Genomic DNA, 111,880 nt, shown 5'->3' with positions numbered 1-111,880 from the left:
GTCGGGTTCGCCGAGGGAGGTGTCGAACGGCAGCTCCCGCTGGAACACCAGCAGCAGTTCCGCGTAGTACTCCAGCCGCCGCCGCAGGGACGCGGGCAGCGAGGTGCCCTCCAGCATGGGCAGGAGCAGCCGGTGCACGGCATCGACGGGGATGAGCCGGGGCCGCTGGGGCCGGGGCAGGCCGTGGCGTACGGCGACGTCCGCGCAGACGTCGGCGAACTCCCGCAGGTCGATGGCCTCCTTGCCGGCCGTCAGCCAGTACTCGCCGTCGGCCACACCGCCCCGGACCAGGTCGCCGATGGCCCGCGAGACGTAGTCCTGGGGCACCATGTCGATCCGGGCCTCGGGGGCTCCGGGCAGCACCGGGACCTGCCCCAGGACCATCGAGCCGATCGTCTTGGTCAGCCCCTGCTGACCGGCGATCCGCCCGCTGACGGAGTCACCCATGACGACCGAGGGCCGGACGATGGCGCCGGGCACGCCCGCCTCGCGTGCCATCTGTTCGGCCCTGGCCTTGGAGTCGAGGTAGGCGGCGGCACCCGGGAAGCGCCGGCGGTCCTCCTCGGTGGGGGTGTTGGCCACGAACGCGGTACTCACCAGGTACAGCGGGGCGTCGGCCCGGGCCGCCAGGTCGAGCATGTTGTCGGCACCGCGCAGGTTGGTGCGCGTGATGCCCTCTGGCGGGGTACGCCAGTTGGTCTCGGCGGCGCAGTGCAGCACCACGTCCACCTCAAGGGCCAGTTCGTGCCAGGCCAGGGGGCTCAGGCCGAGCCGGGGAGCGACCAGGTCGCCCTGGAGCTCGCGCACCCGCGGATCGCGCAACGGTGTGTTGCGGCGCAGGCACAGCAGGTCGAAGTCGGGTGACAGCTCGTCGATCAGGGCACGTCCGAGCACTCCGGAACCGCCGGTGAGCAGCAGGGAGGGGCGGTCGCTCGGTTCCGTACGGCCGACGGGCAGGAGGGCGAGACGCTGGTTGTCTGACGGCATGGGGCGTGTGTTCTCCCAACGGGTCTCGGCCCACCGATGGACGGTGGGGGGCGCGGTCAGGCGATGGCGAGTGGCCGGTCGGCCAGGTACGCGGAGAACGGGGCGGTCATCCGGGAGCGCGACGGCGGGTGCAGGGAGAGTCCGTTGGCGCAGGCGGCCAGGTGGCCCACCTCGTCGGACGTCATGAAGTTGAGGCCGCCGAGGAGTTCGACGGCGCGCGGGACGACTCGGGCGATGGCGTCCTGGACGCCGTAGCGCACGTACAACGCCTGTGCGAGCGCCGACTCGTCGAGGTCACCGGCGTCGATACGCCGGGCGACGCCCTCGGCGGTGGCCACGGCGGCCTCGGTCTCGACGAAGAGGCGTACCCGCTCGTGCTCGGGGATGCGGTCGTTCAGCAGGACCCGCTCCACCAGCGCGCTCGCGGCGCCGAGGTAGCTGCCCGTCATCAGCGTCTGGAACCAGATCAGACCGGCCGTCTGAAGTTCGTCGAGCTGTTCACCGGAGGTCGTCCCGGTGCGCAGCAGGAGTTCCGGCGGTACGAGGACGTCGGTGAGCGTGACCTGTTCGCTCTCGGCCCCGGCGAGGAAGGCGCTGGACCAGAAGCCGCTGACGCTCAGACCCTCGCTCTCCGCGGGCACGACGGCTACGGCGAGTTCGTCGCCCTGCCCGTCCTCGCGCGGGATCATCACGCTGGCGGTGAGCACGTCCATGGAGTGGGCCAGGCTGCACGGCCGTTTGACGCCGTTGATCCGGACGCCGTCCGCGGTCACCGTGGCGGTCATCGACGGGTCGAGGATGCCCGCGCCGCTGCGGCCCTCGGCGAAGCCGGAGGCGATCACGCGGTTCGACGAGGCCACGCCCTCGATCAGCATCCACTCCAAGCCGTCGCCGAGGCCGCCGAGCCCGACAAGGGTGGCCATGGAGAAGTGGTGCATGGTGGTGGCCACGGCCAGGGACGGCGAGCGGCTGCCGATGGCCCGCTGCACGCGCAGGGCATCGAGCGCGGTGGCGCCCCGGCCCTGGTGGGACTCGGGGACGAGCAGTCCTGGACCGCCGCTGTCCCGGAAGTGCCGGATGCCCGGGCTGCCCGGCCGCTCCAGTTCCATCAGCGGGGCCTCGCGCAGGGCGGGGTCCAGTTCGGGCAGCAGCTTCGCGAGGGTGGCGCGTTCACGCTCTAGGAATCTCATGGGCGTGCGGTCCTCCAGGGTGGGATGAATGCGGAATCGGCGCGGCACTCGCGCGGCCGTGGACGCGGTGGCTCAGAGGGCGTTGGTGGCGCGCAGCAACTGCCAGACCGCGCCGGGGCGGGGCCTGCCGCGGAAGGCGATGTACTCCGGCAGGACCACGTGCGGGGCCCACTTGTGCTTGTACTCGAGCTGGGAGGCCGCCGGGTAGATCACGTCGCCGCGCTCGGCCAGGAGACGGGCGAACCGGGTGAACATACGGCTGGCACCGGGTAGTTCGTGCTCCGGGTCGAGCCCGGTGAACGGGGTGAACCCGAAGTGCAGCCAGCCCGCTCCGTCGGCGGTCAGCCGTTCCATGACGGTGGCGTTGAGCGCCTCCATCACGCCGGGCGGAGCGTCGGGGCGGCGCCGGCTGAGGTCGTGCAGCCAGCCGGAGCGGCTGCCGTAGACCGGCGAGTAGTTGATGTATCCGGCCGTCTCGCCGTCGATCCGGCCGACGAACAGACGGCGGTGCCTCTGCAGGCTCCCGTTGCGCTGGCCGACGAGGAAGCGCAGTTCCTTGACGTGCCGGCCCTTGTCCCGCAGCCAGCACTGGTCGATCCGGTCCAGTTCGGCGCAGTCGTCGCCGGCCATGACCTCGGCGACCTCCAGGCCCGCCCGCCGGGCGCGCGAGATCTTGTTCCGCAGCCGGACGAACCGTGAGCCGCGCAGCGTGAAACGGCTCAGGTCGACCGCGTACGACGCCCCGAGCTGGTTGACCGTGAAGCCGTGCGCCGCGTACAGCTCGGCGTCCGCCCGCTGCAGTTGCACGGCGACCAGACGGCGGCCGGCGTGGGCGGCGAACGCGTCCAGCAGGCGTGCGCGGTGTTCCGGCGCGGTGAACGGGCCGCCGAATTGCAGTACGTAGCGGCCCGAGGTGCGATAGGCGCAGGCGCCGTCGAACCCGCCGTCGTGGAAGTACGCGTTCCCGCTGTTGAGGGCGAGAAAGGAACTGGGGTTGTCGCTGTGCGCGGCGAGTGTGTCAAGCACGGACGGCATCGGTGTCCTCCACGGAAGTCCGCGCGGCGGTACTTTGACCGGAAACCGCCGCCGAGTGGTACCGCTGCTCGAACCTGCGGAACTCCGGGGTGGTTTCCGGCTCGAAGGCGACACCGAAGGGTTTGAGGGAGTTGCCGAAGAGGGCCCGGTCGCCCATGAGGTGGATCGGGAGGGCCAGCAGCGCCCATTCCGGCCGGACGAACAGCGCCCACGCCCCCGCCATGACACCCGCTGTGACCAGGCTGTGCATCGTGTTGTAGGCCACGTAGCAACCGCGCGGAACGTGTCCGTCCGGGCTGCGCCGGAAGGCGATCGCGCCGGGCAGGTATCCGACGACGTCGATCACCGCGAACAGCAGCACGAAGACGGCCCAGCGGATTTCCGCGAGGTGCTGGAATGCGAGCACGAGCGATACGGCGAGAAAGCCCAGCCATTCGAGTCGGGAGAGAGCGAAGGTGGTCTTCGTCTCGAAACGGTTCTTGGCGTCCACGGGCGCTCCTGGATTGCGCGTACGATTCCGGGGCGCGACCTCGGCCTGCCCCCTCGCTGTGGTCTGTCACTCCGGTTTACGCACCAGCGGGGCCAACCCCTCGTAAAGTGGGGGTGATTGATAAGACGTGGTGCAGACGTGATGTTCGGGGGGACTTCTTTCATGACGCCGTCGACCGGTCCGGGCGGCCCTCCGGGCTCCGCCGCCGGCAGCGCGGCCTGGGAGTTGCTGCTGCCCGCCGCCTCGGCACCGGCACGCGCGCGTGGCCGCGCCTTGCAGGAGGCCCTGCGCGACGCGGTCCGCTCGGGCCGGCTCACGCCGGGCACCCGCCTCCCGTCCAGCCGGGACCTGGCGGCCGACCTCAAGGTGTCGCGGGGGCTGGTGACGGAGGCGTACGAGCAGCTGACGGCCGAGGGCTATCTGCGCAGCGGGCGGGGCGCGGGGACGTGGGTGGGGGACGCCGTACGGGCCGCCCGTCCGCGCGCGCGTGATCTCGCCCCGCGCTCCCCCGCCGACCGCGTCGACTTCGTGCCGGGGACGCCGGATCTGTCGCTCTTCCCGCGCTCGGCGTGGGCCGCCGCGCAGCGGGGCGTGCTGACGGAGCTGCCGCACGAGAGCCTCGGCTACCCCGACCCGCGCGGGCTGCCCCGGCTGCGGACCGCGCTGGCCGAGCTGCTCGCGCGGCGCCGGGGCGTGGTGGCCGACCCGGAACGCATCATGGTGGTCTCCGGGGTGGCGCAGGCGACGGCGCTGCTCGCGAGCGTGCTCCACGCGCGCGGGGTGCGCGCCACCGGCGTCGAGGACCCCGGCAGCCCCCAGCACGACGCCCTGTACGCGTCGGCGGGCGTGGACGCCGTGCCGCTGCCGCTGGACGACGAGGGACTCGCCGTCGGCCCGCTGCACGCCTCGGGCGTACGGGCCGTGGTGACGACTCCGGCCCACCAGTTCCCCACCGGGATCGCCTACTCCGCGCGGCGGCGCGGTGAGCTGCTGGACTGGGCACGGTCCGTGGACGGCCTCGTCCTGGAGGACGACTACGACGGCGACTTCCGGTACGACCGTGCCCCCGTGGGCGCACTCCAGGGGCTCGATCCGGAACGCGTCGCCTACACGGGTTCGGTCAGCAAGTCGCTCGCCCCGGGACTGCGGCTGGGCTGGCTGCTGGTTCCGGAGTGGCTGGCGGACGACGTCGTCGAGCGCAAGCGCACCACGGACCTCGGGCATCCGGCCCTCGACCAGGCACTCTTCGCCCGCTTCGTGGAGCGCGGCGACTACGACCGCCAACTGCGCGCCTGTCAGCGCGCCTACCGTGAGCGGCGCGACGCCCTGGTGGCCGCCCTGGAGGAGTACTTTCCCGGCTCCCGGGTGTCCGGCATCGCCGCCGGACTCCACGCCATCGCCACGCTCCCCGAGAGGTACGGCCCCGAGGAGCGCTTCCTCGCGCGCGCGACGGAGGCCGGGGTCGCCGTGCGTGCGCTGGCGGACTACGGGCACGGCGCGGGTGGTGACGACGCGGCGGCGAAGGAGGTGCGGCTGGTGCTGGGGTACGCGCACCTGACACCGGGCCGCATTCGTGCGGGGGTGGAGATGATGGGCGGGGCTGTGTGATACGGGGGGCTGCGTGATGCGGGGCGGGTGAGGTGCTTCCACGCGCGCGGGCGGCCGGTTGTTCACCCCGAATTTCCGTGGCCGCCGCGCCGCACCAGTAGGTCTGGCTCTGCACGCTGGCCGGAACACTGGCCGGATCCCGTCCCTGGACGTCCCTGGAGGCGCATCCATGTCACACCGTCCGTTGCCCGGTCGCCGCAGCGTGCTGCGCGGCTCCCTCGCCGCGTCGGCGGCCCTGACCCTGCCCACCGCCCTCGGGGCGGCGCCGGCGTTCGCCCGTTCCGGGCGGCCGGGAGCGGGCTGGGGCGTGCAGACGGGAGACGTGACCTCCCACTCCGGTCTCGTGTGGGTACGGTCCGACCGGCCGGCCCGCATGATCGTCGAGACGTCGGCCACCGAGTCGTTCCGCAACGCGCGCAGATGGCACGGCCCGCTGCTCGGGGCGGACACGGACTTCACCGGCACGACCAGGCTGCGCGGGCTGCCGCCGGGCGAGCAGATCCACTACCGCGTGCTCCTCGCCGACCCGGACGACCCGCGCCGCACCGGTGAGCCGGTCCCCGGCACCTTCCGCACGGTGCCGGTCCGCAGGCGCGAGGGGACGCGCTTCGTGTGGTCCGGCGACCTGGCGGGCCAGGGTTGGGGCATCAACCCCGACCTCGGCGGCTACCGCATCTACGAAGCCATGGGCGCCCTGGACCCGGACTTCTTCCTGTGCAGCGGCGACAACATCTACGCCGACGGCCCCATCGCGGCGACGGCCGCCCTCCCCGACGGCGGCACCTGGCGGAACATCACCACCGAAGAGAAGTCCAAGGTCGCCGAGACCCTCGCCGAGTTCCGCGGCAACTTCCGCTACAACCTGCTCGACGAGAACCTGCGGCGCTTCAACGCCCAGGTCCCGTCGGTCGTCCAGTGGGACGACCACGAGGTGCGCAACAACTGGTACCCGGGCCAGGTGATCGCGGACACGGACAGCCGCTACACCGAGAAGAGCGTGGACGTGCTGGCCGCCCGCGCCCGGCGCGCGTTCGGTGAGTACTTCCCGATCTCCACCCTGCGCCCCGGCGCGCGGGAGGGGCGCGTGCACCGGGTGCTGCGCCAGGGCCCGCTCCTCGACGTGTTCGTGCTGGACATGCGGACGTACCGCGACCCCAACTCCCCCGGTGACCAGACCGTGGACCCGCAGGGCATCCTGGGCCGCGAGCAGTTGGAGTGGCTCAAGCGCGAGCTGTCGCGGTCGCGTGCGGTCTGGAAGGTGATCGCCGCCGACATGCCGATCGGCCTGGTCGTGCCCGACGCCACCGAGGGAAAGGCGAACATCGAGGGAGTGGCGCAGGGCGACCCCGGCGCGCCTCTGGGGCGTGAACTGCAGATCGCCGAGCTGCTGCGCCACATCAAGCACCGGCGGATCACCGGCACGGTGTGGCTGACGGCCGACGTGCACCACACCTCGGCGCAGCACTACCAGCCCTCGCGGGCCGCGTTCACCGACTTCGAGCCGTTCTGGGAGTTCGTGTCCGGGCCGCTCAACTCGGGTGCGTTCCCGGCCAGCGCCCTCGACGGGACCTTCGGCCCGGAGAGGGTGTTCGTGAAGGCGCCGACCGCTTCGAACGTCTCGCCCGCGGGCGGCTACCAGTTCTTCGGCGAGGTCGACATCGACGGCGACAGCGCCGAGATGACGGTGCGTCTGCGCGAGCAGGACGGCACGGTGCTGTACACGAAGGTGCTCCAGCCGGGCCGGGTCGGCCAGTAGTTCCCGTAGCCTTTCGAATGTGCCGCGCGCCGGCGTCATCCCCCGGTGCGCGGCTCGCGGCCCCGTCCGCCGCACATCCGCCAACTCCACGCTCTGTGGCGTTGTTCGCGGAGGTCAGGCCGATTGTCAGTGGCCAGCTCTACGGTTTTTCACATGACGCGATCTTTGCAGGCCGTGGCCGTCCGCCCGGAGAGGACGCTCGTGCGCGCCCACCTCGTCCTGCTGGGCAAGGTGCTCGCGCGGGGCGCCGCCACCGATGCCCTGGACGAACTGGCGGACGCGGCGGAGCAGTTGACACCCGCGTTGCGGACGCATGCCGTCCTGACCCTGGAGGCGGCACCGCTGACGCCGGGGCCCATGGCCCACGAGGAGGTACTCCCTCCCCGGCCGGATCCGGTGCGCCTGGCCCCGGCCCCCGAGTCGCCGGTCGAACTCGCCGAGGAGATCAGCGCGTTGCCGGCCTCGGGCGGTGATGTGCCGGCGTTCGAACGCGCGCTGGACGGATTGGTCAGGCACACCTCTCGGGACCGCGACGCCCTGCTGCAAGCACTCGAACCGGTGATCGCCCGGCGCTGGCGGGCCGACAGCGAGCGGCTCTACGGAAGCCTCTCGGAGGACTACTTCGACGGCAACCACGACCTGTTCGACACCGGGCGCGCTCTCGACCTCCTCCTTGCGACACTGCGGGGGAAGGTGCGCACCACCACGCTGCAACGGGCCCTCCGGCAGCAGGACTCGGACCGCGGCTGCGTGCACAGCTCCCTGGCCTGCCCCTTCGAGGCCCGCCTGTGGGAGGTGGCCCACCGGCTGCGCGCCGACCCGCAGCCGTTCCTGCTGGCCGCACCCGCCTGGGGCACCGGCCTGCTGGAGCCCGGCGAACCGGTGGACCGGCTGGACGCCTACCGGCGCCTGCGTGCCCGGGTCTCGGTGGTCGTCTTCGGGCACGCGCTGCTGCGGGTTCGGCGCGGTGACCGTGCGGCGGCCGCGGCGGCGACTGAGGCCAACGCCACCATCTGGGGCGTGCTCCGCCAGGTGCTGCCCGTCCTGCTCGCCGTGGCCGCCGACTGCGCCGAGCGGGTGGGGGCCCGTGGCGGCCTGCCGCATCTGTCGGATGCGGCGGACCGGCGCGGTTCGTCCCGGCTGGTGACGCAGGCCCGGCGGCTGCGCGGCGCGCTGGCGGAGGAGGCGGCGGCGGAGGTGGCCGCCGCCTGACACACGACGCTGGTGAAAAGAGCAACAAATGTCCCAGAAGCCTTCTTTACCCATCGGTCACAGAGCGTTCGTGATCACGCAACACCGTCCCGTCACAGTGGGTGCATGAGTCGAGACATGTCTGATGTGACGGACGCCGTGACGCGCCTCTTCGAGCACGGCCCCGTGGTACCCGCCATGCTGCTGGCCTCGGTGGCCACCCTGATCGCCACGGCGGGCTTCCACACCTGGTGGACACGCCGCCACGGGCACGCCCCGCCGGCGGACGATACCGGCGCCCGGCCGCCGTCCACGGGGCGGCAGGCCGGGCCTTCCGACCGGGGCGACGGGACAGCGCCGGGGGCGGGAGCGGGGGCCGGGACCGGGCCGGCAGCCGGTTCCGGAGCCGATGCGGGCGACAGCGCGCTGTGGCGGATGCGGACGACCGTACGGGACGCGCCGGGGTCGCTGGCCGTGCTGTGCTCGGCCCTCGCCGACCGGCGGGTCGACATCCTGAGCCTGCAGACGCACCCGCTGGCGGAGGGGACGGTGGACGAGTTCCTGCTCCGCGCCCCGGGTGAGTTGACGGGCTCCGAGCTGGCCGACGTGGTGTCGGCGGCGGGCGGTGACCACACCTGGACCGAGCGGGCGGACGCCCACGATCTGGTGGACGCGCCGACCCGGGTGCTGGGGCTGGCCGCCCGTACGGCGCTGGACGCTGCGGAACTCCCGCTGGCGCTCCGGCAGTTGCTGGGCCGGTGCACCATCCGGTCGTTGCCCGCGACTGTCGGTGGACGCGCGGCGGACGACGTGCCGCCGGAAGGCGCTCTGGAGGACACCGTGCTGCGGCTGCGCGCGCCGGAGGGCGGGGTGATCAGTGTGGAACGGCCGTATCTGCCGTTCACCCCGGCCGAGTTCGCCCGCGCCCGGGCGCTGGTCGAGCTGGACGCCCGGCTCGGTCCGCGCATCCCGCGCGGCCGGGACTTGCTGACGCTGCCCGAGGGACGCGACATCACGGTCCGCCGGGCCGACCAGCGTGACGTCCCGGCGGCGAAGGCGATGCACGAGCGGTGCTCGACGCGGACGCTCGGGCTGCGGTACCACGGCCCGGTCGGCGACGCCGACCGGTATCTCAACCACCTCCTCAGCCCGCGCCACGGCCGCACCCTCGCCGTACAGACCGCCTCGGGGCGGATCGTCGGGCTGGGCCACCTGCTGTGGGACGGGGACGAGACGGAGGTCGCGCTGCTGGTCGAGGACGGGTGGCAGCGCCGTGGCGTCGGCAGCGAACTCCTCGGCCGGCTCGTGGCGATGGCGGCGGAGACGAGCTGCGAGAGCGTGTACGCCGTGACGCAGGCGTCCAACACCGGCATGGTCGCCGCGATGCGCGGCCTGGGCCTCCCCCTCGACTACCAGATCGAGGAGGGGACCCTCGTCATCACGGCCCGCCTGGACCCGGCGGCCCGGGCGGCGGCGCGGCTGCCGCGCGGGGAGCGGATCGGCAAGGAGTGAGCCGGCGGGCGGCGCCGCGCGGTCACTCGGCCCGCGACAGCGCCTCCCGCAACGGGACCGCCTCGGCCGCCCGCTCGCCCAGCGCCTGGTCCAGGTCGGCCCACAGGTCGTCGACGTCCTCCAGGCCGACGGACAGCCGCAGGAGCCGGTCGCTCACCCCGGCCTCCCGGCGGTCGTCGGCGTCGACGATGCGGTGGCTGATGGACGCCGGGTGCTGGATGAGCGTGTCGACACTGCCGAGGCTCACCGCCGGGGTGATCAGGCGGACGCGGCCGATGACCTCGTGCGGATCGCCGTGGACCTCGAAGGAGACCATCGCGCCGCCGATGCGCGGATAGTGGACGCGGGCCACGCGCGGGTCGGCGGCGAGGCGCCGGACGAGCGCGGCGGCGTTCGCGGAGGCGGCCCGCACCCGCACGGGCAGGGTCGACAGACCGCGCAGCAGGAGATAGCCGGCCAGCGGGTGCAGTACGCCGCCGGTGGCGAAGCGGACCTGCCGCAGCCGTCCCGCGAACTCCTCGTCGCAGGCCACCACACCGGCCAGCACGTCCCCATGCCCGCCGAGGTACTTGGTGGCGCTGTGCAGCACCAGGCGCGCGCCCTGTTCGGCGGGGCGCTGGAGCACGGGCGTGGCGAAGGTGTTGTCCACGAGCAACGGCACCGAACCGCAGGCGTGCGCGACGGCCCGCAGGTCCACCTCGGCCAGCGTGGGGTTGGCCGGTGACTCCACGAGCACCAGGCCGGTGTCCGGGCGCAGCGCGTCCGCGATGCCCGCCGGGTCGGTCCAGGTGACCTCGGATCCGAGCAGTCCGGCGGTCAGCAGGTGGTCGCTGCAGCCGTACAGGGGCCGTACGGCCACGACGTGCCGCAGGCCCATCGAACCGCGGACCAGCAGGACGGCGCTCAGCGCGGCCATGCCGCTGGCGAAGGCGACCGCGGCCTCGGTGCCCTCCAGCCGGGCCAGCGCCGTCTCGAAGCGGGCGACGGTGGGGTTGCCGAGACGGCCGTAGACCGGCGGGCCCTCCGGGTCGGCGCCGGTGGTGGCGAACGCGTCGATGCGGGCGGCCTCGCCGCGGCTGTCGTACGACGGGTAGGTCGTGGACAGGTCGATGGGCGGGGCGTGCAGTCCCTGGGCGGCGAGATCGTCGCGGCCGGCGTGCACGGCCTCGGTGGCCAGTGCCCTGCCCGTGGGGGCGGTGGTGCGTACGTCGTCGGGTGGTGACGTGTGCGTGCGCGCAGAGTCCATGACTCGAAGAGTGAACACCGACCGGGCCACCGCGATCACAGGCCGTGCTACGTTCGACAGATGGCCGAATCTGTCGTACTGGATCCGGTGGATCTTCATCTGCTGCGGCTGCTGCAGAACGACGCCCGGACCACCTACCGCGATCTCGCCGCCCAGGTCGGAGTCGCCCCGTCGACCTGCCTGGACCGGGTGACCCGGCTGCGGCGTGCCGGGGTGATCCTCGGCCATCGTCTCGAGCTGGACCCGGCCAAGCTGGGGCGCGGGCTCCAGGCGCTGCTGTCGGTGCAGGTGCGCCCGCACCGGCGGGAACTGGTCGGCCCGTTCGTGGAGCGGATCCGGGCGCTCCCGGAGTCGCGCACCGTCTTCCATCTCACCGGCCCGGACGACTACCTCGTCCACGTCGCGGTCGCGGACATGACGGATCTGCAGCGGCTGGTGCTGGACGGGTTCACCTCCCGGCCGGAGGTGGCCCGTGTCGAGACGCGGCTGATCTTCCAGCAGTGGGAGTGCGGCCCCCTGCTGCCGCCCGCCGCGCCCGCGGACACGCCCTGAGCGAAATCCGGCCGCCCGCGCTACCGGGCCGGGCAAAGCGGGCTGACGCGGCACCGGCATCCATATGAGGATGTCCGCATGTCAGAGACCAAGAGCCCGCTGCCCCGCGAGGTCGCCGACGCCTACGTCGACGAGCTCATCGCCCTCGACCCGGTCACCGGTACGTTCCTCGGCGTGCAGGAGAGTTCCAGCCGCCTGCCCGACTTCTCGCCCGCGGGGCAGGAGGCCCTCGCGGAGCTGGCGCGGGCCACGCTCGCCAGGCTGGACGAGGCGGAGCGCCGGCCCGGCGGGGACAGCGACGTGGAGCGGCGCTGCGCCCGGCTGCTGCGCGAGCGCCTGACCGCCGAACTCGGCGTGCACGAGGCCGAGGAGGGCCTGCGCTCGGTCGGCAACATGGGCACCGCCGCGCATTCGGTGCGCGAGGTCTTCACGGTGACGCCGACGCAGACGGACGAGGACTGGGCGCGGATCGCCGAGCGGCTGCGCGCGGTGCCCGCGGCGCTCGCCGGTTACCGCGAGTCCCTGGCCCTCGGTCTGGAGCGCAAGCTGTACGCGTCTCCGCGCCCGACCGCCACCTTCGTCGAGCAGCTCGGTGAGTGGGCGGACACGGGGGAGGGCCGTGGCTGGTTCGAGGACTTCGCGTCCGCCGGCCCCGACGCGCTGCGCGCCGAGCTGGACGAGGCGGCCCGGGGCGCGACCGCGGCCGTGGTGGAGCTGCGGGACTGGCTGCGCGACGTGTACGCGCCGGCGATCGAGGGCGCCCCGGACACGGTGGGCCGCGAGCGCTACGCCCGCTGGTCGCGCTACTACAACGGCACCGACCTCGACCTGGACGAGGCGTACGCGTACGGCTGGGCCGAGTACCACCGGCTGCTCGCCGAGATGAAGCGGGAGGCGGAGAAGATCCTGCCGGGCGCCGCGACGCCGTGGGTGGCGCTGGCGCACCTGGACGAGCACGGCAGGCACATCGAGGGCGTCGACGAGGTCCGAGACTGGCTGCAGGGCCTGATGGACCAGGCGATCGAGGCGCTGGACGGCATCCACTTCGAACTCGCCGAGCGGGTGCGGAAGGTGGAGTCGCGGATCGCCCCGCCCGGCAGCGCGGCGGCCCCGTACTACACGCCGCCGTCGGAGGACTTCTCGCGCCCCGGCCGGACCTGGCTGCCGACGATGGGCCTGACCCGGTTCCCGGTCTACGACCTGGTGTCCACCTGGTACCACGAGGGCGTTCCCGGTCACCACCTCCAGCTCGCCCAGTGGGCGCACGTGGCCGAGGACCTCTCCCGCTACCAGGCCTCGGTCGGCATGGTCAGCGCCAACGCCGAGGGCTGGGCGCTGTACGCGGAACGGCTGATGGACGAGCTGGGCTTCCTCACGGACGCGGAGCAGCGGCTCGGGTACCTGGACGCGCAGATGATGCGGGCCGCCCGGGTCATCGTGGACATCGGCATGCACCTGGAGCTGGAGATCCCGGCGGACTCCCCCTTCCACCCGGGCGAGCGCTGGACGCCGGAGCTGGCGCAGGAGTTCTTCGGCGCGCACAGCAGCCGTCCGGCGGACTTCGTGGAGAGCGAGCTGACCCGGTACCTGACGATTCCGGGCCAGGCGATCGGCTACAAGCTCGGTGAGCGGGCGTGGCTGCTGGGCCGGGAGAAGGCCCGCGAGCGGCACGGTGACGCCTTCGACGCCAAGGCCTGGCACATGGCGGCCCTCTCCCAGGGCTCGCTGGGCCTGGACGACCTGGTGGACGAGCTGTCCCGGCTCTGACGCCGGCTCACCTGCGGAAGCCGCCCTCGGAGTCGACGACCTGGCCGGTGACCCACTCCGCCTCGTCCGTGGCGAGCCACGCGACGAGGCGGGCCGGGTCGTCGGGCATGCCCCACCGCCCGGCGGGGAAGAGCGCGGCGATGGCCTCGTAGTCCTCGCCGGTCATGTAGTCGGTGTCCACGGGCCCGGGGTTGACCGCGTTGACGGTGACCGCGTGTTCGGCGAGGGTCGTCGACAGGGAGCGCGTGATGGAGGCGAGTGCGCCCTTCTGCAGGGCGTAGGCGATCTCGCCGGGCATGCCGCCGGCGATGTCCTGGCCGGAGGTCATCATCACGACGCGCCCACCGGGCCTGCGGGGCGGCAGGGCGGCGCGCAGCCGGGCGTAGGCCTGGACGAGCAGCAGTACCGAGCGGGTGTCGACCTGCCAGTGCGCGTCGAGCATGGCGGCGTCGATGGTGTCGAGGGTGCCGTCGCTGCCGCTGAGGGCGTGGTTGGCGACGAGGATGTCCAGCCGTCCGCCGAGCGCTTCGGCGGCGGTGGCGACCAGTTCGCCGGGTGCGGCGGGGTCGGTGAGGTCGCCGGGGCCGGCCGTCACGGTGGCGTCCGGGTCGCCGAGCGCCGCGCGCACGGAGGCGACCACGTCCTCGGGCCGGTCGGCGCCCCAGGGCATGGCGGCGTCGTGCGGGACGTGGTGGTGCAGGTGGACGCTCGCCCCGTACGCGGCGAGCCGCCGGGCCACCGCGTGGCCGATGCCGCCGCGCCGGCTGGCTCCGGTGACGAGCGCGGTCCGGCCGCGCAGGGGCAGGGGGTCACGGCGGAGGTCTTCGGGGGTGGGGTGCGGAAGTCGTGGCATGGGCACCCATCATGGCTGGGCCGCCGCGACGACGCAGCCCGATATCCGCGGTGGCTAACGGTCCGCGAGCCGCCGCAGTTGTACGACGTTCAGCCAGGTCTCCGGCCCGGGGCGCACCTCGGCCGCGCGCACCGCGTACCGGCCGGGAGCCAGGGCGACCCGCACATGGTCGGCACGGTCGCAGGCGGTGCCGGGCCAGGCCGCGTCGAAGAGGAGCACGGGGCCGGGCACCTGCCAGGACACCTCGGGCTCCCACTCGGCCGCGTCGAGGGCGGCGGGGACGCCGGCCAGCACCTCGTCCTCGGAGTCCGCGGCGCACCAGCGGACGAAGGTGCCGTGGTCGGGCAGATAGGCGGTGGAGGCGGGTTCGTCGCCGAGCACCAGGGCCGCGCAGTCGCCGACCGGGAGGAGTCCGACGTGGCCGTCGATCTCGCAGGCCCGGTCGTAGTCGGAGTCCGTCTCCTCGCCGTCGGCGCCGGTCCAGAACGGCAGGACCGTCTCCGGGACCGCGACGAGCGGACCGCCGCCCGACTCCACCCACTCCACCGCGCCCGGCTCCGCGTATCGCACCATGCCGCAGAACCTACACGCCGCTCAGCAGCCGCAGTCGCCCGCGTCCACCGGGGCGGTCAGGGGGTCGGCGGCGCGGCGCTCGGTGCCCTGCCAGGTCTCGTGCGCGAAGCCCTCGCGCACCCAGTACTCGAAGCCGCCGAGCATCTCCTTGACCCGGTAGCCGAGTTCGGCGAGGGCGAGGGCGGCGCGGGTCGCACCGTTGCAGCCGGGGCCCCAGCAGTACGTCACCACCGGCACGGCCGGGTCGAGGAGCCGGCCGGCCTGCTCGGGCATGAGAGCGGTGGGCAGGTGGACGGCGCCGGGGATGTGGCCCTGGTCCCAGGACTCGGTGGAACGGCAGTCCACGAGGACGAACCCCGGGTCGCCGTCGGCCGCGAGCGCGGCGGCGACGTCGGTGACGTCGGCGTGGAAGGCGAGGCTCGCCCGGAAGTACGCGGCGGCCTCGGCGGGCGGCGCGGGGGCGGCGCGCAGGACGGGGTTGACAGTGGTGGTGTTCATCGGCGCGGCCTCTCCTCGGTTGGATCTCCTGGCCAGAAATCTAAGGTCCGCAGGCACCTCTCCAGAAGGCACATCTCCTGGTCCGTCCCTTGTCGGGCCGGGGATTCCCTGCTATTCATGCCCGATGACCGAGTATTCCCCGGACGCCACCGACTGGCTCATCCTCGGCGCCCTCCAGCGCAACGGGCGGGCCAGTTTCGCCGAGTTGGCCCGTGCGGTCTCGATGTCCGCGAGCGCGGTGACCGAGCGGGTGCGCCGGCTGGAGGAGGCGGGGGTCATCCGGGGGTACGCGGCGGTCGTCGACCCCGAACGGCTGGGGCTGCCGATCCTGGCCTTCGTGCGGTTACGCTATCCGGTCGCCAACTACAAGCCGTTCCACGATCTGGTCGCGGTCACCCCCGAGATCCTGGAGGCGCATCACGTCACGGGGGACGACTGCTTCGTCATCAAGGTCGCTGCCCGGTCGATGCGGCACCTGGAGGAGGTGTCGGGCCGGATCAGCGCGCTGGGCTCGGTCACCACGAGCGTCGTCTACTCCTCACCGCTCCCCCGCCGGCCGCTGGGCCGCTGAGATCCCCGCGACCGCTCAGCCGGTACCGCGCTGCCGCAGCACCGACCCCGACCGCCCCTTCACGACCTCCAGTTGGGCGTGTATCCGCCGCCGCAGGTCGGCGACATGGCTGACGATGCCGACGCTGCGGTCCCGCTCGCGCAGCGAGTCGAGGACGTCCAGGACCTCGTCGAGGGTCTGGTCGTCCAGGCTGCCGAAGCCCTCGTCGATGAAGAGGGTGTCCAGACGGACGCCGCCCGCCTCGTTTGTGACGACGTCGGCGAGGCCGAGCGCGAGGGCGAGCGAGGCGAAGAACGTCTCACCGCCGGACAGCGTGGCCGTGTCCCGCTCGCGGCCGGTCCAGGCATCGACGACGTGCAGGCCGAGACCGCTGCGGCCGCGCCCGGTGCGGTCGTCGGAGTGGACGAGGGTGTAGCGGCCGGAGGACATGCGCTGGAGCCGCGCGGTCGCCGCGGCGGCGACCTGTTCGAGGCGGGCCGCCAGCACGTAGGACTCCAGGCGCATCCGGCGTTCGTTGTCCGCGGAGGTGCCCGCCGCGAGGGTGGCGAGGCGGGCGACTCGGCCGTGTTCCTCGCGCAGCGGGGCGAGCCGGCGCACGGAGGTGGCGGCGTGGGCGGACAGCCGGTCCAGTTCGGCGCAGCGGCGGGCGGCGGCGTCGCGGGCCGAGGAGGCGTCGCGCAGGCGCCGGCCCGCGTCGGCGGCGGTGTGTTGCGCCGCGGCGAGGTCGGCGGGCGACTGCTGGGCCGCGGCGGCGGTGTCGGCTTCCGTCAGGACCGCGCGGACGGCCGCCTCCTCCAAGTCCCAGGCGTCGAGCCGGCGTTGCAGCTCACGGTAGGCGGCGTCGTCGAGCAGCGCGGCGGCCGCGTCCCGGGGGGTGTCGAAGCCGGCCCGGAAGGCGGCGTCGGCGAGGCGGGCGTCGGCGTCCTTGAGCCGCTGGGCCGTGTCCTCGGCGACGCGGGCGGTGTCGGCGGCCTCCGTCAGCCGCGTGGCCCGGCGCTCCAGCTGCGCGGCCCGCGCGGCGACGCTGTCGGCGTTGCCGCGGGCCCGCGTCAGCTCCTCCTCCAGCGCGGTCCGTTCGCTCTCCAGCCGCTCCCGGTTGCCGACCCGGGAGGCGGCCCGGACGGCGGCCTGCTGCTGGGCGGCGATCCGTTGCTCGCGCTCGTGCTCCGCGCGGCGCAGCTCCTCCTGAGCGGTGTGCAGCCCGGAGGCGCTCGCCCGCGCCTGCGCGTACCGCCGCTCCAGTTCCTCGGCCTCTTCGGCCAGGCGGGCGGTGGGCGCGTCCCCGGCCTCCGCGGTGGCGGCGGCGAGGGCTTCCCGTACGGTGCCCAGGCGCCGTTCGGCGTCCGCGCGGCGCTCGTCGGCGTCCTGGTAGGCGGCGAGGGCGCGCTCCTCCGCCTCGCGGTCGACGTGTCCCGCGATCCTGCGTGCCGGGGCGGGGTGTTCGGTGGCGCCGCACACGGCGCACGGTGCGCCTTCGGTGAGGCCTTCGGCGAGTTCGGCGGCGATGCCGTTCAGCCGCTGTTCCTTGAGGTCGAGCCAGTGGGCGCGGGCCTCGACGGCGTGTTCGGCCGAGGCGAGGGCGTGCCGCTGGGTCTCTTCCGTGTCGGCGGCGTACTGGTCCCGTTGCCGGGCCGCGTTCAGCCGCCGCTGTGCCGGGTCGCGCTGCACGGCGAGCTGTTCGGCGCGGGTCGCCGCTTCCTGCGCGGAGTCGACGTCGGCCCGCAGTCCGGTGCGCGTGGCCTCCCAGTCGGCGAGCCAGGTCTCGGCCTCGTGCCGGACGTCCTCGTCGGCGCGCTCCTGCCGGTCGAGCCGGGTCCGCTCCTCGACCAGTTCACCGAGGCGCTGTTCGGCCCGGCGGGCGGAGTCCAGCCCGCCGAGTTCCTCGGCGGCCCGGCGGGCGGCGGCGGCGAGTCCCGCGGCGCCGGCGTCCGCGAGGTCCTGGGGCAGCAGGGCACGCGCGCGCTCCTCCGCGGCCGCGGCCCGCCGGTGTTCGGCGTCGGCGGCGTCCCGCAGCTCCAGTGCGGGGGCGACCGCTTCGGCCTTGCGGGCGCACTCCATGCGTTCCTGCGCGGCGCGGTGGGCGTCGGCCCGCTCGGCCAGCCGTGCGGCCCGCTCCCGCGCCTCCGCGAACCGGCGTTGCAGCCGGTCCAGTTCCCGTGCGCCCGCCAGTTCACGTTCGGCGGCGGCCTGGGCGGACTCCGCGGCCGAGAGCCGGCAGTCGGCGACGGCCAGCAGCTCGCGGGCAGTGCTGCGGGCGACGGCGGCGGCGCTGAGGACGGCCTCGGCGAGGCCCGGCTCGCCCGGCGCCAGCTCCGGCAGTCCCATCGCGTCACCGGCGGCCTGCTGCATCCGGTGGGCGTCGGCCAGCAGCGTGGCGTCCCCCTCGCACACCTGGGCCTCGGTGGCGCGGCGGCGCTCGGCGAGGCGTTTCTCGACGTCGGCGAAGCGCCGGGTGTCGAAGAGCCGGCCGAGGAGCTTGCCGCGCGCCTCCGCGTCGGCGCGCAGGAAGCGCGCGAAGTCGCCCTGGGGCAACAGCACGACCTGGCAGAACTGCTCGCGGCTCATGCCGAGCAGCTGGGTGATCTCCTCGCCGATCTCCTGGTGGGAGCGGCTCAGGTCCCTCCAGGTCCCGGCGCCCGCGTCGTACTCGCGCAGCCAGGTCTGGGCCTTGTCGACGGTCGTGCCCTTGCCGCGCAGCTTCGGACGCTCCCAGGGCGGCTGCCGGGTGACCTCCAGCCGCCGTCCGGCGACGGTGAGTTCGAGGCGCACCTCGGTGCGCGTGCCGACGGCGGCGTGGTCGCTGCGCAGGCTCATGCCCTGGCCGCTCTGGCGGGCGCCGGGCACCGAGCCGTACAGCGCGTAGCAGACGGCGTCGAGGACGGAGGTCTTGCCGGCGCCGGTGGGTCCGTGCAGCAGGAAGAGTCCGGCCGCCGACAGGTCGTCGAAGTCGACCCCCTGCGATCCGCCGAAGGGCCCGAAGGCGGTGACGTCCAGCCGGTGCAGCCTCACCGGGCCACCTCCCGCAGGGTCTCGTCCGCGCGCACCGCGTCGAAGGCGTCCCGCAGCACGGTCTGTTCGTGGTCGTCGGGTCCGGCGCCGCGCACGTGCGTGACGAAGTCCTCCGCGATCTGCTGGTCGCTGCGTCCGGCGAGGCGCCGGGCGTAGGACACGGCCGGGTCGTCCGGGGCCCGCTCGGGGTCGAAGAGGAGGCTCAGCGTGTGCGGGAAGCGGTCGGTGAGCCGGGCCATGGGGTCGGCCGGACGGACCGGGTCGGTGAGGGTCGCCTCGACCCACGCCTCCTCGTACGGGGTGAGCCCGGGGTCGGCGAGCAGCTCCTCCAGGGTGCCGCGCAGCCGGGCGAGGTCGCGTGGCACCGGGCAGTCGACGCGCTCGGCGGTGACCGAGCCGTCGGCGTCCAGGTCGACGAGCCACATGCTCTTGCGGTGCCGGTGCTCGGAGAAGGAGTACGGCAGCGGGGAGCCGGAGTAGCGGACGCGCTCGGTGAGGGTCTGGCAGCCGTGCAGGTGCCCGAGCGCCACGTAGTCGACGCCGTCGAACACACCGGAGGGCACGGCGGCCACCCCTCCGACGGTGATGTCCCGTTCGCTGTCGCTCTGCTCGCCGCCGGTGACGAAGGCGTGGGCGAGGACGACGGAGCGCGTTCCCCGCGCGCGCGTGGCGAGGTCGGCGCGGACCCGGTCCATGGCGGCGGCGAGCACGGCCTCGTGGCCCGCCTTCTCGACCCGGAACTCGGTCTTCACCAGCGCCGGTTCGAGATACGGCAGGCCGTAGAAGGCCACTTCACCGTGCGCGTCCTCCAGCACGACCGGGGTCCCGCAGCCCGCCGGGTCGGTGCGCAGGTGGATGCCGGCGCGGTCGATGAGTCCGGCGCCCACACCCAGGCGGCGGGCCGAGTCGTGGTTCCCGGAGATCATCACTGTCGGCACGCCGAGGTCGGCGAGGCGGTGCAGTGCGTCGTCGAACAGCTCGACGGCGGCGAGCGGTGGCACCGCCCGGTCGTACACGTCTCCCGACACGACCACGGCGTCGACGCCGTGCGCGCGCACGGTCTCGACGAGGTGGCCGATGAATCCGGCCTGGGCGCCGAGCATGTTCACCCGGTGGAACGCCCGGCCGAGATGCCAGTCGGAAGTGTGCAGCAGTCGCATGATCCCCGAGACTAACGGCAGGGTCCGACAGCCCGGGTGGTTACTCCCGTTTCGCCCCTCGACCCTACCCCGTAAAGGCCGTTACGCCCTTTTTGCCACCCTGTCACGCGTCCCCGTACGCCTCGCCGCCCAGTTCGAACCCGGCCGACCCGGCGGTGGCGTCCGCGAGCCAGGACCGGAAGGCGTCCACGTCGGCCTCCGGCAGGCCGACCTCGATGGTGACGGCCTCGGCGTACCGCACGTCGCGCACCGCGCGTCCCGCCGTGCGCAGGTCGTTCTGGAGCTTGCCGGCGCGCTGGTGGTCGACGGTCACCGTGGCGAGGCGGAACCGGCGGCGGGTGAGCGTGCCCAGGTCGTCCAGGGCCTCGCCGACCGCGCCGCCGTAGGCGCGGATGAGTCCGCCCGCGCCGAGCTTGACGCCGCCGTAGTAGCGGGTGACGACGGCGACGACGTAGCGCATGTCGCGGCGCAGCAGCATCTGGAGCATCGGGACGCCGGCGGTGCCGCCGGGCTCGCCGTCGTCGCTGGCCTTCTGCACGGCGGCGTCGGCGCCGATGACGTACGCCCAGCAGTTGTGGCTGGCGTCCGCGTGCTCCTTGCGTACGGCCGCGACGAACGCCTGGGCCTCCTGCTCGGTGGCGGCCGGGGCGAGGGCGCACAGGAAGCGGGAGCGGTTGATCTCGGTTTCGTGCACACCCGCGCGGGCGACCGTGCGGTACTCGTCCTGCATCCGGCCAGCCTATGCGCTCACCGCGGCACGCCCCTCGGCACGGTCATCGCGGTGAGCAGGGCCGCGCCGGGGGCGAGGGTCCGTCCGGCGGCGGGGGCGTCGCGGCGACCGCGCCCGGCGAGCGGACGGTCGTGGTCGGCGACACCGGCGGGGCGCGCCGGCTTGGGGTGCCGCGGGACGACCAGGCGGCGCAGCGGGCCCGCCCCGGGGCGCGCGATCACGCCGGGGCTCCGATGTCCCGGGCGAGGTGCAGGCCGAGGAACCGGTCGGCGTAGGCGTAGGTCTCGAACCGGGCTCCGTCCGGAAGGTCCGGGTCTTGCTCCACCTGGCGCAGGACCCGCAGCACCCCGGGGGTGTCGAGGTCGTCCTCCCAGGCGGCGCGCAGTCGGTCGCGTACCTCGCCCGGGACGGGGCGCGACGGCTGCCGCGCCCAGGCGGCGACCGCGCGGCGCCAGCGCGCGAGCGTGTCCCCGGCGTCGGCCAGCACGGTCGCGTCGAGCTCCACGCGCGCGCGGTGGTGGCGCTCCAGCAGGGCGAGACGCAGTGCGTCGGGGTCGGCGGTGGCCGCCCGTCCGGCCTCGTCCACGGGGGCGACGGCGACCGTCGTCCCGTCCGGAGCGACCGCTCCCTCGCGTACGACGTGCACGGCCTGGCCCGCGCCCGGACCGGTGCCGGCGCCGCCGTCCTCGAAGGGCCGGATACCGAGGGCCGCGGCGTCCGCACGCAGCCCCGCTGCCTCGTCCGCACCGGTCAGCAGTGCCCAGGTGGGCGTGCCGTCGAGTTCCAGGGCGCGGACGAGGAGGTCGGCGACGAGCAGCACGCGCAGTCCGGTCGTGTCGCGGCCCGGCGCGTGCGCCTCGACACGGGTCGGCCCCCGTCGGGCGGGGGCGGCGAGGGCGGGCTCTGAGGTCCGGGCGTCGATGATGCGCAGCACGGGGCGAGCGTAGGCGGGGCGGGGCGGTGGCGCACAGGGGGCGCGCTCGCCACCCTCCCCCGCCGCGTGGGGAATCTCCGCACGCCGCCGTCCGTTGTCCCGACCGGAGGACGCGACACGCGAGTCGTCCAGGAGCACAAGGAGGCCGCCGGTGTACGGCGACGAGGCAACCGTCCGCAAGATCCTCACCGAGCTCGGCGACACCTGGGCCGTGGTGGGTCTCTCGTCCAACCGGGAGCGCGCCGCTTACGGCGTCGCCGAAGTCCTGCAGCGCTTCGGCAAGCGCGTCGTGCCGGTGCATCCCAAGGCGGAGACGGTGCACGGCGAGCAGGGGTACGCCTCCCTCTCGGACATCCCCTTCGACGTGGACGTCGTCGACGTCTTCGTCAACAGCGACCTGGCCGGACCGGTCGCCGACGAGGCGGCCGCGAAGGGCGCCGGGGCCGTCTGGTTCCAGCTCGGGGTGATCGACGAGGCCGCGTACGAGCGGACCCGGGCCGCGGGCCTGGAGATGGTGATGGACCGCTGCCCGGCGATCGAGATCCCGCGGCTGGGCTGACCCCGCGACGCCTCACCGGCCACCTGCCGGGTCCGACCCGATCTCCACCACGCGTGCCCAGTCGGGCGGTGAGTCGGGCACGTACTCGGGATCGCTCTCGTCCCAGGAACCGCCCGTCCCGTGGCGGGGGAACAGACCCACGACCGTCCGGCACGGCGGCCGTGTGTCCGGCCATGGCGTCTGCCCGTCGGTCAGGACCACGACGGCGTCCGGTGCGGGACGCGCGCGCAGCGCCTTGGCGAAACCCGTGCGCAGGTCCGTGCCGCCCCCGCCCACCAGGGGGATCCCCTCGGCACGGCACAGGGAGTGCGCGACCCGGGCCGCCGCGTCGCAGGGCACCACCGTGACCAGGTCGCGGCGGCCGCCGACGGCGCGGGCGATCGCGGCGACCTCCAGGAGCGCGCTGCCCAGTTCGGCATCGCTGACCGACCCGGAGGTGTCGATGACCACGGCGACCCGGGGCGGTCTGCGCCGCAGGCTCGGCAGTACGACGCCGGGCATGGAGACCGAGCGCCGCGACGGCCGGCCGTACGTGTAGTCCTCGCCCGCGCCGCCTCCGGAGGCCGCCGAGCGGACCGCGGCTCCCAGCAACTCCCGCCACGGCTGCGGAGAATGAAAGGCCTGTTCCGCCCAGCGCTGCCATCCCCTCGGTGCCCGCCCCGGGCGGGCCTTGATGCCCTGCGCCACCCGGAACCGCACCGCGTCCCTTTCCTGCTCGCTGAGCCCGTCCGCGCCGTCCGGCCCGAGGTCCCACTCCCGTTCCAGACCGTCGGCGCCGCTGCCGCAGTCCAGCCAGGCCAGGCTCTCGGTGAGCCGCCCGAGCCGGAACTGGCGCAGGTAGTCCTCCATGAGCTGTCCCTCGGGCAGCTTCAGAAGCCGCGGCTCGACCGCGCCCTCGGGCCGGACCAGCCCGTCGCCGAACACGTCGTCGTTGATCTCGCAGTCCGCGGCGATGTTCATGCGCAGCCGTTCCGCGGGGCCGGTCAGCCCGCGCTCGCGCGCGACCCGGTCACTGCGCCCGTGGTGGTCGCGCAGCAGGTGCGACACCTCGTGCACCCAGACGCCGGCCAGTTCCTCCACGGGCGTCCGGTCCACGAAGACCGGTGAGGCGTAGCACCGCCAGTACCGGTCGACGGCCATCGTCGGCACCCGGCGCGACGGGACGACGTGCAGGGCGAACAGCGCCGTGGCCAGGTAGGGCCGAGCCCTGGCGGCCTGCAGCCGGGCGGCGAAGAGCTTGTCCAGGTCGAGCCGCACCGGAGTCGGAGCCGGAGCCGGAGCGGGGCTCGGAGCCGGAGTCGGAGCCGGAGCCGGAGCCGGAGCCGGAGCCGGAGTCGGAACCGCAGCCGCAGCCCGGGCGTCCGCCGGGGGCTGCGCGTTCGCCGGATCCTGCGCGTCCGCCGGAGGCTGCGCGTTCGTCGCCGTGATCGACGCGGCCGATGTCATCGTGCCGCCTTCGCGGCGCCCGTGGTCCGCGCCGCCGCTCGATCCGCCGCCCGGTCCGCGCGCCGGGACAGGGCCATGGCTCCGGCGAGACGGTCGATGGACGCCGGGACGTCCCAGTCCTGCTGCCGCAGGTTGGCGAGCGTGGTGGCGGGGACGACCACGACGTCCGGGGCGCCGGTCTCCATGGCCCGGGCCAGCAGCGCCCACGCCGCGTCCCAGCGGGACTTGTCGGGGTGCTTGCGTACCGCGGCCACCACGCCGTCGAGCACGGCCTGGCGCAGGTCCCCCCGCTCGGGCAGGACGGCACCCGACGGGTCGGCGAGCAGCGTCTCGGGGTCCGGGAGGTCCATCCGGTCCAGTCCGGCCATCAGTTCCAGCCCGGGACCGTCGCCCACGGTGCCGCGCACCAGCAGGGACAGCACCTCCCTGGAGGAGTCGGCCGCGGTCGCGAAGGCGATCAGGCACAGGGCCATCTCCCAGCTCCGCGGCGACGGCCAGGCGCCGCCCCGGCGCGTTTCGCCGCTCGGCAGCCGGTGCACCAGACCGGGGCGGGCGGTGAGGAACTCGCACACCGCGCGGCGCGCGTAGCGCACGGCCTCCGGGAGGCCGTCCGGATCGAGCCGCGGCAGGGTCGCCCGGGGCCAGGTCCCGCCGAGACCCCGGAGGACGACGTCGTGGTCGTGGGTCCACTGGAGGTGGACGAACCGGTTGGCCAGCGGCGGGCTCAGCTCCCAGCCGTCGGCCGCCGAGGACCGCGGGTTGGCGGCGGCCACGATCCTGACCCCGGGCGGCAGTCGCAGGGCGCCGATCCGCCGTTCGAGGACGAGACGGAGCAGGGCGGCCTGAACGGCGGGCGGAGCGGCGGACAGCTCGTCCAGGAACAGCAGGCCCCGGCCGGCCCGTACGAGGCGCACCGCCCAGTCCGGCGGGGCCATCGGGACGCCCTGTTCCGCGGGATCGTCCCCGACGACGGGCAGCCCGGAGAAGTCGGACGGCTCGTGCACGCTGGCGATCACGGTGGTGAGCGGAAGGTCCAGGGCGGCCGCGAGCTGGGTCAGGGCCGCGGTCTTGCCGATCCCGGGCTCGCCCCAGAGCAGCACGGGAAGGTCGGCGGCCACGGCCAGGGTGAGAGCCTCCAGTTGGGTGTCGGGCCGCGGCTCGGTGGTCGTGTCGCGCAGCAGGGTCAGCAGCTCACCGGCGACGTCGAGTTGGGAGGGGGCGGCGGGGGAAGCGGCGGGGTCCGGGGGAGCGGGGGAAGCGGAGGGATTCGAGGGAGCGGCGGGCGGACCGGCGGCGGGTACGCGGGCCGAGGGTGCACAAGTCGTCATATGTCATCACCTGAGAGTTCGTCGTGGGCGGAAGCCGGTGCGGGGAGGGAAGCCCCCCGGGTCAGGCGCGGGTCGCGTGGCGCGGGTGGGAGCGGCCGACGCGGGGGCGGTGACGGTCCGGACCGACGCGCCCCGGACCGGGTCCGTCGAGGCCCGCGCGGAACATCCCGTACGTGATCCGCCGCAGCGCGGCGGCCTCGAGTTCGTCGCGCAGGGCGCCGTCGCGCAGGCGTGCGGCGGGGCCCAGCAGCGCTTCGACGACGGCGAGGGCGCCGGTGGTGTCGCCGTGGTCGAGGCGTTCGCGGATGTCGGGGAGGCACTCCGGACGTCGGTGCGCCTCGTCGATGACCTGGAGGCAGGGCAGCGGCGTGCCGGTCAGCGCGGCCAGCATCTCCTCGCGGCGGATCTCCGCCGGGTCGTGGTCGAGCGCCGCCAGCACCCCGTCGACGAGGCCGATCCGGTGCCGGGCTCCCCGGCAGTCCACGAGCCGTGGTTGTCCCGCCGCGTCCGCGTACGGAGCCCGGGACGAAGCGGCGGTCGGCATGCGGTCCGGTGCCAGCGCGGCGGCGACCAGCGGATGCAGCCGGTCGGCCTCGATCGCACCGGCGCGTACCAGCTCCAGGTCGGGTGGCACCCAGGTCGCCGCGTCGGGCAGCAGCGGAGGCGCGGAGGCGGCTCCGCCGGTGCGCGCCTCGTCGATCCGCAGCAGGTGCGGACCGGCGCCGATCCGGTCCGTGGCCAGCACCAGGGCCAGCCGTCGCCCGGCCCCGAGCCGCACGGTGACGGTGTGGGTGCCGGCCGCCGGCGAGCCCTCGGCCCGGAGCAGGAGCCCCGCCTCCGCCGCCCACCGGTCGACGGCACCGCGGCGCCCTGGAGGCATCGTCCCGGGTGGGTAGGGACGCCGGGGCGGGTCGTCAGTGGGCGGCAGGTCGGCCCCCGACCGGACACGCAGTTCATCGGTCCGGCGGGCGTCCCACAGGTGGCGGTGCAGGTCGAGCCGGAACCGCCGGTTGGGCCGCGGGTGCGGGTGCCATGGGACGCCGGTTTCCGGACCGGAGCCGTCCCACAGGGCCAGGCTGATCCGCTGGCCGCCGTCCGCCCGGGCGGGCGGGGTCCGGACCACCAGATGCACCGGAGGCGATCCGTCGCGTCCCGCCATGCCGTACCGCGCCAGGGTGAGCGTGAGGCCAGGGCGCAGCAGCCCGTCCGGAGCGATTCTCGGCATGTGCCAGCGCAGCAGGTCGGGAGCGAGGTGGCGCAGATCGGCCCGGACGCGGGTCGCGAGGTCGTGGCCGTGCGTGCGCGCCACGGAACGCAGGTTGAGGTCGACGTCGATGCCCGCGGCGGCGCACGCCCCGGCCCAGTCCCCGGCACGGCGGCGGGCGGTCGCGGCATCGATCATGGACGGCGGCACGGCGAACTCGCGCACGCGCGGCCAGAAGGAGAGGCGGGAGTCCCCGTTCGCGGTGTGAGTGAGCATCAGCACTCACCTTGCGCGGACGGGTCCCCCAATCTGAAGACAGGAGGAGTAGTCATCGCGGGGAGCATAGCCGCGCCGGCACCGACCTGCCAGGTGTTTTCCGCGTGGCAGGCCCGCCCGGAGCATTCTCGTGGGCCGCGTGCCGCCGACATAATGTTCCGGGTGAACGCAGCCTCCGCCCGCGGCAACTCCCGTGTGCCGCAACGTGTTTCACAACGCTTTTCGGTCGTCGTCGTGGGCGCCGGTCCCGCCGGGCTCACCGTCGGCAACATCCTGCGCGCGGCGGGCGTCGACTGTCTGGTCCTGGAGGCCGGGACCCGGGAGTTCATCGAGCGGCGGCCCCGCGCCGGGGTCATCGAGGAGTGGGCCGTACGCGGGCTGGAACGGCGCGGACTGGCGCGGAACCTGTTGGAGCGGGCGCAGGCGCACACCGAGTGCGAGTTCCGGTTCGACGGGGCGCGGTACCGGTTCGGGTACACGGGACTGACCGGCCGTCACCACTTCATCTGTCCGCAGCAGTTCCTGGTGACGGACCTGGTCCGGGAGTACGCGGACGTGCGGGGCGGGGAGATCCGGTTCGGCGTACGGGACGTCGGCCCGCACGGGCTGGAGTCGGGCCGGCCGTCGGTGTCGTACACGTGCCCCGGTTCCGGTGAACGGCGCGTCGTGGAAGTCGGCTTCGTCGCCGGTTGCGACGGTGCGCGCGGGGTGTCGCGGGCGGCGCTGCCGCCCGATCGCGTCCGTGTCGCACGCCACGACTACGGCGTCGGCCGGCTGGCGCTGCTGGCGGAGGCGCCGCCGTCCTCGGACCGTGTCGTCTTCGGCATGCATCCGCGCGGTTTCGCCGGACACATGGCGCGCAGCCCCGAGGTGACCCGCTACTACCTCCAGTGCCCGCCGGGCGACGCCCCGGAGAACTGGCCCCACGAGCGGGTCTGGACGGAGTTGCGGGAACGGCTCGGCGCGGTCGGCGCGCCGCCGCTCAAGGAGGGGCGGCTGATCGAGAGACGCGTCCTGGACATGCACGGCTACGTCGTCGAGCCCATGGCCCACGGTCGCCTCTTCCTGGCCGGGGACGCGGCCCACCTCACCGCCCCCGTCGCCGCCATGGGCCTGAACCTCGCCCTGCACGACGCCTTCCTGCTCGGCGACGGGCTGGTCGCCCGCCTCACGAAGGGCGACGACGCCGGCCTGTCCGGCTACTCGGCCACGTGTCTCGCCCGGGCGTGGGACTACCAGGAGTTCTCCGAGTGGCTCGCGGAGATGTACCACGGCACGGCCTCGGGCGACCCGTACCGCGCGGGCGCCGCGCTGGCCCGGCTGCGGCGCCCGTTCGACTCACCCGTGGCGGCGGCTGCGTTCGCCGAGCAGTACCTCGGCGCCCGTACCGGCGGCTGAGACTCCCTCTCAGTCGTGGAGCGGCCGGTCGCCGAGCCGGTGGTCGGCCACGTTCAGCGCCTCGTCGACCAGGCGGCGCAGGTGCCCGTCACGCAGCGCGTACACGACCCGCCGCCCCTCCTTCCGGGTGCTCACGAGCCCCGCGAGCCGCAGCCGGGCCAGGTGCTGGCTGACCGCGGGCCGGGCGGCACCGCACGCCTCGGTCAGGGTGGTGACGTCGGCCTCCCCGGCGGTCAGGGCGTGCAGCAGGGTCAGGCGGGTGCGGTCGCCGAGCAGGGCCAGGACCTCGGCGGCGAGCGCGAACTGCTCCTCGCCGGGGGTGCGCGGGTGCGCATCGTCCGCAGGTGACAGGTGCATGCGTGCGCTCATACGCACATAATGGTCTGTTGGACGCAGGGAGTCCACCACCGCACCGGACCACCGGAAGGGGCACCCCGTGAGCGACCCGCACCGTCAGCACCAGCACCAGCACCAGCACCAGCACCAGCACCACGACGACGATGTCCACACCCCCGGCCACCACTCCCCCACCCGCCCGTGGCGCCGCCTCGCGCACCGTCTCGCCCCGCACTCCCACGAGAGCGCCGACAAGCTGGACCCGGCGCTGGAGTCCTCGGCCCGTGGACTGCGCGCCCTGTGGGTGTCGCTGGCGGTGCTCGGCGCGACGGCGGTGGCACAGGCGGCCGTGGTGGTGGTCTCCGGGTCGGTGGCCCTGCTCGGCGACACGGTGCACAACACCGCGGACGCGCTGACCGCCGTACCGCTGGGCATCGCCTTCGTATTGGGCCGGCGCGCGGCCACCCGGCGCTTCACGTACGGCTACGGGCGGGCGGAGGATCTCGCAGGCGTCGTCATCGTGCTGACGATCGCCGCGTCCGCGGTCCTGGCGGCGTGGACGGCGGTGGACCGGTTGCTCGACCCGCGCCCGGTCGCACACGTCCCGGCGGTGGCCGTCGCCGCCCTGGTCGGCTTCGCCGGGAACGAGTGGGTGGCCCGCTACCGGATGCGCGTGGGCCGGTCGATCGGCTCCGCCGCACTGGTCGCCGACGGTCTGCACGCCCGGACGGACGGCTACACGTCACTGGCCGTGCTGCTGAGCGCGGGCGGCGCGGCGCTGGGATGGCGACTCGCCGACCCGGTCGTCGGGCTGGCGATCACGGCCGCGATCGTGCTGGTCCTGCGGGACGCGGCGCGCGAGGTGTTCCGGCGCCTGATGGACGCCGTCGATCCGGCGCTGGTGGACCGGGCCGAGCGCGTACTGGCCGAAGTGCCCGGCGTGCGCGGGGTGGGTGAGCTGCGGCTGCGCTGGATCGGGCACCGGCTGCGCGCCGAGGTGGCCCTGGTGGTGGACGGCGAGGCGACGGTCCGGCAGGCCCATCGCATCGCCGTCGACGCGGAGCACGCCCTGCTGCACGCCGTCCCGCGGCTCACCGCCGCCCTGGTCCACGCCGACCCGGCACCGGCTCCGGGCGAGACGGACCCGCACCTGGCGCTGGTCCACCACGCCACCGCGTGAAGGGTCAGGCGACGCCCAGCCCCTCCAGTACCACGGCTCCCGGCAGCTCCGCGAAGGTCTTGCCCGGCACCAGCAGCTTGCCGCGCCGGCGTCCGCTGCCGACGAGGACGTACGGCAGGTCGACCACGGCCGAGTCCACCAGCACGGGCCAGTCGCCGGGCAGGCCGACCGGGGTGATGCCCCCGTACTCCATGCCGGTCTCGCCGGTCGCCGTGTCCATCGAGGCGAAGGAGGCCTTGCGCGCGCCGAGGTGGCGGCGTACGACACCGTTGACGTCGACCCGGGTGGTGGAGAGCACCACACAGGCGGCCAGCGTCGTGCCGCCGCCCCGCTTGCCGGTGACCACCACGCAGTTGGCGGACTGTTCGAGCAACTCACGGCCGTAGTGCTCGACGAAGGTGGCGGTGTCGGCCCACTCCGGGTCGGTGTCGACGTAGACCATCTGGTCGGCGGGGACGCTCCCGCGCCAGTGGCGTACGGCGTCGGCGACCGGCCGGGTCAGCTCGTCGAGGGCGTCCGGAGCGGGCGTGGCGTTGTCGAAGTTCCCGATGGGTGCGTGCATGGCCGCACGCTAACAACAGCGCCCGGCACCGCGAACGGTCGTCTCGGCGTACGGGCGTCCCGGCATACAGGCGTGTCGGCGAACGGGCGGCACCGAGTCCGCCGCTGTCAGCTCTCGGCGGCCGGCTCCGCGAGCCTGCCCGCCCCTTCCGCCCGGTCGTCCAGCTCGGCGAGCCGGGCCACCGCCTCGTCGTCCAGCTTCGACAGCGCCCGCAGCTGTCCCGGCGTGACCCCGTCGGGGATCGGCACCGGAGCCGGCGTCCGCAGCGGCGGCTGCCAGCCCTCGCCGGGCGTCCAGCGCCGTACGACACGGGCCGGCGCGCCCGCCACCACGGCGTGGTCGGGGACCGTGCCCCGGACCACGGCACCGGCGGCGACCACCACGTTCCGCCCGATCCGCGCGCCGGGCAGGATCACCGCGCCGGTGCCGATCCAGCAGCCGGAACCGATCTCCACCGGGTCCATCCGGGGCCACTGCTTGCCGATGGGCTGGTGCGGGTCGTCGTAGGAGTGGTTGGTGGAGGTGACGTAGACGTACGGGCCGAAGTAGCAGTCGCTGCCGATGGTGACCGTGGTGTCCGCGATGACGTGGCTGCCGCGGCCGAGGACCACTCCGTCGCCGATGCGCAGGATGGGCTCGGGGCCGAGGTCGAGGTCGGGCATGAGTCCGGCGGTCAGGGTCACCTGCTCGCCGATGATGCAGTGGGCGCCGACGTGGATCCAGGGCTCGCCGAAGACCGTGCCGAGCGGGAAGGCGAGCCGGGTGCCCGTGCCCAGCGCCCCGAAGCGGAAGCGTCCGGGGTGTGCGGCGGTGACGGAGCCGGTGCGCTGCACCCAGGCCCAGCCGGCGTGGACGGCCCGCTGCGCGAGGCGGCTCCGCCAGGACGGATACGTGTTCTTGCGCTTCGGCACCCGCTCACGGTAGTCGGCACGCGGTGCGGCCATGACTTCGGAGGCCTGTGATCTTCACCCCACCGGGTGGCGTACGGTGCCGTACATCACCCGAGCAGGAGGCGATGATGACGCAGCAGGCGCTGATCACGGGCATCGGCGGCAAGGATCCGAAGGTGGACGCGGAGGCCTTCGTGGCGCCGACGTCCTCGGTCATCGGGGACGTGACGCTCCACGCGGGAGCGAGCGTCTGGTACGGCGCGGTGCTGCGCGGCGACGTCGAGCGGATCTCCGTCGGCGCGAGCAGCAACGTCCAGGACAACTGCACGCTCCACGCCGACCCCGGGTTCCCCGTCACCGTCGGCGAGCGCGTCTCCATCGGGCACAACGCCGTGGTGCACGGCGCGACCGTCGAGGACGACTGCCTGATCGGCATGGGCGCCACGGTCCTCAACGGCGCGGTGATCGGCGCCGGGTCGCTGGTCGCGGCGCAGGCGTTGGTGCCCCAGGGGATGGAGGTGCCGCCGGGCTCGCTGGTCGCGGGAGTGCCGGCGAAGGTGAGGCGGGAACTGACGGAGGAGGAGCGTCAGGGAGTCACGCTGAACGGCACGATGTACGCGGCGCTGGCCGTGGAGCATCGGGGAGCGGTGGGGGGCGGTCTGTAGAAGGCCGTCCGCGGGTTGTAGGTGGCTGGTCGCGCAGTTCCCCGCGCCCCTTCGGGGGCGCTTCTACTCGGCGGCGGGGAGGGGCTGGGCCTTCTTCGCCTTGCGCTTCAGGACCAGCATCGACGCGACGCCGATGCCCACGGCCACCACCAGGCCCAGCCAGGAGAAGCGCTTGAGCCAGGACTCGGCGACGACACCGACGTAGTAGATGACGGCGGTGGTGCCGCCCGCCCAGACGATGCCGCCGAGGACGTTGGCGATCAGGAACTTCCAGTACGGCATCCGCAGCACGCCGGCCAGCGGGCCCGCGAAGATCCGGAGCAGGGCGACGAAGCGGCCGAAGAACACGGCCCACATGCCCCACTTCTGGAAGGACCGTTCGGCGGTGGCGATGTGCCCTTCGCTGAAGTGCCTGGGGAATTTCCCGCCCAGCCAGGCCAGGAGCGGCCGGCCTCCCTTGCGGCCGATGGCGTACCCGATGGAGTCGCCGATCACCGCGCCCGCGCTGGCACAGGCGCCCAGGACCAGCGGGTCGACGGCGCCGTGCTGGGAGGACAGCAGGGCCGCCGAGACCAGGATGATCTCGCCCGGCAAGGGGATGCCCAGGCTCTCCAGACCGATGACCAGTCCGACGACGGCGTAGACGGCCGCCGCGGGCACCGTGTCGAGCCACTCCTGGACGTGCAAGGCCAGACCCTCCGATTCGCGTCCCTGATGCGTTCCGGGTGGGTCTCGCGCCGCTTCCCGGGTCGCCTCGAACGAGGCGACCCGGGAAGCCTACCGCTTCGACGGGCGTCAGCTGTTGGGACGCAGGGTCCATATGACGGTCATCTCACTGGTCACGGCACCGTCCTCGCGCTGGATGGCGACGCTCACCGGGAACTCGGGGCGGCTGCCCTCGTCCAGCTCCGCGACGACCTCGGCGACGGGGCGGCCGAGTGTCGCGGTGGCCGTGACCGGGCCGAGCGCGATCTTCTTGAAGGCGATCTCCGCGGTGACCGGCAGCGGCACCGCCCGCGAGAGCTGGTCGCCGAAGGCGGCGAGCACGATCGCGCCGCTGGCCGACTCGCCCAGCGTGAACATGGCTCCGGCGTGCGGTCCGCCGACGTGGTTGCGGTACTCGCTCTGGTCCGGGAGGGCCAGTACGGCCTTCTCCGGGGTGGTCTCCAGGTACTCGAGGTTCAGGGTCCGGACCATCGGCACCGTGGCGGCGAGCAACTCGCCGATCGACATCTGATCTGCGCTCATGGCAGCAGGTTACCCATGAGTAGCATCCTGGGGCCAGGTATCCGCCATGATCGCCGTATGCTTGCCGCCCATGTGGCCAGGAGAGCAGCCCGCCGCCGGCGGCCCGGACCCGCGGCAGCCCAACCCGTACCAGCAGCCCGGCTACCAGCAGCAACCGCCGTACGCCGGGCAGCGACCCGCCTCCTGGAACGCGCCCACGGCCACGGCCGCCCCGCCGCCCGGACGGGGTCCCGGCGGCCCTACGAAGCTCGTTGCCCTCGTCGCCGCCGCGGCCGTCGTGGTGGCCGCCGCCGTGACCGGGGCCGTCCTTCTGGGCGGGGACGAGGAGGGTCGGGCCGAGCCCGGCCCCACCACCACCTCCTCCTCTTCGGCATCCGCGTCGGCCGCCGACGATCCGCGGGGCGGGGACGACGGCCCGAAGCCGACCGTCGCGGGCTGGCGCGTCGTGGCCAACCCCGACGACGGCATCGCCTTCGACGTACCGTCCTCCTGGGTACCGCAGTCGCCCACCTGGGTCACCTACGTCGCGGAGGACGACGACCCGGAGGAGAAGCCCCTGGTCGCCATGAACGCCCCGGCCGTCCTCGAGGAGAAGTGGTGCTCCGCGGACAGCGACCGGGACGGCTGGGTCGATGACACACCGCTGGCGAGCGCCGGCACACGCGGCAACAACGGTGCGCGCGGCACCGAGGAGATCGCCCGGAACGACTCGGCGGCCTGGGTCTACGGAGCCTTCGCCCAGCCGGCCCGCGACAAGGTCACGACCGGACCGGTGACCTCCTTCACCACCGCCTCCGGCATCAAGGGCAGCGTCGCCACCTCCCGTTCGTCCGGGGTCGAGAAGAAGGGCAAGTGCGACGTGGACGGCAAGGCGACGACGTTCGCCTTCGAAGCCGCCGACGGCGACCTCGTCTCCTGGTCGTTCTTCGGCGCCGCGGGCGTCGGCGACGAGGTTCCGGACGCCACCGTCCGGAAGATCCTCGCCACCGTCAGGGAGTTCACGCCGGCGGACTCCTGACGGACGCACGTTCACGACTTCGGTACGTCCCTGACAAGGGCCGGTGACCGAATCGTGTCCTGGGCGGCATTAGGGTGACCTCTCATGTGGCCAGGACAGCAGCCGCCCGGGGGCGAGCAGAACCCGCAGAACAATCCGTATCAGCAGCCGGGGTACCAGCAGCCGAATCCGTATCAGCAGCCCGGCTACCAGCAACAGCAGCAGCCCGGCGCGTACGGGCAGCAGCAGTGGGGTGCTCCGCAGCCCCCCGGGGCTCCGCAGCCGTCCCCGGGGGGTGGCGGTGGCGGCAACCGGACGAAGGTGGTCGCGATCGTCGCGGCGCTCGCCGTGGTGGTGGCCGCCGGTGTCACCGGGTTCCTGGTGCTGGGCGGTGACAAGGACGACCAGGCGGACGACGGCAAGGACAAGAAGCCGTCCGCGAGCGCGTCCGCGGACAAGTCCGAGACCCCGTCCACGGACCCGAGCGCGTCCGGCGACGAGGACAACCCGCGGGGCGGCGACGGGCTGAAGGCGACCATCGACGGCTGGAAGGTCGTCGCCAACCCGCGCTTCGGCACCATGTTCGACGTGCCCGCCGACTGGGAGATCGACAGCACCGACACCAGCGTCGGCTTCGAGTGGGAGGAGAAGGGCAAGACCGACCGCACCACGGTCACCGCCCCGGCCTACCTGAAGTCCGAGTGGTGCACGACAGACGAGAACAAGGACGGCCGCAAGGAGAGCACCGCCCTCGCCACCACCGGTACCCGCGGTGAGAGCGGCGCCAAGGACACCGACATGGCGGCCGAGACGCGGGTGCCCTGGTGGATCTTCGGCGGTTACACCCAGCCGGACAAGAAGAGCGTGAAGTACGGCAAGCCGAAGGCGTACACCACGACGTCCGGCATCAAGGGCAGCGTCATCACGGCGTACTCGCAGGGCACGCCCCAGAAGGGGAAGTGCGACAGCGAGGGCAAGGCGATCACCTTCGCCTTCAAGAACAGCGCGGGCGACTTCGTCACCTGGAACCTGTACGGCGCCAAGGGCGTCGACGAGGAGGTCCCGGAGGCGACGATCCAGAAGATCCTGAGCACCGTGCGCCTCACCGAGGAACCGCCGACCGACTCGTAGGCGCGCGGCGCCGCACACCGCTCAGCCGATGCCGAACGCCCCGGCGGGAGGCTCGGGCGACGGTACGGCGTCCTCGTCGCGCACCGGCCGCGCGTCGCCGATGAGGTTCCGCAGCGCGGGCCCGTGCTCGACCCTGGCCGGGAAGGCGTCGGCGGCGGTGCGCCGGGCCAGCGCGGCCGTGTCGATCGGCCGGTGCGCGGCGACGAGGACGGCGTTGCCGAAGCGGCGTCCGCGCAGCACCCCCGGTTCGGCGATCAGCGCCAGCTCCTCGAAGAGCGTGGCGAACCCGGCCAGTTGCGGGCGCAGGAAGGGGAACGGCGCGGAGTCGGCCAGGTTGGCCACGTACACGCCGTCGGCGCGCAGGACCCGCGCCGCCTCCCGGGCGTAGGCGACGGAGGTCAGGTGCGCGGGCACCCGTGAGCCTCCGAAGACATCGGCGACCAGGACGTCGGCCGAGTCCGCGGGTGCGGCCTCCAGCCAGGCGCGGGCGTCGGCGCCGTGCGCGGTGATGCCCGCGCCGTCCGGCAGCGGCAGGTGCTCGGCGACCAGGTCCAGCAGCCCCCGGTCGGCCTCCACGACGTCCTGGCGGGAGCCGGGCCGGGTGGCGGCCAGGTACCGGGGCAGGGTGAACGCGCCCCCGCCGAGGTGCAGCACGTCCAGGGCGCGCCCCGGCTCGGCGACCGTGTCCAGGACGTGGCCGAGCCGGCGCGTGTACTCGAACTCCAGGTGCGCCGGCTCGTCCAGGTCGACGTACGACTGCGGCGCCCCGTCGACGGTGAGCAGCCAGGCCCGCTTCCGGTCGACGTCGGGCATGAGCTTGGCGGTGCCGTGGTCCGTGACGCGGCTGAGCGGTATGGCTTCCTTCACCTCTTCATTGTGCCTGTGCGAAGCGCCCCCGTAGGGGCGCGGGGCTGCATCGATATGCGGCTCCGCCGCGTGGGCGCGACCAGCCACCACGGGCCCCGCGGTCCCCCACGCACGGCCAGGGGCACTCACCCCACCGTGGTCACGGTTCCCGCCCCCACGGTCCGGCCGCCCTCACGGATGGCGAACCCGAGCCCCGTCTCCAGCGGCACGTCCCGGCCCAGCTCGACCGTCATCGTGACGGTGTCGCCGGGCCGCGCCACCGCCACCTCGCCGAGGTCGACGTCTCCGACGACATCAGCCGTACGGATGTAGAACTGCGGCCGATACCCCGTGGCGACCGGCGTCGAACGCCCGCCCTCCCGCGCCGACAGCACGTACACCCGCGCCGAGAAGCGCCGCGCGGGCACGACACTGCCGGGTGCGGCGACCACATGGCCGCGACGCACCGTGTCGCGGGCGACACCGCGCAGCAGCAGCGCCACGTTGTCCCCGGCCTGGGCCTCGTCCATCGGCTTGCCGAAGGTCTCCAGGCCGGTGACGACCGTCTCGACGGACGCCCCGAGCACCTCGACCCGGTCGCCGACGTGGACGGTGCCGCGTTCGACGGCGCCGGTGACGACGGTTCCGCGGCCGGTGATGGTGAGCACGTTCTCCACCGACAGCAGGAACGGCGCGTCCAGATACCGCTCGGGCATGGGTACGTACGTGTCCACGGCGTCGAGCAGCGCCTCGACGGACGCCGTCCACCGCGGGTCGCCCTCCAGCGCCTTCAGCCCCGAGACCCGTACGACGGGCACGGCGTCGCCGCCGTAGCCGTGCGCGGTGAGCAGGTCCCGCACCTCCAGCTCGACCAGGTCGGTCAGTTCCTCATCCCCCGCGTCCGCCTTGTTGAGCGCGACCACGATGTGGTCGACGCCCACCTGCCGGGCGAGCAGGACGTGTTCGGCGGTCTGCGGCATGATCCCGTCCAGCGCGGAGACGACGAGGATCGCCCCGTCGAGCTGGGCGGCGCCGGTGACCATGTTCTTGACGTAGTCGGCGTGACCCGGCATGTCGACGTGCGCGTAGTGCCGGGTGTCGGTCTCGTACTCGACGTGCGCGATGTTGATGGTGATGCCGCGCGCCGCCTCCTCCGGGGCGCGGTCGATGCGGTCGAACGAGACGTACTGGGTGGTGCTGCCGGCGCCGCGCTCGGCGAGCACCTTGGTGATGGCGGCGGTCAGGGTGGTCTTGCCGTGGTCGACATGGCCCATCGTGCCGATGTTCAGATGCGGTTTGGTGCGGACGTACGCCGTCTTGGACATGGCGGTACCTCGAAGCCTCGTGGCGGTGGTGGGGACCCCTGGGGCCGGCCGACCCTCCCCCTGCGGGGTCCGCCGGACGATCCGGGGAGGGTCAGCTTCGGGCGCCGTCGACTGCGGCCGTCGCGGCCTTGGAGAAGGGGGCGGCAGCCTTCGGGGCATCCGCGACCGCGGATGCTGCGAGGTGGAAGGCGTACCGGAACATGACGCCGATCCTCGCCGACGCTTTGTCCCACGTCGAATGGTTTTTTATGGCACGGGAGTTCGAGTACCGGTAGTTCGAGTACCGGCTCCGCCTCCTATGGCCCGATGTTGCGCAGCGCCTCCCGCACGGACAGCGGCGCGAGGCGTTGCCGGTGCTCGGTCACGAAGGCGCGTACGGCGTCCGGGTCGGTCTTGGCGTACTCGCGCAGGCACCAGCCGATGGCCTTGCGGACGAAGAAGTCGCCGTGGCCCGACTGGTGCAGGCAGTAGCCGAAGAGGCGGTCGGTGTCGGTGCGTTCCCTGTAGCGCAGTTGGTGGAGCAGGGCCGCGCGGACCAGCCACCGGTCCTCGTCCGCGCTCCAGGCGTCCATGTCGGCCGTGAGGTCGCGGTCGGCCGCGACCAGCCCTCCGACGACGTGCGCGGAGAGCAGGTCGACGGTGTCCCACCACGGCACCGTGGTGAGCAGATGCCGGACCACGGGCAGGAAACCGGAAGAGCAATGCGTCACATACCGGCGCAGGAGATCGACGGCGAAGTAGTGGTACTCGCGCTCGGGCAGCCGCCAGCAGCGCAGCGCGACCGCGGCGCAGTCCGACTCGCCCGGGCGGGGCAGACCTTCCAGGACGGTGCGGGACAGGCTGCGGCGAACAGGGGAGGTCAGACCCAGGAAAGGCGCCACGTCCTTCATGTACGCCCGCAGGGCCACGGCCCGCTCGGGATCCGCCGCGGCGGCGTACACGGCGGTGAGCCGCTCCACGACGGTGTCGGCGAGCGGGCTGCGCGGCACGTCCGGAATTCCCTTGGCTGTGACGCTCATGAGACGCACCATACGGCGATCACACACATTTGTCGGTTAGTGTCACCGGATGTTCGATGCCACCACCCGCTCTGGGGGCACCGCCACGGTCTCTCCCCGGACCGCAGCAACGGAGCTCGCCGTCGCCACCGCCGCCGGGCCGGCCGCACCGACCGGCTTCGCCGCCCGCGTGACGAGAGTCCTGCTCTCTCCGTGGTCCCGCTTCTCCCTGCTCGTCGCCCTGCTCGCGTCGGCCGCGACCGCCGTTCTGCTGTTCCAGCCGCAGCAGTTGCTGACCAACGGCTGGCCGCCGCAGCTCGGGGGTGCCGCGGCGGCGGTCGCGTACGCGGTGGCGTACGGGCTGTGCACCGTCGCCTTCGTGCCGCGTCCGCTGCTGAACCTGGCCGCGGGTGCCCTGTTCGGTTCCCAGCTGGGCCTCGCCTCGGCGCTCGCGGGGACGGTGCTCGGCGCCGGAATCGCCTTCTGCCTCGGCCGGATGCTGGGCCAGGAGGCGCTGCGCCCGCTGCTGCGGGGCAAGTGGCTGAAGGCCGCGGACGGGCAGCTCAGCCGGCACGGTTTCCGCTCGATGCTGGCGGCGCGGCTGTTCCCCGGGGTGCCGTTCGCCGCCGCCAACTACTGCGCGGCCGTCTCCCGCATGGGCCTGCTGCCCTTCCTGCTGGCGACCGCGCTGGGCTCGATCCCCAACACCGCCGCCTACGTCGTCGCCGGTGCCCGCGCCTCGACACCGACCTCCCCCGCCTTCCTGATCGCGCTGGCCTGCATCGCCCTGCCGGGGCTGGCGGGCGCCGTGGTGGCCTGGCGCAAGCGGAACCAGCTGCGCGGGCGCTGACGGGGCGTTACAGCGCCTCCAGGACCATCGCGTTGGCGAGTCCGCCCGCCTCGCACATCGTCTGCAGGCCGTAGCGGGCGCCGCGCTCGTGCAGGGCGTGGACGAGCGTCGTGGTGAGCCGGGTGCCGCTCGCGCCCAGGGGGTGGCCGAGGGCGATCGCCCCGCCGTGCACGTTCACCCGGTCGAGGTCGGCGCCGGTCTCCTGCTGCCAGGCCAGCACCACGCTCGCGAAGGCCTCGTTGACCTCGAACAGGTCGATGTCGCCGAGGGAGAGCGACGCCCTGCGCAGCACCTTCTCGGTGGCCGGTATCACGCCCGTCAGCATCAGCAGCGGGTCGGAGCCGGTGACCGCGAAGCTGTGCAGGCGGGCCAGCGGGCGCAGGCCGAGTCGGGCGGCGGTCTCGCTCGACGTGATCAGCACGGCCGAGGCGCCGTCGTTGACCGGGCTGGCGTTGCCCGCGGTGACGTTCCACTCGATCTGCGGGAAGCGCTCGGCGAAGGCCGGGTCGTGATAGGCGGACTTGAGGCCGGCGAGGACCTCGACGCTGCTGGCGGGACGTACGCACTCGTCGCGCGAGACGCCGTCGAGGGGCGCGATCTCGGCGTCGAAGCGGCCGCTGTCCCAGGCCTCGGCGGCCTTGTGGTGGGAGGCGACGGCGAAGGTGTCCATCCGCTCCCGGGTGAGCGACCACTTGGCGGCGATCAGCTCGGCGCTGACGCCCTGCGGGACGAGCCCCTCGGGGTAGCGGGCGGCGACGCCGGGGCCGAAGGGGTCCGCGCCGGGCGGCACGTTGGACCACATCGGCACCCGGCTCATCGACTCGACCCCGCAGGCGACCACGAGGTCGTACGCCCCGGCCATGACGCCCTGCGCGGCGAAGTGGACGGCCTGCTGGGAGGAGCCGCACTGGCGGTCCACGGTGGTCGCGGGGACGGACTCGGGGAAGCCGGCCGACAGGAGGGCGTAGCGGGTGGTGTTCATGGCCTGCTCGCCGACCTGGTCGACGGTGCCGCCGATGACGTCGTCGATCAGCACCGGGTCGAGACCCGACCGCTCGACGAGGGTGCGCAGCGTGTGCGCGAGGAGCTCCACGGGATGGACGTGCGCGAGGGCGCCGTTCGGCCTGCCCTTGCCCATGGGGGTGCGTACGGCTTCGACGACGACTGCGTCACGCATGGTGCGGACCTCCGATGGCCGGCGATCACCAGTGAGTAGGAAATCTGGACTCACCATAGCTCTGCGAGTTGGAAAAACAAACCCTCACTTAGACTGACGTCATGGCCGCCGCCTCCAAGAACCCGCGCCCCTGCTCGATCGCCGACGCCCTGGCGCTCGTCGGCGAGAAGTACTCCCTGCTCGTGCTGCGCGAGGTGTGTCTCGGCAACGGTCGCTTCGACCAGCTGGTGCGCAACATCGGCGCCCCGCGCGACATCCTCGCCACCCGGCTGCGGCGGCTCGTCGACGCGGGGATCCTGACCCGGCAGCCGTACAGCGAACGCCCGCAGCGCTTCGAGTACCGGCCCACCAGGGCGGGCCTTGAGCTGGAGCCGGTCCTGATGACCCTCATGGAATGGGGCGACCGGCACCTGCGCGCGGACGACGACCGCCCCATGGTGATCGAGCACGCCTGCGGCAGCGAACTCGTCCCGCAGGTGACCTGCCGGGCCTGCGGCGACACCGTCCGGCACGAGGACCTGACCGCCCATCCGCAGGCCCCTGGCTGGACGGTGACAGGCCCGACGGCGGCCTAGGGGCCCCTCCACCCCTGTGGGCTGATCTTCACTTTGGGGCGCTACGCTGCCCCTCGGCACGCCTGATCCCGATCACCGCACACGGTGCTTCGGCGTGCCCGTCGCCCGTTTCTCGATCGGCACTTGGACCCCGTAACCTCATGTCTTGGTTTGAATCACTCATCCTCGGACTCGTCCAGGGGCTGACCGAGTTCCTCCCCGTGTCCTCCAGCGCGCACCTGCGCCTGACCGCGGCGTTCTCCGGCTGGCACGACCCGGGCGCGGCCTTCACGGCGATCACCCAGATCGGCACCGAGGCCGCCGTGCTCATCTACTTCCGCAAGGACATCGGGCGGATCATCTCGGCGTGGACACGGTCGCTCACCGACAAGTCGATGCGCCACAACCCCGACGCGCGCATGGGCTGGCTCGTGATCGTCGGCTCGATCCCGATCGGCGTGCTCGGCCTGACGCTGAAGGACCAGATCGAGGGCCCGTTCCGCGACCTGCGGATCACGGCGACCATGCTCATCGTCGTCGGTGTGATCATCGGCATCGCGGACCGGATGGCCGCGCGGGACGAGAAGGGCGGCCGGCACCGCGCGCCCAAGCAGCGCAAGGAACTGGAGAACCTGAGCGTCCGCGACGGCCTGATCTACGGCCTCTGCCAGGCCGCGGCCCTCATCCCCGGCGTCTCCCGCTCCGGGGCGACCATCAGCGGCGGCCTCTTCATGGGCTACCGCCGCGAGGCGGCGGCCCGGTACTCGTTCCTGCTCGCGATCCCGGCGGTGCTCGCCTCCGGCCTGTTCGAGCTCACGGACGCGATGGAGAGCGACCACGTCTCCTGGGGGCCGACGCTGTTCGCGACCGTCATCGCCTTCGCCACCGGGTACGCGGTCATCGCCTGGTTCATGAAGTTCATCTCGACCAAGAGCTTCATGCCGTTCGTCTGGTACCGCATCGCGCTCGGCATCGTCATCATCGCCCTGGTCGCGACGGGTGCCCTCAGCCCGCACGCCGCGGAGTCGGCCGGCTGACCGCGACCGCTTCTGTAGCCGTCCGGTAGCGCACTGTCAGTGCTTGCCCCTAGGCTTGTCCGCATGTCCCCCAATTCCGTGACTCCTGGTTTCGTGCGGTCCGCCGCGGAGCTGAACGATCAGATCCGTGCGCTGTGGCGGCGTGCGGGCGGGACCCTGTCGGCGCAGGAGCGTGTGGAGTACGAGTTGCTGGTGGTCGAGTGGGCGACCGCGATCCGCGGCGAGGTCATCGAGGCGGCCTGACCTGCCGGGGCGGTCAGCGCCCGCCGGCCACCCTGAGTACCGTCCCCGTCGTGTACGACGCGTCCGGCGACATCAGCCAGGCGATCGCCGCGGCGATCTCCTCCGCCCGTCCCGCCCGGCCCAGCGGAACCGCGGCCCCCATCCGCCGGGCACGCTCCGGGTCGCCCATCGCCGCGTGCATCTCGGTGTCGACGACCCCGGGGGCGACCGCGTTGACGCGGACACCGTCCGGGCCGAGTTCCTTGGCCAGGCCCAGGGTCAGGGCGTCGACGCCCGCCTTGCTCGCCGCGTAGTGCACATACTCGCCGGGGCTGCCGATGGTCGCGGCACCCGACGAGACGTTCACGATCGCGCCGCCTCCCCGCGCGGTCATCAGCTGCGCCGCACGCCGGGCGCACAGCAGCGCACCCAGCAGATTGACGTCGAGGACCCGGCGCAGGTTCGCGGTGTCGCTGTCGGCGAGCCGCCCCAGCGGCCCGGTCACCGCCGCGTTGTTCACCAGCCCCGTCACCGGCCCCAGCCGCTCCTCCGCGACGTCGAAGAGCCGCTCGACGTCGGCCTCGACCGACGTGTCCGCCCGGACCGCGAGACCGCGGCCGCCGGCCTCGCGGACCCCCGCGACGACCGCCTCGGCCGCCGCCGAGTCCCGTACGTAGCCCACGACGACGTCGTGCCCGTCGGCCGCGAGCCGCAGGCAGGCCGCTGCCCCGATCCCCCGGCTGCCGCCGGTGACCACCGTGATGGGACGCTTCATGAGTACCTCCAGCAGAAGATCGTCGTGGGAGCGAGGGGCGCTGTCGCCTGTCGCTTTGATCGATCATCGATCATCTTAGGCGAGGCCACGCTTCCCCGGACCCGGACATCCGATGTGATCAACTGCAATCCGCCCTCGTCGAGCGCGCACACTGAAGAGACCACGGGGTAGGGAGGCGCCTATGAAGACGCTCGACCGCCGGCTCGCCTCCACGTGGCGGCGCTCGGCCGGCGCCGCGGTCGCCGGCGCGCTGCCCGTGCTCGCCTTTCCGGGGCCGGCCCTGTGGTGGTGGGCCTGGGTCGCCCTGGTGCCCTGGCTGCTGCTGGCCCGTACCGCGCCGACCTGGAAGCGGGCGGCGTACGACGGGTGGTGCGGCGGCTTCGGGTTCATGCTGGCCATGCATCACTGGCTGCTGCCCAACCTGCATGTGTTCACGTTCGTCATCGCCGCGCTGCTCGGCGCGCTGTGGGCGCCGTGGGGCTGGCTGGTGCGCCGGCTGCTGGGCGGGACACCCTCGGTCCGCGGGGTCGCCGCGTCGCTCGTGGTACTGCCGTCGGGCTGGCTGGCGGTGGAGCTGGTCCGTTCCTGGGAGGGGCTCGGCGGCCCCTGGGGCGTCCTCGGCGCGAGTCAGTGGCAGGTGGCGCCGGCGCTGCGGCTCGCCTCGGTGGGCGGGGTGTGGCTGCTGAGCTTCCTGGTGGTGGCCGTCAACGTCGCCGTCGCCGTGCTCGTCGCCGTCCGCCGGGCCCGGGTGCCCGCACTGGCCGGGCTGGTCGCCACCGCCGCCGCCACCTCCGCGGCCTGGGCCTGGTCACCGCGCCCCGATGCCGACGAGCGGGTCGCGATCGCCGTCGTGCAGCCCGGCATCGTCGCCGGCCGGGACAGTGCCGACCGGCGCTTCGACCGCGAGGAGGAACTGACCCGCCGGCTCGCCGACCGGGACCTCGACCTGATCGTCTGGGGCGAGAGCAGCGTCGGCTTCGACCTGGACGACCGGCCCGACCTGGCACGCCGGCTCACGGCGCTGTCGCGGGAGACCGGCGCGGACATCCTGGTCAACGTGGACGCGCGGCGCTCCGACAAGCCCGGCATCTACAAGAGTTCGGTGCTCGTCGGCCCCGACGGCCCGACCGGTGAGCGGTACGACAAGATGCGGCTGGTCCCGTTCGGCGAGTACGTCCCGGCCCGCTCACTGCTCGGCTGGGCCACCTCCGTCGGCGAGGCGGCGGGCGAGGACCGCAGGCGGGGCTCCGAGCAGGTGGTGATGGACGCCGGGGACGGGCTGCGGATCGGCCCGATGGTGTGCTTCGAGAGCGCGTTCCCCGACATGAGCCGCCGGCTCGCCGCCGACGGCGCCGAGGTGCTGCTCGCCCAGTCGTCGACGTCGACCTTCCAGCACACCTGGGCGCCCGAGCAGCACGCCTCGCTCGCCGCACTGCGCGCCGCCGAGACCGGCCGCCCGATGGTGCACGCGACCCTGACCGGCGTCTCCGCCGTCTACGACGCGAACGGCGCCCGGATCGGGTCGTGGCTCGGCACCGACGCGAGCGCGTCGCGGGTGTACGAGGTGCCGCTCACGCACGGCAGCACGCCGTACGTCCGCTACGGCGACTGGACACCGCACGCGGCGCTGCTGATCCTCGCGGGCTGGGCCGCCGCCGAGGGTGTACGGGCGGTGCGGCTCAGGCGGAGCGCTCCGCCACCGCCCGCACCACCCGCTCGCACAGCTCATGGGTCTCGAGCGCGTCCCGGGCGCTGAGCACCTTGCCGGCGCGCACGGCGTCGAGGAAGGCGAGCACCGCCTGCTCGATGCCGCGCTGGCGGGCCACCGGGACCCAGTCACCACGCCGCCGCACGGTCGGCTGGCCCTTGTGGTCGATCACCTCGGCGAGGTTGACCACCTGGCGCTTGGTGTCCTGGCCGGACACCTCGAGGATCTCCTCCGCCGAGCCGCTGAGCCGGTTCATGACGCCGAGCGCGGTGAAGCCGTCCCCGGCGAGCTGGAGCACGACGTGGTGGAGCAGGCCGTCCTGGACACGGGCGCGGACCGTCACGTCGTCGACCGGTCCCGGCGCCAGGAAGCGCAGCGTGTCGACGACGTGGATGAAGTCGTCGAGGATCATCGTGCGCGGTTCCTCGGGCAGGCCTATGCGGTTCTTCTGCATGAGGATCAGCTCGCGCGGGTGCTCGGCGCACTGCGCGTACCCGGGGGCGTGGCGCCGGTTGAAGCCGACGGCGAGGCTGGTGCCGCGTTCCTCGGCGAGGGTCACCAGGCGCTCGGAGTCGGCGAGTTCGTAGGCGAGCGGCTTGTCGACGTAGGCCGGGACGCCGGCTTCGAGGAGCCGGGTCACGATCTCGGGGTGGACGGCCGTCGGCGCGTGCACGAAGGCGGCGTCGAGGCCCTCGGCGAGGAGTGAGTCGAGGTCGGCGTGGCGCTGCCCGTCCGCGAGGCGCAGTCCGTCGGCGACGCGGGTGAGCGTCGCGGGGGTGCGGGTCTGCAGGTGCAGTTCGACCCCGGGCAGCGTGGCGAGTACCGGCAGGTAGGCCTTCTGCGCGATGTCGCCGAGTCCGATGACGCCGACCTTCACGGGGTGTGCTCCTCTAACGCTCGCCGACCTGGGTCTGCTGGGAAGCATACGGCTCCTGCGGGGGCCGCCAGTCGGCGATGCCGTCGAAGCCGCGCAGGAAGAGGGCCGGTCCGGCCTTGGACAGCGCGGCGATAGCGGTGTCGCGTACGGCGATCCCGGCGCGGTTGGTCATCAGGTTGAGCCGGGCGACCCTGACGGCCTGGCGGACGACGCCGGTCGTCCGGGGCAGGCGCGCGGCGGTGTAGGCGGCGAGGTCGTCGTGGTGGTGGGCGAGCACGATCGCGTCCTCGACGGCCTGGTTGCCGCCCTGGCCGAGGGTCGGCGGCATGGCGTGCGCGGCGTCCCCCAGCAGGGCGACCCGGCCTCGGTGGTACGCGGGCAGCGGCTCGGCGATGTGGTGCACGTCGTGGCGCAGGACGTCCTCGGGGCGGGCGGCGGCGAGGACGGCCGGGATCGGGTCGTGCCAGTCGCCGTACCGGTGCAGCAGCTCCGCCTTCTCGTCGGCCGCGTGTCCGCCCGCCGGGGTGATCGCGGCGGCGTAGGCGTAGACCCGGCCGTCCTTGAGCGGATGCGTGCCCCAGATGCGGCCCCGGCCCCAGGTCTCGTGGGAGGCGAACTCGGCGCCGGGCACCGGGATCACCACGCGCCAGGTGGTGAAGCCGGAGTAGACGGGGCCCGGGTGGTGCGGGAACAGCGTGCCGCGTACGGAGGAGTGGATGCCGTCGGCTCCGACGACCAGGTCCGCCTCCAGTTCGCCGTCGGGGGTGCGCACCCTGGCCGGCCGGTCGCTGTCGCCGAGGTCGGCGAGCATCGCGTCGGCGGCGGTGCGGACGGTGTCGGGCGGCAGTTGCGCCGCCAGCCGGTCGATGAGGGTGGACCGGTGCAGCAGCACGAGCGGGCCCCCGAACCGGGCCGCCGCGGCCTCGGCGCTGGAGCGGGAGATCCAGCGCCCGCCCGGGGTGCGCAGGCCCGCGTCGCCCTGCCAGGCGGCCAGGTCGCGGATCTCGTCGCCGAGGCCGATGACGTCCAGGGCGCGCAGGGCGTTGGGCGACAGGGAGATGGCCGCGCCGATCGGCTGGAGCGAGCGGGCGCGTTCAAGGACGGTGACCCGCAGGCCGCGGCGGTGCAGGGCCACCGCCGCGGTCAGACCCCCGATGCCGCCGCCGATCACGACGGCCTGCCGTGTCCGTGTCAGGGCTCCTCCTCGCACTCACCATTCGCCCACTACAGCTGTAGTGAACCTTCGATCGCGACTGTACTACAGCCGTAGTGAAGCGGGTAGGTTGATCTCCATGTCCGAAAGCACCCCACGCACCGCGCCACCCGCCGGCGCCTCCCGCGCCGACCTCGTCGCCGACGCCGCTCTGGCCCTGCTCGCCGAGCGCGGGATGCGCGGGCTCACGCACCGTGCGGTCGACGAGGCGGCCGGACTCCCCCAGGGCTCCACGTCCAACCTGGCCCGGACCCGGCAGGCCCTCCTGGAACTGGCGGTGCGGCGCCTGGCCGACCGGGAGGCGCGGGTGCTGGGGCTGGACGAGATGCCGGACCCGCGCCACGGCCTGGACTCGCTGGTGGACGCGCTGGCACTGGCGACGCACCGCGCCCTGACCCGCAACCGCGAGCTGACGCTGGCCCGGTACGAACTGGCCCTGGAGGCCACGCGCCGCCCGGAGCTGCGAGCCCACTTCGACGCGGCGGGCGCCCGCTTCCGTGAGCAACTCGGCGCCCTCGTCACGGCGATGGGCTCGGCCGACCCGGCACGCCACGTGCTGTCGCTGGTCGCCTGGGCGGACGGGCTGATGTTCAGCTGCGTGGCCGGGACCTTCCACGCTCAGGTGCCGAGCCTCCACGAGGTGCGGGCCGGCCTGCGCGAGGTGCTGGGCGGCATGCTGGGCGGCTGAAATCTCCTGGTGGGCGGGGGCCTTCATCAGCGAGGATGCCGAGATGACAACCGAACGCCGCGAACCAGCCGCCGACGCCGACGAACGCACCATGCTGGAGGGCTGGCTGGAGTACCACCGGCAGACCCTCGCGTGGAAGTGCGAGGGCCTGACCGACGCCCAGCTCAGGACCGCCGCCGTGGCCCCGTCCACGTTGACCCTGATGGGACTGGTGCGGCACATGGCGGAGGTGGAGCGGAGCTGGTACCGCAGGGTGCTGGCGGACGAGGACGCGGACCCGATCCACTACAGCGACGAGAATCCGGACGGCGAGTTCCTGCTGACCGAGGCGGACACCTGGCAGGAGGCCCACGCCACCTGGCAGGCCGAGATCGAGGCCGCCCGGCGCAACACGGCCGGCGTCCCCCTCGACGCACCGACCCGCGGCCTGCACCGGCGCACCGGCGAGCGCTACACCCTGCGCTGGATCCACACCCACATGATCGAGGAGTACGCCCGCCACAACGGGCACGCCGATCTGATCCGCGAGAGCCTCGACGGCGCCACGGGCGACTGACGTCACCCTCGGCGGCCCCGGGGCCTCCGTACGGGGCCGGAGACCACCCGTGCGGGGCAACCTCCGCTTGTCCGGCGCCGTGCACGGGGCGCGACCCAGCAGAGTGGCGCGGGTGCATCGAACGACGACCACCGCAACGCTCCTGGTGACCGTGGCGGTCTCGGCCCTGACCGGCTGTACGACGGTCCAGGGCCCGGCCGCGGCCGACCCGTCGGCGGCGGGCGCCCGCTCCTCGGCGCCGCGCCCGGACGGCCCGTCCGAGCCTCGGGTCGTGCAGGCCCCGGCCCGTGAGGCGCTGGAGATGATCGGCCCCTCCCGGACCCCGGGCCACGCCTCCGGCGAGCCACGCCGTACGGCGTCCCCGGAGGCGGCCCCACCGCAGCGGAAACCCCCCGCCACCCGCGCCCGTCCGGAACAACGACCTCGGACCGCGCACCCCGGGACACCGGAGCGGGAGCGGGGCCGGGAGCGATCTCGCGTCGAGGTCCCCGACGTGCCCCGGCCGACCGGCCGGGACACCGGCGAGAACGCCGACGTGTGCTCGCTCGGCAAGCAGTACGGCGGCTGGCGACCGGGCAGCCCCGAGGCGGTCATCTGCGAGCAGGCGTACGGCCACTGAGCGGGCACGCGTGGCGCGGCGGGCCGGGCTACGGCCGCTGCCGCGGTGGCCCCCACCGCCCGTCGGGCCGCTCCGGCGGCCCGTCCGTGGTGGGGCCGGTGCCGCCGAGCCGCAGCTCCAGTCGGCCGATGGCCGCGCGTACGCCCTCGCCGTAGCGGTCGGGGGCGAGGGACTCGGCCGCGCCGCGGGCGCGCCGCAGGTGTAGGCGGGCGGCCTCGCGGTGGCCGAGGCGGTCGTAGTCGGCGGCCAGGTTCAGGTGCAGCGAGGGGTAGAGGGCGCGGGCGGCGAGTGCGCCCTCGGGCCGATCGGCGGTCCGGTCCCCGGACCGGCCCCCGGAACGATCCTCCGTGAGTTCCTCGGCCGCCGACAACGCCCGCAGGTCCCAGGCCAGTTCGTCCCCCGGGTCGTCCTGGGTGTCGGCCAGGTAGTGGGCCAGGGTGCAGCGGTGCAGCGGGTCGCCGTGCTCGCCGATCTCCGCCCACAGGCCGAGGAGGCGGTGGCGGGCCTCCTCGCGGTCGCCCGCGTGGTGCAGCATGACGACCTGCCCGATCCGCGTCAGCACGGAGTCCGGCGCCGCCTGCTCCTGTCCCTTGGCCACCGCGTCCTCCGTGCCCGTCGTCGGCTGTCCCCGACGACGCTAACCGCACATACCGGTAATCCCGGTCAGGCGGCCCGTGACGCGCGCGGGCCGGTCGGTGTCCGACCGGCCGGTCCGCCGGCTCAGCCCAGGCTCGGAATGGTCCAGTCGATCGGCTCGTGGCCCTGCTTGGCGACCGCCTCGTTGATCTGCGTGAACGGACGGGAGCCGAAGAACTTCTTCGCCGACAGCGGCGAGGGGTGCGCGCCCTTGACCACCACGTGCCGCGTCTCGTCGATCAGCGGCAGCTTCTTCTGCGCGTAGTTGCCCCACAGTACGAACACGGCCGGGTCGGTCCGGCCCGCCACCGCGCGGATCACCGCGTCGGTGAACAGCTCCCAGCCGCGGGCCTTGTGCGAGTTCGCCTCGCCGGCCCGGACCGTGAGCACCGCGTTGAGCAGCAGGACGCCCTGCTCCGCCCACGGCATGAGATAGCCGTTGTCCGGGATCGGGGTGTCCAGCTCCGCGTGCATCTCCTTGTAGATGTTCCGCAGGGACGGCGGGACCTTCACGCCCGGCCGGACCGAGAAGCACAGCCCGTGGCCCTGTCCCTCGCCGTGGTACGGGTCCTGCCCGAGGACCAGCACCTTCACCCGGTCGTACGGCGTGGCCTCCAGCGCGGCGAAGACCTCTTCGCGCGGGGGGTAGACGGGGCCGTTCGCCCGCTCCTCCTCGACGAACTCCGTCAGCTCCTTGAAGTAGGGCTTCTGCAGTTCGTCGCCCAGCACCTCGCGCCAGGACTCGGGCAGCATGGCGGTGTCGGTCACGTCAACTTCCTTACGCTGTGCGGTCGCTTCCGGTCCTGAAGAACCTACCGGCGACCACTGACAACGGGCGCGCCCGCCCGCGCGTACCGGCGCCTACCAGCTGGTCTTTCGGTACAGCTGCCACATCATCATGATCGTCGAGGGGTCCATGGCCCGCTCCGCGCCCGAGATGTCCGTGCTGGCGGCCACGTACTGCTTGCCCTGCCACAGCGGCAGCAGCCGGGCGTCGTTCACGAGGATCTGCTGCGCCCGCTCGAACTCCTTCTCCACGTTGGCGCGGTCGCTCTCCCGGCGCGAGCGCGGCAGCAGCTCGCCGGTGATCTCCGGAGCGAGGTAGGGCGTACCGAGGGCGTTCTGCTTGCCGACGAAGGGCGCGATGAAGTTCTCCGCGTCCGGGAAGTCGGGGGACCAGCCGCGCCCGAACACCGGGTACTCGCCCTTCTGGTAGCCCTCGACGTACGTCTTCCACGGGCGGCTCTCGAGGGTGACCGTGAACAGTTCGGAGGCTTCGAGCTGGCGCTCGATCTCCTTGAACTCCTGCGCCGTCTCGGAGCCGTAGCGGTCGCTGGTGTACCAGAGGGTGAGCGGGACGGGCTCGGTGATGCCCGCGTCGGTGAGGATCTCGCGGGCCTTGGGGACGCTGGGGTCGCCGTAGTCGTCGAAGAAGCCCGTGGTGTGGCCGGTCAGGCCCTTGGGGACCATCGAGTACAGCGGGTCGACGGTGTCCTGGTAGATCTTGTGGGCGATCGCGGCCCGGTCGATCACCTGGGCGACGGCCTGGCGCACCTCCTTCTTGCCCGCCCACGGGTCCTCGGGGTTGAAGACGAGGTAGCGGATCTCCGTCCCGCTGCCCTCGACCAGCTGGAGGTCCTCGTCCTTGCTGGTCCTGCCCTGCAGCGTGATGACGTCGTCGGCCGCGAGACCGCGGTAGGTGACCTGGATCTCCCCGTCGCGCAGCGCCTTCACCATGCCGGCGGAGTCCTTGAAGTAGCGAACGGTGACCGCGTCGTTGTGGCGGTCGGCGAAGCCCTTGTAGCGGTCGTTGCGGACGAGTTCGGCCCGCTCGCCGTCCTCGTACGACTCGAGCGTGTACGGGCCGGAGCCGACGACCTTGCCGTCCTCGCGCAGGGCGTCGGCCGGGTAGCCGCCGGGTTCGACGATCGACATGGCGGGTGTGGCGAGCACGAACGGGAAGGTGGCGTCGGGCTTGTTGAGGTGGAAGACCACCTCGCGCTCGCTCGGCGCCTGGACCCGGTCGAGGCTGCCCAGCAGGCCGGCGGGACCGCCGTTGACGTTGATGTCCCTGATCCGGTCGATCGAGTGCTTGACGGCCTGGGCGTCCAGCGCGTCCCCGTTGGAGAAGGTCAGACCCTCGCGCAGCTCGCAGCGGTACACCTGGTTCGTGGAATCGGTGAACGCGCACTGCTCGGCGGCGTCGGGCTCGGGCGCGGTCGCACCGTTGGGATAGCTGAGCAGCGTCTGGTAGATGTTGCGGAACAGCTCCCACGAACCGTCCCAGGAAGCGGCCGGATCCAGCGTGCTGGGCGCGCTGGTCGTCCCCACCACGATCGGCCCCTCGTCCTCCGAACTGTCGGACGACAGGATGCCGCAGCCGGTGACCAGCGACGATATGGACACGATGGCCGCCACCCGCCGCAGGCCTCGGTTCCGGTTGAACACGCGCACGCTCCTCGATCTGCCGTACCAAGGGTCGGCAGACCATACCGCAGCGCCACGCCACCTGAACCCCCTTCTGAACAGGGGTTTTGATCATTTGGGGATGACTACGTTGTCATCGCCCCCGTGGTCTCGAAACGCGGACACGGGCGCCGTTCTCGTCAACGGCGCCCGTGTCCGGGATCGATCTTGGGGGACGGCGACAGCCGATATCAGGCCACGCCGGCGTTCAGGAAGATGCCGCCGTCGACGACGAGCGTCTGACCGGTGACCCAGGCGGACTGCTCCGAGGTGAGGAACGCGGTGGCACCGCCGATGTCGGAGGGCACACCGAGCCGGCCCAGCGGGTAGGCCGCGGCTGCCTCCTCCTCGCGGCCCTCGTACAGGGCGGCGGCGAACTTGGTCTTCACGACGGCCGGGGCGATCGCGTTGACCCGCACTCCTGGCGCGAACTCGTGCGCCAGCTGTGCCGTGAGGTTGATCAGCGCGGCCTTGCTGACGCCGTAGGCGGCGATGAAGGGCGAGGGCGACAGGCCCGCGACGGAGGCGATGTTGACGATCGCCCCGCCGTTGTCCTTCTGCCAGGCGTGCCAGGTGCGCTGGGCGAAGCCGAGCGCCGAGACCACGTTGGTCTCGAAGACCTTGCGCGCGACGTTCAGGTCGAGGTCGGCGATCGGCCCGAACACCGGGTTGGTACCGGCGTTGTTCACCAGGAAGTCGACCCGGCCGAAGGCCTCCATCGTGCGCTCGACGGCGACGGCCTGGTGGGCCTCGTCGTGCGCCTTGCCGGCGACGCCGATGACCCGGTCGGAACCGAGCTTGTCGACGGCCTCCTTCAGGGCGTCCTCGTTGCGACCGGTGATGCAGACCCGGTCACCGCGCGCGACGAGCGCCTCGGCGACGCCGTAGCCGATGCCGCGGCTGGCGCCCGTGACGAGCGCGACCTTGCCGGAGAGTCCCGGAAGTTCAGTCATGTCAGTGGTCCCTAGTCCCAGTGTTCCCTAGTCCCCGTGTCACCTAGTCGAGCGGTCCGCCGGCCACGTACAGCACCTGGCCGGAGACGAAGCCGGCCGCCTCGCCGGTGAAGAAGGCGATGGCGTTGGCGATGTCGTCGGGCTCGCCGACGCGCGCGACGGGGATCTGGGTGGCGGCGGCGGCCTTGAAGTCGTCGAAGCCCATGCCGACGCGGTCGGCGGTGGCCTTGGTCATCTCGGTGGCGATGAAGCCGGGGGCGACGGAGTTGGCGGTGACGCCGAACTTGCCGAGCTCCTTGGCGAGGGTCTTGGTGAAGCCCTGCAGACCGGCCTTGGCGGCGGAGTAGTTGACCTGGCCGCGGTTGCCGAGCGCGGAGGACGAGGACAGGTTGACGATGCGGCCGAAGCCGGCGTCCACCATGTGCTTCTGGCAGGCCTTCGACATCAGGAAGGCGCCGCGCAGGTGCACGTTCATGACGGTGTCCCAGTCGGAGGCGCTCATCTTGAACAGCAGGTTGTCGCGCAGCACGCCCGCGTTGTTGACGAGGATCACCGGCGCGCCCAGCTCCTCGGCGATCCGGGCGATCGCCGCCTCGACCTGCGCCTCGTCGGAGACGTCGCAGCCGACCGCGATCGCCTTGCCGCCGGCCGCGCTGATCTTCTCGACGGTGTCCTTGCAGGCCGCCTCGTCGAGGTCGATGACGGCGACGGCGCGGCCCTCGGCGGCCAGTCGTACGGCGGTGGCGGCACCGATGCCGCGCGCGGCTCCGGTGACTACGGCGACCCGCTGCTCAGTGGTGGACATTGCTGCTTCTCCTCGTCCTGGGGATGCGGCCCATGCGGAGCGTTGCGGGGCGCCCGGTGGTGAGCGACCGCTTAGTACCTTCCGCAGACGTGACGCTAGAAGCCCTGACACCCGGTGTCAACGGGACACCGGGCCGGTGTGATCCATTACCTGGGCTCCCGGGTGCGCCGTCACGCCCGGCCCACCCGATCGGCCCAGCGCTACGGGCCCCCGCGCCACCGGCGCCCTAGCGTCGTAGCGCGAGCCATTCGTGGCCGGAAAAGGAGGCGTCCATGCGCCGTCGTACCGGTGCCGCAGGCATAGCCGTCGCGATCGCCGCGATCGTGCCGCTGGCCCACCCCGCACACCCCCAGGACCCGGACTCCTGGAATCTCACCCGCCAGAAGGCGTCCCAGCCCGTCATCGACAGCGGACCGGCCGACCCGGACCCGTTCGCCCCTGACTCCCTCGCTCCGGGCGCACTCGCCGAAGACCCGCCCGACGGGGGCCGACCCGACGGGAGCGGAGCCGACGGCGACGGCGCCGACGGGAACGGAGCCGACGAAGGCCGGCTCGACGAGGGCGCCCTCGACACGGGCCGACCCGATGAGTACCGGCCCGACGAGGGCGGCATCGGCGAAGGCGGATTCGACGAGGGCGGATTCGACGAGGGCGAGTTCGACTCGGCTCGACCCGATCAGGGCGGAAACGGCCAGAACGTCGGCCAGGGCGGCATCGACCAGAGCCGACCCGACGCGAACCGACTCGACCAGGGCGGCATCGACGCCGCCCGGAGGACGGACGGGGGCGCGGCCGGCGGGGCACCGCCGAAGCGGGACTCCGGCCCGACCATCTCCGCGACCTCCATGCCGCGTCCCACCCCGACCACACCGGCCCCGGTCACGACCACGCCGGTCCCCTCCGCATCCCCCACCGTCGCGCCGACGCGCGGCACGCAGGGCGGGCTGGGCGGCGCCTCGGGGATCGGGCCGAGCAGCTGGGACATCGGGATCGGACTGAGCTGCGTGGCGAGCGCCGCGCTGGCCACGGCCTACGTGCTCAGGCGCCGCCGACGCGTCTGAGGCGAGGAATACGGGGCGCGGCTACCGCACCAGCAGGTCGAGCAGCCGTTCCGCCTCGGCCGCCGGGTCGGCCGTGAGGCCGGTGTGGACGGGGCCGGGCTGGACGATCGTGGAGCGGGGGGCGATGAGCCAACGGAAGCGGCGGCCGGGATCGTCACCGGCCGCCTGGCCCGCCGCGTCCCCGCCGGTGCACACGCCCTCGACGGCACGCAGGGCGGCGCGCACGCCCGGCAGATCGACGTCCGGGTCGAGGGCCAGCAACCTGCGTTCGTCGAGGTGGGTGCGGGCACCCACGTAGGACTTGGCCCGGCAGTACACGAGCACCCCGGCGTTGACGCACTCCCCGCGCTCGACGCGGGGTACGACGCGCAGCAGCGCGTACTCGAAGACGTGGCGGTCGCTCACCGGTCCCCCTGGATGTGGTCGTGGATCGTGGCGGCCCGCGCGAGCAGGGGGCGGGCGTAGGCGCGCCGGAGGTCGTCGGGCGCGGCGAAGCCGGGTTCGTCCAGCAGCCAGACGTCCGGGATCTCGGCGGTGACCTCGGCGAGGAGTTCCTCGGTGACCAGGGGAGCGAGCGCGGCGGCGGCCGAGCGGACGTCGGGATCGTAGCGCGCGAGGGCGTGGTCGCGGGCGTCGTAGGGGCGGGCGGCGGAGGTCTCGGCACCGGGCCAGTTGTGGTGCCAGATCATGGTCGCGCCGTGGTCGATGAGCCACACCTCGCCCCGCCACCTCAGCAGGTTGGGATTGCGCCAGGACCGGTCGACGTTGTTCACCAGCGCGTCGAACCACACGATCCGCCCGGCCTCCTCCGGGCTCACCTCGAAGGCGAGCGGGTCGAACCCGAGCGCGCCGGAGAGGAAGTCCATGCCGAGGTTGGTGCCCCCGCTGGACTTGAGCAGTTCCTGCACCTGCTGGTCGGGCTCACCGAGCCCCAGCACCGGATCGAGGTCGACCGTCACAAGACGCGGCACCCGGAAGCCCAGCCGGCGGGCGAGTTCACCGCAGACCACCTCCGCGACGAGTGTCTTGCGTCCCTGCCCCGCGCCGGTGAACTTCAGGACGTACGTCCCGAGGTCGTCGGCCTCGACGAGTCCCGGCAGCGAGCCGCCCTCAGTCAGCGGCGTGATGTAGCGGGTGGAGGTGACATTCCTCAGCATCTCCCCTCCTCCCAGCAGCACATCGATGGCCGTCCGCCCCTTGCTTCCGGCTTCCGGCATGAAGTGTGCATAGTAACCGAGTGTGATCACCCCCGCGGCCCATGGTGGACGCCGACGGCGTCGCTCGCACCTGACGTCGGACGTTTTTGGCGGAAGTCGACGACAGGACCGGTGGGGCGCTCCGATATCGGCGAACGTACGTGCGATGCTGGAGATGTGGCCGTCCATTCCGGCTCCTCCGTGAACCAGGACGACTGTTGACGCTGGGAAGGTCTCCTGGACACCCTGGCCGACCACGCGCTGACCCGTACGCCCGCGGCGAACGGCTGCGGCATCACCATCAGCCGCGAGGACCGCTTCCTGACGGTGGCCAGCGCGGGACGTACCGCGCTCGACCTGGACGAGAAGCAGTACGGCCTGGACGACGGGCCCTGCCTGCAAGCCCTGCGCACCGGGGAAGAGGTCCTGGTGGCCGACATGCTGGGTGAGCAGCGCTGGGACTCCTATCCCGCCCACGCCGTCGCGTGCGGGACCCGTTCCTCGATCTCGCTGCCGATCGCCGCACATACCCACACCGCCGGCGCGCTCAATCTCTACTCGGCCAAGCCGGACGGCTTCGCCGACGCCGACCTCGCCGGACTGCGGCTGATCGCCGCTCAGGCCACCGGAGCCCTCGCCCTGGCGCAGCGGATCGCCGACGCCCAGGAGTTCGCCGGCGACCTGGAGACCGCCATGCGCTCGCGCAGCGTCATCGACCAGGCCATCGGCGCCATCATGGCCCAGCAGCGCTGCGACGCCGAGCAGGCGTTCGGCATCCTGCGCAGCGCCTCGCAGCACCGCAACGTCAAGCTTCGCGACCTGTGCCGCGACCTTGTCACCAGCATCGGCGGCCGGCCACCCCAGGACGGCGGGGTGCGGCCCAGGCCCTGACCGGCTCGCGCCTGGCAGCCGGCGGGGGCGGGGGGTGCGGCGCTGGTGGGTGCCGCTCCTGAACAGCGCCGAACACGAAGAGGCACCCTTGCCGCGCCCAGTCGGCCGCCGCCGTCAGTCGCCGGACCGACTGCTGTCGTCCGTGGCGCCGGGACGGTCGCCGCGGTGGCGACTGCCGGGCAGCATCTCCTGCACCTTGGCCTTGAAGCCCTGCTTGATCATGGAACCGCGGTCGCTGTCACCCCGCAGGATCGCGGTGGCCGCGGCCTCGATCTGATCCAGTTCGGCGTGCGGCGGGACCGGCGGCACGGCCGGGTCGGTGCGGAAGTCGATGACGAACGGGCGGTCCGCGGCCAACGCCTGTTCCCAGGCCGCCTCGACGTGCTTGGGCTTCTCCACCCGGACGCCGTCCAGGCCGATACTGCGGGCGATGTCGGCGTAGGGCAGGTCGGGGATGTGCTGCGACTCCTCGAACTGCGGGGCGCCGGACATGGCCCGCATCTCCCAGGTGACCTGGTTGAGGTCGCCGTTGTTCAGCACCGCGACGATGAGCCGCGGGTCGGACCACTCATGGTGGTATTTCGCCGCGGTGACCATCTCCATCATGCCGTTCATCTGCATGGCGCCGTCGCCGACCAGGGCGATCGCCGGGCGGTCGGGGTGCGCGAACTTGGCACCGATCGCGTAGGGCACGCCGGGACCCATCGTCGCCAGCGTGCCGGACAGGGAGCCGCGCATCCGACCGCGGAAGCGCAGATGGCGGGCGTACCAGTTGGCGGCGGAGCCGGAGTCGGCGGTGACGATCGCGTCGTCGGGCAGCCTGCCGTCCAGGGCGTGGACCACGTACTCCGGGTTGATGGGGTCGGCGTCCACGGCGGCCCGGCGCTGCATGACCTCCCACCAGCGGGAGACGTTCTTCTCGACCTTGTCCCGCCAGGCTCGGTCCTCCTTTCGGTGCAGGCGCGGCAGCAGCCGTCGCAGCGTCTCGCGCGCGTCACCGACGAGGTTCACCTCGAAGGGGTAGCGCAGGCCGATCATGTGCGGGTCGATGTCGATCTGCACCGCCCTGGCCTGGTCCAGCTCCGGCATGAACTGCGTGTACGGGAAGCTTGAGCCGATCATCAGCAGGGTGTCGCAGTCCTGCATCAGCTCGTAGGAGGGGCGGGTGCCCAGCAGGCCGATCGCGCCGGTCACGTACGGCAGGTCGTCCGGCAGCACGTCCTTGCCGAGGAGGGCCTTGGCCACGCCGGCGCCCAGCACCTCCGCCAGCCGCTCCACCTCTTCACGGGCTCCGCGGGCGCCCTGTCCGACGAGGACGGCGACCTTCTCGCCGGCGTTCAGCACGTCCGCGGCCCGCTGGAGATCCTCGTCGGACGGCACCGGCGCGGAACGGCCCAGTCCCAGACTGGACGGCACCATCTTGAACGCGTGGCCCGGCGGCGAGTAGTCCAGCTCCTGCACATCGGCCGGCAGGATGATCGCGGTGACGGTCCGCCTGGCGTAGGCGGTGCGCATGGCACGGTCGATGAGGTTCGGCAGCTGCTCCGGCACGGTCGCCGTCTCACAGAAATCCGAAGCGACGTCCTTGTAGAGGCTCGCCAGATCGACTTCCTGCTGGTAAGAGCCGCCCATGGCACTGCGGTTGGTCTGTCCGACCAGCGCCACGACCGGTACGTGGTCGAGTTTGGCGTCGTACAGGCCGTTCAGCAGGTGGATCGCACCCGGTCCGGAGGTGGCCGCGCACACCCCGACCTTGCCGGAGAACTTGGCGTACCCGACAGCCTGGAAGGCTGCCATCTCCTCATGGCGCGCCTGCACGAACTTCGGGTGGTTGTCCGCCCGTCCCCAGGCGGCCAGCAGTCCGTTGATGCCGTCGCCGGCATAGGAGAAGACGTGGTCGACGTCCCAGTCGCGCAACCGCTGGAGAATGTAGTCCGACACCTTCATGCTCGCCATGGGCGGCGCTCCGTTTCTGCTTCGGTGAGTCCCGCACGGCGGCGGACGTCAGTCCCATGGGTAACCCTGGGCGTCGCAGGGAAACACCGTGGGCGAGTGATCGGCCTGTTGGCCGTCCCCGGCGCCTCGCCGCGCACGGACGGATCCTGTTCCGTGCCGCCGACGCGACTCGTCACTCCCGCCCGGCGGTGAACGGGCCCGCGCACTCCTCGTCGCTGTCGCCGGTGATGAGTAGAACCTCGTCGCCCACCCGCAACTGCGTGGACCCGCTCACCGGAATGATGCCGCCCTCTCGGACGACCATGCTGATCCAGGTGTCCTCGCCGATGTCCAGCCCGTCGACCCTGCTTCCGTCGGCCGCGGACCCTTCCTCGACCACATGGCGCGTGACGCCCTCGGGGCGGTCTTTCAGGCGCACGCCCAGCGCCCACGGTTCCAGCTCCACCGAGCGCATCGGCACCTTGCACAACCGGGCCACCGTCGGCACCAGCGAGCCCTGCACGATGACGGAGAAGACGACCACGACGAACACCACGTCATACAGGCGGTCGGCGTCCGGAACCCCGGAGCTGACGAGATAACTGCCGAGCAGCACCGGTACGGCGCCCTTGAGCCCGGTGAAGGCGAGGAACACCCGTTCGCCGATGCTCAGGCGCATCCGCCACAGCAGCGCGGCCATCACGACCGGCCGCACCACGAAGGCCAGCAGCACCGCCAGGAGCAGGCCGTCCGTCCAGGCCCCTTCCCTGGTGAACGTCCACAGCGGCACGGTCAGTCCCAGCACGGCGAAGGCGACGATCTCCCCCAGGCTGCCGAGCGCCGTGTGGAAGCGTTCGATCTCCTTCTTGTAGGGGGCGCGGACGTCGCCGAGCAGAACACCGGCCACGAAGACGGCCAGGAAACCGGAACCGTGCGCCACCGTCGTCAGCCCGTAGACCGCGAACGCCCCGGCCAGCGTGCGCAGCGGGTACAGCCCTTCGGCCGGCAACGGCACCTTGCGCATCAGGAACTTCAGCCCCCAGCCACCCGCCGCTCCCAGCACCGCGCCGATGGCCATCTCCTGGACGAAGAGCAGCGCGGTGTGGCCCGCGGTGCCGAGCGCCGATCCGGCGGAGGTGCCCAGCAGGCCGGCCATCAAGGCGATGCCCACGGGGTCGTTGGCACCGGACTCGCCGGGCAACAGGACACCGGTCCTGCCGGTGATCTTCCGACGGCCGAGGACGGAGAAGACGACGGCCGGGTCGGTGGGCGCGAGCGCGGTGCCCAGCAGCAGGGCGATGCGCCAGTCCAGGCCGAGCAGGAGGTGGGCCGCCACAGCGAGGAGTCCGGCGGTGGCGAAGGTGCCCAGCACACCGATCGAGAGGATGGCGCGGGCTTCCGGCTTGAAGCGGCGCCAGCCGATGTCCATGCCGCCCTGGAAGAGCAGCACCACGAGGGCGATGGTGACGACGTCCTGCACCGTCGCCATCGACAGCTTCCTCAGTTGTGGGAAGACGTCCACCGCCACGGCGGTGCCGACGAGGAAGAACGCCGGGGCCGGGATGCGGGCACGTTCGCTCACCCAGTTGGATCCCAGCGCGGCCATGCCGGCCAGTGCCACGATCAGCACGGCCAGTCCGAACGACCAGACGCCCTCCATGTTCTTGGCTCCCTCCCTTTCGGCGACTTGGTCCGAGCACGCTGAGACAGCGAGGACAGGTCGCGCGGTGTGTGTGCGTCAGCAGTTACGGGCGGAGCGTCGCACCGCCGCGAGCGCCGCCAGCGCTGCCGCCGCCGCGCCGGCGGCCGCCAGAGGCAGCAGGGCGCGGGGCCCCGGGGGTGATGGACGTTCCGGTTGGGTGTCCTGCCCCCGAAGGGCCGCCGCCAGCACTTCGGCAAGGTGCAGCGGCGTGCGCCCGGTGTCGGCCTGCTCGACCTGGGTACGGCAACTGAAGCCGTCCGCGAGGATCAGTGTCGCGTCGTCGGCGTCCCGAACGGCCGGGAGCAGGCCGGACTCCGCGCAAGCCATGGACACCTCGTAGTGGCCCTTCTCGAAGCCGAAGTCGCCGGCCAGTCCGCAGCAGCCCGCGTCCAGCACGTCGGCGTCCACGCCGGCCCGTTCGAGCAGGTTCCGTTCCGCGTCGAAGCCCATGACGGCGTACTGGTGGCAGTGCCGCTGGACCACTGCCCGCGCGTCGACGGCCGGCGGCTGCCAGTCGTCGGCGCGTTCGACGAGCAGCTCGGCCAGGGTGCGAGTCTGCTTCCGCAGCCGCTGGATGTCAGGGTCCTTGGGGAGCAGTTCGGCCGCGTCCGCTCGGAAGACGGCGGTGCAGCTGGGTTCGAGTCCTACCACGGGCGTGCCCCGGCGCAGGTCCTCGCGCAGGACGTCGATCGTGTGCCCGAGGACTCTCTTCGCCACGTTCAGTTGCCCGGTGGAAATCCATGTCAGTCCACAGCACACCGCCGCCTCCGGGACCTTGACCCGGAACCCCGCCGCCTCCAGCACCTCGACGGCCGCCCTGCCGATCGCGGGGTGGAAGTGGTCGGTGAAGGTGTCCGGCCACACCACCACCTCGCCCCGGTGCCCGTCACCGCGAGGCCCGCCCCGCTCGTGCCACCAGTCGGTGAAGCGCTGCTCGGCGAAGACGGGCACGTCCCGTTCCGGAGCGACACCGCCCAGTGCCTTGGCCAGCCGGGCCACCCACGGCAGTGCCGCGAGCGCGTTGACGGTCCGGGGCGCGAGCGCGACCACCCGGGCCACCGCCGGCAGCCAGCCCATCGAGTAGTGCGCGAGGGGCCGCAGCCGGCCCTTGTAGTGGTGGTGCAGGAACTCCGCCTTGTAGGTGGCCATGTCGACGTTGACGGGGCAGTCCGTCTTGCAGCCCTTGCAGGCCAGGCACAGGTCGAGTGCGTCGTGCACGTCCTTCGAACGCCAGTCGGGGGCGATCGGTGCGTCGCCGCCGCCCCGCACCATCTCGAACAGCAAGCGGGCGCGGCCACGGGTGGAGTGCTCCTCCTCCCTGGTCGCCCGGTAGCTGGGGCACATCACCCCGCCCTCGGACGAGCGGCACTTGCCGACGCCGACGCACCGGGCCGCGGCCCGGCTGAACTTGCCGTCGTCGTGCGGGAAGGCGAAGACCGTCTCCGGCTCCCAGGGCAGGTGGTCGGCGCCCAGGCGCAAATTCTCGTCGAGGCGGTACGGCAGGACGATCTTGCCCGGGTTCATCCGGTTGTCCGGGTCGAACAGTCCCTTGAGCCGTTCGAACGCCTCGATCAGCTCGGGCCCGAACATCTTCACCAGCAGCTCGCCCCGTGACTGTCCGTCCCCGTGCTCGCCGGAGAGCGACCCCCCGTAGGACACGACCAGGTCGGCGGCCTTCTCGACGAACGCCCGCATCCGGGCGACGCCTTCCTCGGACTCCAGGTCGAAGGGAATGCGGGTGTGGACGCAGCCGTGGCCGAAGTGGCCGTACACGGAAGGGTGTCCGTAGTCGAACTCCTCGTACAGGCGCTTGAGGTCGCGCAAGTAGTCGCCGAGACGGTGCACCGGCACCGCCGAGTCCTCCCAGCCCTCCCAGGTGTCGGGCTGACCGGGAACGTGCGCGGTGGCACCGAGCCCGGACTCTCGTACCAGCCACAGCTCGCGTACGCGCTGCTCGTCGTCGAACCAGGCGTGGTCGACGTCGTCCGGTTTGGCGTCGATGAGGGCCCTGGCCCTGCCGTCGGCCTCTTCACGGGTGTCGCCGTTCACCTGCACCATCAAGTACGCCCGACCGTCGGGCAGTTCCTTCAGCGCCGCAGGATTGAGGTGTTTCTTCCGCTGGAAGTGGATCAGCTGCCGGTCCACACCCTCCAGCGCCGCCGGCTGGTGCTCCAGGACGGCCGGCACGTGGTCGGCGGCCTGGCAGATGTCCGGGTAGCCGAGGACGACCAGGGCCGTGTGCTTCGGCACGGGCACGAGTTCCAGCTCCGCGCGCAGGACGGTCACCAGGGTGGACTCCGACCCGGTCAGCAGCCCGGCGATGTCGAACCCCTGCTCGGGCAGCAGCGAGTCGAGGTTGTAGCCCGACACACGCCGGGGAATGTCGGGATAGCGCTCGCGCACGAGCCCGGCGTAGCGGTCGCGCAGGGCGACCAGGCCCCGGTAGAGCTGCGCCTCCCGTCCTTCGGAGGCGGTCAGCCGGTCCAGCTCGGCGTCGCCGGTCCGGCCCACCCACATCCGGAGACCGTCGTAGGTGAGGACTTCCAAGCGACGGAGATTGTCGACCACCTTGCCGTACGCCTGCGCCGTCGACCCGCACGAGTTGTTGCCGATCATCCCGCCGATGGTGCAGTTCGGGTGGGTGGCCGGCTTCGGCCCGTACCGCAGTCCGTACTCGGCGAGCTGCCGGTTCAGGTCGTCGAGGACGATGCCCGGTTCGACCACGCATCGCCGGTTCTCGGCGTCCACCGACAGCAGCCGGTTGCAGTACTTGCTCCAGTCGATGACCACCGCGGTGTTGCAGCACTCCCCGGCCAGACTGGTGCCACCGCCACGTGACAGCAGCGGCGCTCCCTGCTCACGGCAGACCGCCACTGCCGCCCGGGCCGCTTCCACGGTTCGGGGGACGACGACGCCGATCGGCACCTGCCGATAGTTGGAACCGTCCGTCGAGTAGGCCGCGCGGGTACCCGCGTCGAAGCGGACCTCGCCGTCCACCCGGGCAAGCAGGTCCCGTTCCAGTGCCCCGGCATCGGTCCGTACCGGCGCGCGGCGGACGACGGGCGAGGGCAGGTCGACAGGGTCCATGAACAGCCTTTCACCGCGAAACCGCTGAGGGACCACGTCCACAACTCCGCGCCGGGTGGGGCTCCACCGGAGCCGCCGTTGTCGTCAGTTCCTTGCCGCGTCCCGTCAGGGCGTCCCTGACGCGGTCCACCATGCCCATGCCCCACGCGACGCCCTCTCTCCTTCGATGACCGGAATGCCACGACCGTGTATCCCCGGGCGGGGTCACGCAAACGGGGGCACGGCATTCGGCGACGGGATCTTGTCTCCCTGTGTCACACGCCTCGGCTGCCCTCCGTCGTCCTCGGTCCCTGCGTGCCGGCGGTGGTGGCGGCTCCGGTGCCGGCCGCTTCGCCCAGGCCGGGGGCGACCGAGCCGTCGCCCGCCACACCGAGGGTCACCTTGGTCCAGCCCGCCTCCCGTCGGTCGAAGGTGCGGTAGGCGTCGATCGCGTCCTCGGTGCCGACCCAGCGGGTGATCAGCGGGGTGGGGTCGAGCCGGCCGGCGGCGACCATGGACACCAGCTCGGGCACGTATCGGCGGTGGTTGCAGTTGCCCATCTTCAGGGTGAGGTTCTTCATGAACGCCTCGCCGAACGGATAGTGCCGCACCTGCGGCGGATAGACACCGACGGTGCCGACCGTGCCGGCCTTCGCCGACATCTGCACCGCCCAGCGGGCGGCCAGCGTCGGGGCGTCGCCGGGCACCCACGTATCACCGTCCGGGTTCCGTTCGGGAGCCGCCTCCTGGCGTTCGTGCGCGAACTGCTCGCCCTGGTCACGCAGCGCTTCGGCCGCCGGGCCATGGGACGGCCGCTGAGCGTCCACGCCCACGGCCTCGATCACACGGTCCACACCGATGCCGCCGGTCAGCTCCAGGACAGCCTCGACCGGATCCTCGGCGTTGAAGTCGACCGTTTCGGCATGCTGGTCGCGTGCCAGGTCCAGCCGGTCCGCCAAGCCGTCGACGACGATGATGCGCCCGGCTCCCTGGAGACGGGCGCAGGCGATGGCCGCCTGCCCGACCGGTCCGGCACCCACGATCGCCACGGTGTCGCCGTCTCCGACCTCCGCCAGCCGTGCCCCGAACCACGACGTGGGGTAGATGTCGGAGAGCAGGACGGCCTGTGCGTCATCGACGGTGTCCGGCAGCGGAACCAGCCCGACGTGCGCGAACGGGATACGGGCGTACTCGGCCTGCAGACCGTCCAGTCCCCCGGCGGCCTCCGGGCCGCCGAAGAACACCGTGCCCGCCCTCCGGCCACCCGGGTTGGCGTTGTCACACTGCGCGTAGTAGCCCGCACGGCAGTAGCTGCACGTTCCGCACGCCACGGTGGACGGCACCACCACACGGTCACCGGGACGAAGGTTGCGCACCCCGGATCCGACTTCCTCCACGACGCCGACGGCCTCGTGGCCGAGGATGCGTCCCTCCCGCATGCCGGGCATGGTGCCGCGGACAAAGTGGAGGTCGGTACCGCAGATGGCTGACGTCGTGATCCTCACGATCGCGTCGTACGGGTCCTTGATCTTCGGTTCCGGCACGTCGTCCAGACGTATGTCCCCCAGCGCGTGCCACACGACAGCCTTCATGTGTCTCCTCCGTCCTTCGTCCCCGCACCGGCCGCAGCGTCGCGTCCGGTGCGCGATGTCCGTCCATCCAGCAGCGCCGCCCGGCCGCGTGTGCCGGCCGGCCCGAGCGCAGGTGGCCCTCCAACTCGTGCTTCATCAGGTCCGCGCCGGTTCGTACGTCCAGCGCAGCAGGGCGCCCAGACCACCCACAGGGGTCTCGGAACCGCCGGAACCCTCGAAACCGTCTTCGTCCGGAGAGGGAACGATCAGCACGTCGGCCGCGGTGGCGGCGGCGGACCGCAGAAGTGCGTCGTCGGCTCGCACGGAGGCCGGATCGTCCTCTCCGAGGGTCTGCACATCGGTCCGGCGCACCGCTACCTGATCAGGTCCGGCGCCCACCCACGTCTCACGCGCCAGATCGGGCCCGCCGGGACGGACCAGGAGCGTGTCCATGCGGTGCTCCCGGGCAGCCTCGATCACGGCGGGGACGCCCTCGACCGCGTCCGTCTGCCGGTCGGTGCCCACCCTCCCGGCGCGGAAGCGGTCGAGCGCCGCCTCGACGCGCCGACGGGTGTACTGCTGCCGCGCCTGCTCGATCGCCTCCTCCAGCACGGAAGAGGAGGAGCCGGCGGCGCGCCCGCCGTGCTCGGTGTCCACCGTCACCGCACGGACGGCTTCGGGAAGCCGGTCACGCACGGCAGGCCGTTCACGGGGGTCACCGACCAGCACGACCAGGTCGGCGCCGGTCTCCTCGTACGCGGCGCCCAGCGCCTCGGCGATCTCGCCCGCGTTGTGCTCCCAGGTGTTCTCGACCTTGAGCTGAAAGCGCCGCTCGGACCAGTCCACCGACGCCGTACGGTGGACCGGCCACTGCCGCCCCTCCGTTCGGCCCGCGTCCTGCGGGCCGGCCGCGCCGCGAAACTCGAAGTCGGCGCCGGTCCGGTCGATGTACGCCACGAGGCAGTCCGGGTCCTGACTGGACAGCTCCAGCAACGGCGTCAACCTGGGCAGCGGAGCCCAGCAGGCGATCTGCCGCTGCGGCGGCCGGGAGAGACGGTGGCTGAGCACCACGTTCCCGCCGGCGGCGAAGATCACGCGGCCGGCCGGGTCCTCCGCGGGCCCGATGTCCGTCAGCGCCTCCCGCACGGCTCGGACGGTCGCCGCGTCGGCGCCCGCTTCCTCCAACGTGCGGCACGCCTCCCGTACGGACAGTTCGCGTCGCTTGGCCCCCGACTCATCGTTCTGAGCCGGGTCGAAGTACACGGTGGCCCATGGCCCGCCACGATCGAACAGTGGTGCCAAAAATGACAGCTGCACACTTCCTCCTCATTGGCCCGGTTCGCGGGCCGAGTGCCCGGGTGACAGCGAGGGACACGCGGGGAAGCTCCGCGGACACCGGCGAGCCGTGAGTGCCAGGTTCGGTCGCCACCCGTGAACGATGACCGATCTCGGCTTCGGGACGCTGCCGACGACGCTCCGTTCATGCGTCACGCTCCTCGACGAGCCGGCCCAGGGACTGTCCCCGCCACTCACGGACTCGACTCCGGTTCCGGTTCCGCGAGCGGTGAAGCCGCAGTACGGACGCTCCGGGTGGGGCCGGGAGGGACGGGTACTCGGCGCCCCGACCGCCCCCGACCGCCCCCTGGGTGCCGACGCGCCCGGCACCGGCCCCCGCTCAGTACGCGTCACCTCTGGAGCCGTGATGTCCCAGCCTCCTCAGCAGCAGGTCCCGCCCGGCGTGACCACTGAGACGGAGCCCGAGCCCGACCACGGTGAGCACCGTTGCCGAGGGACCGGACGGCTGGCCGGCAAGGCGGCCGTGACCACCGGCGGAGACAGCGGGATCGGGGTCGCCGACCCAGCACACTGCCGTCCGGGCCGGCCCGCCGAACCAGCACCGCTGTACGTCATGCTCGCCTCCCACGAGGCGAGTCACGTCTCCCGGGGCCGGATCGCCGTCACCGGCGGACAGCCCATCCTGTGAGCGCCGAGGGGACGCCCCTGTACCCGCTGCGGCTGACCGTCACGGCGAAGCCCCTGGTCTTCGGCGGTCGGGCGATCGCCCGGCGCCTGGGCAAGACGGGCCTACCGGACTGGAGCGTCGCGGAGACCTGGGAATGCAGCGACGTCGCCGGCCACCGTAGTGTCGTGACCAACGGCCCCATGGCCGGCCGGTCACTGCACCGGGTGCTCGGTGACCACCCCGAAGCACTCATGGGCGCCGGCTGGTCCGGCACGTACTTCCCCCTGCTGACGAAGTTCATCGACGCCACCGGCACCCTCCCCGTACACCTGCACGCCGACGACGAGGCGGCCCGGCGCCTGGAGAAACAGCCCAACGGCAAGACCGAAGCCTGGCACATCCTGGACGCGGCCCCCGGCGCGTCCGCCCTGTGCGGGGTCGAGCAGGGGGTGACTGGCGACCGGTTGCGTACCGCTCTGGAGGCACAGGACTTCGACACGGTGCTGCGCCGCTTGCCGGTGCGCGCGGGAGAGACCCTGTACGTGCCCGGCGGCACACTGCACAGCTTCGGGCCCGACACGCTCGTCTACGAGATCGAGCAGACGTCCGACGTCCAGCAGCACGCGATGCGCTGGAAGATGGAGGACGGCTCCCCCGTGGGCGACGCGGAATTCCGCACCAACCTCGACATGCTGATGCGCCAGGTCGACCTGGAGACCCGCCCGGACTTCACCCCCGGGCTGAGCATCGCCGTCGGGGACGCGGTGGAGCGGGTGTTCCTGTGCGCGGGCCCGTACTTCGCGCTCGAACGCTGGCGTGCCGGGACCGCGGAGCCGATGCGGCACGCATTCGCCACCGCGCAGATCCTGTCGAACGTCGGCGCCCCGGTACGGGTACGCGCGGGTAAGTGGAGCGAGGTGCTCGGCCGGGCCGAGACGCTGCTGCTGCCCGCGGCGTGCGGCGAAGTCGAGATCACCGGGCCGGCCGACGTGCTGATCGGCTACCTGCCCGACCTCGACCGCGACGTGCGTGGCCCGCTGCTCGCCGCGGGGTACTCGGTGCCGCTGCTGCGGCGTTTCATCGCGCTGTCCGCTGCGTCGTGAAGCGGTAGCTCAGCGCGCGCATGGCGGGCACCTCTTGGCAGGGATCATTAATTCATATTTAATCGTGGCGGCTGATCGCACACCCAGCGCAGGAGCGTCCCCTTTGAAGATCACCCGCATCGAGACCTTCGCCGTTCCGCCCCGGTGGCTGCTGTGCCGAGTCGAGACCGACGAGGGCATCGTCGGCTGGGGCGAGCCGGTCGTCGAGGGAAGGGCGGCCACCGTACGCACCGCGGTGCACGAACTGGCCGAGCTGCTGGTCGGCCAGGACCCCTCGCGCATCGAGGACCACTGGCAGGTCATGACGAAGGGCTCCTTCTACCGGGGCGGTCCGGTGCTCTCCAGCGCCGTGGCGGGACTCGACCAGGCCCTGTGGGACATCGCGGGCAAGAGGTTCGGCGTCCCCGTCCACGTGCTGCTCGGTGGCCCGGTGCGCGACCGTGTGCGCGCCTACAGCTGGGTGGGCGGCGACGAGCCGGCCGAGGTGGCGGACGCCATCACGGCCCAGGTGGAGGCCGGTTTCACGGCGGTCAAGATGAACGCGTGCGGCAGGATGAACCGCCTGGCGACGACGCGCGACATCGACGACCTGGTGGGGCGGGCGGCCGCGGCACGGGAGGTGCTGGGGGCCGACAGGGACTTCGCCGTCGACTTCCACGGGCGTTTCACGGTGGCCAACGCGCGGAAGGTGCTGCCGCACCTGGCGCCCTTCAACCCCCTGTTCGCGGAGGAGGTGGTGCTGCCGGAGTACACCCCCCTGCTGGCGGACCTGGTGGCCGGTTCCCCGGTGCCCCTCGCCACGGGTGAGCGGCTGTACTCCCGCACCGACGCCCTGCCCGCCCTCCAGGCCGGAATCGCCGTCCTCCAGCCCGACCTCTCCCACGCGGGCGGCATCTCCGAGGTGCGCCGCATCGCCGCGCTCGCGGAGACCTTCGACGTCCCCGTCGCACCGCACTGCCCGCTCGGCCCGGTCTCCCTCGCCTCGAGCCTGCAGATCGCCTTCAGCACTCCCAACTTCCTCATCCAGGAGCAGAGCATCGGCATCCACTACAACCAAGGTGCCGAAGTCCTGGACTACGTCGTCGATCCCGAGGTGTTCCGCTTCCACGACGGATGCTTCCTGCGGCCCACCGCACCGGGCCTGGGCATCGAGGTCGACGAGAAGGCCGTACGGGCGGCCGACAACAGCACCCCCGACTGGCGGGGGCCCGTCTGGCGGCACCCGGACGGCTCGTTCGCCGAGTGGTGACGGCGCCCGCTCACCGCACCCGCACCCGATCGTCTTCTCACGCCGGAGCCGTCCCGTGGACCTGACCGACTTCACCGCCCGCCTGAGCCGTGACCGGCTCGCCGCCATCGTGCGCGGACGCTCGGCGGACGCCGCCCTGCGCACCGTACTCACACTCGTCGAGGAGGGCATCGGCCTCGTCGAGGTCTCCCTCAACACCGACGACGCCTGCGGCGTGATCGCCCGCGCCGCCCGCGCGGTGGGCGAGGACGCCTTCGTCGGCGCCGGCACGGTCGTCACCCGGGACGACCTGCTCCGCGCCCAGGACGCCGGCGCCACCTGGGTGGTCACCCCCACCGGCGGTGACGCGGTCGCCGCCGCCGCGCAGCGGGGGCTGCCCGTACTGGCAGGCGCACTCACCCCCACCGAGGCCGCCGCCGCCATGGCCGCGGGCGCCACCGCGGTCAAACTCTTCCCCGCCTCCCTGGGCGGCCCCGCCTACCTCCGGGCCCTCAAGGACCCCTTCCCCGACCTGCCGCTGGTACCGGTCGGCGGGGTGGACGCGGACCTCGCGCCGGACTACTTCGCGGCCGGCGCCCTCGCGGTCGGAGTCGGGTCGCCGCTCGTCGGCGACGCCGCCCACGGCGGAGATCTGGACGGACTCCGCGTCCGGGCCCGCCGGTTTCGCGCGGTGTGCCGAGGAGAGGAACCGGGCGCGTGACCTTCCCGACGGACACCGCGACGCCGGAGCGGCAGCACCCGCCGGCCGAGGTGCTGACCTTCGGCGAGACGATGCTGTCCCTGCAGACCGAAGGCCCACTGACCACCGGGGCCCCGGCCCGCACCGCGGTGGCCGGCGCCGAGTCGAACGTCGCCATCGGACTGGCCCGCCTCGGTCACCGCGTCTCCTGGGCCGGCCGCCTGGGCGCGGACGAGCCGGCCCGCCTGATCCTGCGGACCCTGCGGGGGGAGGGCGTCGACGTGCGGCACGCGACCAGCGACCCCGAGGCGCCCACGGGTGCCCTGATGCGTGAACGTCTCGTTGCCGACGTCACGCGTGTGCACTACTGGCGAGCCGGGTCGGCCGCCTCTCGTCAGCGGCCCGAGCACCTCGCCGCCGCACTGGCCGCCGGGGCCCGCGTCCTGCACGTCACCGGCATCACCTGCGCCCTCGGCCCAGGCCCCCTCTCCGCGGTGACCGGGGCGGTGGAGCACGCGCGCGAACACGGCTGGACGGTGGTGCTGGACGTCAACCACCGGGCCCGCCTGTGGAGCGAGCAGGAGGCGGCGCCCGTCCTGCGCGGGCTCCGCGGCAGCGTCGACGTCCTGATCGCCTCGGACGACGAACTCCCCCTGATCGCCGGAGCCGACGGCACGGACGAAGCGGCGCGGGTGGCGGAGCTGCTGGCCGCCGGAGCACGCGAAGTGGTCGTCAAACGAGGCGGCGAGGGCGCCGACCTGTACGGCGCCGACGGCCGGCACCTCCACCAGCCCGCCCACCGCGTCCCGGTCCTCGACACGGTCGGCGCCGGCGACGCCTTCTGCGCCGGATACCTCTCGGGCCTCCTGGACGGCCTCGCACCGGCCGACCGGCTGCGGCGCGCGGGCACCACCGGCGCCTTCGCGGTAGCCACGCGCGGCGACTGGGAGGGCCTCCCGCACCGCGACGAACTCTCCCTCCTGGACGCCTCACCCGGCAGCGCCATCCGCTGAGCCCACCGGCACCTTTCACACCGAGGAGAACCGCATGGCGTCCTATTCCGGCCGCGGCGTGCACGGACAGGTCGTACACAAGCTGGGCGCGCGCATCGTGGGAGGGGAGATCGCGGAGGGCGAGATCCTGGACATCGGCGCGCTCGGAGCGGAACTGGATGTGAGCCTGACCGTCATGCGGGAGGCGTTGAAGGTTCTCGCGGGCAAGGGACTGACCGACGCACGGCAGAAGCGCGGCACCTTCGTCCGGGAGCGAACGCATTGGAACCTCCTCGACGCCGACGTGATCCGCTGGCGGATGGAAACGGGCGACGGCGGCCAGTTGCTGCGCGACCTCTCCGACGTACGCTCCATCGTCGAGCCCGCCGCGGCGCACCGGGCCGCCCTGCACCGCACCGCCGCCGACCTGGCCGCCCTCGAAGCCGCCCTCGAAGCCATGGGGCGGACCCGCACGGACCCCACCGCGGCCGCCGAGGCGGACGTGGCCTTCCACCGGGCGCTGCTCGCCGCCACCGGCAACGAGCTGCTCCGCAGGATGGACATGCTCCTGGAGCCCGGACTCAGGGAACGCGACCGCATGGTCCACGCGCACGCCGACGCCGACGACCCCGTCCCCAGCCACCGTGCCGTCCTCGACGCGATCCGGGACCGGGCCCCGACACGCGCCGAGTCCGCCATGCTGGACCTGCTGGCCAAGGCGGCCGAAGACCTCGACCACCTCACCCGCGCTCCGGAAAGCACGGCTCGGTCCTGAGTTCCGGCACGGGTTCCGACCGGCCGACAGCGAAACGACAGCCGTGTTTTACGCCCGCCCGACCGCCGGCACGACAGCATCAGGGCACGGTCTGAACAGCACGTGCCCCGGGGCCGTACCTCTCGGCAGATCATCACGCGTCCACCCCGGAAGGGAACCCCAGCATGACCAGCGCATCCTTTCACCCCGCAGCGGGACCGGCTCGTCGTACCGTCGTGGCGGCGGCCGGAGCGGCGGGGCTCGCCGTCGCGCTGACCGCGTGCGGCGGCTCGGACGACGACGCGTCGAGCGACACCGGCGCCGCTCCCTCGGCCCCCTCGTCCGACTCGGCGGGCGACGGCGGTTCGGGCGGCGAGAACGCCGGAGCGGCGCTCGCGGCGACCGCCGACATCCCCGAGGGCGGCGGGAAGGTCTTCGCCGACCAGAAAGTGGTGGTCACCCAGCCCGCGGCGGGCGAGTTCAAGGCGTTCTCCGCCACCTGCACCCACCAGGGATGCGCCGTGAAGAGCGTGTCCGACGGCGTCATCAACTGCCCCTGTCACAACAGCAACTTCTCGATCACCGACGGCAGCGTGCAGAGCGGTCCGGCGCCCAAGCCGCTGCCCGCCGTGCAGATCACGGTCAGCGGGGACTCGATCCAGTTGGCCGGATGACCGTCACTCAGCGCCGGGGCCGGAAGATCATGATGACGCCCGGCGAGCTGGACGAGTTCCTCACCGCCCAGCGCACCTGCCGGGACGCCACGGTCTCGCCCGACGGCGCACCGCACGTGAGCACGCTCTGGTTCGCCTGGGACGGCTCCTCGATGTGGCTGTACTCGGTCGTGCGCAGCCGGCGCTGGACGGAGCTGCGGCGCGACCCCCGGGTGGCGATCGTGGTGGACACCGGCGAGGAGTACGACGAGTTGCGGGGCGCGGAGCTGTCCGGCCGGGTGGAGTTCGTGGGCGAGGCACCGCGCACCGGCGAGCTGTACGCCGAACTCGACTTCCCCGAAACGCTGTTCGCCCGCAAGAACTTCGGCCTGGAGGAGATGCCGCACGACGGCCGGCACGCGTGGCTGCGGCTGACGCCCGAGAAGGTGGTCTCCTGGGACTTCCGCAAGCTGTCGGCACCGTAGGAGGCGTTCGGGGCGCGCCCCGTCAGCCGAGCTGCGCGGCCGCGGTACGCAGGGCCTCCACCGCCGCCCGGATCGACGGGCGGCGGTCGGCGTCCGCGCGCCAGACGACGTACACGTGCCGGCGCACCCGCTGCTTCAGCGGTGCCGTGACGACCTCGGCGGGCATCGGGTGGCGACCGAGCAGCGGCGCGATGCACACACCGAGCCCCGCGGCGACCAGGCCCAGCTGGGTGTGGGTCTCGGCGGCGCGGTGGCCGACGATCGGCTCGATGCCCTTCGAGCGCAGTGTGAACATCAGCCACTCGTGGCAGAACTCGCCCTCGCCCCACGTGATCCACTCGTCCTCGGCGAACTCGGCGAGGTCCACCTCGTCGCGGCCCGCGAGCCGGTGGCCGACCGGCATGGCCACGTCCGCGGGGTCGTCCAGGAGCGGCGCCTTGACCAGGCCGTCGGGCAGTGGCATCGGCTTGTTGTACCAGTCGAGCACGACGGCGAGGTCGAGGTCTCCGCGCACCACGCCGTTGATGCCGCGCTCCGGCTCCAGCTCGCAGGAGCGGATGCGCAGCGCGGGATGCTGGGTGCGCAGGGCGGCCAGCGCGCCGGGGAAGAGTCCGCGGGCGGCCGTCGGGAACGCCGACAGCCTCAGCTCGCCCGCCACCTGCCCGCGCTGGGCCTCCAGGTCGGCCTGGGCGAGTTCGACCTGGGAGAGGATGCGGGCCGCGTGCTCGGCGAGCAGCCGACCCGCGTCCGTGAGCCGCACGCCCCGCCCGTTCTTGGCGAGCAGCTGCTGACCCGCCTCGCGCTCCAGCTTGGCCATCTGCTGGGAGACGGCCGAGGTGGTGATGTGCAGGCCGACGGCGGCGCCGCTCACCGATCCGTGCCGGGCGAGGGCGTCGAGGGTGCGCAGGCGCTCCAGGTTCAACATGTAAGCAATGCTACGAGATACTCCGCGCAAAATCTCGATTGTGCTACGAGGTTGGCTGCATCATCGTTGCCTGCATGAGCAGCAGTGTCGCGCCCTCCCCCGCAGCCCGCCGCGCCTTCGACTGGCGGCTGCGCTTCGGGCTCCTCTCCCTCGTCTGGGGTTTCAGCTTCCTCTTCATGAAGGTGGGGACGGAGAGTTTCGCCCCGTTCCAGGTCACGCTGGGGCGGCTGGTGTTCGGCACGGCCGTGGTCGCCGTGGCGATGGCGGTGAAGCGGGAGCGGCTGCCGCGCGGGACGTGGACCTGGGTCCACCTGGCGGTCGCCGGGTTCCTGCTCAACGCGCTGCCGTTCTCCCTGTTCGCCTTCTCCGAGCTGACGATCCCGTCGTCGCTCGCGGGCATCTGCAACGCGACCTCGCCGCTGTGGGGCATGGCCCTGTCGCTGGTCGCCCTCTCCGAGGACCGGCCGACGCGGCGGCGGGTGGCCGGCCTCGGCATCGGATTCCTCGGCGTCCTGACGGTGCTGGGTGTCTGGCAGGGCTTCCACGGCCTGGACGTCACGGGCACGGCGCTGGCCCTGCTGGCCTCGCTCAGCTATCCGGTCGGCTGGATCTACGTCCGCCGCACGCTGGCCGGCTCCCGCCACTCCCACCTCTCGCTGACCGGCGCCCAGTTGGGTCTCGCCACGGTGCAACTGGCCGCCGTGACGCCGCTGTTCACCTCGATGCCGGCCGACTTCCCGGTCGTGCCCCTGCTGGCGGTGGCGGCGCTGGGCATCCTGGGCACCGGGCTCGCCTTCCTGATCCAGTACGACCTGGTGGCCGAGGTCGGCCCGACGACAGCACAGATGGTCACGTACTTCACCCCGGTCATCGCCACGGCCGCGGGCGTCGCGCTGCTCGGCGAGTCGCTGTCCTGGTCGACGCCGGTCGGCGCGGCGATCGTCCTCGCGGGTGCGGCGCTGACCCAGGCACGGCCCGGGGCCGCCACGGGCACCGCGGAGCCGGTCCGCCGGACACGGGAGCGCGACAAGGCCACGACGCAGGCGAGGACGCCGGCGGACACATAGCGGACGCCGGGGGCACACAGGCGGGACGCCGGGGGCCACACAGGCGGGACGCCGGGGGCCACACAGGCGGGACGCCGGGCACACAGGCGGGACGCCGGGGGCCACACAGGCGGGACGCCGGGCACACAGGCGGGACGCCGGCGGGGACGAAGGCCACGACGCAGGCGGACCCACGCGTCAGACATAGCTCCGCAGCGGCCCCGCCCCCGGCCCCACCGCCGCCGCGACCGCGTCCGCCAGAGGGCCGGCGTCCCGCTCCGTCAGCGTCGAGACGGTGACGCGGATGCCGGGCGGGGCGCTCACGCGGAAGCGGGCGCCGGGGGCCACGGCCCACCCGGCGTGCAGCAGCCGGGCGACGGCGCCGGTCTCGTCCGGCACCGGGATCCACACGTTCATGCCGCTGCCCCCGTACGCGGCGATCCCGCGCTCCGCGAGGGCGCCGAGCAGGGCATCCCGGCGCCGCCCGTACGCCGCCGCCACCGCGTGCGCGTCCACGGAGCCGTCCGCCCACAGCCGGGCCACGGCCCGCTGGGTGATGCGGCTGACCCAGCCGGGGCCCAGCCGCTGCCGCCCGCGCACCCGGTCCAGCGTGACGGCGTCCCCGGTGAGCACGGCGAGGCGCAGGTCGGGGCCGTACGCCTTGGCGGCCGAGCGGACGAACGCCCAGCTGTGCGTCGTACCGGCGAGGGGGTGCAGGGGCAGGTCGACGATGCGGTGGCCGTGGTCGTCCTCCACCAGCAGCGTCCGCGGGTGCTCGCGCAGCACGGACCGCAGGGCACGCGCGCGCGTGGCGCTCACCGCGGCGCCCGTCGGGTTCTGCGCGCGGTCCGTGACGACCAGGGCGCGGGCGCCGGCCGCGAGGACCCGCCGTACGTCGTCGGGCAGCGGCCCCTCGTCGTCGACGCCGACGGCGACCGTGCGCAGGCCGAGCGCGGGGACGAGGTCGAGGAGGCTGCCCCAGCCCGGGTCCTCGACGGCGACGGCGTCGCCAGGTCTGAGGTGGGCCGCCAGCACCCGTTCCATGGCGTCCAGCGAGCCGGACGTGACGGCCACGGGTCCGTCCGGCACCCCGTCGGCGTCCAGTCCGGCGCGTGCGAGGCGCACCAGTTCCGGTTCCACGGGCGCGTGCCCGTACAGGACGGGCTCGCGGTCGCCCTGTCCGGCCGCCGCGGCGAACACGGGCCCCAGCGCGGGCAGCAGCGCCGGGTCCGGGTTGCCGTCGGACAGGTCGCGCACGCCCTCCGGCACCTCGACCCGGATGAACTCGCGCCCCGTGGTGGCCGGTTTCGAGCGCACCCGGCTGCCCCGGCGCCCGGCCGTCTCGATGACCCCGCGCTCGCGCAGGGTGCGGTAGGCGGCGGCCACGGTGTTCGGGTTCACCCCGAGCAACTCCGCCAACTCCCGCATCGGCGGCAGCGGTTGCCCCGGCTCCAGCTCTCCCGAGGCCACCGCACGCTCGACGCTCGCGGAAATCTCCGCTGCGCCCCGCCCTGTGATCCGATACTCTCCTAGCACAAAGCCGATTATGCACTAGTGCAATGGAGAGCGCCATGCAGGGGACCACACGGACGCAGCCGCCGTCGCAGCCCGCCACCGCCTACACGCCCACCGACCGCACCGTCCCCACCCGCTCCCCCGACCGGGCCTCCTACGACAAGGAGCTGGTGCACTCGATACTCGACGAGGGCTACGTCTGCCATCTCGGCTTCGTCCGCGACGGCTCCCCCGTGGTGCTGCCGACGCTCTACGGCCGGGTGGGCGATCGGCTCTACGTGCACGGCTCGACGGGCTCCCGCCCGCTGCGGATGACGGGCGCGGCCGACCCGGGCCTGCCGGTGTGTCTGACGGTGACGCACGTGGACGCGCTGGTGCTGGCCCGCTCGGCCTTCCACCACTCGATCAACTACCGGTCGGTGGTCGTGCACGGCACCGCGTACGAGGTGACGGACCCGGAGGAGAGGCGCACGGCCCTGGACGCCCTGGTCGACCACGTCGTACCCGGCCGCTCCGCCGACTCCCGGCCGGCCAACAAGAAGGAGCTGGCCGCCACCGCCGTGATCCGCCTCGACCTGGACGAGGTCTCCGCCAAGCTCCGCACCGGCGGCGTGAACGACGAGCCGGAGGACCTCGCCCTCCCCCACTGGGCCGGCCTGGTCCCGCTGCGCAAGGGGTACGACGCCCCGGTCCCCGACCCGGGCCTGGCCGCCGGGACGAAGCTGCCCGACTACCTCTCGGCCCCGTGATCCTGGTCCGTCCCCGGGACGCGCCGCCCGTCTCGTGGACGACCCGGCCGAGAAGGCCGACCCGCCCGACCGCCAGTTAGGCCACTTCCAGCCGGAGGGTGGCTCCGCGCGGGCCGCGCGGCGGCGGGCGAGGCACCCGAAGACGGCCCCCTGCCCTGCGGGGAGGGGGCCTCTCTCGTCGAGAGGCCCCCCGCCGTCACGCCGGCGCCGGCCGCGTCCGTCTCTGCCGGGTCTCCGCCACCGCGAGCCCCGCGACCGACCCGAGCATCAGCAGCGTTCCGGCCAGCGTCGCCGCGGTGAGGTGCTCGCCGAGCAGCAGGACGGCCAGCGCCGCCGCGCTGACCGGCTCCAGCAGCATGATCACGGAGACGGTGGCGGACCGGACGACGGCCGCGCCGGCGAAGTAGAGCCCGTAGGCGAGGGCGGTCGGGACCGCGGCGACGTAGGCCAGCAGCCACAGCAGCCGGACCGGCTCGTCGGTGTGCGGCAGCAGGCCCTCCGCGAGGGCGAGCGGCAGCAGGCACAGGCTGGTGACGGCGAACGCCCCGACGGACGTACTGGCGGCGTCCGCCCCGCCGTCGCGCCCCCACCAGCGGGTGAGCAGGGTCATCACCGAGTACCCGGCCGCGGACAGCAGCGCGAGCAGTACGCCCGACACGCGGACCGTCGTGCTTCCGTCGCCGAGGACGAGCACCACGAGCCCGGCGAGCGCCCCGACCACGGCGGCGGCCCCGCCGCGGCCCAGCTGCTCCCCGAGGGCGAGGCGCGCGCCGAGCGCGATCAGCACCGGGCCGGCGCCGAGGGTGACGATGGTGGCCACGGCGAGCCCGGTGGACTGTACCGCGGCGAAGTAGGCGGTCTGGAACACCGCGAGGCCGAGGCCGGTGACGGCGGCCCGCAACGCCTTGCGGCCGAACGGCTCGCGTACGGCCGGGCGTGCGGGCCGGCGCAGCGGCCGGACGGCGAGCAGCAGGACGAGCCCGGCCGCGCAACGCCAGAACGACAGGGCGACGGGCCCCATGTCGCTGGCCCGGTAGACCAGCGAGGCGGCGGCACCGGCGGTGCCCCAGGCGACACCGGCGATGATCAGATAGAGGAGGCCACGCCCGACGGGCAGGCCTGAGACGGCATTCGACACGAGTTCTCTCCGCAGACGCGCACAGGGCGCGGAAGTTCGAAGCGGCCCCGGAGGAACCGGGAGCGCGGGGACTGCGTCTGCGGGCAGCATCGTCCGGCCCGGCGGCAGCGCGCCGGGCTGATCCGGAGGGGCCCGCCTCTCAGGCGGTCGGAGGCGGGAGGACGAGTGCGTCGGAATGCATGATCGGTACCCTAGGTCGCCGTTCCCCTGCTGGACAACTCCCTTTCGGTTCCGCCGCTCGCCACCGGGTCCGCGGAGCCCTTCGCCGGCGTCGACGACTGCGCGATGAAGGCGCCCACCAGGACCACCACGCCGCCGATGATCTGCGGGGCGGAGAGGTGCTCGCCGAGCAGCACCCAGGCCAGGACGGTCGCGATGACCGCTTCGAGGCAGGCCACGACGCCCGCGACCTGCGGGGACAGCCGGCGCACGGCGACGATGCCGGTGACGTAGGCGAGGACCGTGGCGATGAGCACGATCCAGGCCAGCAGCAGGGCGGCGGCGACGGGTGTGCCGTCCATGGGGACATCGTGGGTGAGGAGGGACCAGTCCATCGACCAGGGGCGGGCGACGACGGTGAGCACGGCGGCCCCGACGAGCAGGCCGTAGGCGATGACGCCGAGCGGGTCGGGCGCCTCGTCGCCGGCGTCGCTGCCCTGGTCGGACAGGACGAAGTAGCCGACCTGGCAGCAGGCGGCGCCGAGCGCGAGGAGCAGTCCGAGGGCGTCGAAGCCCAGCCCCGACCAGACCTCCACGACGCAGGCGAGTCCACCGACCGCGAGGACCACGCCGAGCGCCGCCGCCCGCGTCACCGGCCGCCGCTGCACGAACCGCACCCAGCCGAGGACCAGCGCGGGCGCCAGGTACTCGACGAGCAGCGCGACGCCGACGGGGATACGGGAGATCGCGGCGAAGTAGCAGGCCTGGACACCCGCAACGGCCAGCAACCCGAAGCCGGCGAGCAGCCCGGGCCGTCGGCGCAGCAGCGCGCGGTGGCGCACGGCGAGCGGCAGCATGACCAGGGCCGCGCCGGCCACGCGCAGCCACACCACGTGGAGCGGGTCGAGTCCCGCCTCGATCAGCGGCTTGGCCGCGACCCCGGACCCTCCGAAGGCGACCGCGGACGCGAGCGCCAGGCCGAGCCCGGCGCCCTTGCCGCGACGGCCGCGAGCACTGTCAGACGTATGCACCGGCACATGATGACAGGGGACGACATGACCGTCACCCCCAATGACACCTGTCTCACCGACTGGACGGCCGGGCCGGTCCCGGCTTCGGGGACGGGGGCTTCGGGTTCAGGGTTCAGGCTGTCGGCTCGAAGTGGTTCTCCACGCGGGCGAGCACCGTGCGCGGCTCGACGGCGGCGCGGCCGAGCACCTCGACGGCACGTGCCTGCGGGTCCGTGACGAGGGCCGCGAGCAGGTCGACACCGCAGGCCCGGTCCACTCCGCGCCGGGCGGCACGGGCGCAGGCAGCTTCCATGGCCGCGGCGGCCAGCGGCGAGAAGCCGGCACCTCCGGTCACCACGGGTACGGCGCCGGAGTCCTCCACGGTGCTCTGCCAGCGCAGGCCGTAGCCGATGCTGCGCTGCACGAGGTAGCCGAGCAGCCGGACTACCTGGGGTCCCTCGCCCAGGACGGCGCGGGCATCGGGGTCGTACTCGAGGAGGGAGTGCAGCAGATGGGCCGTGTCGATCTGCCGGTCGCCGTCCCGCACCGCCCTGCGGCGGGCGCCGGTGACCACCGATGCCAGTCCTTCGCTGAACCGGGCATCGAGATCGGTGCCGTCCGGACGCCGGCCGTTCTGCTCGCCGGCCGACTGCCGGGGGATACGGGGTTGCACATCCCCTAGCCCATCAGCATCTCCAGAGCGGGTCATCCCCGAGGGGAAGCATCTTCGCGTCCCACGCAGAGTGGACGCACCGGGCCGGAATCTCCTCCTTGCGGATGAGATCAAGCCGTTTCGCCCCGCCGGGCGCGCGCCCCCTTGCCAGGCGCCTCCTTCGGGCAACCGAAGCGTGCCGTCGCGGGTCCAACACGGGTATGAGGAGCAGGTGCTGGCTCGTGGCCCTGCCGGCGGTCGACGGCAGGCAGTACGTGTACCGGGTGTACGCCCCGGCGGAGGCGCTGCTCGCCGACCTGTTCTGGGAGGCGTGGCACTGCCACGACGAGAGCGCCTTCCCGCGCGCGTGGGACCTCTTCGACGCGGCGGTGATACGGCGGGTCGACTGAGCGGGCCGAGAGGGCGGACCGACTGGGTCCACCGAGCGCGCCACACGCGAAGGTGCCCCGTGGATCACTCCGCAGGGCACCTCGCGACGACGGCCGTACCGGGTCAGTCCTCGTCGGCGAGGATCAGGTACAGCTTCTTGCGGGCGTCACCGATGACGGCGAGCGCCTTCTCCCGCTGCTCCTTGCTGCCGGTCTTCCAGACCTGACCGAAGGCCTCCATCAGGCCGAAGCCGGCCTGCCTGATGTCGTTCAGGGCCTCCCAGTCGACGCCCCGCGAGGCCTCTTCCCAGGGAGCCTCCGGGCCTTCCTCGGCCGCGGTCCGGCCCGCCTCGGTGAGCGCGAACAGCTTCTTGCCGCCCTCGCTCTCGCTGGCGATCAGACCCTCGTCCTCCAGCAACTGGAGGGTGGGATACACCGAACCGGGGCTGGGCTTCCACGCCCCGCCGCTGCGCTCGGCGATCTCCTGGATCATCTCGTAGCCGTGCATCGGCCGGTCCTTCAGCAGGGCCAGGATCGACGCCCGCACGTCGCCGCGCCGTGCCCTTCCCCTGGGACCGCCGCGTCCGCGGCCTCCCCAGGGCCCTCCGTGGCCGAATCCCGGCCCGAAGGGACCGCCGGGGCCGCCACCACCGGGGCCGCCCGGCCCGAAGGGACCGAAGGCCGCACGCCGGCCGTCGAAGCCGCCGTGACCGAAGGGGCCACCGTCTCCGTGGCCGTGTCCACCGTGTCCACGCTCGTATCCGTGGTTACGCATCGCCATCACTCCATCCAGTCTTTGATCGGTCGCGTATCAATCGCGATGCCTCAACGATATATCGGAAAGTACCGACTGGCAAGCCCTCCCGGTGCTGCCTCCGCCGACGAGCGTCCGCCGTCGTCATGACCGCCCGGCAGGAAATCCGGTCCAGATCTCACGAATTGGCCTTGGTCCGCGGATTCGTGGAGCGTCTAGCGTCGGGGCATGCGCATCCGAATCGTCGACGCCTTCACCGACCGGCCCTTCGCCGGCAACCCCGCCGGGGTCCTGCTCCTCGACGCCTTCCCGGACGACGACCGGCTCCAGAAGGTCGCCCTGGAGGTCAACCACGCCGAGACCGCGTTCGCCCACCGCCTGCCCGAGGGCGGCGAGGCCGACTGGGCGCTGCGCTGGTTCACCCCGGCCACCGAGGTCGCGATGTGCGGCCACGCGACGCTCGCCACGGCCCACGTCCTGCACACCACCGGCGCCCACGAGGGTGCGGTGCGGTTCGCCACCCGCAGTGGTGTCCTCGTCGCGACGCCGGGCGAGGACGGCTCGATCACCCTGGACTTCCCCACCGCGCCGCTCACCCCGGTCGAGGCCCCGAAGGGCGTCGCCGAGGCCCTGGGGACCGAGCCGCTCGCGGTCCTGGACACCGGGCCGGACATCGGGGACCTGCTGGTCGAGGTCGCCGACGAGAAGACGGTCCGCGGCCTGACCCCGGACCACAAGGCGCTGGCCGCGTACTCCGAGCGCGGCATCATCGCCACCGCCCGTGCGGAGGACGCCGCCCGCGGCTACGACTACGTCTCCCGCTGCTTCTTCCCGAACGTCGGCATCGACGAGGACCCGGTCACCGGCAGCGCCCACACGGCCCTCGCGCCCTTCTGGTCCGAGCGCCTCGGCCGCCCCTGCCTCACCGGGATGCAGGCCTCGCCCCGCTCCGGCCGGGTCCGTACGGAGCTGCGCGGCGAGCGCACGCTGCTGAGCGGGCGCGCGGTGACGGTGATCGAGGGTGAGCTGCTGGCCTAGGCCCCGGCAGGGTGGAGGGGACGCGGCGAAAGGCTGCCCGTCGTCCCCTCCCCGTCACGCCGTCGGCAGCCAGTCCACCTTCCCGGCCAGCAGCGCGTAGCCCACGAAGGCGCCGATGTCGAGCAGCGAGTGCGCCACCACCAGCGGGCCCACGCGCCCCCACCGGCGGTACAGGTACACGAACACGACGCCCATCACCATGTTGCCGATGAAGCCGCCGATGCCCTGATAGAGGTGGTACGAACCGCGCAGCACCGAACTGGCCGCGAGCGACGCGCCCGGGCTCCAGCCGAGCTGGTCGAGCCGGCGCAGCAGGTAGCCGACGACGATGACCTCCTCCAGGACGGAGTTCTGCACCGCCGAGAGGATCAGTACGGGGTACTTCCACCACACCTCGGGCAGGGCCTCGGGCACCACGGTGAGGTTGAAGCCGAGGCCCCGGGCGGCCAGGTAGAAGGCGATGCCGGTGCTGCCGATGACGGCGGCGACGACAGCACCGCGGCCCAGGTCCGGCCACGGACGGGTGCGGTCGAAGCCGAGGGCGCGCAGGCCGCTTCCCTCCCGCAGCAGGAAGTGCGCGACCAGGGCGACCGGGACGAGCGCCGTGGTGATCCCGAAGAGCTGCCAGGCCAGGTCCAGCCAGGGACGGCCGGGCGCGGCGGAGGCGTTGAGGGTGGCCGCCTGGTCCTTGAGCCCACCGGGCCGGGTGACCGAGCCGATGAAGCTGATGAGGGCGGACACCCCGCTGGCGCCGAGCGACAACGCCAGGACGAGCAGCGTCTCGTCACGCAGGACCCGTCGCGGGAGCCGCTCCTGAAGCTTCTGAGGGAACGAATCGTCCACCGGGCCCGCCTCCGCCATGCACACCTGCCTCCAGCTGGACGTCACAGCTTGCCCGATCAGTATGAGGCGACGCGCGGCGGGGGCGCCCCGGCGCGGTCCGGCGCCGGTACGGTCGCCGACGCCCGCCCGGCCCTTCCCCGGCCCCGCCGGGTATCAGCCCAGCGGCACCGGCTCCGGCAGGCCCACCGGCCACAGGTGCACGGGATCGCCCTCGCGCATGAGCTCGACGTAGCGGCGGGTCGTGGCGGCCAGCGCGGCCTCCCGGGACCGGCCGGCCTCCAGCGCCCGGTGGAACGTGGCCGCCTGCCAGGACGCGCCGTTGACCCGGCGCCGGCACCGCTCCTCGATCACGCCGAGGTACAGGTCCCGGTCGGCGGGCTCCACGCCCCACGCGTCGAGACCGGCCTCGGCGAGCGGCAGCAGTTCGTCGCGTACGAGGACGGCGGCGTCGACCTCGGTGGTGCCGCCCAGCCGGCCGCGCTTGGGCCACTCGAAGCGGGCGTCGATGCCGTGCCGGCACGCCGCCTCGAAGTTGGCGGCGGCGGCCTCGAACGGCAGCCGGGTCCACAGCGGCCTCGGCTCCTCGGCGAGCGCGCGCACGACGCCGTAGTAGAAGGCCGCGTTGGCGATGACGTCGGTGACGGTGGGCCCGGCGGGCAGGACGCGGTTCTCCACGCGCAGGTGCGGGACGCCGTCGGCGATGTCGTAGACCGGGCGGTTCCAGCGGTAGACGGTGCCGTTGTGCAGGACGAGTTCGGAGAGCGAGGGCACGCCGCCCGCGTCCAGGACCTCCAGCGGGTCCTCGTCGTCGCAGATCGGGAGCAGCGCCGGGAAATAGCGCCGGTTCTCCTCGAACAGGTCGTACGCCGAGGTCACCCACCGCTCGCCGAACCAGGTGCGCGGCCGGACGCCCTGGGCCTGGAGTTCGGGCGGGCGGGTGTCGGTGGACTGCTGGAACAGCGGGGGCCGCGACTCCCGCCACAGCTCGCGGCCGAACAGGAAGGGCGCGTTGGCGCCGACGGCGATCTGCGCGGCGGTGACCGCCTGGGCCGCGTTCCACACGTCGGCGAAGCGGTCCGGGGTGACCTGGAGGTGCAACTGCACCGAGGTGCAGGCGGCCTCGGGAGCGATGGACTTGGAGGTGCAGGTCAGGCGCTCGACACCCTCGATGTCGAGGGTGAAGTCCTCGCCGCGGGCGGCCACGATCTGCTCGTTGAGGAGGGCGTACCGGTCGACGGCGGAGAGATTGGACGAGACCAGGTCGTCCCGGTCCAGCGTCGGCAGAATGCCGATCATCGCGATTCCCGCATCGACCTCGCCGGCCTTGCGGTCCGCATACGCCAGCGACGTACGGATCTCCTCGGCCAGACGGTCGAATACCCGGCCGCCCAGCCGGTGTGGAGCGATGTTGACTTCCAGGTTGAACATGGCGAGTTCTGTTTGGAAGTCACGGCTCGCGATGCGCTCCAGGACTTGCGCATTCAACATTTTCGGCATCCCGTCGGCACCGACGAGATTCAATTCGATCTCCAGCCCCATCAGGTTCTTCGGGCGGTCGAACCGCTTCTCCGCCAGAAGTCGCTCCAGACCCGTCAGGCACCGCTGGAGCTTCTCGCGGTAGCGCTGGCGATCGGACAGGTCGAACTGACCTGCCACGACCTTCTCCCCCATGGAAGAGTCCCTTCTCGGAGCGGTGATTCGAAGATCCGGCCGCCGGGGGCCGGTCAGGTGGGATGATGCCCAGCCGAAGCGATCGATAACGTCCCCGCACCGGCCCGGCACCCGCTACGCTGTGCCGATGTGACCGGTGGCACATTCACCGGGCATGTCACGTCGAGCAGTTTCCACGGCCGGTAAGTCGTGAAAATCGCCGACGACAATTGGCCGACCGCTCGGTGAACATTCCCCGAGGTCACCGTCGTACACCCGGCGCGAAATCCGGATGATTCCCGCATATCGACGGCCGAATGCAACCTTGTACTGGTTGCCGGAATCAGCTAGCCGAAACACAGTCTGAACACATGTCGTATAAACTCCGCGGACAAGGCAGATGACCGGCGCCCACGGTCGATGAATCCTGCCGTCGAGCTGACGCGCGGCAGGCCTCACCCCCTTCTCGGTTCCCGGACCCCGGCCTCTGCCTCCCCAGCCACGTGAGCTGACAGCGTCCCCGCCCCCGCTCCGCCCTCGCGCCACCGTGCCTTCGAATGAGAGGCGACCCATCATGCCCCTGCATGTCCCCCCGGCTCCCGCGCCCGCCCTGCGCTCCGTTCTCACCGCCCTCTCGTCTCCCACCGCGGTCCGCGAGGCCCGGACCCCGTCCCTGCTCGGCGCCCAGGGACCCGCCACGCCCGAACTGCCGCTGCCCGTGCACGTCCTGGACCGGATCACGGCGGAGGGCGTGGCGGTGACGCGGCTGAGCGGGTGGCGGTTCCTGATCCGCTGCGGCGACCGCGCGGTGGCGGCGGCGGAGACCATGCTGACCCCCGACGGATGGGCGTTCTCGCACTTCTTCGAGGGCCCCTACGTCGCCTCGACCGAGCACGCGCTGCGCCAGGCCGAGTCGGTGCCCCAGGCCTACCAGCCGCGTCTGCTGTCGGTCCCCGGGCTCTACATGCTCACGCTGTGGCTGCACGGCGACCGCACCGCGGACGCCGCCGCCGGACACCCCGCGGCCACCGACCTGCTGGTGCCGCTGGCGCCGGCCCCGCCCGGCATCGCGGCCCACCGGCCGCACCGGGTCTCCGAGCTGCTGCCGGTCCTCACCCACCGGGTGACGCCGACCCGGCTGCTGCGCTCCCCCGCCTGACCGGCCCTCTCCCGCCGGCCGCCTCCCGACCCGGGCGGACTAGCCCCATAGGGCCATGCCGAACCATCCGAAGTGACAGTGCAGTTGAGCTGAACCGTCCGCGCGGGTGACGCGTCATCAACCTGTGAGAAGCGGTGCTGCGAAATACCTGCGGATCGAGGCCCGTGGGGCAACACTGGGTTCGGACCGACTTACACAACGGGGGGCGGCCATGAACGAAGCTTCACGCCGCGGGACAGACCAGACAGCGACCTCACCCGACTCAACAGACCGAGAGACCCCACTCATGTGCCAGCACCAGCCACCGTGCCCGTCAGTCGACTCCGCCGACCGGGAATCCGCCCGCCTCGTGGCGCACCACCCGGAGCAGGGTTGGAGCCTGCTGTGCAACGGCGTCGTCCTCTTCGAGGACACCGGTGAGCTCCTGCCGGACGGCCAGGTCATCGCCCCGCACCGCCCTGGCGGTGCGGGCCTGATGAGCGCCGCCTGAGCACAGGCCGGGCGGGGTGTCTCCACTCCGCCCGGTGATGCGCGGGGCCGGCCCGCAGACATCGTCTGCGAACCGGCCCCCGACGCGTGTCCGGCTCCCGCCCTTCCGTGCCCCGCCGTCACATGCCGGCGCTCCCGCTCAGCTCTTCGCCGTGAGCTCCTTGAGGGCGATGTTCAGTTCGAGGACGTTGAGCCGCGGCTCGCCGATGAAGCCGAGGGTGCGGCCCTCGGTGTGCCGGTCGACGAGCCCCTGGACCTTCGCGACGGGCAGGCCGTTCTCCTGGGCGACCCGGGGAACCTGCAGCTCGGCGTAGTCCGGCGAGATGTCCGGGTCCAGTCCCGAGCCGGACGAGGTCACCGCGTCGGCGGGGATGTCGGACCGCTCGACGGGGTGGCCGGGGACCGAGTTGTCCTTGATCACGGCGGCCTGCGCCGCCCTCACCTGCTCGACCAGCTCCGGGTTGTCGGCGGCCAGGTTGGTGGCGCCGGACAGGATCAGGCGGTACTGGGTGTTGAGGGTGTTCTCCCCCAGACCGTTGGCCGGGCGGCCCTGGAACCACTTCAGGTCGGGTTCCGGAGTCTCCTGCCCCGGTTCCAGCGGCAGGTTGTACGACTGCCCGATCAGCGAGGAGCCCACGACGCGGCCGTCCGCCGAGACTTCCGAGCCGTTCGCCTTGCCGTTGAACAGCGCTTGGGCGACGCCCGTGACCACCAGTGGGTAGATGACGCCCGTGACCAGGGTCAGCACGAGGAGGGCACGCAGGCCGGCCCCGAGCAACCGGGCGGTGTTCGATACCGAGTTGTTCATGGCGGTCAACCGATTCCGGGGATGAGGGACAGGACCATGTCGATGATCTTGATGCCGACGAAGGGGGCGACCAGTCCGCCCAGGCCGTAGACCGCGAGGTTGCGCCGCAGCATCCGGTCCGCGCTCATCGGCTTGTACCGCACACCGCGCAGGGCGAGCGGCACCAGCACGACGATGATCAGCGCGTTGAAGACGACCGCCGACAGGATCGCCGAGTCCGGCGAGGACAGGCGCATGATGTTGAGCTTGTCCAGGCCCGGGTAGACCGCCGCGAACAGCGCCGGGATGATCGCGAAGTACTTGGCGACGTCGTTGGCGATGGAGAACGTGGTGAGCGCGCCCCGCGTGATGAGGAGCTGCTTGCCGATCTCGACGATCTCGATGAGCTTGGTCGGGTTGGAGTCGAGGTCGACCATGTTGCCGGCCTCCTTGGCGGCCGACGTGCCGGTGTTCATCGCCACCCCGACGTCGGCCTGCGCGAGCGCGGGCGCGTCGTTGGTGCCGTCGCCGGTCATCGCGACCAGCTTGCCGCCGGCCTGCTCGCGCTTGATCAGGGCCATCTTGTCCTCGGGCGTGGCCTCCGCGAGGAAGTCGTCGACGCCCGCCTCGTCGGCGATCGCCTTGGCCGTCAGCGGGTTGTCGCCCGTGATCATGACGGTCTTGATGCCCATCCCCCGCAGTTCCTCGAACCGCTCCCGCATGCCCTGCTTGACGACGTCCTTCAGGTGGACGACCCCGAGGACTCGGGCCCCGTCACCGTCCTCGACGGCGACCAGCAGTGGCGTACCGCCCACCTCGGAGATGCCGTCGGCCAGCCGCTCGGTGTCCTCGGCGACCTCGCCGCCGCGCTCGCGCACCCAGGCGGTCACCGAACCGGCCGCTCCCTTGCGGATCCTGCGGCCGTCGACGTCCACGCCGGACATGCGGGTCTGCGCGGTGAAGGAGATCCATTCGGCGCCGGCCAGCTCGCCCTGGTGCCGCTCGCGCAGCCCGTACCTCTCCTTGGCGAGGACGACGACCGAGCGGCCCTCGGGCGTCTCGTCGGCCAGTGAGGAGAGCTGGGCGGCGTCCGCCACCTGAGCCTCCGTCGTACCGCGCACCGGCACGAACTCGGCCGCCTGCCGGTTGCCGAGCGTGATCGTGCCGGTCTTGTCCAGCAGCAGCGTGGAGACGTCACCGGCCGCCTCGACGGCACGGCCCGACATGGCCAGCACGTTGCGCTGGACCAGGCGGTCCATGCCCGCGATGCCGATCGCGGAGAGCAGGGCGCCGATCGTGGTCGGGATCAGGCAGACCAGCAGCGCCACCAGGACGACCATCGTCAGTTCGGTGCCCGCGTAGTCCGCGAACGGCGTCAGCGTGGCGCAGGCCAGCAGGAAGACGATGGTGAGCGAGGCGAGCAGGATGTTCAGCGCGATCTCGTTCGGGGTCTTCTGCCGTGCCGCGCCCTCGACCAGGTTGATCATCCGGTCGATGAAGGTCTCGCCCGGCTTGGTGGTGATCCTGACGACGATGCGGTCGGAGAGGACCTTCGTCCCGCCGGTGACGGCGCTGCGGTCGCCGCCCGACTCGCGGATGACGGGCGCCGACTCACCGGTGATGGCCGACTCGTCGACCGAGGCGACACCCTCGACGACGTCGCCGTCGCCCGGTATGACGTCTCCGGCCTCGCAGACCACCAGGTCGCCGACGCCCAGCTCGATGCCGGGGACCGTGCTCCCGTCCACCCGGCGGGCGATCGTGCCGGTCTTGGCCCGGCGCAGCGTGTCGGCCTGGGCCTTGCCCCGGCCCTCGGCGACGGCCTCCGCCAGGTTGGCGAAGAGCACGGTCAGCCAGAGCCAGGCGCTGATGGTCCAGCCGAACCAGTCACCGGGGTCCGTGAAGGAGAAGGCGGTGGTCAGCACCGAGCCGACCCACACCACGAACATCACGGGCGACTTGACCATCACCCTCGGATCGAGCTTGCGGAACGCCTCGGGCAGCGACGCGACCAGTTGCGCGGGGTGGAAGATCCCTCCGCCGACGCGGCCCTCGGCGGACGGGCGGCCGGTGGGTACGTCGCTGTGCGGTGCCCGGTTCTCGGTGGCGGCGGTGGAAGTGGCTGTGGACATGGAGTCCTCGTGCTTCTGTGTACGAGCGGTCATCACGCCAGCCCTTCGGCCAGCGGGCCCAGGGCCAGCACCGGGAAGTAGGTGAGACCGACGATGATCAGGATCGCGCCCACCAGCAGGCCGGTGAACATCGGCTTCTCGGTGCGCAGGGTGCCCGCGGTCGCCGGCACCGGCTGCTGCCCGGCCAGCGAGCCGGCCAGCGCCAGGACGAACACCATCGGCAGGAAGCGGCCGAGCAGCATCGCGAGCCCGGTCGTGGTGTTGAACCAGTCGGTGTTCGCGTTCAGGCCGGCGAAGGCCGAGCCGTTGTTGTTCGCGGCGGAGGTGAAGGCGTACAGCACCTCGGAGAAGCCATGGGCGCCGGGGTTGAGCATCGAGTTCGGCGGCGTCGGCAGGGCCATGGACAGCGACGTGAACACCAGTACCAGCGCCGGAGTGATCAGGATGTAGACGGCCGCCAGCTTGATCTCACGGGGGCCGATCTTCTTGCCGAGGTACTCCGGTGTGCGTCCGACCATGAGCCCCGCGATGAACACGGCGATGATCGCCATGATCAGCATGCCGTAGAGACCGGAGCCGACACCGCCGGGCGCGATCTCGCCCAGCATCATGCCCAGCATGGTGATGCCGCCGCCGAACCCGGTGTACGACGAGTGGAAGGAGTCGACGGCGCCGGTGGAGGTGAGCGTCGTGGTCACCGCGAAGATCGACGAACCGCCGACCCCGAAGCGCAGCTCCTTGCCCTCCATCGCGCCGCCGGCCGCCTGGAGCGCGGCGCCCTGGTGGGCGAACTCGGTCCACATCATGAGGGCGACGAAGCCGACCCAGATGGTGGCCATGGTCGCGAGGATCGCGTAGCCCTGGCGCACCGAGCCGACCATGACGCCGAAGGTCCGGGTCAGGGAGACCGGGATGAGCAGGATCAGGAAGATCTCGAACAGGTTGGTGAACGGCGTCGGGTTCTCGAAGGGATGGGCGCTGTTGGCGTTGAAGTAGCCGCCGCCATTGGTGCCCAGCTCCTTGATGACCTCCTGCGAGGCGACGGCGCCGCCGTTCCACTGCTGCGGGCCGCCCAGGCCGTGTCCATTGAAAAACTGGCCGACCTCGTGGATACCGGAGAAGTTCTGGATGACTCCGCAGGCGACCAGCACGAGCGCGCCGAGGACGGCCAGTGGCAGCAGCACGCGGATGACCCCGCGCACCAGGTCCGACCAGAAGTTGCCCAGCTCCCCGGTGCGAGCGCGGGCGAAGCCCCGCACGAGGGCGACGGCCACGGCCATGCCGACCGCCGCGGAGACGAAGTTCTGCACGGCGAGACCGGCGGTCTGCACGACGTGCCCCATCGTCTGTTCGCCGTAGTACGACTGCCAGTTGGTGTTGGCCACGAACGACGCGGCGGTGTTGAAGGCCTGCGCCGGCTCCACCGAGTCGAAGCCGAGCGAGCCCGGCAGGACACCTTGGACGCGCTGGAGCAGGTAGAGGAAGAGGACACCGGCGAAGGAGAAGGCGAGCACGCCGCGCAGGTACGCGGTCCAGCGCATCTCCGTGTCCGGGTCGGCACCGATGCCCTTGTAGATCCACTTCTCGACCCGCAGGTGCTTGGGCGAGGAGTAGACCCGGGCCATGTGGTTGCCCAGTGGGGCGTGTACGACAGCCAGTGCGCCGATGAGGGCGAGCAGCTGGAGCACGCCGGCGGTTACGGGACCCATGGGAACTCTCAGAACCTCTCCGGGAAGATCAGGGCGAGGACGAGATAGCCCAGCAGGGCGACGGCCACGAGCAGGCCGACGATGTTCTCGGCGGTCACAGCTTCGTCACCCCCTTGGCGATGAATGCCACCAGCGCGAAGACCGCGATCGTGGTGACGACGAAGGCCAGATCGGCCATCGTGAGCTCCTGGAGTGGGGTTCGGTTGCGACTAGGACGCTTCGAGCAAACCCCTGCCACGACCGGAAGCGACCACCGTTGACGGGTCCCATACGGTGGTCTGTGCCCCTTTGACGGATCTCTTACGAGGGTGTCGTGGGTGCTCACGGCGCGGTCGAGGTCGAGGGTCGGCCCCGCGTCACCCCCACGTCCGCCCGGCGCCCTATCGTGACCGGCATGCAGTCCTACACGATCGGCCAGGCGGCGCGGCTGCTCGGCGTCAGTCCGGACACCGCCCGCCGCTGGGCCGACGCGGGCCGGATCACCACCCACCGCGACGAGGGCGGGCGGCGGCTCGTCGACGGGCGCGACCTGGCCGCGTTCTCGGTCGACCTGGCCCGGTCCGGCGGCGCCGACGAGGAGACGCCGTACACCTCGGTCCGCAACGCCTTCCCCGGCATCGTGACCGCGATCAAGCTCGGCGACGTGGCGGCCCAGGTCGAGATCCAGGCCGGCCCACACCGGCTCGTCTCCCTGCTGACCCGGGAAGCGGTCGAGGAACTCGGGCTGGAGGTCGGCATGGAGGCCACCGCCCGCGTGAAGTCGACGAACGTCCACATCGACAGGGCCTGACCCGACGCCACCGTCGGTCCGTACGAACGCACATGCCAGGCATTTCTCAGTACTGGCTGGCTCATGCGATGCGACAGCAGACTTACTCCTCGCAGATGCGGAAGTATGATCGACGCAACGGAGAGCCCGCCGTGCGCCCGGTCGCCCAGCCCGGCCGCGGAGCCCGTCGGACTCCCGCCCCAGACGCCGAGGGAGTGGCCCGTGATGACCCGTTCCGTGTGCAGGACCCGCCGCAGCCGCCGGAGCCTGCGAGTGAGCGGTGCGGGAGCCGCCGCGCTGCTGGCCCTGAGCGCGTGCTCGTCGTCCTCCGGCTCGGATGCGGACTCGGACTCCGGTTCCTCGTCGTCCTCCTCGGCGAAGGTCTCCGGCCAGGTCACCGTCTTCGCCGCCGCCTCACTCAAGGAGAGCTTCACGACGCTCGGCGAGCGGTTCGAGAAGCAGCACCCGGGCACCGAGGTCACCTTCAACTTCGCCGGCAGCGACACCCTCGCCGCCAGCGTCACCGGCGGCGCCCCGGCGGACGTGTTCGCCTCCGCCAGCCCCGGGACGATGGCCGCCGTCACCGACGCCGGGGCCACGGACGGCGCCCCGTCCACCTTCGTGCGCAACCAGCTGGAGATCGCCACCCTCCCGGGCAACCCCGACAGGATCTCGTCCTTGAAGGACCTCACGGGCTCCGGGCTCAAGGTCGTGCTGTGCGACAAATCGGTGCCGTGCGGCGCCGCGGCACAGAAGGCGCTGGAGGCCGGCGGCCTCCGGCTCACCCCGGTCTCGTACGAGCAGGACGTCAAGGCCGCCCTGACCAAGGTCGAGCTGAAGGAGGCCGACGCCGCCGTCGTCTACAAGACCGACGTGAAGGCGGCCGGTGGCAAGGTGACCGGCGTGGACTTCCCCGAGTCGGCCAAGGCGGTCAACGACTACCCGATCGCGCTCCTCAAGGAGGCGCCCAACGCCGACGCGGGCAAGGCCTTCATCGAGCTGGTGAAGTCCGCCGAGGGACAGCGGGTGCTGACCGCGGCCGGGTTCCGCACGCCATGAGGAAACCCCACGGAGCCAGGACCGGCGCCCGCATGGTGCCGGTCCCCCTGCTGGTACCCGCCCTCGTCGGCCTGGCGTTCCTGCTGCTGCCCCTGATCGCCCTGCTGGTACGGGCACCGTGGCGCGACCTGCCCGGCCAGCTGGCCAGCCCGGAGGTGTGGCAGGCCCTGCGGCTGTCGCTGCTGTGCGCCACGTCGGCGACCGCGTTGAGCCTCGTCGTCGGCGTGCCGCTGGCCTGGCTGCTGGCGCGCACGGAGTTCCCCGGCCGCGGCTTCGTCCGCGCGCTGGTGACGCTGCCGCTCGTGCTCCCCCCGGTGGTGGGCGGCGTGGCGCTCCTGCTGGCGTTCGGGCGCAACGGCGTCATCGGGCAGTGGCTGGACGCGTGGTTCGGGATCACGCTGCCGTTCACGACGACGGGTGTCATCCTCGCGGAGACGTTCGTGGCGATGCCGTTCCTCGTCATCAGCGTGGAGGGCACCCTGCGCGCCGCCGACCCGCGCTTCGAGGAGGCCGCCACGACGCTGGGCGCCTCCCGCTTCACCGCGTTCCGCCGGGTCACGCTGCCGCTGATCGCGCCGGGCATCGCGGCGGGCGCCGTCCTGGCCTGGGCGCGGGCGCTGGGCGAGTTCGGGGCGACGATCACGTTCGCGGGCAACTTCCCGGGCCGGACCCAGACCATGCCGCTGGCGGTCTATCTCGCCCTGCAGAACGACCCGGCGGCGGCGATCGCCCTCAGCCTGGTGCTGCTGGCCGTCTCCATCGCCGTACTGGCCGGTCTCCGGGACCGCTGGATGAGGGCATCATGACCGGCGTGGACGAGGCGCCCGACCGGCCGGACGAGGACGACATGACCGACACCGACGGACCGACCACCGCCATGGACTCCACCCACGGCCACGCGCCCGACGGCGGCCTCGACGCCCGGCTCGTCGTGGACCGCGGCACCTTCCACCTGGACGTCGCGCTGACCTCCGCGCCCGGCGACGTCGTCGCCCTGCTCGGCCCCAACGGCGCCGGCAAGACCACCGCCCTGCGCGCGCTCGCCGGCCTGGTCCCGCTCGCCGACGGCCACCTGCGCCTCGACGGCGTCGCCCTGGACCGTACGCCGCCCGAGTCCCGCCCGGTCGGCGTGGTCTTCCAGGACTACCTGCTCTTCCCGCACCTCACCGCGCTCGACAACGTCGCGTTCGGTCCGCGCTGCCGGGGCGCGAGCAAGGCCGAGTCCCGGGCGCGGGCCGCCGCGTGGCTGGACCGCATGGGCCTCGCCGACCACGCGGGCGCCAAGCCGCGCCGCCTCTCCGGCGGTCAGGCCCAGCGCGTCGCACTCGCCCGCGCCCTGGCCACCAACCCCCGGCTGCTGCTCCTGGACGAGCCCCTCGCGGCGCTGGACGCCCGCACGCGGCTGGAGGTACGGGCTCAGCTCCGCCGCCATCTCGCCGAGTTCGAGGCCGTGGCCGTACTGGTCACGCACGACCCCCTGGACGCCATGGTGCTGGCCGACCGGCTGGTGGTGGTCGAGAACGGCAGGGTCGTCCAGGAGGGCGGCCCCGCCGACATCGCCCGCCGGCCGCGCACGGACTACATCGCGCAGTTGGTCGGCCTCAACCTCTACCGCGGGCGGGCCGACGGCCACACGGTCCGCCTCGACGCCGGCCCGGCCATCACCACCACCGAGGACCTCTCCGGTCCGGTTTTCGTGGCGTTCCCGCCGGGCGCCGTGACGCTGTACGCGGAGCGCCCCACGGGCTCCAGCGCCCGCAACCTGTGGCACTGCGAGGTCGCCGGGCTGGAGACCCACGGCGACCAGATCCGCGCGGACCTCACCGGCGAACTCCCGCTCGCCGCCGACCTCACCACGGTCGCGGCGGCCGAGCTCGGCCTCCACCCGGGCGCACCGGTGTGGGCGACGGTCAAGGCGACGCAGACACACGCATACCCGGCATGACGCCCCGATCGGGCTACGGTGCCCTCATGAGCCTGAGCATCCGCAACCAGCTCCCCGGCACCGTCACCGCCGTCACCCCGGGCGAGGCCATGGCGACGGTCAGGGTCCGCCTCTCGGGCGGCCAGGACCTCACCGCGGCGATCACCCGGGAGGCCGCCGACGACCTCTCCCTCACCGCCGGGACCGAGGTCCGCGCCCTGGTGAAGTCCACGGAGGTGTCCGTGGCGACCGGCCGCGTCGAGGGCCTGTCCATCCGCAACCGGCTGCCCGGTACGGTCACCGCCCTCACCGCCGGCGACGCCATGGCCTCCGTCCGGGTCGCCGTCGAGGGCGCCGAACTGACCGCCGCGATCACCCGGGAGGCCGCCGACGACCTGGGGCTGTCCGTCGGCGTTCCCGTCGTCGCGCTGGTCAAGTCGACGGAGGTGTCGCTCGCCACCGCGTGAGACACGACATGAGACACGGCGAGAGGCTCCGTGCCAGGCCGTCCCCGGCCTGGCACGGAGCCTCTCCCGTACCGGCGGCTCAGTCCTCGTAGGCGTCCAGCGGCGGGCAGGAGCAGACCAGGTTCCGGTCACCGAAGGCCTGGTCGACGCGGCGCACCGGCGGCCAGTACTTCTCGGCGGCGGACACCCCGGCCGGGAAGACGGCCTCCTCGCGCGTGTACGCGTGGTCCCACTCACCGCCCAGCGCACCGGCGGTGTGCGGCGCGCCCCGCAGCGGGTTGTCGTCCGCGGACCAGGCGCCGGAGCCGACCTTCTCGATCTCCGCGCGGATGGCGATCATCGCCTCGCAGAACCGGTCCAGCTCGGCCAGGTCCTCGGACTCGGTCGGCTCGATCATCAGCGTGCCGGCCACCGGGAACGACATCGTCGGCGCGTGGAAGCCGTAGTCGATCAGCCGCTTGGCGACGTCGTCGACGCTCACGCCGGTCGTCTTGGTCAGCGGGCGCAGGTCGATGATGCACTCGTGCGCGACCAGCCCGCCGGGGCCGTTGTACAGCACCGGGAAGTGCGGCTCCAGGCGCTTGGCGATGTAGTTGGCGGAGAGCACCGCCACCTGCGTGGCGCGCTTGAGGCCCTCGCCGCCCATCAGCCGGACGTACGACCACGAGATCGGCAGGATGCCGGCCGAGCCCCACGGCGCCGCCGAGATCGGGCCGACGCCCGTCTGCGGACCGGCCGCGGGCTGCATCGGGTGGTTGGGCAGGTACGGCGCCAGGTGCGACCGTACGGCCACGGGGCCGACGCCGGGACCGCCGCCGCCGTGCGGGATGCAGAAGGTCTTGTGCAGGTTCAGGTGCGAGACGTCGCCGCCGAAGTGGCCCGGCTTGGCGAGGCCGACCAGGGCGTTCAGGTTGGCGCCGTCCACGTAGACCTGACCGCCGGCGTCGTGCACCTGGGCGCAGATGTCGGCGACGTGCTCCTCGAAGACGCCGTGCGTGGAGGGGTAGGTGATCATCAGCACGGACAGCTCGTCGCGGTGCTTCTCGATCTTGGCGCGCAGGTCCTCGACGTCGATCTCGCCGTCCTCGGCGGTCTTGACGACGACGACCTTCATGCCGGCCATGACGGCGCTCGCGGCGTTGGTGCCGTGCGCGGAGGACGGGATGAGGCAGACGGTGCGCTGGTCGTCGCCGTTGGCGCGGTGGTAGGCGCGTACGGCGAGCAGACCGGCGAACTCGCCCTGCGACCCGGCGTTCGGCTGGAGCGAGACCTTGTCGTACCCGGTGACCTCGGCGAGCCGCTCCTCCAGCTCACGGATGAGCGTGAGGTAGCCCTGCGCCTGCTCGGCGGGCGCGAAGGGGTGCAGCTGCCCGAACTCGGACCAGGTGACCGGCTCCATCTCGGTGGTCGCGTTGAGCTTCATGGTGCAGGAGCCCAGCGGGATCATGCCGCGGTCCAGCGCGTAGTCGCGGTCGGCGAGGCGGCGCAGGTAGCGCAGCATCGCGGTCTCGGAGCGGTGCTGGTGGAAGACGGGGTGGGTGAGGAAGTCGTCGGTGCGCAGCAGCGCCTCGGGGAGCGTCTCCTCGGTCGCCGCGTCCAGCGCCTCGATGTCGCCCTCGACGCCGAAGGCGTTCCACACGCCGCCGACCTGGGCGCGCGTGGTGGTCTCGTCGCAGGCGAACGACAGGTGGTCGGCGTCGACGAGCCGCAGGTTGATGCCGTTCTCGCGGGCGGCGTGGACGATCGCGTCGGCCCGGCCGGGCACCCGCACGGTGACCGTGTCGAAGTAGGCGCCGTGCACGACCTCGACGCCACCGGCCGCGAGGCCCGCGGCGGTGATCGAGGCGTACCGGTGGGTGCGGCGCGCGATGGCCCGCAGCCCCTCGGGCCCGTGGTATACGGCGTACATGCCGGCCATCACGGCGAGCAGCACCTGCGCGGTGCAGATGTTGCTGGTGGCCTTCTCGCGGCGGATGTGCTGCTCGCGGGTCTGCAGGGCGAGGCGGTAGGCCTTGTTGCCGTCGGCGTCCACGGAGACGCCGACCAGGCGGCCGGGCAGGCTGCGGGCGAACTTCTCGTGCACCGCCATGTAGCCGGCGTGCGGCCCGCCGAAGCCCATCGGCACACCGAAGCGCTGCGTCGTGCCGATGGCGATGTCCGCGCCCAGCTCGCCGGGCGAGGTGAGCAGCGTCAGGGCGAGCAGGTCGGCGGCGACGGTGACCAGGGCGCCGAGTTCGTGCGCCCGGTCGATCACCGGCTTGATGTCGCGGACGGCACCGGAGGCGCCCGGGTACTGGATCAGGACGCCGTTGATGTCCCGCTCGGCGACCTCGGCGGGGATGCCCTCGCTCAGGTCGGCGACGACGACCTCGACGCCGGTCGGCTCGGCGCGGGTCTGGATCACGGCGATGGTCTGCGGCAGGGCGTCCGCGTCGACCAGGAACAGGCCCTTCTTGTTCTTGCCCATGCGCCGGGAGAGCGCCATCGCCTCGGCGGCCGCGGTGCCCTCGTCGAGCAGCGAGGCGCCGGAGGTGGGCAGGCCGGTGAGCTCGGCGACCATCGTCTGGAAGTTCAGCAGGGCCTCGAGACGGCCCTGGGAGATCTCCGGCTGGTACGGCGTGTACGCGGTGTACCAGGCCGGGTTCTCCATGACGTTGCGCAGGATGACCGGCGGGGTGAAGGTGCGGTAGTAGCCGAGGCCGATCATGGAGTCGAGGACCTGGTTGCGGTCGGCCAGGGAGCGCAGCTCGGCCAGCACCTCGGCCTCGGAGCGCGCACCGGGCAGGTCCAGCGCGTCGGCGTTCTTGATCACATCCGGCACCGCGGCGGCCGTCAGCTCGTCGAGCGAGCCGTAACCGACCTGCGCGAGCATCTTGGCCCGTTCCTCGTGGTCGGGGCCGATGTGGCGCTGCTCGAACGGCATGGCCTGTTCGAGTTCGGAGAGCGGGGTGCGATGGGCGGTCATTGCGGAGGCCTCCTGGTCTGACGACCTTCGAGGGGCACCACGGCGCGGGTACCCGTACGGCCTCCCCCTCTGTCATCTCAACCTGAGAGCTTCACCGGGCGGGCCCGAGGGCGCTCCCGGCTTTCACCGTCGGTGAGAGCGGAAGCCGTCGACACCCGCCCTGCTTTCCAGAGTGACCTCGTCCGTGCGGTACGTGAGCCTGAGAGATTCCGGGGAGGATTTGCTCCTTCGGCGCCTCCGATGGTGTCCGGAGGACTCTCCCGCGCGGGGTCAGCAGCCGTTTGCCAGCGTACCAGCGAGGCCGACGCACGAACCTTCGAGTGGCCGACCGGCCATATGTGCTCTTTTGTAGTACTACGGATGATTTCGGCGGCTGGTGGGTCGGCTGGTGCGCGACCCCAGTGCGACCAAGTGGAGGGCCCCGTGCGTACCGACATCGACCCGCGCAACCTGATCGGCCGCAAGGCGTTCGACCGCAACGGCACCCGGATCGGCACCGTCGACGAGGTCTATCTCGACGACGCCACCGGCGTCCCCGAGTGGGCGGCCATACGCACCGGCCTGTTCAGCCGGGACGCCTTCGTGCCCCTGGAGCCGAGCGAGCTGCTCGACGGCGCCTTGCGCGTGCCCTTCGACCGGGCCCTGATCAAGGAGGCCCCCGACTTCGGCGTCGGCCGCCACCTCTCGCCGGAGCAGGAACTCCAGCTCTACCACCACTACGGTCTCGACGTCGCCGCTCCGCCCCCGCTCCCCGACCACGACTTCGGCAAGCTGGCGGGCCGGGGCAAGGAAGAGGGCTGACGCCGCCGATCTCCTGCGACCTGATCCGCCGGACAGGGCGCGGTCCTAGCCGGGGGCCAGACGCGCCGACCCCGCCGGACCAGTCTCCCCGCCGAGGTCCGGGCCGGCCTCCGTGGTCGTCGGCCCGCCCTCCCCGGGTCTTCGCGGCACGGCCGGGACCAGCGGCAGCGGTTCCGCCGGCGTCAGGTCCGGGTCGTCCACCGGGAAGGTCCGCACCCGGCCGGTCTCCGAGTACGGCGTCTCGAACCGCACGGTCACCCGCCCCAGCCCGCTGCCCTGCACCCACCCGTGCCCGTACGCCACGTGCCGCACGTCGTGCCCCGACGGCCACCGGCGCTCGGGGGCGGGGGCCGGCCGGTCCTCCTGGACGGGCTCGGCGTCGGGCTCCTCGGCGACTTCGTCGACCCGCTCCCCCGCCGCCTGTGCGAACAGGTCCTCCTGCGTGTAGTCGGCGAGCCCGCTGACGCCGACCCCGAGCAGCCGCACGCCGCCGGTGGTGTCCACGGAGTCCAGCAGCCGGGCCGCGGCCTCCCGCACCACCCCCGGGTCGTCCGTGGGCCCGCGCAGCGTCTCGGAGCGCGTCAGTGTGGAGAAGTCGTACCTGCGCACCTTGAGCACGATGGTCCGCCCGGACAGCCCGGAGCCGCGCAGCCGCCGCACGCACCGGTCGGCCAGCCGCCCCACCTCCACACCGACCCGCACCCGGTCGTGGATGTCCACGTCGTAGGTGTCCTCGACCGACACCGACTTGGTCTCCCGCTCGGCCACCACGGGTCGCTCGTCGAGGGCCAGGGCCATGGCGTACAGGGCGTGCCCGTGCGCCTTGCCCAGCAGCCGTACGAGCTCGTCCTCGCCCGCCTCGGCGATGTCGCCCACCGTGGTGATCCCGGCCCGCCGCAGATGGTCTCCCGTGGCCGGTCCCACGCCGGGCAGCGTCCGCACGGTCATCGGCTCCAGCATGGCCCGCTCCGTCCCCGGCGGGATCAGGACCAGCCCGTCGGGTTTGGCCTCCTCCGAGGCGATCTTCGCGAGCATCTTGGAGGCGGCCAGCCCCACGGAACCGGTGAGGCCGGTGACGGCGCGGATGTCCGTACGCAGCTTGGTGCCGGCCAGCCGCGCCGACGCCGCGTCCCAGGCCGCCCCGCCGGCCTCCAGGTCCACGAAGGCCTCGTCCAGGCTCAGCGGCTCCACCAGCGGCGACAGACCGCGCAGCAGGCTCATCACCTGCTCGCTGATCGACCGGTAGAGCTCGAAGCGCGGGACCAGATACGCGGCGTTGGGTGCCAGCCGCCGGGCCTGGCCCATGGGCATCGCCGAGTGGACGCCGAAGACCCGCGCCTCGTACGAGCAGGTGGCGACCACACCACGCGGCCCGAGGCCGCCCACCACGACGGCCTTCCCGCGCAGGCTCGGCTTGGACGCCTGCTCCACCGAGGCGAAGAAGGCATCCATGTCGAGATGCAGGATCGTGGGCGCGGTTCTCACATCTCCGATGCTGCCCTACGCCACTGACAATGCCCTGTCCGAGCACAGGTGTGTGCCGAGTTCGGCGGTGTTCAGACCGCCCGGTTGCGCCGCCGCGCCAGCTCGTCCGCCGGATTGTGTCCGACCAGGGTCTCCCCCGTGTCGATCCACTCCCCGTGCAGCTGCGACAGCGCGCTCTCCACATCCCGCCAGACCACGCCGACGGCGATCCCGAAGATGCCCTGGCCGCCTTGGAGCAGGGCGTGCACCTCGTCGGGCGAGGTGCACTCGTAGACCGTGGCCCCGTCGCTCATCAGCGTCATCCGCTCCAGGTCGCGGAAGCCGCGCTCCCGGAGATGCTGAACGGCGGTGCGGATGTTCTGCAGTGACACACCGGTGTCGAGGAAGCGCTTGACGATCTTCAGCACGACCACGTCGCGGAAGCTGTACAGACGCTGCGTCCCGGAACCGTGCGCGGGTCTCACACTGGGCTCGACCAGGCCCGTACGAGCCCAGTAGTCGAGCTGCCGGTAGGTGATACCGGCGGCCGCGCAGGCCGTCGGCCCGCGGTAGCCGATCTGCTCGGACGTCATGGACGTCGCCCCTCCGCTGCTCGGGACGGCAGCCGGTCGCTGCGGAACAGGGTCGGCCGCCACACCGTGCTGGGGATGCCCCCCGCCGACGCGGAGCCGAGAGCTCGTGGGAGGGTACGGACCGCTTGCCCCGAGGCTCTGCCCGGGGCCACCCCCAGCCGTACCGTCGCCGCTGATTCTCACGCCGACCTCCGTCCTTGACCTGCCTCCTCGACGGTAGGCAGTCACCAAGGGTGCGTCAACGATCGCCACACTCGGCACGCCGAGTGATAATCACCCTACGAGTGGTTTCGCGTACCCAACCGCGGGGAAAGGCTAGCCGAATGTGCCCGAAAAGGGGCCGCACGGCACCCTGGACCGCTCCGGTCCCCGCGCCTCACTGGTTACTGGTCCCGAAGTCCTCCGGCGAGATCTGGTCGAGGAACTCGCGGAACTTCTCCACCTCGTCCTCCTGCTCGTCCGGGATGGCGATGCCGGCGTCGTCGAGCACCGTGTCACTGCCGTAGATCGGCGTTCCGGTGCGCAGGGCCAGCGCTATGGCGTCGGACGGCCGGGCACTCACCTCGACGCCGCTCGCGAAGACCAGCTCGGCGTAGAAGACCCCGTCACGCAGGTCCGTGATGCGTACTTCCGTGAGCTCCTGGCCGACGGCTTCCAGCACGTCCTTGAACAGGTCGTGGGTCAGCGGCCGTGCGGGAGCCATGCCCTGCTGGGCGAAGGCGATCGCCGTCGCCTCCCCCGGCCCGATCCAGATGGGGAGGTAACGGTCGCCCCCCACCTCGCGCAGCAGCACGATCGGTTGGTTGGAGGGCATCTCGACCCGGACACCTACGACATCGAGCTCGTTCACACAGCAACCCTAGGCCGTGCCCGGGACATTTGGGTAGTCGGGCCGGGGTCGGGGTGGGCGTTCGGGGCTCCGGGCACGCCCGTTTCAGGGCAGCCGCACGCCGAGGGCGGTCTGCACCAGCGCCGCGTGCAGCTTCACCGCCAGACCCGCCAGCTCCTTGGTGCGGGCTTCCGCGTGTGCCCTGGTCTGGGGGTTGCGGTGACGCTTCAACGGCGCCACCACCTGGTCCACGAGCCCGGCCTCCCGGTCGGCGGCGGCCTTCATCACCCGCAGGTGCCGCGGCTCGATACCGAACCGCCCCAGCTCCACCACCAGTGAGGCCACGGTGACCGCCTCGGCGTCGTACGCCCCGTCGGGCAGCGGAGCGAGGAGCCCGTACGACTCCCACTCCTTCAGCTCCTGGTCGCCGATCCGGGCCGCGGCGAGCAGCTCGTCCCGCCCGATCCGGGCCGCCGTGGGTCCCTCGGAGGGCTCCGGTACGGCCTCCCCGTCCCGCTGCCGGCCCAGCGTCGGCAACGGCACGGCCTCGCCGCGTTCCATCGCGTCCAGGTGCTCGCGAATCACCTTCAGCGGCAGATAGTGGTCCCGCTGCATGCGCAGCACCTGGCCGAGGCGCTCCACGTCGTGTGCGCTGAACTTGCGGTACCCGGCCGGGGTCCGCCGCGGCTCGACGAGGCCTTCCGACTCCAGAAAGCGGATCTTGGAGATGGTGACGTCGGGGAACTCGTCACGCAGCGCGTTCAGCACGGCGCCGATGCTCATCAGCCCACTGTCCGTGGCGGCGGTGCCGTGCCCGGCACCGCCGCTCGGTGTTTGAAGCATGGACCTTCCCTGGAGGTTCCCCGGGCGGTGCCCGGGGGCGGGTCAGTAACCCCGCTGGCTCGCGTAGAAGACCAGCCGGTACTTGCCGATCTGCACCTCGTCACCGTTCGACAGGGCGACCTGGTCGATGCGCTCGCGGTTGACGTACGTGCCGTTCAGGCTGCCGACGTCGGCCACCGTGAACGACCCGTCCGGACTGCGGCGGAACTCCACGTGCCGGCGCGAGACCGTCACGTCGTCCAGGAAGATGTCGCTCTGCGGATGACGCCCGGCGGTGGTCAGCTCACCGTCCAGCAGGAAACGGCTGCCGGAGTTCGGACCGCGGCGCACGACCAGCAGCGCCGAGCCGAGCGGCAGCGCGTCGACCGCCGCCTGCGCCTCGGGAGAGAGCGCCGGCATCGCTGTCTGGCCGGTGACCTCGGCGTCGTACGCCTCCAGGCCGGAGATGGAGATCGTGGAGGTCGTCTCGGACGCACGCTCCGGGACCGCCCCGGCACGCAGCGGCGCGCCGCAGTTGGAGCAGAAGCGGCTGTTCTCCGCGTTGCGGTTACCGCACCTCGTACACACCAGGGCCGACATGGACGGATCCTCCTGCCGCGGCTGCCCCGCCGGGGCGTTCGACGCGTACGGACCGGGGGCAAACCCTCCACCCGTAGTTGACGGTTGCCCGAAACCTATGTCGCCGGACTGCGCAGGGTCAACAGACGGCGCGCCCTGACCACCGGAAATGCCACCGCCCGGACCAGCCACCTGGTCCCGGAACATCGGGCGCCCGCCCTCCGCATCAGGCTGCGCCCGATGGCGAGCGGTCGCGTTCTCGCGACCCTCTCGCGCGCTCTTGCCGAACAACTTCGCAAACAACTTCACGGGCGATTCCCCTTGACCGAAACAGACCCGCCCGTGGGGCAGGACGAACCCTGACTGACCGTACTGACCGACCCGGACACCTTCACAACGTCCGTCTCCACCAGACAGTTTCCACCACGCACCACCCAATCGGTGCGCCGACCCCCCGCAACCTCATGCCCTCGCCGGTCGACCCCCATGCACCGCCGGTTCACTGGGAGGACGACCGAGCGTAGTCAGGCCGCTTCACCGCTCGCAAGGCGTCCACGACGATCTTGCTCGACCGCTCAACGGTAACGGTGGCCTGTTCCTTCTCCAGAGTCTGCACGACACCTCCAGGAATGTTGAGAGCCGGTTCGAGGTCCTGCGGCTTGCCGATGACCTGGAAACGATAGGGCGCGTTGATCTTGTTCCCGTCGACGCTCACGGTCTCGTCGGAGTCCGTGAGGTACGTGCCGGCGACCACCCGTACGCCGTTCACCTGGATCGCCTCCGCGCCCGCCGCGCGCAGCTCCTGTATCGCGTCGAGCAGCATGTCCGCCTCGACCGCCCCCTTCGTGTCCTCGATCGTCACCGTGATGCCGGGCCCCTGCGCGGCCACGGTGCCCGCGAGAATGCCGAGTTGCCGCTCCTTCTCGAGCGTCTGCTTGCGGGCCTCTTCCGCCTGGTCGGAGCTGTTCTCCAACTCGTCGCGCTGCTTCTCGAGGCCCTGCTTCTCGTCTTCAAGACGCTGAGTGCGGTCGTCCAGTTCATCGAGGATGCGGACCAGATCCTCCTGCCGGGCGCCGCGCAGCGCGCCGTCGCTGTCGCTGTTCGACGCCACCTGGACCGCCAGGCCGAAACCGAGGCCGAACAGGAGCAGGGCGACGATGAGTTGGGCCCGAGTGAGGCGCGGCGGCCACAGCCCCTTGAAGAGCCGCTGCCTACCGGTCAGTCCCGGCTCCGGATCGGACCGCCGCTCCGGTCGCTCCTCGGCCGGGGCGTCGGAGGCCGGTGCCTCGGCCGCCTGGGACTCCGCCGACGATGCCGCCGGCACCTCGTCGGGCAGCTCCTTGCGCAGCCTGTTCGCGCTCTGCTCGTCGTGGTCGCTCATCGGCCTCACGCCCGGAAGACGTGGCGTCGGATCGCCGCGGCGTTGGAGAAGATCCGGATACCGAGCACGACCACCACGCCGGTGGACAGCTGGGCCCCGACGCCCAACTTGTCGCCCAGGAACACGATCAGTGCGGCCACGACCACGTTCGACAGGAACGACACCACGAAGACCTTGTCGTCGAAGATGCCGTCGAGCATGGCCCGCAGACCACCGAAGACGGCGTCGAGCGCCGCCACGACGGCGATCGGCAGATAAGGCTCGACGGCCGCCGGCACCTCGGGCCGGACCAACAGGCCGGCCACGACTCCCACGACGAGGCCCAGTACGGCGATCACGATGTGCCCTTCTCGGTTATCGGCTGTGCTGTTCGTACGATCACGCTCGTCGCGGCCGGCAGCTCGAGGTCGTCCGCGACGGAGATGGCGGTCCGGATGCCGTAGTTCTCCTGGAGGGCATGCAGGTACAGCCCGTCGACACTGTCCTGGAACCGGGCACTGAGCCCCTCGCCGTCCCCCACCGCGAGCACCGTGTACGGCGGCACCAGCGGCCTGTTGTCGACCAGTATCGCGTCCCCCGCGGCCCTGATCGCGGACAGCGCTGTCAGCCGCTGTCCGTTGATGGAGACCGCCTCGGCCCCCGACTCCCACAGCCCGTTGACCACGCGCTGCATGTCCCGGTCCCGTACCCGGCCCGTGTCGGAGAACCCGGAGGTGCCACGCGGCTGCCCGTCACCGCCCGTGCCCGTGTCCTTGGCGTCGTTCACCACGAGCTTCACACCCGGGCCGTGCACCTCGACCGCGCCCGACAGGACCCCCATCAGGTCGGAGCGGTCGCTGTCGCCGTTCTTCTCCAGCGCCTCGCGCTGCCGCGCGCTCACGTCCTGGCGCAGCTTGTCGACGCTCTCCTCGAGCTTGTCGGCCGTCGAGGTCTCGCCCTCGATGCGGTCGATGAGCTCTTCGCGCTCCTTGGCGACGGCCGGAGCCGCGACTCGCGCCTGGGCCGCGCCGACCGTGACGACCAGGGCGGCCATCACCAGCCCGGCGGCCAGTCCGAGCTTGGCGCGGAGGGTCTTGGGCATTCCGCCGGTGCCCTCGGCCTTCTTCCGCGCGGCGGCCTCGGCGTATCCGTCGTCGAGGCTGTGGTCCATGACGTTGGTGAGCAAGGACATGGACGCGTCCGGGCGCGCGGGCCGCGTGAATGTGCTCCGAACGGGGGGTTGCTGCGGCATGCCGCACATCGTCGCACGCCACGGCCACTACCTCCGAATGGCCCCACCGGCGTGCCGGACAGGCCCCCTTGGGGACACTTGTCCGGCACGCACGAGTGCGACGTTCGCCTAACGGCCCGCGCTGTCCACCACCGCGGACCACTCGTCGAGCAGCGCCTGCGCGGACGCGTCGTCGGGGCCCTCGGCCCACAGATGGGTGACCGCCTCGGCCGGATCGGGCAGCACCATCACCCAGCGTCCGTCGGTCTCCACCACGCGGACGCCGTCCGTGGTGTCCACGAAGCGGTCTCCGGCCGCCTCGACGACCCGCCGCATGACCAGGCCCTTGACCGCCCACGGAGTCGCCAGATCACGCTTCAGGACGTGCGCCCGCGGGATCCGCGCGTCGATCTGGCTCAGCGTGAGCTGGGTCCGCGCCACCAGCCCGATCAGCCGCACGAAGGCGGCCGTACCGTCGTAGACGCTGCTGAACTCCGGGACGATGAAGCCGCCCTTGCCGTCACCGCCGAAGATCGCGCCTTCCTCACCGCCGACCCGCGTCAGGTCGTCGGGCGAGGTGGTCGTCCACTCGACCTGGGTCCCGTGGTAGGCCGCCACCTGCTCGGCGATCCGGGTGGTCGTCACCGGCAGCGCGACCCGGCCACTGCGGCGCTCGGCCGCGATCAGGTCGAGCATCACCAGCAGCGCACGGTCGTCCTCGATGATGCGGCCCTTCTCGTCGACGAGCGACAGCCGCTCACCGACCGGGTCGAAGCGCACACCGAACGCGGCCCGGGAGGACGCCACGATCTCCCCGAGGCGCACCAGCCCCGACCGCCGCATGTCGGCCGACTCGGTCGGCCTGGACTCGTCGAGACCCGGGTTGATGGTCAGCGAGTCGACACCGAGCTTCCCGAGCAGGCTGGGCAGCACCAGTCCCGAGCTGCCGTTGGACGCGTCCACGACCACCTTGAGCCCGGATTCGGCGATCCCCGTGATGTCGATGTTCCGCAGCAGCGACCCGGTGTACGAGTCGAACACGCTGGACGGGAAGTGCAGGTCCCCGATCTCTCCCGGGAACGCCCGCCGGTACTCCTGCCGCGCGAACACCCGGTCCAGCTTCCGCTGGCTGCCCTGCGACAGGTCGGCACCCTGCCCGTCGAAGAACATGATGTCGACGGAGTCCGGCACCCCGGGCGTGGTCCGGATCATGATCCCGCCGGCACTGCCCCGCGCGGTCTGCTGCCGCGCCACGGGCAGCGGTACGTTCTCCAGGTCCCGTACGTCGATGGCGCTGGCCTGCAGGGCGGAGATCACCGCCCGCTTCAGCGCGCGGGCACCGCGGGAGTGGTCGCGGGCCGTGGTGACGGTGGAGCCCTTCTTCAACGTGGTCGCGTAGGCGCCGGCCAGCCGCACCGCCAGTTCCGGCGTGATCTCCACGTTCAGGATGCCGGACACCCCGCGGGCGCCGAAGAGGTGCGCCTGGCCCCGGGACTCCCAGATGACCGAGGTGTTGACGAAGGCACCGGCCTCGATGGTCTTGAACGGGTAGACCCGGACGTTGCCCTGGATGATCGATTCTTCACCGACCAGGCACTCGTCCCCGATGACCGCGCCGTCCTCGATCCGCGCGGCACGCATGATGTCGGTGTTCTTCCCGACGACACAGCCCCGAAGGTTGCTGTGCGGCCCGACGTACACGTTGTCGGCCACGACGGCCTTGTGCAGGAAGGCACCGCTCTTCACGACGACGTTGGAGCCGACGACCGTGTGCTCCCGGATTTCGGCGCCGGCCTCGACCTTGGCGTAGTCGCCGATGTAGAGGGGCCCGCGGAGCACGGCGTCGGGATGGACCTCGGCGCCCTCGGCCACCCAGACGCCGGGCGAGATCTCGAAGCCGTCGATGTCGACGTCGACCTTGCGCTCCAGTACGTCGGCCTGGGCCTTCACATAGCTCTCGTGGGTGCCGACGTCCTCCCAGTAGCCCTCGGCGATGTAGCCGTAGACGGGCTTCCCTTCCTTCATCAGCTGCGGGAAGACGTCACCGGACCAGTCCACGGGCACGTCGGGATCGACGTAGTCGAATACCTCGGGCTCCATGACGTAGATACCGGTGTTCACGGTGTCCGAGAAGACCTGACCCCAGGTCGGCTTCTCCAGGAACCGCTCGACCTTGCCCTCTTCGTCGACGATGGTGATGCCGAATTCCAGGGGGTTGGGCACGCGTGTCAGACACACGGTGACGAGCGCACCCTTTTCCTTGTGGAAATTGATCAGGTCGGTGAGGTCGAAGTCGGTCAGGGCATCGCCGGAAATAACGAGGAACGCATCGTCCTTCAACGCCTCCTCGGCGTTCTTGACGCTTCCGGCGGTACCGAGTGGCTTCTCCTCATTGGCATAGGTGAGCTCCATTCCGAGCTCTTCGCCGTCACCGAAGTAGTTCTTGACCAGCGAGGCCAGGAACTGGACGGTGACGACGGTCTCGTTGAGCCCATGCCTTTTGAGCAGCCTCAGAACGTGCTCCATGATCGGCCGGTTGGCCACCGGCAGGAGCGGCTTGGGCATGCTTGAGGTCATGGGACGAAGGCGCGTGCCTTCGCCTCCAGCCATCACGACGGCCTTCATGTCGGAAGCGTCCTCCTCTAAGAGACGACGGATTGACCGACTTCACCCGACCAGCGTCCCGCACTTTTGCCGTGGGGGCCATCCGGCCACTGGGGGCCGCACAATCGGTGAGTTCAGTCGGCCATGGTGTCCGCACGGACCAAACGGCGGACCTGTACCACGTAGAGAACACCTGCCCACCAGTACAGGGTTGTACCCCACCCGGCGAACGCCCATCCGAAAACAGCGGCGAGTGACGCGATCCACCCGCTTCCGTCACTGAGCAGAAGCAGCGGGAAGGCGTACATGAGGTTGAAGGTGGCGGCCTTCCCCAGGAAGTTCACCTGCGGCGGCGGATAGCCGTGGCGTCGCAGGATGCCCACCATCACGAGCAGGACCGCTTCCCGGGCAAGCAGTACAAGAGTCAACCAGAGCGGGAGAATCTCGCGCCAGGTGAGGCCCACCAGAGTGGACAGGATGTAAAGCCGGTCGGCGGCGGGGTCGAGGAGGCGGCCGAGGCGGCTGATCTGGTTCCAGCGCCGCGCGAGCTTCCCGTCCAGGTAGTCACTGACTCCGCTCAGGGCCAGTACCAAGAGCGCCCAGCCGTCACTCTGCGGGCCGCCGAACTCGGGCCGCAGGATCAGCCACAGGAAGAGCGGTACGCCGGCGAGGCGCGCCATGCTGAGGATGTTCGGGATGGTGAGGACCCGGTCGGTCTGCACGCGGGTCTCCTGGACCTCCACGCGGGGGCCTCCTGGGGTGAAACGAGCCAATGATGCTCCCTGACCTTACCTCAACGCAAAAAAGCTCTGGCTCTCGGGCTGCATGCCCAAGAGCCAGAGCTCTAAGAGGAGTTCGGCGGCGTCCTACTCTCCCACAGGGTCCCCCCTGCAGTACCATCGGCGCTGTAAGGCTTAGCTTCCGGGTTCGAAATGTAACCGGGCGTTTCCCCTACGCTATGACCACCGAAACACTATGAAACAGACAACCAGCACACCCCTGTGGCATAGGGGCGGGTTGTTCGTGGTTTCAGAACCAACACAGTGGACGCGAGCAACTGAGGACAAGCCCTCGGCCTATTAGTACCGGTCACCTCCACACCTTGCGGTGCTTCCAGATCCGGCCTATCAACCCAGTCGTCTACTGGGAGCCTTAACCCCTCAAGGGGGTGGGAGTCCTCATCTCGAAGCAGGCTTCCCGCTTAGATGCTTTCAGCGGTTATCCCTCCCGAACGTAGCCAACCAGCCATGCCCTTGGCAGGACAACTGGCACACCAGAGGTTCGTCCGTCCCGGTCCTCTCGTACTAGGGACAGCCCTTCTCAAGACTCCTACGCGCACAGCGGATAGGGACCGAACTGTCTCACGACGTTCTAAACCCAGCTCGCGTACCGCTTTAATGGGCGAACAGCCCAACCCTTGGGACCGACTCCAGCCCCAGGATGCGACGAGCCGACATCGAGGTGCCAAACCATCCCGTCGATATGGACTCTTGGGGAAGATCAGCCTGTTATCCCCGGGGTACCTTTTATCCGTTGAGCGACGGCGCTTCCACAAGCCACCGCCGGATCACTAGTCCCGACTTTCGTCCCTGCTCGACCCGTCGGTCTCACAGTCAAGCTCCCTTGTGCACTTACACTCAACACCTGATTGCCAACCAGGCTGAGGGAACCTTTGGGCGCCTCCGTTACTCTTTAGGAGGCAACCGCCCCAGTTAAACTACCCATCAGACACTGTCCCTGATCCGGATCACGGACCCAGGTTAGACATCCAGCACGACCAGACTGGTATTTCAACGACGACTCCCCCTGAACTGGCGTCCAGAGTTCACAGTCTCCCAGCTATCCTACACAAGCCGAACCGAACACCAATATCAAACTGTAGTAAAGGTCCCGGGGTCTTTCCGTCCTGCTGCGCGAAACGAGCATCTTTACTCGTAGTGCAATTTCACCGGGCCTATGGTTGAGACAGTCGAGAAGTCGTTACGCCATTCGTGCAGGTCGGAACTTACCCGACAAGGAATTTCGCTACCTTAGGATGGTTATAGTTACCACCGCCGTTTACTGGCGCTTAAGTTCTCAGCTTCGCCCCACCGAAATGGAGCTAACCGGTCCCCTTAACGTTCCAGCACCGGGCAGGCGTCAGTCCGTATACATCGCCTTACGGCTTCGCACGGACCTGTGTTTTTAGTAAACAGTCGCTTCTCGCTGGTCTCTGCGGCCACCCCCAGCTCAGACAGTAAATGTCATCACCAGGAATGGCCCCCCTTCTCCCGAAGTTACGGGGGCATTTTGCCGAGTTCCTTAACCATAGTTCACCCGAACGCCTCGGTATTCTCTACCTGACCACCTGAGTCGGTTTAGGGTACGGGCCGCCATGAAACTCGCTAGAGGCTTTTCTCGACAGCATAGGATCATCCACTTCACCACAATCGGCTCGGCATCAGGTCTCAGCCACAAGTGCGACGGATTTACCTATCGCACGGCCTACACCCTTACCCCGGGACAACCACCGCCCGGGATGGACTACCTTCCTGCGTCACCCCATCACTCACCTACTAACCGCTTGGTCCGGCGGCTCCACCACTTTCCTTTCCCCGAAGGGTCCGGAACGGCTTCACGGCCTTAGCATCACGATGCTCGATGTTTGACGCTTCACAGCGGGTACCGGAATATCAACCGGTTATCCATCGACTACGCCTGTCGGCCTCGCCTTAGGTCCCGACTTACCCTGGGCAGATCAGCTTGACCCAGGAACCCTTAGTCAATCGGCGCAAACGTTTCTCACGTTTGTATCGCTACTCATGCCTGCATTCTCACTCGTGAACCGTCCACAACTCGCTTCCGCGGCTGCTTCACCCGGCACACGACGCTCCCCTACCCATCACAGCCGGCGTTGGCCGTATTGCTGCAATGACACGACTTCGGCGGTACGCTTGAGCCCCGCTACATTGTCGGCGCGGAATCACTAGACCAGTGAGCTATTACGCACTCTTTCAAGGGTGGCTGCTTCTAAGCCAACCTCCTGGTTGTCTGTGCGACTCCACATCCTTTCCCACTTAGCGTACGCTTAGGGGCCTTAGTCGATGCTCTGGGCTGTTTCCCTCTCGACCATGGAGCTTATCCCCCACAGTCTCACTGCCGCGCTCTCACTTACCGGCATTCGGAGTTTGGCTAAGGTCAGTAACCCGGTAGGGCCCATCGCCTATCCAGTGCTCTACCTCCGGCAAGAAACACACGACGCTGCACCTAAATGCATTTCGGGGAGAACCAGCTATCACGGAGTTTGATTGGCCTTTCACCCCTAACCACAGGTCATCCCCCAGGTTTTCAACCCTGGTGGGTTCGGTCCTCCACGAAGTCTTACCTCCGCTTCAACCTGCCCATGGCTAGATCACTCCGCTTCGGGTCTTGAGCGTGCTACTGAATCGCCCTGTTCGGACTCGCTTTCGCTACGGCTTCCCCACCCGGGTTAACCTCGCAACACACCGCAAACTCGCAGGCTCATTCTTCAAAAGGCACGCAGTCACGACGCAAGGACAAGTCCTTGCGCGACGCTCCCACGGCTTGTAGGCACACGGTTTCAGGTACTATTTCACTCCGCTCCCGCGGTACTTTTCACCATTCCCTCACGGTACTATCCGCTATCGGTCACCAGGGAATATTTAGGCTTAGCGGGTGGTCCCGCCAGATTCACACGGGATTTCTCGGGCCCCGTGCTACTTGGGTGTCTCTCAAACGAGCCGCTGATGTTTCGACTACGGGGGTCTTACCCTCTACGCCGG

106 protein-coding genes, 2 rRNA genes, 1 pseudogene and 1 riboswitch (2 of these 110 running past the window's edge) are annotated in these 111,880 nt (G+C 72.1%); of the genes and pseudogenes, 43 read left to right on the top strand and 66 right to left on the bottom strand.

All coding sequences use genetic code 11. The annotated features are described in order from the left end of the window. The 4 genes from RI578_RS33175 to RI578_RS33160 form a co-directional block, all read right to left on the bottom strand. Positions 1–987, bottom strand: partial view of an SDR family oxidoreductase gene (locus RI578_RS33175; protein ID WP_310874491.1) — the 5' portion only. Its footprint begins 135 nt before the window's first position; only the first 987 of its 1,122 coding nucleotides appear in the window; it begins with the start codon at positions 985–987; the stop codon falls past the left edge of the window. Positions 988–1,043: 56 nt separating this feature from the next. Next, positions 1,044–2,177 carry an acyl-CoA dehydrogenase family protein gene (locus RI578_RS33170; protein ID WP_310874490.1) on the bottom strand — a complete coding sequence of 378 codons (1,134 nt, stop codon included), beginning with the start codon at positions 2,175–2,177 and terminating at the stop codon, positions 1,044–1,046. 72 nt (positions 2,178–2,249) lie between these two features. Continuing rightward, positions 2,250–3,212 carry a DUF2156 domain-containing protein gene (locus RI578_RS33165; protein WP_310874489.1) on the bottom strand — a complete coding sequence of 321 codons (963 nt, stop codon included), beginning with the start codon at positions 3,210–3,212 and terminating at the stop codon, positions 2,250–2,252. After that, complete coding sequence (locus RI578_RS33160; RefSeq protein ID WP_310874488.1) at positions 3,196–3,702, bottom strand: hypothetical protein; 507 nt, start codon at positions 3,700–3,702, stop codon at positions 3,196–3,198. The genes RI578_RS33165 and RI578_RS33160 overlap by 17 nt, the downstream gene beginning before the upstream one ends. A 162-nt stretch (positions 3,703–3,864) precedes the next feature. On the opposite strand from RI578_RS33160, the gene RI578_RS33155 reads away from it, so the two are divergent. The 4 genes and pseudogenes from RI578_RS33155 (at position 3,865) to RI578_RS33140 (ending at position 9,769) form a co-directional block, all read left to right on the top strand. Beyond that, positions 3,865–5,310 (top strand): PLP-dependent aminotransferase family protein, encoded by a 1,446-nt coding sequence (locus tag RI578_RS33155; RefSeq protein WP_310874487.1) that lies wholly within the window; start codon positions 3,865–3,867, stop codon positions 5,308–5,310. 169 nt (positions 5,311–5,479) lie between these two features. After that, positions 5,480–7,066, top strand: coding sequence for an alkaline phosphatase D family protein (locus tag RI578_RS33150; protein WP_310874486.1), 1,587 nt, complete (start codon positions 5,480–5,482; stop codon positions 7,064–7,066). 168 nt (positions 7,067–7,234) lie between these two features. Further along, positions 7,235–8,278, top strand: a pseudogene (locus RI578_RS33145) (hypothetical protein); the annotation flags it as partial. A gap of 117 nt (positions 8,279–8,395) precedes the next feature. Beyond that, the gene (locus tag RI578_RS33140; protein ID WP_310874484.1) at positions 8,396–9,769 is read left to right on the top strand and encodes a GNAT family N-acetyltransferase; all 1,374 of its coding nucleotides are present in this window, start codon (positions 8,396–8,398) and stop codon (positions 9,767–9,769) included. A 22-nt stretch (positions 9,770–9,791) separates the two neighbouring features. Here the strand turns inward: RI578_RS33140 and RI578_RS33135 are convergent, their stop codons facing one another. Further along, the gene (locus RI578_RS33135; RefSeq protein ID WP_310874483.1) at positions 9,792–11,015 is read right to left on the bottom strand and encodes a PLP-dependent transferase; all 1,224 of its coding nucleotides are present in this window, start codon (positions 11,013–11,015) and stop codon (positions 9,792–9,794) included. A 60-nt stretch (positions 11,016–11,075) separates the two neighbouring features. Here RI578_RS33135 and RI578_RS33130 point away from each other — a divergent pair, with 60 nt between their 5' ends. Both RI578_RS33130 and RI578_RS33125 read left to right on the top strand, forming a co-directional pair. Next, a complete protein-coding gene (locus RI578_RS33130) occupies positions 11,076–11,567 on the top strand; it encodes an Lrp/AsnC family transcriptional regulator (protein WP_121750254.1) in 492 nt (163 codons plus the stop codon). A gap of 78 nt (positions 11,568–11,645) precedes the next feature. Next, entirely contained in the window at positions 11,646–13,334 is a 1,689-nt protein-coding gene (locus RI578_RS33125; RefSeq protein ID WP_310874482.1) for a DUF885 domain-containing protein, read from the top strand. A gap of 7 nt (positions 13,335–13,341) precedes the next feature. Here the strand turns inward: RI578_RS33125 and RI578_RS33120 are convergent, their stop codons facing one another. The 3 genes from RI578_RS33120 to RI578_RS33110 are packed head-to-tail and all read right to left on the bottom strand — an operon-like array spanning position 13,342 to position 15,258. Continuing rightward, positions 13,342–14,187, bottom strand: coding sequence for an SDR family oxidoreductase (locus RI578_RS33120; RefSeq protein WP_310874481.1), 846 nt, complete (start codon positions 14,185–14,187; stop codon positions 13,342–13,344). A 54-nt stretch (positions 14,188–14,241) separates the two neighbouring features. Further along, a complete protein-coding gene (locus RI578_RS33115) occupies positions 14,242–14,760 on the bottom strand; it encodes an immunity 21 family protein (RefSeq protein ID WP_310874480.1) in 519 nt (172 codons plus the stop codon). Between the two features lie 21 nt (positions 14,761–14,781). After that, complete coding sequence (locus RI578_RS33110; protein ID WP_310874479.1) at positions 14,782–15,258, bottom strand: rhodanese-like domain-containing protein; 477 nt, start codon at positions 15,256–15,258, stop codon at positions 14,782–14,784. Positions 15,259–15,382: 124 nt separating this feature from the next. On the opposite strand from RI578_RS33110, the gene RI578_RS33105 reads away from it, so the two are divergent. Then, on the top strand, positions 15,383–15,829 hold the full coding sequence (locus RI578_RS33105; protein WP_121750250.1) for an Lrp/AsnC family transcriptional regulator: 447 nt from the start codon (positions 15,383–15,385) through the stop codon (positions 15,827–15,829). Positions 15,830–15,844: 15 nt separating this feature from the next. On the opposite strand, the gene RI578_RS33100 is transcribed toward RI578_RS33105, so the two are convergent. From RI578_RS33100 to RI578_RS33080, 5 genes are all read right to left on the bottom strand, one after another. Further along, entirely contained in the window at positions 15,845–18,838 is a 2,994-nt protein-coding gene (locus RI578_RS33100) for an SMC family ATPase (RefSeq protein ID WP_310874478.1), read from the bottom strand. After that, on the bottom strand, positions 18,835–19,998 hold the full coding sequence (locus tag RI578_RS33095; RefSeq protein ID WP_310874477.1) for an exonuclease SbcCD subunit D: 1,164 nt from the start codon (positions 19,996–19,998) through the stop codon (positions 18,835–18,837). Before RI578_RS33095 ends, RI578_RS33100 begins: the two co-directional genes overlap by 4 nt. A gap of 103 nt (positions 19,999–20,101) precedes the next feature. Further along, positions 20,102–20,728 (bottom strand): YigZ family protein, encoded by a 627-nt coding sequence (locus RI578_RS33090; RefSeq protein ID WP_310874476.1) that lies wholly within the window; start codon positions 20,726–20,728, stop codon positions 20,102–20,104. A gap of 17 nt (positions 20,729–20,745) precedes the next feature. Then, entirely contained in the window at positions 20,746–20,949 is a 204-nt protein-coding gene (locus RI578_RS33085) for a hypothetical protein (RefSeq protein WP_310874475.1), read from the bottom strand. Further along, positions 20,946–21,662, bottom strand: coding sequence for a hypothetical protein (locus RI578_RS33080; RefSeq protein ID WP_310874474.1), 717 nt, complete (start codon positions 21,660–21,662; stop codon positions 20,946–20,948). The genes RI578_RS33085 and RI578_RS33080 overlap by 4 nt, the downstream gene beginning before the upstream one ends. Before the next feature lie 151 nt (positions 21,663–21,813). Between RI578_RS33080 and RI578_RS33075 the strand changes: the two genes are divergently transcribed. Beyond that, complete coding sequence (locus RI578_RS33075) at positions 21,814–22,221, top strand: CoA-binding protein (protein WP_310874473.1); 408 nt, start codon at positions 21,814–21,816, stop codon at positions 22,219–22,221. A 12-nt stretch (positions 22,222–22,233) separates the two neighbouring features. On the opposite strand, the gene RI578_RS33070 is transcribed toward RI578_RS33075, so the two are convergent. From RI578_RS33070 to RI578_RS33060, 3 genes are all read right to left on the bottom strand, one after another. Next, entirely contained in the window at positions 22,234–23,478 is a 1,245-nt protein-coding gene (locus RI578_RS33070; RefSeq protein ID WP_310874472.1) for a DUF2201 family putative metallopeptidase, read from the bottom strand. Between the two features lie 185 nt (positions 23,479–23,663). Then, on the bottom strand, positions 23,664–24,995 hold the full coding sequence (locus RI578_RS33065; RefSeq protein WP_310874471.1) for a MoxR family ATPase: 1,332 nt from the start codon (positions 24,993–24,995) through the stop codon (positions 23,664–23,666). 61 nt (positions 24,996–25,056) lie between these two features. Then, positions 25,057–26,475: a hypothetical protein gene (locus tag RI578_RS33060; protein ID WP_310874470.1), complete on the bottom strand. Its 1,419-nt coding sequence runs from the start codon at positions 26,473–26,475 to the stop codon at positions 25,057–25,059. A gap of 195 nt (positions 26,476–26,670) precedes the next feature. On the opposite strand from RI578_RS33060, the gene RI578_RS33055 reads away from it, so the two are divergent. Next, entirely contained in the window at positions 26,671–27,873 is a 1,203-nt protein-coding gene (locus tag RI578_RS33055) for a 4-hydroxybenzoate 3-monooxygenase (protein WP_310875922.1), read from the top strand. A gap of 9 nt (positions 27,874–27,882) precedes the next feature. Here RI578_RS33055 and RI578_RS33050 read toward each other — a convergent pair whose 3' ends face one another. Beyond that, complete coding sequence (locus tag RI578_RS33050; protein ID WP_310874469.1) at positions 27,883–28,242, bottom strand: metalloregulator ArsR/SmtB family transcription factor; 360 nt, start codon at positions 28,240–28,242, stop codon at positions 27,883–27,885. Between the two features lie 67 nt (positions 28,243–28,309). On the opposite strand from RI578_RS33050, the gene RI578_RS33045 reads away from it, so the two are divergent. Continuing rightward, on the top strand, positions 28,310–29,389 hold the full coding sequence (locus RI578_RS33045) for a cation diffusion facilitator family transporter (RefSeq protein ID WP_310874468.1): 1,080 nt from the start codon (positions 28,310–28,312) through the stop codon (positions 29,387–29,389). A gap of 4 nt (positions 29,390–29,393) precedes the next feature. Here RI578_RS33045 and RI578_RS33040 read toward each other — a convergent pair whose 3' ends face one another. Continuing rightward, positions 29,394–29,951: a YbaK/EbsC family protein gene (locus RI578_RS33040; protein WP_310874467.1), complete on the bottom strand. Its 558-nt coding sequence runs from the start codon at positions 29,949–29,951 to the stop codon at positions 29,394–29,396. Between the two features lie 107 nt (positions 29,952–30,058). Continuing rightward, on the bottom strand, positions 30,059–30,862 hold the full coding sequence (locus tag RI578_RS33035; protein WP_310874466.1) for an acyltransferase: 804 nt from the start codon (positions 30,860–30,862) through the stop codon (positions 30,059–30,061). 107 nt (positions 30,863–30,969) lie between these two features. On the opposite strand from RI578_RS33035, the gene RI578_RS33030 reads away from it, so the two are divergent. After that, the gene (locus tag RI578_RS33030) at positions 30,970–31,506 is read left to right on the top strand and encodes a gamma carbonic anhydrase family protein (protein WP_310875921.1); all 537 of its coding nucleotides are present in this window, start codon (positions 30,970–30,972) and stop codon (positions 31,504–31,506) included. A gap of 63 nt (positions 31,507–31,569) precedes the next feature. On the opposite strand, the gene RI578_RS33025 is transcribed toward RI578_RS33030, so the two are convergent. After that, the gene (locus tag RI578_RS33025; RefSeq protein WP_310874465.1) at positions 31,570–32,193 is read right to left on the bottom strand and encodes a DedA family protein; all 624 of its coding nucleotides are present in this window, start codon (positions 32,191–32,193) and stop codon (positions 31,570–31,572) included. 108 nt (positions 32,194–32,301) lie between these two features. Further along, the gene (locus RI578_RS33020) at positions 32,302–32,739 is read right to left on the bottom strand and encodes a DUF4442 domain-containing protein (RefSeq protein ID WP_310875920.1); all 438 of its coding nucleotides are present in this window, start codon (positions 32,737–32,739) and stop codon (positions 32,302–32,304) included. Between the two features lie 85 nt (positions 32,740–32,824). Here RI578_RS33020 and RI578_RS33015 point away from each other — a divergent pair, with 85 nt between their 5' ends. After that, positions 32,825–33,772, top strand: a complete 948-nt coding sequence (locus RI578_RS33015) for a hypothetical protein (protein WP_310874464.1) — start codon at positions 32,825–32,827, stop codon at positions 33,770–33,772. 84 nt (positions 33,773–33,856) lie between these two features. Next, on the top strand, positions 33,857–34,882 hold the full coding sequence (locus RI578_RS33010) for a hypothetical protein (protein ID WP_310874463.1): 1,026 nt from the start codon (positions 33,857–33,859) through the stop codon (positions 34,880–34,882). A 21-nt stretch (positions 34,883–34,903) separates the two neighbouring features. Here the strand turns inward: RI578_RS33010 and RI578_RS33005 are convergent, their stop codons facing one another. From RI578_RS33005 to RI578_RS32995, 3 genes are all read right to left on the bottom strand, one after another. Continuing rightward, positions 34,904–35,749 carry a fused MFS/spermidine synthase gene (locus RI578_RS33005; RefSeq protein ID WP_310874462.1) on the bottom strand — a complete coding sequence of 282 codons (846 nt, stop codon included), beginning with the start codon at positions 35,747–35,749 and terminating at the stop codon, positions 34,904–34,906. Between the two features lie 125 nt (positions 35,750–35,874). Next, the gene (tuf, locus tag RI578_RS33000; protein WP_310874461.1) at positions 35,875–37,053 is read right to left on the bottom strand and encodes an elongation factor Tu; all 1,179 of its coding nucleotides are present in this window, start codon (positions 37,051–37,053) and stop codon (positions 35,875–35,877) included. A 296-nt stretch (positions 37,054–37,349) separates the two neighbouring features. Beyond that, positions 37,350–38,072: a DNA alkylation repair protein gene (locus RI578_RS32995; RefSeq protein ID WP_310874460.1), complete on the bottom strand. Its 723-nt coding sequence runs from the start codon at positions 38,070–38,072 to the stop codon at positions 37,350–37,352. A 49-nt stretch (positions 38,073–38,121) separates the two neighbouring features. On the opposite strand from RI578_RS32995, the gene RI578_RS32990 reads away from it, so the two are divergent. Continuing rightward, positions 38,122–38,901 (top strand): TVP38/TMEM64 family protein, encoded by a 780-nt coding sequence (locus tag RI578_RS32990; RefSeq protein ID WP_310874459.1) that lies wholly within the window; start codon positions 38,122–38,124, stop codon positions 38,899–38,901. Positions 38,902–38,908: 7 nt separating this feature from the next. On the opposite strand, the gene RI578_RS32985 is transcribed toward RI578_RS32990, so the two are convergent. Continuing rightward, positions 38,909–40,078 carry a thiolase family protein gene (locus RI578_RS32985; protein ID WP_310874458.1) on the bottom strand — a complete coding sequence of 390 codons (1,170 nt, stop codon included), beginning with the start codon at positions 40,076–40,078 and terminating at the stop codon, positions 38,909–38,911. A gap of 101 nt (positions 40,079–40,179) precedes the next feature. Here RI578_RS32985 and RI578_RS32980 point away from each other — a divergent pair, with 101 nt between their 5' ends. The 3 genes from RI578_RS32980 (at position 40,180) to RI578_RS32970 (ending at position 41,912) form a co-directional block, all read left to right on the top strand. Then, positions 40,180–40,653 carry a helix-turn-helix domain-containing protein gene (locus RI578_RS32980; RefSeq protein ID WP_310874457.1) on the top strand — a complete coding sequence of 158 codons (474 nt, stop codon included), beginning with the start codon at positions 40,180–40,182 and terminating at the stop codon, positions 40,651–40,653. 140 nt (positions 40,654–40,793) lie between these two features. After that, a complete protein-coding gene (locus RI578_RS32975) occupies positions 40,794–41,669 on the top strand; it encodes an undecaprenyl-diphosphate phosphatase (RefSeq protein ID WP_310874456.1) in 876 nt (291 codons plus the stop codon). A gap of 63 nt (positions 41,670–41,732) precedes the next feature. Beyond that, complete coding sequence (locus RI578_RS32970) at positions 41,733–41,912, top strand: hypothetical protein (RefSeq protein WP_121745768.1); 180 nt, start codon at positions 41,733–41,735, stop codon at positions 41,910–41,912. A gap of 13 nt (positions 41,913–41,925) precedes the next feature. On the opposite strand, the gene RI578_RS32965 is transcribed toward RI578_RS32970, so the two are convergent. Continuing rightward, positions 41,926–42,666: an SDR family oxidoreductase gene (locus tag RI578_RS32965; protein ID WP_310874455.1), complete on the bottom strand. Its 741-nt coding sequence runs from the start codon at positions 42,664–42,666 to the stop codon at positions 41,926–41,928. Positions 42,667–42,847: 181 nt separating this feature from the next. Between RI578_RS32965 and lnt the strand changes: the two genes are divergently transcribed. Next, positions 42,848–44,422, top strand: a complete 1,575-nt coding sequence (gene lnt / locus RI578_RS32960; protein WP_310874454.1) for an apolipoprotein N-acyltransferase — start codon at positions 42,848–42,850, stop codon at positions 44,420–44,422. Here the strand turns inward: lnt and RI578_RS32955 are convergent. Beyond that, positions 44,346–45,251 carry a Gfo/Idh/MocA family oxidoreductase gene (locus RI578_RS32955; RefSeq protein WP_310874453.1) on the bottom strand — a complete coding sequence of 302 codons (906 nt, stop codon included), beginning with the start codon at positions 45,249–45,251 and terminating at the stop codon, positions 44,346–44,348. The two genes, lnt and RI578_RS32955, sit on opposite strands and share 77 nt — an antisense overlap. 13 nt (positions 45,252–45,264) lie before the next feature. Continuing rightward, entirely contained in the window at positions 45,265–46,446 is a 1,182-nt protein-coding gene (locus tag RI578_RS32950; RefSeq protein ID WP_310875919.1) for an FAD-dependent monooxygenase, read from the bottom strand. A 97-nt stretch (positions 46,447–46,543) separates the two neighbouring features. Here RI578_RS32950 and RI578_RS32945 point away from each other — a divergent pair, with 97 nt between their 5' ends. From RI578_RS32945 to RI578_RS32935, 3 genes are all read left to right on the top strand, one after another. Then, entirely contained in the window at positions 46,544–47,152 is a 609-nt protein-coding gene (locus RI578_RS32945; protein WP_310874452.1) for a TetR/AcrR family transcriptional regulator, read from the top strand. A 43-nt stretch (positions 47,153–47,195) separates the two neighbouring features. Further along, positions 47,196–47,708, top strand: a complete 513-nt coding sequence (locus RI578_RS32940; protein WP_310874451.1) for a DinB family protein — start codon at positions 47,196–47,198, stop codon at positions 47,706–47,708. A gap of 103 nt (positions 47,709–47,811) precedes the next feature. Next, a complete protein-coding gene (locus tag RI578_RS32935) occupies positions 47,812–48,327 on the top strand; it encodes a hypothetical protein (protein ID WP_310875918.1) in 516 nt (171 codons plus the stop codon). Between the two features lie 28 nt (positions 48,328–48,355). On the opposite strand, the gene RI578_RS32930 is transcribed toward RI578_RS32935, so the two are convergent. The 5 genes from RI578_RS32930 to fabG form a co-directional block, all read right to left on the bottom strand. Further along, positions 48,356–48,925 (bottom strand): hypothetical protein, encoded by a 570-nt coding sequence (locus RI578_RS32930; RefSeq protein WP_310874450.1) that lies wholly within the window; start codon positions 48,923–48,925, stop codon positions 48,356–48,358. Between the two features lie 122 nt (positions 48,926–49,047). Next, positions 49,048–49,731, bottom strand: a complete 684-nt coding sequence (gene ung, locus RI578_RS32925) for a uracil-DNA glycosylase (RefSeq protein ID WP_310874449.1) — start codon at positions 49,729–49,731, stop codon at positions 49,048–49,050. A gap of 93 nt (positions 49,732–49,824) precedes the next feature. Next, entirely contained in the window at positions 49,825–51,411 is a 1,587-nt protein-coding gene (locus RI578_RS32920; protein WP_310874448.1) for an ABC transporter substrate-binding protein, read from the bottom strand. Positions 51,412–51,620: 209 nt separating this feature from the next. After that, the gene (locus tag RI578_RS32915) at positions 51,621–52,382 is read right to left on the bottom strand and encodes an SDR family oxidoreductase (RefSeq protein WP_310874447.1); all 762 of its coding nucleotides are present in this window, start codon (positions 52,380–52,382) and stop codon (positions 51,621–51,623) included. Positions 52,383–52,425: 43 nt separating this feature from the next. Then, complete coding sequence (fabG, locus tag RI578_RS32910) at positions 52,426–53,187, bottom strand: 3-oxoacyl-ACP reductase FabG (protein ID WP_310874446.1); 762 nt, start codon at positions 53,185–53,187, stop codon at positions 52,426–52,428. 272 nt (positions 53,188–53,459) lie between these two features. Between fabG and RI578_RS32905 the strand changes: the two genes are divergently transcribed. Beyond that, positions 53,460–54,248: a hypothetical protein gene (locus RI578_RS32905; protein ID WP_310874445.1), complete on the top strand. Its 789-nt coding sequence runs from the start codon at positions 53,460–53,462 to the stop codon at positions 54,246–54,248. A gap of 21 nt (positions 54,249–54,269) precedes the next feature. Here the strand turns inward: RI578_RS32905 and RI578_RS32900 are convergent, their stop codons facing one another. Continuing rightward, positions 54,270–54,653 (bottom strand): DUF3037 domain-containing protein, encoded by a 384-nt coding sequence (locus tag RI578_RS32900; RefSeq protein WP_310874444.1) that lies wholly within the window; start codon positions 54,651–54,653, stop codon positions 54,270–54,272. Then, positions 54,650–55,405, bottom strand: coding sequence for a HipA family kinase (locus tag RI578_RS32895; protein WP_310874443.1), 756 nt, complete (start codon positions 55,403–55,405; stop codon positions 54,650–54,652). The genes RI578_RS32900 and RI578_RS32895 overlap by 4 nt, the downstream gene beginning before the upstream one ends. Before the next feature lie 276 nt (positions 55,406–55,681). On the opposite strand from RI578_RS32895, the gene RI578_RS32890 reads away from it, so the two are divergent. Beyond that, positions 55,682–56,335: a GAF and ANTAR domain-containing protein gene (locus RI578_RS32890; RefSeq protein ID WP_310875917.1), complete on the top strand. Its 654-nt coding sequence runs from the start codon at positions 55,682–55,684 to the stop codon at positions 56,333–56,335. Positions 56,336–56,449: 114 nt separating this feature from the next. Here the strand turns inward: RI578_RS32890 and RI578_RS32885 are convergent, their stop codons facing one another. The 5 genes from RI578_RS32885 to RI578_RS32865 all read right to left on the bottom strand — a co-directional run bounded on the left by RI578_RS32885 (position 56,450) and on the right by RI578_RS32865 (position 65,926). After that, a complete protein-coding gene (locus RI578_RS32885) occupies positions 56,450–58,291 on the bottom strand; it encodes a thiamine pyrophosphate-requiring protein (protein WP_310874442.1) in 1,842 nt (613 codons plus the stop codon). A 172-nt stretch (positions 58,292–58,463) separates the two neighbouring features. Continuing rightward, positions 58,464–59,930, bottom strand: coding sequence for a cation:proton antiporter (locus RI578_RS32880; RefSeq protein ID WP_310874441.1), 1,467 nt, complete (start codon positions 59,928–59,930; stop codon positions 58,464–58,466). A gap of 78 nt (positions 59,931–60,008) precedes the next feature. Further along, positions 60,009–63,059: an FAD-binding and (Fe-S)-binding domain-containing protein gene (locus tag RI578_RS32875; RefSeq protein ID WP_310874440.1), complete on the bottom strand. Its 3,051-nt coding sequence runs from the start codon at positions 63,057–63,059 to the stop codon at positions 60,009–60,011. 254 nt (positions 63,060–63,313) lie between these two features. Beyond that, positions 63,314–64,630, bottom strand: coding sequence for a zinc-dependent alcohol dehydrogenase (locus RI578_RS32870; protein WP_310874439.1), 1,317 nt, complete (start codon positions 64,628–64,630; stop codon positions 63,314–63,316). Between the two features lie 135 nt (positions 64,631–64,765). Further along, on the bottom strand, positions 64,766–65,926 hold the full coding sequence (locus RI578_RS32865; RefSeq protein WP_310874438.1) for a Vms1/Ankzf1 family peptidyl-tRNA hydrolase: 1,161 nt from the start codon (positions 65,924–65,926) through the stop codon (positions 64,766–64,768). 121 nt (positions 65,927–66,047) lie between these two features. Here RI578_RS32865 and RI578_RS42750 point away from each other — a divergent pair, with 121 nt between their 5' ends. The 8 genes from RI578_RS42750 to RI578_RS32825 all read left to right on the top strand — a co-directional run bounded on the left by RI578_RS42750 (position 66,048) and on the right by RI578_RS32825 (position 72,487). After that, complete coding sequence (locus RI578_RS42750) at positions 66,048–66,593, top strand: hypothetical protein (protein ID WP_399062187.1); 546 nt, start codon at positions 66,048–66,050, stop codon at positions 66,591–66,593. Further along, entirely contained in the window at positions 66,590–67,675 is a 1,086-nt protein-coding gene (locus RI578_RS32855) for a mannose-6-phosphate isomerase (protein ID WP_310874437.1), read from the top strand. Before RI578_RS42750 ends, RI578_RS32855 begins: the two co-directional genes overlap by 4 nt. Before the next feature lie 103 nt (positions 67,676–67,778). After that, the gene (gene dgoD, locus RI578_RS32850) at positions 67,779–68,924 is read left to right on the top strand and encodes a galactonate dehydratase (protein WP_310874436.1); all 1,146 of its coding nucleotides are present in this window, start codon (positions 67,779–67,781) and stop codon (positions 68,922–68,924) included. Between the two features lie 55 nt (positions 68,925–68,979). Next, the gene (locus RI578_RS32845) at positions 68,980–69,624 is read left to right on the top strand and encodes a bifunctional 4-hydroxy-2-oxoglutarate aldolase/2-dehydro-3-deoxy-phosphogluconate aldolase (RefSeq protein ID WP_310874435.1); all 645 of its coding nucleotides are present in this window, start codon (positions 68,980–68,982) and stop codon (positions 69,622–69,624) included. After that, positions 69,621–70,616 (top strand): sugar kinase, encoded by a 996-nt coding sequence (locus tag RI578_RS32840; protein WP_310874434.1) that lies wholly within the window; start codon positions 69,621–69,623, stop codon positions 70,614–70,616. Before RI578_RS32845 ends, RI578_RS32840 begins: the two co-directional genes overlap by 4 nt. A gap of 34 nt (positions 70,617–70,650) precedes the next feature. Continuing rightward, the gene (locus tag RI578_RS32835) at positions 70,651–71,370 is read left to right on the top strand and encodes an FCD domain-containing protein (protein WP_310874433.1); all 720 of its coding nucleotides are present in this window, start codon (positions 70,651–70,653) and stop codon (positions 71,368–71,370) included. A 164-nt stretch (positions 71,371–71,534) separates the two neighbouring features. Continuing rightward, on the top strand, positions 71,535–72,023 hold the full coding sequence (locus RI578_RS32830) for a Rieske (2Fe-2S) protein (protein ID WP_310874432.1): 489 nt from the start codon (positions 71,535–71,537) through the stop codon (positions 72,021–72,023). Continuing rightward, positions 72,020–72,487, top strand: coding sequence for a pyridoxamine 5'-phosphate oxidase family protein (locus RI578_RS32825; RefSeq protein ID WP_310874431.1), 468 nt, complete (start codon positions 72,020–72,022; stop codon positions 72,485–72,487). Before RI578_RS32830 ends, RI578_RS32825 begins: the two co-directional genes overlap by 4 nt. A 22-nt stretch (positions 72,488–72,509) precedes the next feature. Here the strand turns inward: RI578_RS32825 and RI578_RS32820 are convergent, their stop codons facing one another. After that, a complete protein-coding gene (locus tag RI578_RS32820) occupies positions 72,510–73,412 on the bottom strand; it encodes a LysR family transcriptional regulator (RefSeq protein ID WP_310874430.1) in 903 nt (300 codons plus the stop codon). A gap of 74 nt (positions 73,413–73,486) precedes the next feature. On the opposite strand from RI578_RS32820, the gene RI578_RS32815 reads away from it, so the two are divergent. Then, on the top strand, positions 73,487–74,479 hold the full coding sequence (locus RI578_RS32815) for a DMT family transporter (protein WP_310874429.1): 993 nt from the start codon (positions 73,487–73,489) through the stop codon (positions 74,477–74,479). 177 nt (positions 74,480–74,656) lie between these two features. On the opposite strand, the gene RI578_RS32810 is transcribed toward RI578_RS32815, so the two are convergent. Further along, positions 74,657–75,994, bottom strand: coding sequence for an aminotransferase class I/II-fold pyridoxal phosphate-dependent enzyme (locus RI578_RS32810; RefSeq protein ID WP_310874428.1), 1,338 nt, complete (start codon positions 75,992–75,994; stop codon positions 74,657–74,659). A 35-nt stretch (positions 75,995–76,029) separates the two neighbouring features. Between RI578_RS32810 and RI578_RS32805 the strand changes: the two genes are divergently transcribed. Then, positions 76,030–76,722, top strand: a complete 693-nt coding sequence (locus tag RI578_RS32805; protein ID WP_310874427.1) for a pyridoxamine 5'-phosphate oxidase family protein — start codon at positions 76,030–76,032, stop codon at positions 76,720–76,722. 196 nt (positions 76,723–76,918) lie between these two features. Here the strand turns inward: RI578_RS32805 and RI578_RS32800 are convergent, their stop codons facing one another. The 3 genes from RI578_RS32800 to RI578_RS32790 all read right to left on the bottom strand — a co-directional run bounded on the left by RI578_RS32800 (position 76,919) and on the right by RI578_RS32790 (position 79,702). After that, a complete protein-coding gene (locus RI578_RS32800; protein WP_310874426.1) occupies positions 76,919–77,860 on the bottom strand; it encodes an EamA family transporter in 942 nt (313 codons plus the stop codon). Between the two features lie 191 nt (positions 77,861–78,051). Then, positions 78,052–79,056, bottom strand: coding sequence for an EamA family transporter (locus RI578_RS32795; RefSeq protein WP_310874425.1), 1,005 nt, complete (start codon positions 79,054–79,056; stop codon positions 78,052–78,054). A 106-nt stretch (positions 79,057–79,162) separates the two neighbouring features. Next, positions 79,163–79,702, bottom strand: a complete 540-nt coding sequence (locus tag RI578_RS32790) for a Clp protease N-terminal domain-containing protein (RefSeq protein WP_310874424.1) — start codon at positions 79,700–79,702, stop codon at positions 79,163–79,165. Positions 79,703–79,923: 221 nt separating this feature from the next. Between RI578_RS32790 and RI578_RS32785 the strand changes: the two genes are divergently transcribed. Continuing rightward, the gene (locus RI578_RS32785; RefSeq protein ID WP_310874423.1) at positions 79,924–80,091 is read left to right on the top strand and encodes a hypothetical protein; all 168 of its coding nucleotides are present in this window, start codon (positions 79,924–79,926) and stop codon (positions 80,089–80,091) included. A gap of 103 nt (positions 80,092–80,194) precedes the next feature. Here the strand turns inward: RI578_RS32785 and RI578_RS32780 are convergent, their stop codons facing one another. Next, positions 80,195–80,845 carry a PadR family transcriptional regulator gene (locus RI578_RS32780; protein WP_310874422.1) on the bottom strand — a complete coding sequence of 217 codons (651 nt, stop codon included), beginning with the start codon at positions 80,843–80,845 and terminating at the stop codon, positions 80,195–80,197. A 207-nt stretch (positions 80,846–81,052) separates the two neighbouring features. Here RI578_RS32780 and RI578_RS32775 point away from each other — a divergent pair, with 207 nt between their 5' ends. Beyond that, the gene (locus RI578_RS32775; RefSeq protein ID WP_310874421.1) at positions 81,053–81,862 is read left to right on the top strand and encodes a PhzF family phenazine biosynthesis protein; all 810 of its coding nucleotides are present in this window, start codon (positions 81,053–81,055) and stop codon (positions 81,860–81,862) included. Positions 81,863–81,916: 54 nt separating this feature from the next. Here the strand turns inward: RI578_RS32775 and RI578_RS32770 are convergent, their stop codons facing one another. Further along, entirely contained in the window at positions 81,917–82,723 is an 807-nt protein-coding gene (locus RI578_RS32770) for a type II CAAX endopeptidase family protein (RefSeq protein ID WP_310874420.1), read from the bottom strand. Positions 82,724–82,858: 135 nt separating this feature from the next. After that, entirely contained in the window at positions 82,859–84,376 is a 1,518-nt protein-coding gene (locus tag RI578_RS32765; RefSeq protein WP_310874419.1) for a glutamate--cysteine ligase, read from the bottom strand. 553 nt (positions 84,377–84,929) lie between these two features. Between RI578_RS32765 and RI578_RS32760 the strand changes: the two genes are divergently transcribed. Both RI578_RS32760 and RI578_RS32755 read left to right on the top strand, forming a co-directional pair. After that, positions 84,930–85,514, top strand: coding sequence for a hypothetical protein (locus tag RI578_RS32760; protein ID WP_310874418.1), 585 nt, complete (start codon positions 84,930–84,932; stop codon positions 85,512–85,514). Between the two features lie 286 nt (positions 85,515–85,800). Continuing rightward, positions 85,801–86,004, top strand: coding sequence for a DUF5999 family protein (locus RI578_RS32755; protein WP_310874417.1), 204 nt, complete (start codon positions 85,801–85,803; stop codon positions 86,002–86,004). A 138-nt stretch (positions 86,005–86,142) separates the two neighbouring features. Here the strand turns inward: RI578_RS32755 and RI578_RS32750 are convergent, their stop codons facing one another. The 5 genes from RI578_RS32750 to RI578_RS32730 are packed head-to-tail and all read right to left on the bottom strand — an operon-like array spanning position 86,143 to position 90,869. Next, the gene (locus tag RI578_RS32750; RefSeq protein WP_310874416.1) at positions 86,143–86,811 is read right to left on the bottom strand and encodes a potassium-transporting ATPase subunit C; all 669 of its coding nucleotides are present in this window, start codon (positions 86,809–86,811) and stop codon (positions 86,143–86,145) included. Between the two features lie 5 nt (positions 86,812–86,816). After that, entirely contained in the window at positions 86,817–88,955 is a 2,139-nt protein-coding gene (gene kdpB, locus RI578_RS32745) for a potassium-transporting ATPase subunit KdpB (protein WP_310874415.1), read from the bottom strand. Then, entirely contained in the window at positions 88,955–90,631 is a 1,677-nt protein-coding gene (gene kdpA, locus RI578_RS32740) for a potassium-transporting ATPase subunit KdpA (protein WP_310874414.1), read from the bottom strand. The genes kdpB and kdpA overlap by 1 nt, the downstream gene beginning before the upstream one ends. Positions 90,632–90,639: 8 nt before the next feature. After that, the gene (gene kdpF, locus RI578_RS32735) at positions 90,640–90,729 is read right to left on the bottom strand and encodes a K(+)-transporting ATPase subunit F (protein WP_109004339.1); all 90 of its coding nucleotides are present in this window, start codon (positions 90,727–90,729) and stop codon (positions 90,640–90,642) included. Continuing rightward, a complete protein-coding gene (locus RI578_RS32730; RefSeq protein WP_310874413.1) occupies positions 90,726–90,869 on the bottom strand; it encodes a hypothetical protein in 144 nt (47 codons plus the stop codon). Before RI578_RS32730 ends, kdpF begins: the two co-directional genes overlap by 4 nt. Before the next feature lie 156 nt (positions 90,870–91,025). On the opposite strand from RI578_RS32730, the gene RI578_RS32725 reads away from it, so the two are divergent. The 5 genes from RI578_RS32725 (at position 91,026) to RI578_RS32705 (ending at position 94,850) form a co-directional block, all read left to right on the top strand. Continuing rightward, positions 91,026–91,421: a helix-turn-helix transcriptional regulator gene (locus RI578_RS32725; protein ID WP_310874412.1), complete on the top strand. Its 396-nt coding sequence runs from the start codon at positions 91,026–91,028 to the stop codon at positions 91,419–91,421. 204 nt (positions 91,422–91,625) lie between these two features. Next, on the top strand, positions 91,626–92,459 hold the full coding sequence (modA, locus tag RI578_RS32720) for a molybdate ABC transporter substrate-binding protein (RefSeq protein WP_310874411.1): 834 nt from the start codon (positions 91,626–91,628) through the stop codon (positions 92,457–92,459). Further along, positions 92,456–93,265 (top strand): molybdate ABC transporter permease subunit, encoded by an 810-nt coding sequence (gene modB, locus RI578_RS32715; protein WP_310874410.1) that lies wholly within the window; start codon positions 92,456–92,458, stop codon positions 93,263–93,265. The genes modA and modB overlap by 4 nt, the downstream gene beginning before the upstream one ends. Positions 93,266–93,336: 71 nt before the next feature. Further along, entirely contained in the window at positions 93,337–94,404 is a 1,068-nt protein-coding gene (locus RI578_RS32710; protein WP_310875916.1) for an ABC transporter ATP-binding protein, read from the top strand. 26 nt (positions 94,405–94,430) lie between these two features. Continuing rightward, the gene (locus RI578_RS32705; RefSeq protein WP_310874409.1) at positions 94,431–94,850 is read left to right on the top strand and encodes a TOBE domain-containing protein; all 420 of its coding nucleotides are present in this window, start codon (positions 94,431–94,433) and stop codon (positions 94,848–94,850) included. A 79-nt stretch (positions 94,851–94,929) separates the two neighbouring features. Here the strand turns inward: RI578_RS32705 and gcvP are convergent, their stop codons facing one another. Next, positions 94,930–97,815: an aminomethyl-transferring glycine dehydrogenase gene (gene gcvP / locus RI578_RS32700; protein WP_310874408.1), complete on the bottom strand. Its 2,886-nt coding sequence runs from the start codon at positions 97,813–97,815 to the stop codon at positions 94,930–94,932. A 177-nt stretch (positions 97,816–97,992) separates the two neighbouring features. Further along, positions 97,993–98,088: riboswitch (glycine riboswitch) on the bottom strand. Positions 98,089–98,238: 150 nt separating this feature from the next. Here gcvP and RI578_RS32695 point away from each other — a divergent pair. Continuing rightward, positions 98,239–98,616 carry a PRC-barrel domain-containing protein gene (locus RI578_RS32695; protein ID WP_310874407.1) on the top strand — a complete coding sequence of 126 codons (378 nt, stop codon included), beginning with the start codon at positions 98,239–98,241 and terminating at the stop codon, positions 98,614–98,616. Between the two features lie 45 nt (positions 98,617–98,661). Here RI578_RS32695 and RI578_RS32690 read toward each other — a convergent pair whose 3' ends face one another. From RI578_RS32690 to RI578_RS32635, 12 genes are all read right to left on the bottom strand, one after another. Further along, the gene (locus RI578_RS32690; protein ID WP_310874406.1) at positions 98,662–100,101 is read right to left on the bottom strand and encodes a DNA polymerase IV; all 1,440 of its coding nucleotides are present in this window, start codon (positions 100,099–100,101) and stop codon (positions 98,662–98,664) included. Between the two features lie 71 nt (positions 100,102–100,172). Continuing rightward, positions 100,173–100,856, bottom strand: a complete 684-nt coding sequence (locus RI578_RS32685; RefSeq protein WP_310874405.1) for a MerR family transcriptional regulator — start codon at positions 100,854–100,856, stop codon at positions 100,173–100,175. A gap of 193 nt (positions 100,857–101,049) precedes the next feature. Further along, positions 101,050–101,523, bottom strand: a complete 474-nt coding sequence (locus RI578_RS32680) for a bifunctional nuclease family protein (RefSeq protein WP_030189411.1) — start codon at positions 101,521–101,523, stop codon at positions 101,050–101,052. An 84-nt stretch (positions 101,524–101,607) separates the two neighbouring features. Then, positions 101,608–102,345 carry a MerR family transcriptional regulator gene (locus RI578_RS32675; RefSeq protein ID WP_310874404.1) on the bottom strand — a complete coding sequence of 246 codons (738 nt, stop codon included), beginning with the start codon at positions 102,343–102,345 and terminating at the stop codon, positions 101,608–101,610. 42 nt (positions 102,346–102,387) lie between these two features. Then, positions 102,388–103,341 carry an FHA domain-containing protein gene (locus RI578_RS32670; RefSeq protein ID WP_193776118.1) on the bottom strand — a complete coding sequence of 318 codons (954 nt, stop codon included), beginning with the start codon at positions 103,339–103,341 and terminating at the stop codon, positions 102,388–102,390. A 61-nt stretch (positions 103,342–103,402) separates the two neighbouring features. Further along, positions 103,403–104,284, bottom strand: a complete 882-nt coding sequence (locus RI578_RS32665) for a DUF881 domain-containing protein (protein ID WP_310874403.1) — start codon at positions 104,282–104,284, stop codon at positions 103,403–103,405. 5 nt (positions 104,285–104,289) lie between these two features. After that, positions 104,290–104,622, bottom strand: coding sequence for a small basic family protein (locus RI578_RS32660; protein WP_003977440.1), 333 nt, complete (start codon positions 104,620–104,622; stop codon positions 104,290–104,292). Beyond that, a complete protein-coding gene (locus RI578_RS32655; protein WP_310874402.1) occupies positions 104,619–105,455 on the bottom strand; it encodes a DUF881 domain-containing protein in 837 nt (278 codons plus the stop codon). The genes RI578_RS32660 and RI578_RS32655 overlap by 4 nt, the downstream gene beginning before the upstream one ends. A 168-nt stretch (positions 105,456–105,623) precedes the next feature. Continuing rightward, positions 105,624–108,119, bottom strand: a complete 2,496-nt coding sequence (locus RI578_RS32650; RefSeq protein ID WP_310874401.1) for a mannose-1-phosphate guanyltransferase — start codon at positions 108,117–108,119, stop codon at positions 105,624–105,626. A 113-nt stretch (positions 108,120–108,232) separates the two neighbouring features. Then, positions 108,233–108,841 carry a CDP-alcohol phosphatidyltransferase family protein gene (locus RI578_RS32645; RefSeq protein ID WP_210964162.1) on the bottom strand — a complete coding sequence of 203 codons (609 nt, stop codon included), beginning with the start codon at positions 108,839–108,841 and terminating at the stop codon, positions 108,233–108,235. A gap of 110 nt (positions 108,842–108,951) precedes the next feature. Further along, positions 108,952–109,068: ribosomal RNA gene (rrf, locus tag RI578_RS32640) — 5S ribosomal RNA — on the bottom strand. Positions 109,069–109,157: 89 nt separating this feature from the next. Next, positions 109,158–111,880, bottom strand: a 23S ribosomal RNA gene (locus RI578_RS32635); it runs 397 nt beyond the window's last position.

This window comes from Streptomyces sp. BB1-1-1 (assembly GCF_031597775.1).
GTDB classification, from domain to species: Bacteria; Actinomycetota; Actinomycetes; order Streptomycetales; family Streptomycetaceae; genus Streptomyces; species Streptomyces thinghirensis.
Note: the sequence above shows the minus strand (reverse complement) of the source record. Positions and strands in the feature narration are given on the sequence as shown.

Excerpts from the sequence above, each read along its gene's own strand:
- RI578_RS33170 (WP_310874490.1), bottom strand. The coding sequence starts at position 2,177 with ATGAGATTCCTAGAGCGTGAACGCGCCACCCTCGCGAAGCTGCTGCCC.
- RI578_RS33165 (WP_310874489.1), bottom strand. The coding sequence starts at position 3,212 with ATGCCGTCCGTGCTTGACACACTCGCCGCGCACAGCGACAACCCCAGT.
- RI578_RS33155 (WP_310874487.1), top strand. The coding sequence starts at position 3,865 with ATGACGCCGTCGACCGGTCCGGGCGGCCCTCCGGGCTCCGCCGCCGGC.
- RI578_RS33150 (WP_310874486.1), top strand. The coding sequence starts at position 5,480 with ATGTCACACCGTCCGTTGCCCGGTCGCCGCAGCGTGCTGCGCGGCTCC.
- RI578_RS33140 (WP_310874484.1), top strand. The coding sequence starts at position 8,396 with ATGTCTGATGTGACGGACGCCGTGACGCGCCTCTTCGAGCACGGCCCC.
- RI578_RS33135 (WP_310874483.1), bottom strand. The coding sequence starts at position 11,015 with ATGGACTCTGCGCGCACGCACACGTCACCACCCGACGACGTACGCACC.
- RI578_RS33130 (WP_121750254.1), top strand. The coding sequence starts at position 11,076 with ATGGCCGAATCTGTCGTACTGGATCCGGTGGATCTTCATCTGCTGCGG.
- RI578_RS33125 (WP_310874482.1), top strand. The coding sequence starts at position 11,646 with ATGTCAGAGACCAAGAGCCCGCTGCCCCGCGAGGTCGCCGACGCCTAC.
- RI578_RS33120 (WP_310874481.1), bottom strand. The coding sequence starts at position 14,187 with ATGCCACGACTTCCGCACCCCACCCCCGAAGACCTCCGCCGTGACCCC.
- RI578_RS33115 (WP_310874480.1), bottom strand. The coding sequence starts at position 14,760 with ATGGTGCGATACGCGGAGCCGGGCGCGGTGGAGTGGGTGGAGTCGGGC.
- RI578_RS33110 (WP_310874479.1), bottom strand. The coding sequence starts at position 15,258 with ATGAACACCACCACTGTCAACCCCGTCCTGCGCGCCGCCCCCGCGCCG.
- RI578_RS33105 (WP_121750250.1), top strand. The coding sequence starts at position 15,383 with ATGACCGAGTATTCCCCGGACGCCACCGACTGGCTCATCCTCGGCGCC.
- RI578_RS33095 (WP_310874477.1), bottom strand. The coding sequence starts at position 19,998 with ATGCGACTGCTGCACACTTCCGACTGGCATCTCGGCCGGGCGTTCCAC.
- RI578_RS33090 (WP_310874476.1), bottom strand. The coding sequence starts at position 20,728 with ATGCAGGACGAGTACCGCACGGTCGCCCGCGCGGGTGTGCACGAAACC.
- RI578_RS33065 (WP_310874471.1), bottom strand. The coding sequence starts at position 24,995 with ATGACGACTTGTGCACCCTCGGCCCGCGTACCCGCCGCCGGTCCGCCC.
- RI578_RS33060 (WP_310874470.1), bottom strand. The coding sequence starts at position 26,475 with ATGCTCACTCACACCGCGAACGGGGACTCCCGCCTCTCCTTCTGGCCG.
- RI578_RS33050 (WP_310874469.1), bottom strand. The coding sequence starts at position 28,242 with ATGAGCGCACGCATGCACCTGTCACCTGCGGACGATGCGCACCCGCGC.
- RI578_RS33040 (WP_310874467.1), bottom strand. The coding sequence starts at position 29,951 with ATGCACGCACCCATCGGGAACTTCGACAACGCCACGCCCGCTCCGGAC.
- RI578_RS33030 (WP_310875921.1), top strand. The coding sequence starts at position 30,970 with ATGACGCAGCAGGCGCTGATCACGGGCATCGGCGGCAAGGATCCGAAG.
- RI578_RS33020 (WP_310875920.1), bottom strand. The coding sequence starts at position 32,739 with ATGTCGATCGGCGAGTTGCTCGCCGCCACGGTGCCGATGGTCCGGACC.
- RI578_RS33015 (WP_310874464.1), top strand. The coding sequence starts at position 32,825 with ATGTGGCCAGGAGAGCAGCCCGCCGCCGGCGGCCCGGACCCGCGGCAG.
- RI578_RS33010 (WP_310874463.1), top strand. The coding sequence starts at position 33,857 with ATGTGGCCAGGACAGCAGCCGCCCGGGGGCGAGCAGAACCCGCAGAAC.
- tuf (WP_310874461.1), bottom strand. The coding sequence starts at position 37,053 with ATGTCCAAGACGGCGTACGTCCGCACCAAACCGCATCTGAACATCGGC.
- RI578_RS32995 (WP_310874460.1), bottom strand. The coding sequence starts at position 38,072 with ATGAGCGTCACAGCCAAGGGAATTCCGGACGTGCCGCGCAGCCCGCTC.
- RI578_RS32990 (WP_310874459.1), top strand. The coding sequence starts at position 38,122 with ATGTTCGATGCCACCACCCGCTCTGGGGGCACCGCCACGGTCTCTCCC.
- RI578_RS32985 (WP_310874458.1), bottom strand. The coding sequence starts at position 40,078 with ATGCGTGACGCAGTCGTCGTCGAAGCCGTACGCACCCCCATGGGCAAG.
- RI578_RS32980 (WP_310874457.1), top strand. The coding sequence starts at position 40,180 with ATGGCCGCCGCCTCCAAGAACCCGCGCCCCTGCTCGATCGCCGACGCC.
- RI578_RS32975 (WP_310874456.1), top strand. The coding sequence starts at position 40,794 with ATGTCTTGGTTTGAATCACTCATCCTCGGACTCGTCCAGGGGCTGACC.
- RI578_RS32970 (WP_121745768.1), top strand. The coding sequence starts at position 41,733 with ATGTCCCCCAATTCCGTGACTCCTGGTTTCGTGCGGTCCGCCGCGGAG.
- RI578_RS32965 (WP_310874455.1), bottom strand. The coding sequence starts at position 42,666 with ATGAAGCGTCCCATCACGGTGGTCACCGGCGGCAGCCGGGGGATCGGG.
- lnt (WP_310874454.1), top strand. The coding sequence starts at position 42,848 with ATGAAGACGCTCGACCGCCGGCTCGCCTCCACGTGGCGGCGCTCGGCC.
- RI578_RS32945 (WP_310874452.1), top strand. The coding sequence starts at position 46,544 with ATGTCCGAAAGCACCCCACGCACCGCGCCACCCGCCGGCGCCTCCCGC.
- RI578_RS32940 (WP_310874451.1), top strand. The coding sequence starts at position 47,196 with ATGACAACCGAACGCCGCGAACCAGCCGCCGACGCCGACGAACGCACC.
- RI578_RS32915 (WP_310874447.1), bottom strand. The coding sequence starts at position 52,382 with ATGACTGAACTTCCGGGACTCTCCGGCAAGGTCGCGCTCGTCACGGGC.
- fabG (WP_310874446.1), bottom strand. The coding sequence starts at position 53,187 with ATGTCCACCACTGAGCAGCGGGTCGCCGTAGTCACCGGAGCCGCGCGC.
- RI578_RS32905 (WP_310874445.1), top strand. The coding sequence starts at position 53,460 with ATGCGCCGTCGTACCGGTGCCGCAGGCATAGCCGTCGCGATCGCCGCG.
- RI578_RS32895 (WP_310874443.1), bottom strand. The coding sequence starts at position 55,405 with ATGCTGAGGAATGTCACCTCCACCCGCTACATCACGCCGCTGACTGAG.
- RI578_RS32885 (WP_310874442.1), bottom strand. The coding sequence starts at position 58,291 with ATGGCGAGCATGAAGGTGTCGGACTACATTCTCCAGCGGTTGCGCGAC.
- RI578_RS32880 (WP_310874441.1), bottom strand. The coding sequence starts at position 59,930 with ATGGAGGGCGTCTGGTCGTTCGGACTGGCCGTGCTGATCGTGGCACTG.
- RI578_RS32875 (WP_310874440.1), bottom strand. The coding sequence starts at position 63,059 with ATGGACCCTGTCGACCTGCCCTCGCCCGTCGTCCGCCGCGCGCCGGTA.
- RI578_RS32870 (WP_310874439.1), bottom strand. The coding sequence starts at position 64,630 with ATGAAGGCTGTCGTGTGGCACGCGCTGGGGGACATACGTCTGGACGAC.
- RI578_RS42750 (WP_399062187.1), top strand. The coding sequence starts at position 66,048 with ATGACCGATCTCGGCTTCGGGACGCTGCCGACGACGCTCCGTTCATGC.
- RI578_RS32835 (WP_310874433.1), top strand. The coding sequence starts at position 70,651 with ATGGCGTCCTATTCCGGCCGCGGCGTGCACGGACAGGTCGTACACAAG.
- RI578_RS32830 (WP_310874432.1), top strand. The coding sequence starts at position 71,535 with ATGACCAGCGCATCCTTTCACCCCGCAGCGGGACCGGCTCGTCGTACC.
- RI578_RS32825 (WP_310874431.1), top strand. The coding sequence starts at position 72,020 with ATGACCGTCACTCAGCGCCGGGGCCGGAAGATCATGATGACGCCCGGC.
- RI578_RS32820 (WP_310874430.1), bottom strand. The coding sequence starts at position 73,412 with ATGTTGAACCTGGAGCGCCTGCGCACCCTCGACGCCCTCGCCCGGCAC.
- RI578_RS32815 (WP_310874429.1), top strand. The coding sequence starts at position 73,487 with ATGAGCAGCAGTGTCGCGCCCTCCCCCGCAGCCCGCCGCGCCTTCGAC.
- RI578_RS32805 (WP_310874427.1), top strand. The coding sequence starts at position 76,030 with ATGCAGGGGACCACACGGACGCAGCCGCCGTCGCAGCCCGCCACCGCC.
- RI578_RS32780 (WP_310874422.1), bottom strand. The coding sequence starts at position 80,845 with ATGCGTAACCACGGATACGAGCGTGGACACGGTGGACACGGCCACGGA.
- RI578_RS32775 (WP_310874421.1), top strand. The coding sequence starts at position 81,053 with ATGCGCATCCGAATCGTCGACGCCTTCACCGACCGGCCCTTCGCCGGC.
- RI578_RS32770 (WP_310874420.1), bottom strand. The coding sequence starts at position 82,723 with ATGGCGGAGGCGGGCCCGGTGGACGATTCGTTCCCTCAGAAGCTTCAG.
- RI578_RS32765 (WP_310874419.1), bottom strand. The coding sequence starts at position 84,376 with ATGGGGGAGAAGGTCGTGGCAGGTCAGTTCGACCTGTCCGATCGCCAG.
- RI578_RS32760 (WP_310874418.1), top strand. The coding sequence starts at position 84,930 with ATGCCCCTGCATGTCCCCCCGGCTCCCGCGCCCGCCCTGCGCTCCGTT.
- RI578_RS32755 (WP_310874417.1), top strand. The coding sequence starts at position 85,801 with ATGTGCCAGCACCAGCCACCGTGCCCGTCAGTCGACTCCGCCGACCGG.
- RI578_RS32750 (WP_310874416.1), bottom strand. The coding sequence starts at position 86,811 with ATGAACAACTCGGTATCGAACACCGCCCGGTTGCTCGGGGCCGGCCTG.
- kdpB (WP_310874415.1), bottom strand. The coding sequence starts at position 88,955 with ATGACCGCTCGTACACAGAAGCACGAGGACTCCATGTCCACAGCCACT.
- kdpA (WP_310874414.1), bottom strand. The coding sequence starts at position 90,631 with ATGGGTCCCGTAACCGCCGGCGTGCTCCAGCTGCTCGCCCTCATCGGC.
- RI578_RS32725 (WP_310874412.1), top strand. The coding sequence starts at position 91,026 with ATGCAGTCCTACACGATCGGCCAGGCGGCGCGGCTGCTCGGCGTCAGT.
- modA (WP_310874411.1), top strand. The coding sequence starts at position 91,626 with ATGACCCGTTCCGTGTGCAGGACCCGCCGCAGCCGCCGGAGCCTGCGA.
- modB (WP_310874410.1), top strand. The coding sequence starts at position 92,456 with ATGAGGAAACCCCACGGAGCCAGGACCGGCGCCCGCATGGTGCCGGTC.
- RI578_RS32710 (WP_310875916.1), top strand. The coding sequence starts at position 93,337 with ATGGACTCCACCCACGGCCACGCGCCCGACGGCGGCCTCGACGCCCGG.
- RI578_RS32705 (WP_310874409.1), top strand. The coding sequence starts at position 94,431 with ATGAGCCTGAGCATCCGCAACCAGCTCCCCGGCACCGTCACCGCCGTC.
- gcvP (WP_310874408.1), bottom strand. The coding sequence starts at position 97,815 with ATGACCGCCCATCGCACCCCGCTCTCCGAACTCGAACAGGCCATGCCG.
- RI578_RS32675 (WP_310874404.1), bottom strand. The coding sequence starts at position 102,345 with ATGCTTCAAACACCGAGCGGCGGTGCCGGGCACGGCACCGCCGCCACG.
- RI578_RS32665 (WP_310874403.1), bottom strand. The coding sequence starts at position 104,284 with ATGAGCGACCACGACGAGCAGAGCGCGAACAGGCTGCGCAAGGAGCTG.
- RI578_RS32655 (WP_310874402.1), bottom strand. The coding sequence starts at position 105,455 with ATGTCCTTGCTCACCAACGTCATGGACCACAGCCTCGACGACGGATAC.
- RI578_RS32650 (WP_310874401.1), bottom strand. The coding sequence starts at position 108,119 with ATGAAGGCCGTCGTGATGGCTGGAGGCGAAGGCACGCGCCTTCGTCCC.